This is a genomic window from Actinokineospora lacus, assembly GCF_053813445.1.
In genome coordinates this window covers 459,753-573,476 of the sequence record NZ_JBQERA010000005.1, presented here as the reverse complement: position 1 = coordinate 573,476, position 113,724 = coordinate 459,753, and the positions used below count along the sequence as shown (strand labels likewise).

Annotated in this window: 104 protein-coding genes and 1 pseudogene (2 of these 105 running past the window's edge); 68 read left to right on the top strand and 37 right to left on the bottom strand. The window is 70.2% G+C overall.

The genetic code is table 11. The annotated features are described in order from the left end of the window. The 4 genes from ACTG9Q_RS15860 to ACTG9Q_RS15845 form a co-directional block, all read right to left on the bottom strand. A protein-coding gene (locus ACTG9Q_RS15860) for a hypothetical protein (RefSeq protein ID WP_455573535.1) crosses the window boundary here: on the bottom strand, positions 1–666 show its 5' portion. The gene continues 1,335 nt to the left of window position 1, outside the view; 666 of the gene's 2,001 nt are visible here — the first part of the coding sequence; it begins with the start codon at positions 664–666; its stop codon lies beyond the left edge, outside the window. 297 nt (positions 667–963) lie between these two features. Beyond that, on the bottom strand, positions 964–1,833 hold the full coding sequence (locus ACTG9Q_RS15855; protein WP_455573534.1) for a PhzF family phenazine biosynthesis protein: 870 nt from the start codon (positions 1,831–1,833) through the stop codon (positions 964–966). Between the two features lie 329 nt (positions 1,834–2,162). Next, on the bottom strand, positions 2,163–4,322 hold the full coding sequence (locus ACTG9Q_RS15850) for a hypothetical protein (protein WP_455573533.1): 2,160 nt from the start codon (positions 4,320–4,322) through the stop codon (positions 2,163–2,165). A gap of 242 nt (positions 4,323–4,564) precedes the next feature. After that, on the bottom strand, positions 4,565–4,945 hold the full coding sequence (locus ACTG9Q_RS15845) for a hypothetical protein (protein WP_455573532.1): 381 nt from the start codon (positions 4,943–4,945) through the stop codon (positions 4,565–4,567). Positions 4,946–5,185: 240 nt separating this feature from the next. On the opposite strand from ACTG9Q_RS15845, the gene ACTG9Q_RS15840 reads away from it, so the two are divergent. The 4 genes and pseudogenes from ACTG9Q_RS15840 (at position 5,186) to ACTG9Q_RS15825 (ending at position 7,412) form a co-directional block, all read left to right on the top strand. Next, entirely contained in the window at positions 5,186–5,551 is a 366-nt protein-coding gene (locus tag ACTG9Q_RS15840; protein ID WP_455573531.1) for a hypothetical protein, read from the top strand. Between the two features lie 24 nt (positions 5,552–5,575). Further along, positions 5,576–6,091, top strand: a pseudogene (locus ACTG9Q_RS15835) (protease inhibitor I9 family protein); the annotation flags it as partial. Between the two features lie 154 nt (positions 6,092–6,245). Next, entirely contained in the window at positions 6,246–7,169 is a 924-nt protein-coding gene (locus ACTG9Q_RS15830) for a S8 family peptidase (protein WP_455573530.1), read from the top strand. A gap of 6 nt (positions 7,170–7,175) precedes the next feature. After that, positions 7,176–7,412, top strand: coding sequence for a proprotein convertase P-domain-containing protein (locus tag ACTG9Q_RS15825; protein ID WP_455573529.1), 237 nt, complete (start codon positions 7,176–7,178; stop codon positions 7,410–7,412). Between the two features lie 52 nt (positions 7,413–7,464). On the opposite strand, the gene ACTG9Q_RS15820 is transcribed toward ACTG9Q_RS15825, so the two are convergent. Together ACTG9Q_RS15820 and ACTG9Q_RS15815 are read right to left on the bottom strand one after the other, a co-directional pair. Then, positions 7,465–7,875 carry a trypsin-like serine protease gene (locus tag ACTG9Q_RS15820; RefSeq protein ID WP_455573561.1) on the bottom strand — a complete coding sequence of 137 codons (411 nt, stop codon included), beginning with the start codon at positions 7,873–7,875 and terminating at the stop codon, positions 7,465–7,467. 10 nt (positions 7,876–7,885) lie between these two features. Continuing rightward, positions 7,886–8,059: a hypothetical protein gene (locus ACTG9Q_RS15815; protein WP_455573563.1), complete on the bottom strand. Its 174-nt coding sequence runs from the start codon at positions 8,057–8,059 to the stop codon at positions 7,886–7,888. A gap of 251 nt (positions 8,060–8,310) precedes the next feature. Between ACTG9Q_RS15815 and ACTG9Q_RS15810 the strand changes: the two genes are divergently transcribed. Further along, complete coding sequence (locus tag ACTG9Q_RS15810) at positions 8,311–8,784, top strand: hypothetical protein (protein ID WP_455573528.1); 474 nt, start codon at positions 8,311–8,313, stop codon at positions 8,782–8,784. Positions 8,785–8,939: 155 nt separating this feature from the next. Here the strand turns inward: ACTG9Q_RS15810 and ACTG9Q_RS15805 are convergent, their stop codons facing one another. Next, entirely contained in the window at positions 8,940–11,924 is a 2,985-nt protein-coding gene (locus ACTG9Q_RS15805; protein ID WP_455573527.1) for an ATP-binding protein, read from the bottom strand. Positions 11,925–12,349: 425 nt separating this feature from the next. Here ACTG9Q_RS15805 and ACTG9Q_RS15800 point away from each other — a divergent pair, with 425 nt between their 5' ends. The 4 genes from ACTG9Q_RS15800 to ACTG9Q_RS15785 all read left to right on the top strand — a co-directional run bounded on the left by ACTG9Q_RS15800 (position 12,350) and on the right by ACTG9Q_RS15785 (position 15,077). Further along, positions 12,350–12,895: a hypothetical protein gene (locus tag ACTG9Q_RS15800; protein ID WP_455573526.1), complete on the top strand. Its 546-nt coding sequence runs from the start codon at positions 12,350–12,352 to the stop codon at positions 12,893–12,895. Then, entirely contained in the window at positions 12,880–13,140 is a 261-nt protein-coding gene (locus tag ACTG9Q_RS15795) for a DUF1232 domain-containing protein (RefSeq protein WP_455573525.1), read from the top strand. The genes ACTG9Q_RS15800 and ACTG9Q_RS15795 overlap by 16 nt, the downstream gene beginning before the upstream one ends. Positions 13,141–13,196: 56 nt before the next feature. Next, entirely contained in the window at positions 13,197–13,760 is a 564-nt protein-coding gene (locus ACTG9Q_RS15790; RefSeq protein ID WP_455573524.1) for a hypothetical protein, read from the top strand. Positions 13,761–13,847: 87 nt separating this feature from the next. Continuing rightward, on the top strand, positions 13,848–15,077 hold the full coding sequence (locus ACTG9Q_RS15785) for a styrene monooxygenase/indole monooxygenase family protein (protein ID WP_455573523.1): 1,230 nt from the start codon (positions 13,848–13,850) through the stop codon (positions 15,075–15,077). A 103-nt stretch (positions 15,078–15,180) separates the two neighbouring features. Here ACTG9Q_RS15785 and ACTG9Q_RS15780 read toward each other — a convergent pair whose 3' ends face one another. Further along, on the bottom strand, positions 15,181–15,843 hold the full coding sequence (locus tag ACTG9Q_RS15780; RefSeq protein ID WP_455573522.1) for an RNA polymerase sigma factor: 663 nt from the start codon (positions 15,841–15,843) through the stop codon (positions 15,181–15,183). Positions 15,844–16,071: 228 nt separating this feature from the next. Between ACTG9Q_RS15780 and ACTG9Q_RS15775 the strand changes: the two genes are divergently transcribed. The 7 genes from ACTG9Q_RS15775 (at position 16,072) to ACTG9Q_RS15745 (ending at position 21,772) form a co-directional block, all read left to right on the top strand. Beyond that, the gene (locus tag ACTG9Q_RS15775) at positions 16,072–16,911 is read left to right on the top strand and encodes a DUF4135 domain-containing protein (protein ID WP_455573521.1); all 840 of its coding nucleotides are present in this window, start codon (positions 16,072–16,074) and stop codon (positions 16,909–16,911) included. Positions 16,912–16,937: 26 nt separating this feature from the next. Next, the gene (locus ACTG9Q_RS15770; RefSeq protein ID WP_455573520.1) at positions 16,938–18,101 is read left to right on the top strand and encodes a hypothetical protein; all 1,164 of its coding nucleotides are present in this window, start codon (positions 16,938–16,940) and stop codon (positions 18,099–18,101) included. A 300-nt stretch (positions 18,102–18,401) separates the two neighbouring features. Continuing rightward, entirely contained in the window at positions 18,402–18,947 is a 546-nt protein-coding gene (locus tag ACTG9Q_RS15765; RefSeq protein WP_455573519.1) for an anti-sigma factor, read from the top strand. 28 nt (positions 18,948–18,975) lie between these two features. Continuing rightward, complete coding sequence (locus ACTG9Q_RS15760) at positions 18,976–19,206, top strand: hypothetical protein (RefSeq protein ID WP_455573518.1); 231 nt, start codon at positions 18,976–18,978, stop codon at positions 19,204–19,206. A gap of 209 nt (positions 19,207–19,415) precedes the next feature. After that, positions 19,416–19,601, top strand: a complete 186-nt coding sequence (locus ACTG9Q_RS15755) for a hypothetical protein (RefSeq protein WP_455573517.1) — start codon at positions 19,416–19,418, stop codon at positions 19,599–19,601. 9 nt (positions 19,602–19,610) lie between these two features. Further along, positions 19,611–20,810: an acyl-CoA thioesterase/bile acid-CoA:amino acid N-acyltransferase family protein gene (locus ACTG9Q_RS15750; protein WP_455573560.1), complete on the top strand. Its 1,200-nt coding sequence runs from the start codon at positions 19,611–19,613 to the stop codon at positions 20,808–20,810. A 218-nt stretch (positions 20,811–21,028) separates the two neighbouring features. Further along, the gene (locus tag ACTG9Q_RS15745) at positions 21,029–21,772 is read left to right on the top strand and encodes a hypothetical protein (protein WP_455573516.1); all 744 of its coding nucleotides are present in this window, start codon (positions 21,029–21,031) and stop codon (positions 21,770–21,772) included. A 281-nt stretch (positions 21,773–22,053) separates the two neighbouring features. Here the strand turns inward: ACTG9Q_RS15745 and ACTG9Q_RS15740 are convergent, their stop codons facing one another. Then, positions 22,054–22,821 (bottom strand): IS5 family transposase, encoded by a 768-nt coding sequence (locus ACTG9Q_RS15740; protein ID WP_455573515.1) that lies wholly within the window; start codon positions 22,819–22,821, stop codon positions 22,054–22,056. Between the two features lie 1,033 nt (positions 22,822–23,854). On the opposite strand from ACTG9Q_RS15740, the gene ACTG9Q_RS15735 reads away from it, so the two are divergent. The 4 genes from ACTG9Q_RS15735 (at position 23,855) to ACTG9Q_RS15720 (ending at position 36,059) form a co-directional block, all read left to right on the top strand. Further along, a complete protein-coding gene (locus ACTG9Q_RS15735) occupies positions 23,855–30,766 on the top strand; it encodes an RHS repeat-associated core domain-containing protein (protein ID WP_455573514.1) in 6,912 nt (2,303 codons plus the stop codon). A 985-nt stretch (positions 30,767–31,751) separates the two neighbouring features. Further along, positions 31,752–33,314, top strand: a complete 1,563-nt coding sequence (locus tag ACTG9Q_RS15730) for a hypothetical protein (RefSeq protein ID WP_455573513.1) — start codon at positions 31,752–31,754, stop codon at positions 33,312–33,314. A gap of 181 nt (positions 33,315–33,495) precedes the next feature. After that, positions 33,496–34,401 (top strand): DMT family transporter, encoded by a 906-nt coding sequence (locus tag ACTG9Q_RS15725; RefSeq protein WP_455573512.1) that lies wholly within the window; start codon positions 33,496–33,498, stop codon positions 34,399–34,401. A gap of 239 nt (positions 34,402–34,640) precedes the next feature. Continuing rightward, on the top strand, positions 34,641–36,059 hold the full coding sequence (locus tag ACTG9Q_RS15720; RefSeq protein ID WP_455573511.1) for a hypothetical protein: 1,419 nt from the start codon (positions 34,641–34,643) through the stop codon (positions 36,057–36,059). A 199-nt stretch (positions 36,060–36,258) separates the two neighbouring features. Here ACTG9Q_RS15720 and ACTG9Q_RS15715 read toward each other — a convergent pair whose 3' ends face one another. Genes ACTG9Q_RS15715 through ACTG9Q_RS15705 form a run of 3 tightly spaced genes read right to left on the bottom strand, consistent with a single transcriptional unit; the run spans position 36,259 to position 38,264 of the window. After that, positions 36,259–36,846, bottom strand: coding sequence for a cysteine hydrolase family protein (locus ACTG9Q_RS15715; RefSeq protein WP_455573510.1), 588 nt, complete (start codon positions 36,844–36,846; stop codon positions 36,259–36,261). Positions 36,847–36,848: 2 nt separating this feature from the next. After that, positions 36,849–37,949 carry an APC family permease gene (locus tag ACTG9Q_RS15710; protein ID WP_455573509.1) on the bottom strand — a complete coding sequence of 367 codons (1,101 nt, stop codon included), beginning with the start codon at positions 37,947–37,949 and terminating at the stop codon, positions 36,849–36,851. Beyond that, entirely contained in the window at positions 37,950–38,264 is a 315-nt protein-coding gene (locus ACTG9Q_RS15705) for a hypothetical protein (protein WP_455573508.1), read from the bottom strand. A gap of 272 nt (positions 38,265–38,536) precedes the next feature. On the opposite strand from ACTG9Q_RS15705, the gene ACTG9Q_RS15700 reads away from it, so the two are divergent. Together ACTG9Q_RS15700 and ACTG9Q_RS15695 are read left to right on the top strand one after the other, a co-directional pair. Beyond that, a complete protein-coding gene (locus tag ACTG9Q_RS15700) occupies positions 38,537–39,031 on the top strand; it encodes a hypothetical protein (protein ID WP_455573507.1) in 495 nt (164 codons plus the stop codon). Between the two features lie 90 nt (positions 39,032–39,121). Continuing rightward, positions 39,122–40,072, top strand: coding sequence for a hypothetical protein (locus ACTG9Q_RS15695; RefSeq protein ID WP_455573506.1), 951 nt, complete (start codon positions 39,122–39,124; stop codon positions 40,070–40,072). A gap of 175 nt (positions 40,073–40,247) precedes the next feature. Here ACTG9Q_RS15695 and ACTG9Q_RS15690 read toward each other — a convergent pair whose 3' ends face one another. Then, positions 40,248–41,591: an acyl-CoA thioesterase/bile acid-CoA:amino acid N-acyltransferase family protein gene (locus tag ACTG9Q_RS15690; RefSeq protein ID WP_455573505.1), complete on the bottom strand. Its 1,344-nt coding sequence runs from the start codon at positions 41,589–41,591 to the stop codon at positions 40,248–40,250. A 288-nt stretch (positions 41,592–41,879) separates the two neighbouring features. Between ACTG9Q_RS15690 and ACTG9Q_RS15685 the strand changes: the two genes are divergently transcribed. Next, complete coding sequence (locus tag ACTG9Q_RS15685; RefSeq protein ID WP_455573504.1) at positions 41,880–43,274, top strand: acyl-CoA thioester hydrolase/BAAT C-terminal domain-containing protein; 1,395 nt, start codon at positions 41,880–41,882, stop codon at positions 43,272–43,274. Positions 43,275–43,428: 154 nt separating this feature from the next. On the opposite strand, the gene ACTG9Q_RS15680 is transcribed toward ACTG9Q_RS15685, so the two are convergent. The 3 genes from ACTG9Q_RS15680 to ACTG9Q_RS15670 are packed head-to-tail and all read right to left on the bottom strand — an operon-like array spanning position 43,429 to position 45,912. Next, on the bottom strand, positions 43,429–45,141 hold the full coding sequence (locus ACTG9Q_RS15680; protein WP_455573559.1) for a 1-deoxy-D-xylulose-5-phosphate synthase: 1,713 nt from the start codon (positions 45,139–45,141) through the stop codon (positions 43,429–43,431). A gap of 11 nt (positions 45,142–45,152) precedes the next feature. Continuing rightward, entirely contained in the window at positions 45,153–45,635 is a 483-nt protein-coding gene (locus ACTG9Q_RS15675; RefSeq protein WP_455573558.1) for an ABC transporter substrate-binding protein, read from the bottom strand. Continuing rightward, positions 45,613–45,912: an ABC transporter substrate-binding protein gene (locus tag ACTG9Q_RS15670; protein ID WP_455573503.1), complete on the bottom strand. Its 300-nt coding sequence runs from the start codon at positions 45,910–45,912 to the stop codon at positions 45,613–45,615. Before ACTG9Q_RS15670 ends, ACTG9Q_RS15675 begins: the two co-directional genes overlap by 23 nt. 355 nt (positions 45,913–46,267) lie before the next feature. On the opposite strand from ACTG9Q_RS15670, the gene ACTG9Q_RS15665 reads away from it, so the two are divergent. Beyond that, a complete protein-coding gene (locus ACTG9Q_RS15665) occupies positions 46,268–47,320 on the top strand; it encodes a Cys-Gln thioester bond-forming surface protein (RefSeq protein WP_455573502.1) in 1,053 nt (350 codons plus the stop codon). Between the two features lie 338 nt (positions 47,321–47,658). On the opposite strand, the gene ACTG9Q_RS15660 is transcribed toward ACTG9Q_RS15665, so the two are convergent. Further along, entirely contained in the window at positions 47,659–47,940 is a 282-nt protein-coding gene (locus ACTG9Q_RS15660; RefSeq protein ID WP_455573501.1) for a hypothetical protein, read from the bottom strand. 108 nt (positions 47,941–48,048) lie between these two features. Here ACTG9Q_RS15660 and ACTG9Q_RS15655 point away from each other — a divergent pair, with 108 nt between their 5' ends. Both ACTG9Q_RS15655 and ACTG9Q_RS15650 read left to right on the top strand, forming a co-directional pair. Continuing rightward, the gene (locus ACTG9Q_RS15655) at positions 48,049–48,294 is read left to right on the top strand and encodes a hypothetical protein (protein ID WP_455573500.1); all 246 of its coding nucleotides are present in this window, start codon (positions 48,049–48,051) and stop codon (positions 48,292–48,294) included. Between the two features lie 184 nt (positions 48,295–48,478). Continuing rightward, the gene (locus ACTG9Q_RS15650) at positions 48,479–48,622 is read left to right on the top strand and encodes a hypothetical protein (protein ID WP_455573499.1); all 144 of its coding nucleotides are present in this window, start codon (positions 48,479–48,481) and stop codon (positions 48,620–48,622) included. A 39-nt stretch (positions 48,623–48,661) separates the two neighbouring features. On the opposite strand, the gene ACTG9Q_RS15645 is transcribed toward ACTG9Q_RS15650, so the two are convergent. Beyond that, a complete protein-coding gene (locus ACTG9Q_RS15645; protein ID WP_455573498.1) occupies positions 48,662–49,432 on the bottom strand; it encodes an alpha/beta fold hydrolase in 771 nt (256 codons plus the stop codon). 211 nt (positions 49,433–49,643) lie between these two features. Here ACTG9Q_RS15645 and ACTG9Q_RS15640 point away from each other — a divergent pair, with 211 nt between their 5' ends. The 3 genes from ACTG9Q_RS15640 (at position 49,644) to ACTG9Q_RS15630 (ending at position 54,050) form a co-directional block, all read left to right on the top strand. Further along, entirely contained in the window at positions 49,644–50,015 is a 372-nt protein-coding gene (locus tag ACTG9Q_RS15640) for a hypothetical protein (protein WP_455573497.1), read from the top strand. A 651-nt stretch (positions 50,016–50,666) separates the two neighbouring features. Beyond that, positions 50,667–51,620: an IS481 family transposase gene (locus ACTG9Q_RS15635; protein WP_455573496.1), complete on the top strand. Its 954-nt coding sequence runs from the start codon at positions 50,667–50,669 to the stop codon at positions 51,618–51,620. Between the two features lie 366 nt (positions 51,621–51,986). Then, complete coding sequence (locus ACTG9Q_RS15630) at positions 51,987–54,050, top strand: AfsR/SARP family transcriptional regulator (RefSeq protein ID WP_455573495.1); 2,064 nt, start codon at positions 51,987–51,989, stop codon at positions 54,048–54,050. A gap of 13 nt (positions 54,051–54,063) precedes the next feature. On the opposite strand, the gene ACTG9Q_RS15625 is transcribed toward ACTG9Q_RS15630, so the two are convergent. Both ACTG9Q_RS15625 and ACTG9Q_RS15620 read right to left on the bottom strand, forming a co-directional pair. Next, positions 54,064–54,264: a hypothetical protein gene (locus tag ACTG9Q_RS15625; RefSeq protein ID WP_455573494.1), complete on the bottom strand. Its 201-nt coding sequence runs from the start codon at positions 54,262–54,264 to the stop codon at positions 54,064–54,066. A 313-nt stretch (positions 54,265–54,577) separates the two neighbouring features. Next, positions 54,578–55,378 (bottom strand): GNAT family N-acetyltransferase, encoded by an 801-nt coding sequence (locus ACTG9Q_RS15620; protein ID WP_455573493.1) that lies wholly within the window; start codon positions 55,376–55,378, stop codon positions 54,578–54,580. 143 nt (positions 55,379–55,521) lie between these two features. On the opposite strand from ACTG9Q_RS15620, the gene ACTG9Q_RS15615 reads away from it, so the two are divergent. The 6 genes from ACTG9Q_RS15615 to ACTG9Q_RS15590 are packed head-to-tail and all read left to right on the top strand — an operon-like array spanning position 55,522 to position 59,644. Continuing rightward, positions 55,522–56,358, top strand: a complete 837-nt coding sequence (locus ACTG9Q_RS15615; protein ID WP_455573492.1) for a hypothetical protein — start codon at positions 55,522–55,524, stop codon at positions 56,356–56,358. Continuing rightward, positions 56,355–56,672, top strand: a complete 318-nt coding sequence (locus tag ACTG9Q_RS15610) for a hypothetical protein (protein WP_455573491.1) — start codon at positions 56,355–56,357, stop codon at positions 56,670–56,672. The genes ACTG9Q_RS15615 and ACTG9Q_RS15610 overlap by 4 nt, the downstream gene beginning before the upstream one ends. Then, complete coding sequence (locus ACTG9Q_RS15605; protein WP_455573490.1) at positions 56,672–57,574, top strand: FAD:protein FMN transferase; 903 nt, start codon at positions 56,672–56,674, stop codon at positions 57,572–57,574. Before ACTG9Q_RS15610 ends, ACTG9Q_RS15605 begins: the two co-directional genes overlap by 1 nt. Continuing rightward, positions 57,571–58,152, top strand: a complete 582-nt coding sequence (locus ACTG9Q_RS15600; RefSeq protein WP_455573489.1) for a ferric reductase-like transmembrane domain-containing protein — start codon at positions 57,571–57,573, stop codon at positions 58,150–58,152. Before ACTG9Q_RS15605 ends, ACTG9Q_RS15600 begins: the two co-directional genes overlap by 4 nt. After that, a complete protein-coding gene (locus ACTG9Q_RS15595) occupies positions 58,149–59,444 on the top strand; it encodes an NADH-ubiquinone oxidoreductase-F iron-sulfur binding region domain-containing protein (RefSeq protein ID WP_455573488.1) in 1,296 nt (431 codons plus the stop codon). Before ACTG9Q_RS15600 ends, ACTG9Q_RS15595 begins: the two co-directional genes overlap by 4 nt. Then, on the top strand, positions 59,441–59,644 hold the full coding sequence (locus tag ACTG9Q_RS15590; RefSeq protein WP_455573487.1) for a ferredoxin: 204 nt from the start codon (positions 59,441–59,443) through the stop codon (positions 59,642–59,644). The genes ACTG9Q_RS15595 and ACTG9Q_RS15590 overlap by 4 nt, the downstream gene beginning before the upstream one ends. A 198-nt stretch (positions 59,645–59,842) precedes the next feature. Here ACTG9Q_RS15590 and ACTG9Q_RS15585 read toward each other — a convergent pair whose 3' ends face one another. From ACTG9Q_RS15585 to ACTG9Q_RS15575, 3 genes are all read right to left on the bottom strand, one after another. Beyond that, positions 59,843–60,391 (bottom strand): sigma-70 family RNA polymerase sigma factor, encoded by a 549-nt coding sequence (locus tag ACTG9Q_RS15585; RefSeq protein ID WP_455573486.1) that lies wholly within the window; start codon positions 60,389–60,391, stop codon positions 59,843–59,845. 139 nt (positions 60,392–60,530) lie between these two features. Beyond that, positions 60,531–61,007 (bottom strand): cytochrome P450, encoded by a 477-nt coding sequence (locus ACTG9Q_RS15580; RefSeq protein ID WP_455573485.1) that lies wholly within the window; start codon positions 61,005–61,007, stop codon positions 60,531–60,533. Then, the gene (locus tag ACTG9Q_RS15575; RefSeq protein WP_455573484.1) at positions 61,004–61,702 is read right to left on the bottom strand and encodes a hypothetical protein; all 699 of its coding nucleotides are present in this window, start codon (positions 61,700–61,702) and stop codon (positions 61,004–61,006) included. Before ACTG9Q_RS15575 ends, ACTG9Q_RS15580 begins: the two co-directional genes overlap by 4 nt. Before the next feature lie 69 nt (positions 61,703–61,771). Between ACTG9Q_RS15575 and ACTG9Q_RS15570 the strand changes: the two genes are divergently transcribed. The 3 genes from ACTG9Q_RS15570 to ACTG9Q_RS15560 all read left to right on the top strand — a co-directional run bounded on the left by ACTG9Q_RS15570 (position 61,772) and on the right by ACTG9Q_RS15560 (position 66,791). Beyond that, positions 61,772–62,929, top strand: coding sequence for a DMT family transporter (locus ACTG9Q_RS15570; RefSeq protein ID WP_455573483.1), 1,158 nt, complete (start codon positions 61,772–61,774; stop codon positions 62,927–62,929). A 103-nt stretch (positions 62,930–63,032) separates the two neighbouring features. Then, a complete protein-coding gene (locus tag ACTG9Q_RS15565) occupies positions 63,033–66,071 on the top strand; it encodes a BTAD domain-containing putative transcriptional regulator (protein WP_455573482.1) in 3,039 nt (1,012 codons plus the stop codon). A gap of 384 nt (positions 66,072–66,455) precedes the next feature. Next, positions 66,456–66,791, top strand: coding sequence for a hypothetical protein (locus ACTG9Q_RS15560; protein ID WP_455573481.1), 336 nt, complete (start codon positions 66,456–66,458; stop codon positions 66,789–66,791). A 573-nt stretch (positions 66,792–67,364) separates the two neighbouring features. Here the strand turns inward: ACTG9Q_RS15560 and ACTG9Q_RS15555 are convergent. From ACTG9Q_RS15555 to ACTG9Q_RS15545, 3 genes are read right to left on the bottom strand one after another with little or no spacing between them, the layout of a single operon-like run. After that, entirely contained in the window at positions 67,365–68,171 is an 807-nt protein-coding gene (locus tag ACTG9Q_RS15555) for an alpha/beta fold hydrolase (RefSeq protein ID WP_455573480.1), read from the bottom strand. A gap of 41 nt (positions 68,172–68,212) precedes the next feature. Beyond that, on the bottom strand, positions 68,213–69,340 hold the full coding sequence (locus tag ACTG9Q_RS15550; RefSeq protein ID WP_455573479.1) for a class I SAM-dependent methyltransferase: 1,128 nt from the start codon (positions 69,338–69,340) through the stop codon (positions 68,213–68,215). A 43-nt stretch (positions 69,341–69,383) separates the two neighbouring features. Continuing rightward, on the bottom strand, positions 69,384–69,899 hold the full coding sequence (locus tag ACTG9Q_RS15545) for an RNA polymerase sigma factor (protein WP_455573478.1): 516 nt from the start codon (positions 69,897–69,899) through the stop codon (positions 69,384–69,386). A 237-nt stretch (positions 69,900–70,136) separates the two neighbouring features. Between ACTG9Q_RS15545 and ACTG9Q_RS15540 the strand changes: the two genes are divergently transcribed. Beyond that, the gene (locus ACTG9Q_RS15540; RefSeq protein WP_455573477.1) at positions 70,137–71,351 is read left to right on the top strand and encodes a cytochrome P450 family protein; all 1,215 of its coding nucleotides are present in this window, start codon (positions 70,137–70,139) and stop codon (positions 71,349–71,351) included. 43 nt (positions 71,352–71,394) lie between these two features. Here ACTG9Q_RS15540 and ACTG9Q_RS15535 read toward each other — a convergent pair whose 3' ends face one another. Then, on the bottom strand, positions 71,395–72,150 hold the full coding sequence (locus ACTG9Q_RS15535; protein WP_455573476.1) for an enoyl-CoA hydratase/isomerase family protein: 756 nt from the start codon (positions 72,148–72,150) through the stop codon (positions 71,395–71,397). A 230-nt stretch (positions 72,151–72,380) separates the two neighbouring features. On the opposite strand from ACTG9Q_RS15535, the gene ACTG9Q_RS15530 reads away from it, so the two are divergent. Both ACTG9Q_RS15530 and ACTG9Q_RS15525 read left to right on the top strand, forming a co-directional pair. After that, on the top strand, positions 72,381–73,610 hold the full coding sequence (locus tag ACTG9Q_RS15530) for an MFS transporter (protein ID WP_455573475.1): 1,230 nt from the start codon (positions 72,381–72,383) through the stop codon (positions 73,608–73,610). 249 nt (positions 73,611–73,859) lie between these two features. Beyond that, entirely contained in the window at positions 73,860–74,387 is a 528-nt protein-coding gene (locus ACTG9Q_RS15525; protein WP_455573474.1) for a COG4315 family predicted lipoprotein, read from the top strand. A 134-nt stretch (positions 74,388–74,521) separates the two neighbouring features. Here the strand turns inward: ACTG9Q_RS15525 and ACTG9Q_RS15520 are convergent, their stop codons facing one another. Beyond that, positions 74,522–75,298, bottom strand: coding sequence for a hypothetical protein (locus tag ACTG9Q_RS15520; protein WP_455573473.1), 777 nt, complete (start codon positions 75,296–75,298; stop codon positions 74,522–74,524). A gap of 256 nt (positions 75,299–75,554) precedes the next feature. Between ACTG9Q_RS15520 and ACTG9Q_RS15515 the strand changes: the two genes are divergently transcribed. Beyond that, positions 75,555–76,778, top strand: a complete 1,224-nt coding sequence (locus ACTG9Q_RS15515; protein WP_455573472.1) for a TolB family protein — start codon at positions 75,555–75,557, stop codon at positions 76,776–76,778. A gap of 147 nt (positions 76,779–76,925) precedes the next feature. Then, complete coding sequence (locus ACTG9Q_RS15510) at positions 76,926–77,384, top strand: hypothetical protein (RefSeq protein WP_455573471.1); 459 nt, start codon at positions 76,926–76,928, stop codon at positions 77,382–77,384. A gap of 182 nt (positions 77,385–77,566) precedes the next feature. Here the strand turns inward: ACTG9Q_RS15510 and ACTG9Q_RS15505 are convergent, their stop codons facing one another. Further along, positions 77,567–78,193 carry a GTP cyclohydrolase II gene (locus ACTG9Q_RS15505; protein WP_455573470.1) on the bottom strand — a complete coding sequence of 209 codons (627 nt, stop codon included), beginning with the start codon at positions 78,191–78,193 and terminating at the stop codon, positions 77,567–77,569. 89 nt (positions 78,194–78,282) lie between these two features. On the opposite strand from ACTG9Q_RS15505, the gene ACTG9Q_RS15500 reads away from it, so the two are divergent. From ACTG9Q_RS15500 to ACTG9Q_RS15455, 10 genes are all read left to right on the top strand, one after another. Then, entirely contained in the window at positions 78,283–78,681 is a 399-nt protein-coding gene (locus ACTG9Q_RS15500; RefSeq protein WP_455573469.1) for a 6-pyruvoyl trahydropterin synthase family protein, read from the top strand. A 2-nt stretch (positions 78,682–78,683) separates the two neighbouring features. After that, a complete protein-coding gene (locus ACTG9Q_RS15495; protein WP_455573557.1) occupies positions 78,684–79,745 on the top strand; it encodes a glycosyltransferase family 4 protein in 1,062 nt (353 codons plus the stop codon). Beyond that, the gene (locus ACTG9Q_RS15490) at positions 79,742–80,530 is read left to right on the top strand and encodes a class I SAM-dependent methyltransferase (protein WP_455573468.1); all 789 of its coding nucleotides are present in this window, start codon (positions 79,742–79,744) and stop codon (positions 80,528–80,530) included. The genes ACTG9Q_RS15495 and ACTG9Q_RS15490 overlap by 4 nt, the downstream gene beginning before the upstream one ends. Then, positions 80,527–81,657: a lysylphosphatidylglycerol synthase transmembrane domain-containing protein gene (locus tag ACTG9Q_RS15485; RefSeq protein ID WP_455573467.1), complete on the top strand. Its 1,131-nt coding sequence runs from the start codon at positions 80,527–80,529 to the stop codon at positions 81,655–81,657. The genes ACTG9Q_RS15490 and ACTG9Q_RS15485 overlap by 4 nt, the downstream gene beginning before the upstream one ends. Positions 81,658–81,802: 145 nt before the next feature. After that, the gene (locus ACTG9Q_RS15480) at positions 81,803–83,437 is read left to right on the top strand and encodes a sulfatase-like hydrolase/transferase (RefSeq protein WP_455573466.1); all 1,635 of its coding nucleotides are present in this window, start codon (positions 81,803–81,805) and stop codon (positions 83,435–83,437) included. A 133-nt stretch (positions 83,438–83,570) separates the two neighbouring features. After that, positions 83,571–84,236: an anti-sigma factor gene (locus ACTG9Q_RS15475; protein ID WP_455573465.1), complete on the top strand. Its 666-nt coding sequence runs from the start codon at positions 83,571–83,573 to the stop codon at positions 84,234–84,236. Between the two features lie 47 nt (positions 84,237–84,283). Then, positions 84,284–84,934, top strand: coding sequence for a methyltransferase domain-containing protein (locus ACTG9Q_RS15470; protein WP_455573464.1), 651 nt, complete (start codon positions 84,284–84,286; stop codon positions 84,932–84,934). Between the two features lie 236 nt (positions 84,935–85,170). After that, positions 85,171–86,046 (top strand): alpha/beta hydrolase family protein, encoded by an 876-nt coding sequence (locus ACTG9Q_RS15465; protein ID WP_455573463.1) that lies wholly within the window; start codon positions 85,171–85,173, stop codon positions 86,044–86,046. A 74-nt stretch (positions 86,047–86,120) separates the two neighbouring features. Next, entirely contained in the window at positions 86,121–87,098 is a 978-nt protein-coding gene (locus ACTG9Q_RS15460) for a hypothetical protein (RefSeq protein WP_455573462.1), read from the top strand. A gap of 13 nt (positions 87,099–87,111) precedes the next feature. Then, positions 87,112–87,945 carry a GNAT family N-acetyltransferase gene (locus ACTG9Q_RS15455; RefSeq protein WP_455573461.1) on the top strand — a complete coding sequence of 278 codons (834 nt, stop codon included), beginning with the start codon at positions 87,112–87,114 and terminating at the stop codon, positions 87,943–87,945. A gap of 10 nt (positions 87,946–87,955) precedes the next feature. Here the strand turns inward: ACTG9Q_RS15455 and ACTG9Q_RS15450 are convergent, their stop codons facing one another. Both ACTG9Q_RS15450 and ACTG9Q_RS15445 read right to left on the bottom strand, forming a co-directional pair. Next, the gene (locus tag ACTG9Q_RS15450; RefSeq protein ID WP_455573460.1) at positions 87,956–88,507 is read right to left on the bottom strand and encodes a hypothetical protein; all 552 of its coding nucleotides are present in this window, start codon (positions 88,505–88,507) and stop codon (positions 87,956–87,958) included. Between the two features lie 130 nt (positions 88,508–88,637). Then, a complete protein-coding gene (locus ACTG9Q_RS15445) occupies positions 88,638–89,435 on the bottom strand; it encodes a hypothetical protein (protein ID WP_455573459.1) in 798 nt (265 codons plus the stop codon). A gap of 160 nt (positions 89,436–89,595) precedes the next feature. On the opposite strand from ACTG9Q_RS15445, the gene ACTG9Q_RS15440 reads away from it, so the two are divergent. The 4 genes from ACTG9Q_RS15440 (at position 89,596) to ACTG9Q_RS15425 (ending at position 96,036) form a co-directional block, all read left to right on the top strand. Next, positions 89,596–89,931 (top strand): hypothetical protein, encoded by a 336-nt coding sequence (locus ACTG9Q_RS15440; RefSeq protein WP_455573458.1) that lies wholly within the window; start codon positions 89,596–89,598, stop codon positions 89,929–89,931. Next, the gene (locus tag ACTG9Q_RS15435; RefSeq protein WP_455573457.1) at positions 89,928–91,340 is read left to right on the top strand and encodes a hypothetical protein; all 1,413 of its coding nucleotides are present in this window, start codon (positions 89,928–89,930) and stop codon (positions 91,338–91,340) included. Before ACTG9Q_RS15440 ends, ACTG9Q_RS15435 begins: the two co-directional genes overlap by 4 nt. 320 nt (positions 91,341–91,660) lie before the next feature. After that, positions 91,661–93,250 (top strand): M4 family metallopeptidase, encoded by a 1,590-nt coding sequence (locus ACTG9Q_RS15430; RefSeq protein ID WP_455573456.1) that lies wholly within the window; start codon positions 91,661–91,663, stop codon positions 93,248–93,250. A gap of 272 nt (positions 93,251–93,522) precedes the next feature. Continuing rightward, on the top strand, positions 93,523–96,036 hold the full coding sequence (locus ACTG9Q_RS15425) for a M14 family zinc carboxypeptidase (protein ID WP_455573455.1): 2,514 nt from the start codon (positions 93,523–93,525) through the stop codon (positions 96,034–96,036). Between the two features lie 42 nt (positions 96,037–96,078). Here the strand turns inward: ACTG9Q_RS15425 and ACTG9Q_RS15420 are convergent, their stop codons facing one another. Next, on the bottom strand, positions 96,079–96,708 hold the full coding sequence (locus ACTG9Q_RS15420) for a hypothetical protein (protein ID WP_455573454.1): 630 nt from the start codon (positions 96,706–96,708) through the stop codon (positions 96,079–96,081). A gap of 504 nt (positions 96,709–97,212) precedes the next feature. On the opposite strand from ACTG9Q_RS15420, the gene ACTG9Q_RS15415 reads away from it, so the two are divergent. Next, entirely contained in the window at positions 97,213–97,974 is a 762-nt protein-coding gene (locus ACTG9Q_RS15415) for a hypothetical protein (protein ID WP_455573453.1), read from the top strand. Positions 97,975–98,337: 363 nt separating this feature from the next. Here ACTG9Q_RS15415 and ACTG9Q_RS15410 read toward each other — a convergent pair whose 3' ends face one another. Further along, entirely contained in the window at positions 98,338–100,164 is a 1,827-nt protein-coding gene (locus ACTG9Q_RS15410; RefSeq protein WP_455573452.1) for an acyl-CoA dehydrogenase, read from the bottom strand. A gap of 309 nt (positions 100,165–100,473) precedes the next feature. On the opposite strand from ACTG9Q_RS15410, the gene ACTG9Q_RS15405 reads away from it, so the two are divergent. Both ACTG9Q_RS15405 and ACTG9Q_RS15400 read left to right on the top strand, forming a co-directional pair. Beyond that, entirely contained in the window at positions 100,474–101,247 is a 774-nt protein-coding gene (locus tag ACTG9Q_RS15405; RefSeq protein WP_455573451.1) for a S8 family serine peptidase, read from the top strand. Then, on the top strand, positions 101,244–101,867 hold the full coding sequence (locus ACTG9Q_RS15400; protein WP_455573450.1) for a S8 family serine peptidase: 624 nt from the start codon (positions 101,244–101,246) through the stop codon (positions 101,865–101,867). The genes ACTG9Q_RS15405 and ACTG9Q_RS15400 overlap by 4 nt, the downstream gene beginning before the upstream one ends. A gap of 153 nt (positions 101,868–102,020) precedes the next feature. Here the strand turns inward: ACTG9Q_RS15400 and ACTG9Q_RS15395 are convergent, their stop codons facing one another. Beyond that, positions 102,021–103,106, bottom strand: a complete 1,086-nt coding sequence (locus ACTG9Q_RS15395) for a class I SAM-dependent methyltransferase (protein ID WP_455573449.1) — start codon at positions 103,104–103,106, stop codon at positions 102,021–102,023. 309 nt (positions 103,107–103,415) lie between these two features. On the opposite strand from ACTG9Q_RS15395, the gene ACTG9Q_RS15390 reads away from it, so the two are divergent. From ACTG9Q_RS15390 to ACTG9Q_RS15380, 3 genes are all read left to right on the top strand, one after another. Next, positions 103,416–103,910, top strand: coding sequence for an N-acetyltransferase family protein (locus ACTG9Q_RS15390; RefSeq protein ID WP_455573448.1), 495 nt, complete (start codon positions 103,416–103,418; stop codon positions 103,908–103,910). Between the two features lie 253 nt (positions 103,911–104,163). Then, on the top strand, positions 104,164–104,802 hold the full coding sequence (locus ACTG9Q_RS15385; RefSeq protein WP_455573447.1) for an RNA polymerase sigma factor: 639 nt from the start codon (positions 104,164–104,166) through the stop codon (positions 104,800–104,802). 25 nt (positions 104,803–104,827) lie between these two features. Next, positions 104,828–105,493: a class I SAM-dependent methyltransferase gene (locus ACTG9Q_RS15380; protein ID WP_455573446.1), complete on the top strand. Its 666-nt coding sequence runs from the start codon at positions 104,828–104,830 to the stop codon at positions 105,491–105,493. 165 nt (positions 105,494–105,658) lie between these two features. Here ACTG9Q_RS15380 and ACTG9Q_RS15375 read toward each other — a convergent pair whose 3' ends face one another. Next, on the bottom strand, positions 105,659–106,486 hold the full coding sequence (locus ACTG9Q_RS15375) for a hypothetical protein (RefSeq protein ID WP_455573445.1): 828 nt from the start codon (positions 106,484–106,486) through the stop codon (positions 105,659–105,661). Positions 106,487–106,771: 285 nt separating this feature from the next. Between ACTG9Q_RS15375 and ACTG9Q_RS15370 the strand changes: the two genes are divergently transcribed. The 5 genes from ACTG9Q_RS15370 (at position 106,772) to ACTG9Q_RS15350 (ending at position 111,587) form a co-directional block, all read left to right on the top strand. Continuing rightward, complete coding sequence (locus ACTG9Q_RS15370; protein ID WP_455573444.1) at positions 106,772–107,692, top strand: hypothetical protein; 921 nt, start codon at positions 106,772–106,774, stop codon at positions 107,690–107,692. Positions 107,693–107,956: 264 nt separating this feature from the next. After that, positions 107,957–108,334, top strand: coding sequence for a cold-shock protein (locus ACTG9Q_RS15365; RefSeq protein ID WP_455573443.1), 378 nt, complete (start codon positions 107,957–107,959; stop codon positions 108,332–108,334). A 154-nt stretch (positions 108,335–108,488) separates the two neighbouring features. Then, entirely contained in the window at positions 108,489–110,069 is a 1,581-nt protein-coding gene (locus ACTG9Q_RS15360) for a S8 family serine peptidase (RefSeq protein WP_455573442.1), read from the top strand. Positions 110,070–110,535: 466 nt separating this feature from the next. Next, positions 110,536–110,676, top strand: coding sequence for a hypothetical protein (locus ACTG9Q_RS15355; protein WP_455573441.1), 141 nt, complete (start codon positions 110,536–110,538; stop codon positions 110,674–110,676). A gap of 65 nt (positions 110,677–110,741) precedes the next feature. Continuing rightward, entirely contained in the window at positions 110,742–111,587 is an 846-nt protein-coding gene (locus tag ACTG9Q_RS15350; RefSeq protein ID WP_455573440.1) for a tetratricopeptide repeat protein, read from the top strand. A 12-nt stretch (positions 111,588–111,599) separates the two neighbouring features. On the opposite strand, the gene ACTG9Q_RS15345 is transcribed toward ACTG9Q_RS15350, so the two are convergent. Together ACTG9Q_RS15345 and ACTG9Q_RS15340 are read right to left on the bottom strand one after the other, a co-directional pair. After that, on the bottom strand, positions 111,600–112,838 hold the full coding sequence (locus ACTG9Q_RS15345) for an MFS transporter (protein ID WP_455573439.1): 1,239 nt from the start codon (positions 112,836–112,838) through the stop codon (positions 111,600–111,602). A 169-nt stretch (positions 112,839–113,007) separates the two neighbouring features. Next, on the bottom strand, positions 113,008–113,724 hold the 3' portion of the coding sequence (locus ACTG9Q_RS15340) for an LLM class flavin-dependent oxidoreductase (protein ID WP_455573438.1). The gene runs 186 nt beyond the window's last position; 717 of the gene's 903 nt are visible here — the last part of the coding sequence; its start codon lies off the right edge, out of view — the gene reads right to left on this strand; its stop codon occupies positions 113,008–113,010.

The following is a 113,724-nucleotide window of genomic DNA, read 5'->3' as shown; positions in this document are numbered from 1 at the left end:
GTCGCCCAGAACGGTGTAGGACTCGACCGGCAGGCCCGCTTGGTCCTGGCTGTAGTCGTACACGGTGACCGCGGTGCGGTCGTCGGTCCCCGTGTTGGGGTCACCCAGGTTCAGGGCGCGGTGCTCGCGAAAACCGCGGAAGCCGCGCTGGCCGAACGGACCGGGAAGGAACGTGGAGAACTTGTAGATGTACTTGGTCGTGATGACGGGCTCGCCGTGGCCGGGGTCCGCCGCGAGTTCGGCGACGACCCACTTGCCTGCGGTGGTGCTGCGACCGTACGTGACGGTGGTCTTGCCACCGTGTCCATTGTCGACGGTGCGCATGAGTCGCGCCGGAGCGGCGCGCTGAGACGACTGGTCGAGGATGGGGCGGGCGTACCGCACCGTCGCCACGCCGTCGTCATTGACGTCGTCGACCAAGTCTGTCAGTCCGTCGCCGTTCACGTCGGCGGCGCGGTGGGTGTAGCGGTGTCGGTAGTCGGCCCGGTCGGCGTACTCGGCCAGGGTGCCCTCGGCCTTCACCGCGCCGAGCAGGGCGGGGATGACCTCGGAGCTCGCCGTGTTGGACCGGACCCAGGCCGCGCCGCTTCCCAGGTATGCCTTGTGCGCGGTGCCGGCGCCGTCGCGGTAGACCAGGTCGGGGACGCCGTCGTAGTCGACATCCATCAACGAGGTGCGTTCCCGTCCGCACCCCGGTCGCCGCACTGGCCCTCCAGCTGCGGCTCGACGAAGAGCTGTCCGATCGAAAGCTGGTCGCCCTTCGCGCCCAGGCGACCCAGACGGCGGAATTGGTGGGCCTGCTCGGTGAGGGAACGATGCGCGGCTGGTGCTCGACGGAATCATTCGTCGACGCGGACTCTGCGGTCCAGCGCGCCCTGCCCGGGTGGCGGCCACCGGCCGCGTCACGACCGCCGGCGGTCGAGGGGCGGCGCTGAGCGGGTCGGCGGGTTCGGATCGAGCGTGTCAGTCGTCGTCGCCCATGCGCAGCGCTGTTCCGGTCACCGTGACCGTTCGGCTTCCCGCCTCGGCACGGACCGTCAGGACGCTGGGCCTGCCCATGTCCTCGCCTTGGCGCACCACCACGGTGGCGGGCAGTTCGACCAGGTCCAGGTCACGCAGGTAGCCGCCGAACGCCGCGGCGGCCGCGCCGGTGGCGGCGTCTTCCACCTGTCCGCCGGGCGGGAACGGGTCCCGCGCGTGGAACGTGGTCGAGTCCTCCGCCCAGACCAGGTGCACCGTCGTCCAGCGCCGCGCGGCCATGAGCGCCGCGAGGCGGTCGTAGTCGTAGTCGAGGCGGGTCAGCCGGTCGCGGGTGCTCACAGCCAGGACGAGGTGGTCGTTGCCCGCGTTGGCGATGTGCGCTGGGTAGCCCGGGTCCAGGTCCTCGGCTGCCCAGCCGAGCGCGGCCAGCGCCTCGGCGACATCCTCATCGGGCGCCTTCTGTGTCCTGGTGGGGACGCTGGTGAACGTCGCCTCGACGCGACCGTCAAGCCGCCTTCGGGTACCGATGGTCACGATCCCGACCTGGGTGGAGAACGCGAAGGTACCGGTCCCCTCCCGTTCGGCGAGCGCCACGGACGCCGCGATCGTCGCGTGTCCGCAGAAGGCGACCTCTGCGAGCGGGCTGAAGTACCGGATGGTCACCTCGGGTCCGGGAACGACGAAAGCGGTTTCCGAGAAGCCGACTTCAGCGGCGATGGCGAGCATCTCCTCCGGACCCATCCCCCGCGCGTCGAGAACCACCCCGGCCGGGTTCCCCCCACCGGGGACCTCACCGAACGCCGCGTACCGCAGGACACCGGTGGTGGGTGTGGTTTCGCTGGAGCCGTTCACGGCGCTGCCGTCCGTTCTCGATCGGCCGCTGGAGCGGCCGTTGCCATGGTCGTGTCAGCCGCGGTCCCGGCACTGTTCCACCCGAGACCTTCATCGCAGGATGTACGCGCCGGCACGGTCACAGGTTCCATTGGTTCGCAAGGGATGGGCGGAAGCGGCCCGGTTGGCAGCGGCGGGACGCGCGCCCACGTCCGCGAGCGCCGGTCTTATTCGGACCCATGACGAGGCGCGGCAGAGGCTGAATGCGTGGGGTTCGCAGTAGTCGGATCCCAGCCCTTCCCACAGGCCGAGATCCGCCCACCTCACTGCTCTTGCTGTCCGTATCGGCCTTATGGTGCCGGGACGATGATGACTCCGTCTGCCGCGATGGACTTCGCGGGGGAACTTCCCGACCGGAGCACCAGTGAGTCTCCGGACAAGATCTTCACCGGAGTGCTTCCGTTCAACAGCGTCCACCCTGGCTGGGTGTTCTGGTTCAGGGTGAAGGTGTGGTTGCCCGCTGAGGAGTTGAGCGTGAAGCGGGACGAAGGGTCACGATCCGCTTGCGTGGTGGACGGGTTGTTGACCCAGATGTGGTACTGCTTCTTCGGGTCGACGTTGTGGGTGAAGGTCCACGTCGCTGACGGGTCGCCCGCTGCTCCGGGCTTCAGGATGCGCCCGCTGCGGTCGACGCAGCTGCAGTCGAAGGAGGTCCACCCCGAGCCGCTGGTGTACGAAACGTCCTTCTTGGAGGAATAGACCTGGTGGTTCAGGAACACCACCTGCGCGTCGTTGACCTTGCTCCCGAACTTTCGCTGCCACGCGACCCAGAACTCGTCGAAGGTCGTTGGCTTCGCTTCGGCGAGAACCGGCAGGAAGTGGTGCTTGAACGAGTACCGGACCAGGTCGGGCAGACCGTCGAGAGATTCGGTCGGTGTGTTGTCCAGAAGGTCCACGAACGTGCCCGCGACCCAGCCCTCGGCATTCCTCGCAGCGGGATCGGCCGTGGAGCACCGAACCACGAGACCGCTCGTGTGCTTGATCTCGCACTTCTCGAGGTCGTAGTCGAAGCCGTCGCCAATCGTGATCACGGTCCGCGAAAACTCGCCCGGCCGGTTCTCGCTGGCCGCCGCCACGGTATGGGCGAGTGCTTCCTGAAACGCGCACCGAGGGCTGCTGGGTGATTGGAACTCGTGCGGGTTGCAGTTCGGCGCGGGAGGGATGGCTCCGAAAATGTTGTGGTGCACCTGATGGCCGAGTTCGTGTTCTGTGGTCGATCGACCGCTGTCGTCGGCGTACAGCGTCACCGTGCGGGTCGACTGGCTGTAGTGCGAGGTGCCGTCACCGTCGTGCAGTCGAATCCTGGTCTGGCCGAGGGTTTCCGCGCCCACCAGGTCGAGCACGTTGACTGTTCCACCGTATGCCAGGGCAGCGGGCGAGCTCGCTATGTGTTGCTGCGGCCCGGCGGCTTCCGCGAAGAAGCGACCGATGTGCGCGTCCCACGCGTACTCGGTGGCGTCCGAGTCCGGAGGGAGGACGAGAATGGACCTGTCCTCGTTCTCTGGGTACACCCGGATGGCGATGTCGCTGGCGCGGCACGCGTGAGCGCCCGCGAATTCGACGCCATCGCCGGGGACGGGGCAACCCTGCCACCAGTCACCGCTCGGCAGTCGGTAGCGGTTCGGATAAGGAAAGGTGATCGAGTAGCCGCCGTCTTGGCCCAAGTGGTTGACGATCCTGTTTCCAGTCCCGCCTGGTCCGTCGGTGAGCGGCTGCCACTGGTCGCCGTCGTGGTAGACAGCCTCGAATTTCGCTCCCGACAACCCTCTGGTGTCTGAGCCGCCGTCATTCCTCCACACCTCCACCTTCCCCGCCGCTGTCACCGTCACCGGGTCGGCATCGCACACGTTCGTCGGAGAGACCGTGTCGGGGCAAAGTGGAAGGCACCACGGCGCGTCGGGGGCCTGTGTGGGGCATGGCGCGGGGGGTGCCGGAGCCCAAGGACCACCCGTCCCATCCCATGGTTCCGTGTTGGGCAGGTCCCATGGCAGGTTTTCACAGCCACCCAGGGCGGCGGGCAGGGCGAACTTGTACGCGTTGGGGTTCGGGGTCGTGATCGAACCACCGGTGAACCCGAGATGGACCACCTGCCCAGGGGCGATGCACTCCACTCGATCAGGAATGATCGGGTGGCCCCAGTGCCGGATACGGATGTTGAGTTCTGCGTTCGTGCCCGGCAGGTTGCAGTTCCTGCCGAGAGAAAAGCGGAAAAGAGGTACACCCGGAGGCACCGGGTACTCCGGGGACTGCGCGTAATTTCGGTGCCGGAATCCCCGGTCGTCGGGTCCCGAACACGGCCACGACGTGGTCGCGTTCTGCGTTCCGGCCGCGCTCACCTCCCTCACCGGTTGTTCAGCGGAGACCGGCGACACGCCCACCGTCGTGATCACCGCCGTGGCTATCAGCACGGCACACAGCCAGACCGGCTTGGTCCTTCTTTTGAGTCGCATCCTACTTCTCCTAGGACAACCTTGTTCGCATACTTCGATACGGCGCCAACCAACACCCCGGTTCTCCGGGCCTGGACCGGCGACATGATGTCCACCTGCCCCCGGCGAATTGTCCTCTGTGGCGTGTGCTGCACCACCGACCATGCACCAGGTTGTCAGAACGCGAACGGGCTGTTGGACTGCTATGCCTGATCTGACCAGTGCCCCGGCGCTCGCCTGAGGGCGCCGGGGCACGGCACCCCTCAGGCGCAGCGGTCGAAGCGGACGTAGGTGGAGTTGGCCTTCTTGCCCCCCGCCTCGACCTGCACATAGACGTTGCCTAGGTCACCGCCGCGGCAGAGGTGAGCGATGGACTGGGTGAGCTCGGACAGGTCGACCGGAGCGCTCGCGATGACGTGGTCGGCCCAGAAGCGGCGCTCCTCCATCAGACGGATGGTGCCTGAGCACAGGGACGTCCCGAAGCCGGTGAGAAACGTCTGCCCGCCAGTACGCACCAGCGAAGGCGCGGAAGCCGTCACACCACACCCGGCGTTCGGCGCGGCGGTCGTGGCCGATGCCGCCGAGGGAAACAGGGCCGCGGCGGTCGCGAGGCCGAGGAGGATGGCATGGGTCTTGCGAATCATCTTTTCTCCAAGGGATGAACTGAGGCCACGGTGATCTGATGGCCGACTAATCTCGCTCGACATACTCGGATGGAGCACAGGATCGCTTGCCCCTGCGCAGATGGTCCACGGGGGGCATTCCGCTTTTGCTTCAAGGAGCTGAAACCCGCTTGCAAGCCCTTTGGCAGGGCACCCTACTTATCCTTCCACCTCGAACACGACCTAAGGATGAAGATGAGTGCTGTCAAGGGATTTGTGGGTGTGGCCATCGCAGCGTTCGCGCTCGCCAGTACTGTGGGTGCGCCCGCGGCCGCGGCCGACGAGGTGTCGGGTGGGACGTGTCCGATCTCGGTCCAAGCACCGGCACTGGTCTCGGAGGGCGGGCGTACCACGATCCGCGCCCAGGGCCTTACCCCGTGCAGCGGCGAGGTTCGCCTCTTCGAGGTGTTCTACCCGCAGGGCAGGGTACTGGCCCGCGAGGAGTTCGGGCCGGAGCCGATCGGCAGGCGTACCGTGTCGGCCGCCTGCGAAGGCCTCTACTCGGGTGCGGTCTACGCCGAGGTCCGCATCTGGACCGGGCAGGTCGCCCGTTCATCCACCGTCCAGTTCCCGGACTGCCGCGGCTGAACACGCTCACCTTGGGCCATTGCAATGCCCGTGAATCCGCCCCCCTGCGCGCAGGGGGGCGGATTCGGTCGACCCAGGCGCCACGAGTCAGATGATGTCGGTGACCAAGAGTCCCGGAGTGGTGAAACCGCCCCGACAGGTCGAGGAATTTCGATGAGAGCCTTTCCTGCACGCTGTGGTCGATGCAACCACCCGAGTGAGGACCGAGCGCCAACGAGATCCATCAGTCGAGTCGTGGGCGACTTTGCCGTCGCCCTGACTCCATTCACGCTGATACCCGTCGTGGGGGCCGATGCCGCTCCCCTCGGTGTCGTCCACAATGCCGACTCGCCCACTGCCGTGCCCCACAGTTACCTCGTGGCGCTCCGCGACTCCGCTGGACCGGCCGCGGCCTCGGCCACGGGATTGGCGGCCGCGTACCGCGGTGAGGTCACCCACCTCTACGACGCCGTGTTCCACGGTTTCGCCGCCAAGATGTCCGCTGAGGACGCCCGACGGTTGGCCGCGGACCCGGCAGTGGATTACGTGGAGCGCGATTCCCGTGCCACCCTGAGCGAAGAGCCGGGCACGACGACCACGCGCGACAACGCGATCTGGGGTCTGGATCGCATCGATCAGCGCAGGCTCACACTCAACGGCAAGTACCACTTCGTAGACAAGGGCGCGGGCGTTCGGGTCTACGTGCTCGACACCGGTGTGCGCACGTCCCACAACGAGTTCGACGGGCCTTGGGGCGCCAACCGCGCCTCGGGACTACGTCGGCGGCAACGGTCAGGACTGCCACGGGCACGACACCCACGTCGCGGGCACCGCGGCGGGCCAGACGTTCGGGGTCACCCCGGCCGCCCAGGTCGTCAGCCTGCGCCTGTTCGACTGCGAGGGCGAGGGCGGCGAGGTCGCCGACATCGTCGCCGCGCTGGACTACATCGTCCAGCAGGGTGTCCGACCCCCTGTCGTCAACATGAGCTTCGGGGTCACCGCCTCCTCCGCGGTCGACAGCGCCACGAATCGGGTACTGGCGGCGGGTTACACGGTGGTGGCCGCGGCAGGAAACAACGGCACGTTCTCCGATTACATCTCACCTGCACGGGTCCCAGGCGTGCTCACCGTCGCCGCATCCGACCGCAACGACCAGCGGCCGTACTGGTCCAACCACGGACCGGTCGTCGACCTCTACGCACCCGGTGCGGACATCCGCTCCGCCGACCACACCAGCAACACCGCCACCAAGACCCGGAACGGGACGTCCATGTCCGCTCCTCTCGTGGCCGGGGTCGCGGCCCGGTTGCTCGGTGGCCAACCGAGCATCCAGCCCGCTGGGGTGAACTGGGCGTTGACCCGCAACGCGGTGCAGGGCGTGATCTCCGCGGGCTCACCCCCACCACCGGGCTGGTCACCGGGAAACCCGCCTGGCGACCCGGAGAACCCGGAGCCCACCGAGAACGGCGGCCCCATTGGGATCGAGTCCACGGCACCGCTGCTGCACGCATCGGTCATGGGCCAGCGGGACGGCAGCTGCGTGCTTATGAACATCGCGACGAACAAGGACATCCCTGACGCGGGACAGGGCACGATGACGCCGCTGCCCATCGCCGGTTGCGACACGACCGGGATGTGAGGGCCGATGCGGGTGAACTACCGCATCACCCACCCTCGCCCCGCCGACCTGCGCGTGGACCTCGTCGGCCCCGACGGGCAGCGCTACCGGCTCCGCAACGCCGGGCAGACCGGGAGCGTCGCCGACGTGACCTCCTGGCCCGCGGTCAACCAACCCCGCCGAAACGGCACCTGGCTGATCGACGTGATCGACCTCGCCCCCGGCGCCGCAGGCAGGCTGAACCACGCCGAGATCGCGTTCTGACCTCATCGGATGCCTTCCCTGTCCGGACCCCGTTTCCAGCTGTGGGTGCTGGTCAGTAGTCGCTGAGGTTCTCCGCAGCGGCGAGGATCTCCTGCGAGAAGAAACTCACCTGCACGTAGCCGTCGGGGTCCCCGTCAGCGCAGGCGCCCTTGCCGAAGGACACGATGCCCACCTGGATCTTCGCGCCGGACGGCTTGCGCTTGATCAGCGGTCCGCCGGAGTCTCCCGAGCAGACTCCCACCCCCACACCGCCGCCCGCGCAGAGAATCGCCCTGAAGTCGCGACTGGGGTTGAAAGTCTGCTTGCACTCCTCATCGGAGACGAAGGGGACGAAGGCCTTGTGCAGGGTGCCCTGGCCGGGAGATGCCGCCCCCCAGCCCATGACCTGGAGCATTCCGCCGTCATTGCCATCGGTTGTCGCGATGGGCAGGACGGGCAGGCTGACCGGCCTGCTGAGCTTCAGCAGGCCCCAGTCATGCCCTGCACTCCCCCTCCGCGGCGGGCGAACCGCCGATGAGCTCGGTCTCGAAGGTCGAGTCGCCGCGCTCGAGCTGCCACTCGGTGGTGCCCGAGCCGGTCGACGTACTCGGCACCTCGCCCGTCGCGACCGCCCCTTCGGCCAGAAGCCCGAGAACACCAACGGCCACAACTCACATCCGAGTCGCTTTCACCCGGAAGGGCCGCCGTCTCCTTGTGATGTCATGCTGGTGACGCATAATGTCCTCCATGCTCCGCTTGAGCCGAGCCCAAAGAATGCGTTCAACCACTTTCTGGGCGCTTCCACCCGGCTGCCAGGCGGTCGAGTGCAAGGCGGCAAACGCGGACGCGCCGGGACGCGCGGCGGACGTCGATCGCCGGCGACGTGCAGCAAACCGGCCTGCTTGGACGGTAGGGCATCGTGACAACCGATCGACGTGACGACCTGCTGAGGGCGCTGCGCGACCCCAGCACTCCCGGTGACGCCCGCAGGCGGGCACTGGGGGAACTGATCGCCTGCGGGCTGGTCGGCGGCGTGACCGACGCCGCACCCGTGCTGGCGGCGCTCGTCGCTGCCCGGCGAGCACCAGCCGCCGACCGGCTGTGGGCCGCGACCGAGCTGGTCGAACCCGCGAGCCCCGAGTTCCGGGCCATCGGGTTGGCGGCTCTGCTGGAGCTGGCCGCCGAGCCCTCTCCCCCGGTCGCCCTCGGCGCTTGTGAGGCACTGGCGGAATGGGGCGACGCGCGTCACCGCGCCCGGGCCAGGCGGGGTTTCACCGACTTGATCCGTGAGCCGGGCCTCACTGAGATCGACCGGGCGCACGCGCGGCGCTGGCTCGATTCCACCGGCGGCCCTGGCTTCGTCCTGCTCGCCGAAGAGGCCCCTGGCCCCTGAACCATCCCCGTACCACTCGACTTCACCGACGGAGCACCGCGCAAGCCGTCTCTGCACAGCAAGCGGGCCGTGGCGTGCACACCCGGGCGGGTGACGTCGGCAGAACGTGAAGGACCTCCGAAGCAGAGCGCGATCCCAGCTCGTGGTAGCGCCGATCACAGCGCCGCGACGGGCTCCGGGTAGACCGCGCTCAGCGCCTCATCCGCGAGGGTAACCGCTCGGGCGCGGCTGAGAGCGCGGCCCTCGGCCTCGGCGGCGGCGTACCCGTCGGCGCCGAGCGCGGCTTCGGCCTGCTCCAGGGCGGCATCGATGATCTCGTCGAACTCGGGCATCGTGTAGGACATCTCGCGGCTGCGGCCGATGGCGCCGCTGAGCCGCGCGGCGTCCCGGTGGGCGCCCGCGGTCACCAGCAACTTGGCCACGCCGCGCAGGACCCGCACCACGTGGATGTCGTTGAGCCTGCCCTTCCAGCGGTGCAGGAGCTGGCGGTAGGTCGCGGCCGACCGCACCGCGTCGCCATACGCGGCCTCGCACAGCGCTGTCGACATCGACGCCGAGTACGCGAGGTACAGGCTGCCCGACCTCTCGGCGGCCTCCACGGCCAGCCAATAGCGGCGCAGCGCCTGCGCCGGGTCATTCGCGATGACCAGCTCGGCGTCGAGCATGTGGGCCAGCGCGCGCAGGTGGGGGGACGGCGAGCTCAGGGCACGGTGCAGCAGTTGGGGCACCCGGTCGTCCATCTCGCCCACCTGTCCGGTGTGGACCAGCAGTGAGCCCATGAGCAGGCCGAAGAGCAGGGCGTGGGCGTCGGCGCCCTCGGTGAGGGCCGCGTCGACGGCTCGCCGGTACAGGCGGATGCCCCCGGCGAGGTCGTGCTCCAGGGTTGACACCGCGGCCATCGCGCCCAGCGCGAACCTGCGCGGAGCGCCTGGGGTGGACTCGACAAGGGCGACCGCCCGCTCGGCACGGCAGCGGGCGGCGCGCAGGTCGCCGCCGAGCCACGCGCCCGTGGCGAGAGTGGCGTGGGCCGTGCCCGCCAGGGGGTGGGCCTCGGCGCCGGGCAGCGCCAGGGCCGCCTGCGCCCACTCGTAGACCTCCGGCCGCAATGAGGAGATGGCGTAGCAGTCGAGGGCAGCGGTGAGCCGCAGCGCACCATCGGCGTCCTGGTGCTCGATGTGGAAGCGTTGCGCTGCACGGAAGTTGCGCAGTTCCGGGTCGGCCAGTTCCAGCCAGCGGTCCTCGAACCCGGAGGTGGTCGGGTCCAGGGCCTCGGCCCGCTCGACCGACCACCGGGCGTGCATCGCCCGGGCCGCCGCGAGGCCGCCTCGGTCGCGGAGGCGGTCGCGACCGAAGCGGCGCAAGGAGTCCAGCATCTCGTAGCGGCTGCGGCCGCCGACGTCGAAGTGGCGGATGAGGGAGCGCTCGGCCAACGAGACCACTGCCCGGACGGCGTTCTCCGGGGACACAGCCGCGTCAACCACCGCCAGTGCCGCGTCGAGGCCGAAGTCCCCGGGCAGAACCGAAAGCCGGTCGAACACCTCCTGGTCGACGGGGTCGAGCAGGTCGTAGGACCACTCGATGACCGCGATGAGCGACTGGTGGCGCGGGGGCCTGGTGTCCCTGGGCGACCGCAGCAGCTCGGGCTGGTCGTCGAGGCGGTCCAGGATCTCCTGGATGGCGATCCCGTTGGTCCGGGCGGCGGCGAGCTCGATGGCCAGCGGCAGCCCCTCCAGCTTGCGGCAGATCTCGGCGACGACTTCCGGGGCGCCGTGAAAGCGCGGGTTGGTGGCCCTGGCGCGGTCGAGGAACATCGTCACCGAGGGTGAGGCGAGCTCGCCGGGCTCGGGGACCGGCAGGCAGTCCAGCGGCCAGACGTGCTCCCCACCGACACCCAGGCGCTCCCGGCTGGTCGCCAGGACCTGGACGTCCCCGCGCAGGGTGAGCAACCGGTCGACCACCCGCGCGGCGGTATCGATCACGTGCTCGCAGTTGTCCAGGACGAGCAGGCCGGAGCGGCGGGCCATGGCTTCGAGGACGAGCCGCTCGCGCTGCCCGCCCGCGTCGGGGACGACCTGCACCGCGGCAGCGAGGACGTCGAGCAGTTGGTCCTCTTCGGTGATCGCGGCCAGCTCGCAGACCAGGACGCCGTCGGGGAACCGGGTCTCCACGCGGCGGGCGATCTCTATGGCCAAGCGGGTCTTGCCGACACCGCCAGGACCCACCAGGGTCACCACGGGGGCGGCTCCCAGCATGGCCTCCACCGCCGCGAGGTCGTGCTCGCGCCCGACGAAGCTGGTGTTGGGAAGATTCGCCACCGGGCGGACGCCGTTGAGGGCCAAGGAGTCCTCGGGCGGCGCGAGCCCGTCGGCGGCGTCGCCGCGCAGGATCGCCAGTTCGAGCTGCTTGAGGTGGTCGGAGGGCTCCAGGCCGAGTTCGGACGTGCTCAGGCTGCGGAATCGCCGGTAGGTCTGCAGCGCCTCGGCTGCCCGACCCAGGCGCTGCAACGCGATCATCATGGCCCGCCAGGGCCGCTCGTCGAGCGGGTCCTCCACCAGGATCGGCTCCAAGCGGGCAATGGCGTCGTCGTAGCGGCCCAGGTCCAGTGCGGTCTCGGCCCGCTGCTCGACCGCCGACCGGTGCAGCGCGGCCAGCCGGGCGGCCTCGGCGCGCGCGAACTCCTCCTCGGCGAACTCGGCGTAGGCGGGCCCACGCCACAGGGCCAGGGCTTCATCCAGCAGGCCCGCCGCGCGCTCGGGCACCGTGTCGCGGCGGGCGGAGACCACCAGGTCCTCGAAGCGCAGCGCGTCGACGAGGTGGCGGGGGACCGAGAGGGTGTAGCCGGGCGGCGTGGTGCGCAGGCTGACCTCGGGAACGGCGTCGACGACCCGGCGCAGCCGGTAGGCCAGGGAGTAGAGCGCCGCGCGGCTGTCGTGCGGCTGGGCGTCCGGCCAGACGGCGTCGACCAGCCGATCCGCGCTGACGGTCTGCCCGAGGCGCACCAGCAGGGCGCCGAGCAGCCTGCGCAACCGCTCGGACTTCACCAGGGAGGCGGCCGCGGCGGGGCCGTCGAGCTCCAGGGAGCCCAGTACCCGGAAACGCGGGTCGACGCCGTCCGGGGCAGGCAGCTGCTCCGGCCGCATGGGCTCACCTCCATCGGTTGGTCTGGTGATTCTCGCCTGGTACGCGGTCCCGGGTCGCTCCGGTTTCCCACGGTGCACCTCGTAGGAGATGGCGATCCCGGAACGGGCCCAGGACGTGCGGTCCATCACAGTGCCGCGGTCTGGCGGCACTGTGCTTCCGTGTCGACGGCAAGCCGGTGGAGGGGCCGGGCGCGGCCTGCCGCTTCGCGATCTTCCAGCTCGACGAGGAGGTGCACGCCGCGGAATTCGACCGCACCCCCGCCCAGGCCAGCGGCCGGGGCGAGCGAGGGGGTGGGGAGGTGCCGAGGGACGCGCACTCTCCCGCTTCGACTGCCCTCGGACGCGTTGCCCGTAGTCCTGCGAGAACCACAAGGTCGCCCGGCTGCGTACCCCTCGTGCAATCAGCGAGGTGAAGGAGCACGGCGATGGCACGGCATCCCCTTTTGGGAGCTTTCGCACCCCGGCGTGCGGCCAGGCTGCTGGAGGTGATCGCCGAGGTGGCCGCGGACGGGCGTACCGCCGGGCAGGCGCGGACTCCAGGACTGGCGGACGTGCTGGCGGGCAGGAGCGCTCTGTGGGGCTATCTCGACCGGGCCGCCGTCGGGTGGGTGGACGCGGCGGTCGCCGCCCAGCGCATGCGAGGTGCGCGGGCGGCGGTGTTCCAGGACGCGGCGCTCATCGCGATCGCGATCGACGCGTGGCGGATCGATGCCGACCCCGGCGACCCGGTCTCCCCGGTCGACCGGCCCGCACCGCAGGCTCCGCGCGACACGGCCCGCCACTACCGGCGGGTCGCGCGGGCGCTGCGTCTAGACCCGGTGGTGGCGGACCTCCGCTACCGGGCGCGACTGCGGCACATGGACGCGAGCGCACTGGAACAGGTCAGAGCGCCTTCTGATCGACGTCCATCGGCGCGGGAGGGAAGACCGTGGGGTACTGGTCCACCATGGCCGTCATGCTCGTCGTCCTGATCGCGGCATCAGCGGCGGTCACCGTCCGGCTCCTCCTCAACCTCGTCCGCTGGCATGAGTGGGTGACCCACGCGGCCCCGTGGGTCCGAACGGCCTATTGGACAGCCCTCTGCTACGCGGCCGTTCCGGTCGACCTGATGACAGAGCCCGTCCTGGTGGACGACATCGCCGTCCTCGTGGCGGCCTCAGCGCTCGTGGCGCGTTCGCGCCGGAAGCCCGGCACCGATCGGGTCGGCGGCAGGTGAAGCAGAGCCGCGCGACCCGGCGGAAGTGGCGCGCGGTCTCGCAAGCTCGGATCGAGGTGGCATGTCCAGGTCCGCGACCAGCCCCGCCGGGGGACTGGTGGTTCGACGGGCACCGCGTCCACTCGGCCTCGGGTTCGTTCACGCCCTACGCGGTCGAGTTCCACCAGCGGTGGACCTTCGCCCGGTTCCTTCCCGGCGGGGCGTTGGCGCTGGCCTTCGAATCGGGGCAGCCGTGGAGCGAGCACGGCTCCCACGGGTCCCGGCTCGGCGGCGTGGAGGTCCTGTCGTGGACCGGGGTGGATTGGGACCTGGTCGCCTTGGAGTACGACGAACGCGAGCACGATGAGGAGTTCGTCCCGGACGACGTCGTCTGGCACCCGCGCGGGGTGCTGGCCTGGCTGCGCGACGGCCTGCTCTACGCCCACCAGGTGGCGGGGCCGAGGCTCGCGGTGGGCGATCCCTGCCCGACCCGGGACTCGGCGGGCCCGCTGGTGTTCAGCATGGAGGTCGCCGGTCCCTGGCAGAGGCTCGAACTCGGCCGCGACGGGCGCGAGCTCATCGCCGGGCGCGGGCGGCGCACCACCATCATCAACCTTGAACTGGGCGTGCCAGGCGACTGACAGATGGGCGGAAGACGCTGCGACGACCCTGGGGCGTCCGGGCCGCGATCCAGCGGCGTGGGAGGACCACTTCACGGGGAGAGCACGATGCGGTCGGTGACCGTGGTGGGGGCGGGGCAAGCGGGTATGCCCTTGGCGCTGGCGCTGCAAGCGCACGGCTACCAGGTGAGAGTGGTGACCGACCGGTCGGCCGCCGCGGTCGAGTCGGGACCGGTTCTTTCGAGCCAGGGCATGCAGTCGGCTGCCGTGGAGATGGAGCACGGCCTGGGGGTGGACTTCTGGACCAGGCAGGCTCCCTCGTGGGAGGGCCTGACGGTGACGCTGGCCGCTCCCGGTGGTGGGATCGGTTGCGCGTGGACCGCTCCCAAGAAGGCCTACGGCGAGTCCATCGACCACCGCCTCAAGCTCTCCGGCTGGCTCCGCGTCTTCGCCTACCGGGGTGGTGAGGTGGTCGTCCGCCGCGTGACCGTGGACGTCCTGGAGGACTACGCGCGCGCGAGCGACCTCGTGGTGGTCTCGGCGGGGCGCGGCGAGCTGGCCGAGCTGTTCGCGAGGAACGAGCGGCACTCGCCCTTCGACAGGCCCCAGCGGGCGCTCGCCTTGGCCTATCTCGACGGAGTCGTCCCCCGGATCGACTTCACCGGACCGGGCGTCACCGTGGTACCCGGCGTCGGCGAGATCGTCGTCTTCCCGGCGCTGACCCTGGAAGGCAACTGCGAGATCGTCACCATGGAGGGCGTTCCCGGTGGTCCGCTGGACTGCTGGGCCGGGGTCGGCTCGCCTTCGGCGCACCTCGCGCGCACCAAGGAGGTGCTGAAGCGCTTCGCCCCGTGGGAGGGCGCCCGGTGCGCCGACGCGATCCTGACCGACGATCGCGGGTGGGCCACGGGCTCCGTCACCCCCGTGGTCCGCGAGCCGGTCGGCGTGCTGCCGTCGGGCAGGCCCGTGCTCGGCATGGGGGACTCGGTGGTCCTCAACGACCCGGTCACCGGGCAGGGCGCCAACAACGCGGTCAAGGCGGCGATGACCTACCTGCGGGCGATCCTGGACCGGGAGGACCAGCCCTTCGACGTCCCGTGGATGCGCGCGACCTTCGCCGAGCACTGGGAGGTGGCGAAGCACTCCACCCGGTTCACCAACACCATGCTGGCCCCGCCGCCGCACGTCGTGGAGATCATGGCGGCAGGCGCGCGCCACCCCGAGGTCGCCGACCGGGTGGCCACCGGCTTCGACCGGCCGCAGACACTGGCCCCCTGGTTCTTCGACGCGGCCGCGGCGGGCGCCTACCTCGATTCCGTGGCGCAGGACCGCCGGTGACGGGATTCCCGACCACCTCCACCCCGCTGCGCGGCGCCGTCGTGCCTGCTCTGCGGTCCGCCCGCGTCCTGCTCACCCCGCTCGCCGCACTGGTCGGCGCTGCTCAGGTGGCGGTGGGGGCCAAGTGCTGGAGGACGGACTGCAGCTTGCGCTGAGCGCGGTGCAGCCGCGACTTCACGGTCCCCACCGGGATGCCCAGGTGCGCGGCGATCTCGTTGTGGGTGAAGTGGTGGTAGTAGGCGAGCTGGATGAGCTGCTGGTCGGTGATCGGCAGCGCGTCCAGCGCGGTGCGGATCTGCCAGGTCAGCCATGGGGCCTCGTCGTCGTGGGGCACCGCGCTGTCGAGGTGCTGCGCCTCGTACGGGTGAACGCGGTTGCGGTCGGTGTGCTTGCGGTACATGTCGATGGCCGCGCGCCGCGTGATGGTGTACAGCCAGGGCACGAGCGGGCGCCGGGGGTCGAAGCTGGACGCTGCCCGCCACGCCTGCAGGAGGGCCTGCTGGACGGCGTCGGCGGCGAGGTGGTGGTCGCCCAGCACGTGGTGGGCTACGGCGTACATCCGGTGGGCATAGGTGTCGTGGATGGCCTTGATGGTCGAGGCGTCGCCCCCTGCGAAGCGCCTGCGGAACTCCGGGTCGTCGCCGATGTCCACCGGGAGGTCGTGGTGAATGGGGACGTTGAGGGGTTCGCTCCCGGAGACCACGGCGTCGACAACCGGGTCAGGTCGGTTTCGACGGCCTTGGATGGTGGTGTGCTCGCTGTTCATGGCCCCTCTTGCTGGTCATCCCCGTGTTGTGCTCACACACTGCGATCCCCGTCTGTCCTGCGGCTTCCAAGTCACTTTCACGCTGGTCCCTTCAGGTGATAGGTGGTCACCGCCGGTCACAGTCCGGGTGAAAGCGCGACGCGAGAGCGACAGCCGATGCTGAGCCGGTCACGCCGCGTGGACCCAGGCGCGCTTGGCACGACAGGTCCGAGAAACCGGAAAGATCCGATGACCAACCGAATTCCCCACCGGCTGGGCGAGGGTGCCGCACTCGTCGAGCAGTGCCTGGACGTCCTGGCGGGTCGTCTCAAACCCGCGATGCCCTACGCCGCTCCTGAGGAACTGGCCGCGGTCCTCCACGGGGCGCGGCGTTGGCTGAGCGAGGCGCCGATCGACCACGACACCCTGCTCGGGCGGCTGACAGCCGTGGTCGCGTTCGCCGAGGACTTCGCCCTGGACCAAGACCGCTTGGTGGTGCTGGCCGCCGGAACCCGGCTCGTGGGCACGACCTTCGATCACCGCTCCGCGCGTGACACTGGTCGACCGGTCGTGCACCTGTCACTCGATGGCGGGCGACTGCGCTACAAGCCCTGGGCCTGCCCTTCTGACATGCCCTTGCGCGGCATGGTCGAAGCCGTGTTCGGCGCGGACACCGCCGTGCGGGTGCCCCGATGCGTGGACCGGGGCTCGTACGGCTGGGCTGAGGTCCTGCCGGACCCACCGGACCCGGTCGGCGCGGTCGCGCACCGCGGCCTGGGGCACTTGCTCGCGATCGACCGGGCGCTGGTCTCCGTCGGCGCGGGGGTGTACGACGTGACCACCTCTGGAGAGCACGTCCGCGTCATGGACTGCGGCCGGCGAAGAGCGGCCCCGTGGAAAGTGGACGGGATCCCGTGGCGACCGGATCGGCGGCACCCGAGCTGGTCGCAGGTGGAGCTGGGGTTCGGCGAAGGTGTGGAGAGGGTTCGCGCCGCGATCGCCGACGGCGGGCTTGACGTGGTCCTGCACAGGTTCCTGGGGGCGTCGGAGACCTGGAAAGCCCCATCGGACAGCGAGTGGTCGCTGTGATCTCGATGGCACCAGAAGGGCGGCGAGTGCTGCGCATGGTGGCCGGTGACCCCTCCGCTCCCGAGAACCTGCGGACGCGCGCGGCGGTGGCACTGGTCGACCTGGGCCGCGACGCCGGTTGGATGGCGTTCCTGGAGCACCAGGCCACCTCCGCGGACCGCGACGCCGCCGTCGACGCGGTGGGGGCGCTGGTCGTGCGCGGCAGCCCGGACCAAGCCGTGAACGGACTCCGGCGCGCGGGCCACATCGCCACAACGGTGGAGTTCGACCGGGCCTCGGTCCTGTGCTTGCGCCTGCTCGCCGGGTACGGGACCAGCGCGCAAGTCGAAGCGGCGGTCCACTCCCTGCTGTCCCGGCCCGAACCAGCAACCCGGCTGTGGGAGGTGGTCTACCGGCTTCAGCACCCGGGGACGGTCCTTGACGCGAGGACCGCGCTGGAACAGGTGTGCGACGACAACACGCGTCCGGTGGACGACCGGATGCGAGCGGCCGAGCTGCTGCTGCCCTCCCAGCGCGCGGCAGCACTGCTCGAATCGGTGGCCCGCGGCGGCTGTCACGACCCCTTCGACCGCTATTGCGCGCTGGACGACCTGGTGGGCGCCGGTGTCCCCGGGCCGTGGCTGGGGCTGTTGGCCGACGTGGCCCGCGCCTGCGTCCACGACGACTCCGCCGCGTGCATCGGCGCCGCCGAGGCGCTGGTCGAGCACGGCTGCCCGGCAACGGCCACCAGTGTCCTCACCAGCCTCGTGCTGGACGGCGAACACCACATCACCGCCCGGGTCCGCGCCGCGAAGGTGGTGCTCGACCACGGTGCCCCCGGGGAGCGGGCAGCGGCCGCCGACGTGCTGGCGACCGCGTGCTCCGACAGCTCACCCGGAACCGACCCCTTCGATCGGTTCCTGGCGGCCGAGGCCCTCCTGGACGGGTCGGACGGCGACCTCCGCCGTCGAGCGACTTCAGTGCTCGTGGGCATCGCCGCGGACCATGCGGGCCACCCGGAGGACCGCTTCTTCGCGGCGAAAGCCCTCCACCACGATGCCCGCGCGTCCGCTCTCGGCGCCGAGCACCTCCTCCTGCTCGCGGAGGAAGCGTCGCCGCTGGTCCGGTTGTGGGTGGCGGAGCAGCTCGCAGGTCTCCCCGTGCTCTCACCTCGGTTCTGGTCCACTGTCCCAAGCTGGGCGAACCGTTGAGTCCGCTGCAACCGCTTCGCAGGCGCATCCCGGCTCGGCACGGTCGAGCCTGCCCGCGCGGGCACACCACAGCTCATCGAGGTGGCGAGCCGCCTCGGAGAGGGCGCCGTGGTGGCTTCGGGCCGCGCGGTGACGGCTTCCAGCACGGTGGAACCGGGGCCGCGGGCGCTCGCGTACCCCTGACGACACAACGACCACGTCGAGGCAAGGATTGACACCGTGCACGAAGGCGAACTTGACCGCGTCGGACCACTCCCGGCGCTCGATGCCCGGACTGAAGTCCTGCTCGCCTCCGAATCCATGTGGGTTCAGGCCCCCGCGGGGCTGTGGGACTCGGTGGCGGCGGCGATCCAGGCGGAGACCCCGGCGGCTGCTGCCGTCCCCTCCCTGCGGGACCGCCGCGCCCGCCGCGGGTCCGGCGGGCGCATCACGGCGTGGGCCGCGGGCCTGGCCGTGGCGGCCGCGGCCGTGGGCGTGGGCGGCTACGCGGCGGGCGGGGGCTTCGCACCCGGCCCGGACAGCGCGTTCGCGCTCAGCGGGACCGACAACGCCCCCGGAGCGACGGCGGCGGGGGCCCTGCGGCACACCCCCTCCGGCCTCGAGATCGAACTGGACGTCGAGAACCTGGCCCCCGCGCCAGAGGGCGCCTACTACCAGGCGTGGCTCAAGGGCGCGGAAGGCACGGTGACGATCGGGACCTTCCACGCCCGACGGGGCGGGGAGGACATCGTCCTGTGGTCCGGCGTCGAGGACGTGACCCGGTACGAGACGGTCACCGTGACCCTCCAGCAGGAGGGTGGCGGCCCGTCCTCCTCCGGGCTCGTCGTGCTCGTCGGCAGCGTCTGACCCCCACCACACCACCGGGAGACCACCCATGACCGCGATCCGGAGCACACGGGGTCGTTTCCAGGACCTCTACACCGAGGCGCCGGTGGTGACCCCGCCCACCCGGCGGGAGGTGGAACTGGCCCGCCGGGCAGTCACCCGCGCGGCCCTCAATGACGACGACCGCGCCATGCTCTTGGCGGCCTTGGGCCTGTCCGACGCGGGCGAGGCCGCGGACGGGGGTCAGCGGGAGGCACCCGAGGACCGGTCCTGTGCCTGAACCAGGGGGCTCAGGACCGGTCCATGTGAGCTCATCCGCTGTTGGCGCCGCCTGCGTCATGCGGGTCCCCTGCTCATACGTCCGCCACCGGATCAGGGTTCCCAGTGGGACCGCCACGTCTCACGATGGACGGTGAAAGCGGTGACAGGGATATGAAAGGGCCTGTTGCAACGGTGACCCCGTCGCACCCCACTCCCCCAGGAGCCACCGTGAGGAAACCCGCAAGAATCAGGTCCACGACCGCGCTGGCCGTGACGGCGCTGGCCGGTTCGCTGATCATGACCACACCCGCGCACGCGACGGGTGTGGTCATCGACATCCCATCGGCCGCGCTCGCCGACGACGTTCTGAACATCGAGATCACCGGTCTCGCCCCGAACTCCGCGGTCACCTAGGTGACCGAGATGCAGGACGACCTCAACCCGATCTTCTCGCCGCGCCTGTGGCGCTCCCAGGTCACCTTCACCGCTGACTCCTCGGGCACCGTCGACCTCGGCAGCGACGCGCCGCAAACCGGCGGGAGCTACACGGGTGCGGAGAAGATGGGCCCGTTCTACTCGATGAGGCTGGTCGGTCAGGAAACCCAGTCGCCCTTCGGGTTCAACAAGTTCTCGGCCGCTCCCACGGAGTACACCTTCAGTGCCGTGGTCGGCGGTGTCGCCGTCGCGACCGCGACCTTCGAGCAGCAGTACATGGCGACCGGCGTGAAGGGCGTGCTCTACCTGCCACCGGCGCAGGTCCCCGCCGTCGATTCCCCCTCGGTGATCACGGTGACCGGCTCGGACGGGGGCTTGGGCCTGCAGAACGAGAACCGAGCGGCGCTGTTCGCATCGCACGGCTACGCCTCCCTGGTCCTGCCGTACTTCAACTACCCCGGTCTGCCGTCGACGCTCGCCAACATCCCGTTGGAGTACTTCGAGAACGCCATCGACTGGATGGAGGCGCGCAGCGACACGACCGACTTCACCGCGTTCGCGGGTGCCTCCCGCGGCGGTGAGCTGGCGCTGCTGGCGGGCGCAACCTTCCCACAGATCGACGCCGTCATCGCCAGCGCCCCGAGCGGGGTGGAGTGGCCCTCGGTGCCCAGTGACATCAGTGTCGTCGAGCCCGCCTGGACCCTCGGCGGCGATCCGGTGCCCTACGTGGACGAAAGCCTGAGCCGCGATGACCTCCAATCCCTGATGGACGCGAACAACGGCACCGGCAACATCGTACCCCTCACGCCCTACTTCGAGGACGCGCTCGCCGCTGACCCGAACGCGAGCTCCGCGGAGATCGCGGTGGAGAACACCAATGGCCCGATCTTGATGCTGTCCGGCAAGGACGACCAGCTGTGGCCGTCGGAGGACCTGGGCAACATCGCCAAGGAGCGCCTCGCGAACAGCTCCACCTACAACCACTTCTTCCGTCACCACCGCTACGACGGCGCGGGCCACATCCTCCTAGTGCCGAACCTGCCCACCACCTACGACCACTACTTGGCTCCGCCGCCTTACGACAACTACCTCGGCATCGGCGTCGAGCCGAAGGCGAACCACGACGCCAACCGCCAGGCGTGGGGCAAGACCCTGGAATTCCTTTCCGACGCTGTCGCGGCGTCCTGACCGCCGTCCCCGCGGTTCGGGGCACCCGCCCCAACCCGTCATTCACCCGGGTTCGGGACACAGAGGATCGATCACCGCACGTCCGAGGGGCCCGACGGACACCGCCGAGCAACTTCCCGATACGTGGCGGCCAACCGACAGAATGACACCAACCTAGCCGACCGCGTGGTCGGCGCCCTCTCCGGCGTGCGGCCTGGATCGGGGGAAGGGAGCAGGTCGTGGATCCCACTGTCCGCGTGACACCGGACTGGCGCCTGCGCGGTCCGACGGGCAACCTCCACGCGGGCTACGTGGCGGGGCTCGCCGCACGCGGCCGGGCGGCGACAGTGGTGCTGCGCCGCCCTGTGCCCGTCACGAGCGATCCCCAGATCGTGCTGCACAACGGTGAGCTGATCACCCGGTCGGGTCAGCACCCCTGGCTGCAGGTCGCCTCGGTGGCACCTGCTGACCCGGCGCACCTCGACGTCGTGCCGCACGCCCTGCCCTCCCTGGCCGATGCCTTGGTGGCGGCGTCAGCATCCGGCACGGTCCCGCCGCACCCCGGTTGCGCCGTCTGCGATCCCGCCGGAGTACAGCACTCGCGGGTTGGCCCGCTGAACGAGTCGCGAACCGTCGCCGGGGTGTGGGTGCCCACTCCGAGATCAAGCCCCGGGAACGGCTCCGTGTCGCCTGCGGTCGTGTGGGCGCTGCTGAGCTGCGCCGCGCTGTCGGCAACACGCCACCTGTTGCCGGTCGGCGCGCATCCCGCTCCGCAGAGGTGCACCGGGATCGTCACGGGGCCGGTGCGGGCAGGCAGGCCGCACATCGTCGTCGGCTGGCCGGATCCCGGGTTCAGCGGAATCCGTTCCGCGGCGGTGCTTCTGGACCCCCGCGGCGAGGTGTGCGCGGTGCTGCGGCAAGCAACGCCGCGGGCTCAGCGGCCCCTTCGGTCGAGCGCGCGCCCCGCCGCGTCCGCGGCGTGAGGAAGGGGCGCGATCCGCTCGTGCGGGTCGCGCCCCTTCGTCGTGCCGCTGTCAGCGGACGATCTCGCTGTGGTTGAGCTGCAGGCCCAGTGCGATGATCATTCTGACTCCTCTCAACGATGTTGCCGACGGGACAGTGGTAGTACGCGTCTGATGCTCCATTCAGTTGCCGTGTCCACCACGGCCACAGGTGTCGGAGCCGTTTCCCCACCCCGCCCGCTTCTCGGGTTCTCAGTGCCTGTTTCCGAGCTATTGGGTGAGTCGGCGGGTGGTGATGCGGATCATGGACCAGCGGACCATGGCCTCGTGATGCCGGGGGAGTCGTTCGTGGTCGCGGGCGCAGCGGCGGTGGCCGGTGATCCAGGCCAGCGTGCGTTCCACCACCCACGTCGGGGCAGCACGGTGAACGTCGGCAGGTCGGGGCGTCTCACGATCTCCACCACCAGGCCAAGGGTTTTGCGGGCCCAGTCGAGCAGGGTGCCGGTGTAGCCGCCATCGGCCCATAACAGGGCGATCCGCCCGCCGGCGGTGTCGCGCATCCGGCGCAGCAGGCTGCGGGCAGCGACCCGGTCCTGTGTCGAGGCCGGGGTCACCAGCACCGCCAACAACAAACCCAGGGTGTCCACGACGACGTGGCGTTTGCGGCCGGGGACTTTCTTGCCCGCGTCGTAACCGCGCGTCGTCTTCCCGACGGTCTCGGCCGCGCGCACCGACTGCGAGTCGACGATCGCCGCCGACGGGGCCGCCGCCCGGCCGGCCGCGAGTCGGGCCCGGTCGCGCAGGGCGTCGAGCAGCCGCTGGGTGGCGCCGACCTTCTCCCAGGCGGCGAAACGCTTGTAGATCGTCTGCCATGGCGGGAAGTCGGCGGGCAGGGCACGCCACTTGATGCCGTTGTCGACCACGTAGAGGATCGCGTCCACGATCACCCGCCGGCAGTGCTTCTCCCACCGCCCGCCCCGACCGGCAAGACACGCCGGATCGGGCAACAACGGGTCGAGCACCGCCCACTGGGCGTCGGTGACATCGGTGGGATACCGCCTCGCCCGCACGGTGGGCTGGTGGGACGCGGCAAGACGGCAGCAGGGGTCACCCGCGGTGACACCGCCCGCGGGGATCGGGCACGATAACAACGGAACTCCTGGCAGAACGGCGCTTCGACAACGTCCGATCCACCAGGAGTTCCTTCGTCTCCGCATCAAAGCCTCCACCTGCCCAGCTCGGAAACAAGCACTCAGACCTCCCTGCGCGCAGTACTCGAAAAGTCCTCCGTTCGGCGGCCCGTTTCGCGGACACGGGCCAGCACCACCTGCGCGCCACACGTGCCCGACCGGTCGCCGAGATCGACCAACGGTGCGTGAAAGGGATTTGAGAGGAGGGGGAAACGCGGGTGAACAACGATGCGGACTGCGATGAGGCGACATGTCCGAGCGGCTTGTCGTGTTGCGCCTCGCCCAACCGGGTGGGGCCTGACCCTGCATGGTGGAGGTTTACATGAAGCGTGGAGATCCGCGGTGGGTGGTGCCGCGTCGTGTGGTGTGCGCGGTGATGGGGGTGGTTCTGGGCGCGGGCACCTTGGGGTTGGTGTCGCCTGGTGTGGCTCTGGCTGACGCGGGAAACTCGGAGGCGCTGGCCGCGCAGGGAAATGCCGCGGGAGGCGGGAGGTCGCCGATTCGTGGAGGGTCGGGCGGCGGCTATACGCACTCGGTGCCAGTGGAGGTTCCGCCGGGCCGGGGTGGCCATCAGCCGAGTTTGGGGCTGTCGTATGCCTCCAGTGGACCGGTTCGTGGTGGGGTGGCGGCCGGTTGGTCGTTGTCGTCTCCGGCGATCACGGTTGATCCTGACGCGGGGTCGGTTCGGCCGCAGTGGCCCGGTGGCGGTTCGGCTGCGGCACCGCGGAACTTTGTTGGTCCAGGTGGTCAGCCATTGGTGCCTGATCCTTCGGTGACGGGGCCTTCGGGTTCGGTGGGGTACCGGGCGTTGGGGGATTCGAGTTATGCGCGGTACCTGTATCTGGGTGGGGTGGCTTCGGATCCGCACTGGTGGGAGGTTCTGTCGTCGAACGGGGGGCGTACGAGGTTTGGTTTGAAGACGCTGACTCCGTGGTCGTACGCGCCATTGGTGTCGGATCTGGATGCTCATGGCCATGAGTTGAAGTATGTGTACGAGGTGTACGGGCGGACGAGTCAGGCACCGGCGGCGGGCCAGCCTCGGGAGTTCGCCCTGTCTCGGGTGGACTATGTGTCGCCCGGACAGACGAATGCGTACGCGCAGGTGGTGTTCGCGCGTTCGGAGCCGTCGGTGTGTGTACCGAATGATCTTCCGGTGGGCGCTCGCCTGGACTACCAGTTCGGGTTCGGCCGGTTGTCGGGGACGCGGAAGGTCACGACGATCACGACGCGGACGCGGGACGCCAGTGACAACTGGGTGGATTCGCGTCGGTACGCGTTGCGGTACTCGAGTTCGGATTCGTGTGCGTCGGGTTCGGTGACGCCGTTCCGCGAGTTGCTGGGTGTGACGCAGACGGTGTACTCGCCGAGTTTCGCGGTGGGTGACCCGGCGCGGTCGAAGATCTTGCCGGAGACGACGTTCACCTACGGCAAGGCCGGCTCGTATGTGCGTGACAGTGACTATGGGCCAACGGTGGCGGCGCCGCAGATGGACATGCAGCGCTCGATCTACACGCGGACCGGGTCGCCGAACAACCACAATGGCGAGTACAACTTTTCCGACAGTGCCGAGTTCCGGATGTGTGACGACAAGTTCTGCGCGGTTCCGGGCAGCGGCGGCATGGGTTCGTTGCCCGGCCGTCCTGGGATGCACGTGTCGTGGTTGTTGTCGCAGGCGCAGGCTTCCGGGGAGAGCGTGTCGCGGATGTGGTTGGACGTCAACCGTGATGGTCTGGTGGACATGCTCAAGACGCCGGAGGTGGATCTGGCGACACGGACCAACGTGCCGACCACCGGTGGTTGCAAGGTGGAGGTGTATGTCAACAAGGGGCCCGACGGGTTCGTGAAGGACCCGACTGTCTTCGGCGACTTCAGCCTGACCAAGGCCATGGCCGATGTCCCGGTGCCGCAGGCGGTCGACGCCACCGGTCGGGGCGAGTTGGTGTGTTCGCTGAGCCGGTCGTTGAGCGCGACGTCGTCAGGCTGGTTCGGTGACACGTCACGGCCGTGTCATGCGGAGAACGATCCCGCCTTCAACTGGGGGGCGCCGGAGTCGTGGGGGTCGATGCAGCAGGTCCGCCACGGCTTCTTCGACGCGACCGGCGACGGCAAGCCGGACCTGGTGTCGCAGGCAATCGCGTCGGTGCACTGCCCCTATGCCAGCGAGAGCGGCTATCCCGCTCCGCGTGCTGAGGGCGATCCGGCGGCCGACGAGTACTGGGAGAACGAGTATCGCAGCACGGCTCCTAGTGGACCCGCGATGCTGGTGACCAAGCGCCAGAACCGGTGGCATGTGTATGAGAACACCGGGACCGGTTTCTCCGAGACCGCCCGGACGATGGTGGTGCCGAAGGTGACCCACACCGACGGGAAGATCCGCCGCCCGCATCTGCCGCAGACCACGGTGCAGGGCCCGTTCACCTCGAGTACCGGTGAGGAGAACGTCGGCAGTGTCGTCGACTTCAACGGCGACGGGTTCAGGGACTGGGCCGCGAACGACTTCACCAACGTCGTGAGCGGCAAGGTCTTCTCCGGAGACGGGAACGGTTTCTCCCCTCCGGTAGTGATTCCCGACGGGGCGAGTGGACTGTTCAATTCGTGGACACCGTGGTTCCATACCGATCCATGGCCGGCCGCGGAGAACTACGAGGCATTCACGGAAAAGCAGGTCGGCCCGGACATCAACGGCGACGGCCTGCCCGACCGTGTCGTCAAAGCCGGTGCGGGTGCGACCGGGTCGTGGGTCAAGTTCAACAATGGTGTCGGCTTCGGCGACCTTGAGGACGACGGGCAGACGAAGTTCAGCGACGGCACCATGGAGACCAGCGCGCTGCGTTGGTTCCGTGAGGAGACCACCCGGCGCAGTTTCCAGAACTACCGTGAACTCAGCGACATGTTCTTCAAGACGTCGATGGTCGACGTGGACTACGACGGGTTGCCCGACGCGGTCCACTATGACGACGATTCGACCGAGACCGCCACGGGTACGTTCCTCAGCAGCGGCAGGCAGTGGACGCGGCGGGTCGACACCGATGTGTCGGTGGCACGGTCGTTGAACGGGTGGGTGCGCCTGGACGGGATGGCCGATTCCTACGCCGATCGCGGTGACTACAAATACGGGTCCAAGTACGACTCCGTCGATGTCGACGGTGACGGTCTGCGGGATCTGTTGGAGCGCAACGATGCCACTGGTGGCGTCAAGGTGCGTTACGCCAAGCGGCACTTGGACGAATCGCCCGACCACGCCGCACCGGCGCGTCTGCTGCGCACGGTAAGCAACGGCTACGGTGCGAAGACCACCGTCTCCTACCAGCGCGACACCGCGGCGGGCGCGTGGACGGTCTCGCAACTCTCGGTCGACCCCGGGCAGGGCGAGCCGGTGATCACCTCGAAGTTCAAGAACAAGTTCCCCGTGTTCACCGCGAACCCGTACGGGCGGCACAAGTTCCGTGGCTACGAGGAGACCGTGACGCTGCAGGTCGGCGACCCCGGCCGAGCTGAGGACGATCTGTCCACTGTGCAGCTGCACTCATTCGCCCAGGACTACCAGGGTGTCATGGTGAAGTCGGTGACCGCCTTGGGAAGCGGGGCGTTCGACAGCGACCTCCGCTTCACCGACTCGACACCGAACGTGATGGCGGTCTCGGTCCAGGACTACCAACGCCAGGACCTGGGTCGCCTGGCTCCGGGAATGTCCACAGGGTTCGCCCCGCGGGTCGTGCTGCCTACGACCACTACCAGTTACGCCTGCACGGGCAAGACCGGGCAGACCGCCCAGCAGTGCCAGACCTCGGCGCCCTCGACCACATCGCAGGCAGCGTGGACAACCGTAGCGGGGCATTCCCCGCTGATGCTGGTCTCCAGCACTGAATCCCGCTTCGTCAACGGTGAGGGCAAGCAGGAGACCCACCGCACCGAGCACACCCACAAGATCTCGGTGTCGGCCACCAGGTTCGTCATCGCCCCGGACACCTCGACCGACAAGTCCGGAATGGATGGTTCCTTGTCGCAGAAGGGCCAAACCCGGTACGCCTATTACGACGGCAGTGACTACCTGCAGGTCAAGAACATCACTGTCGACGCCGCCGACCCGACCGTCGCCGACCGCGTCACCCGGTACCAGTATTACGGCGGTACGGGTACCAACCGGTCGCTGCTGTACCGTACTTGGGCGCCCGAGCAGATCGCGAAATACGGAAACACCAACGACGCCAAGGGATTCTCCGAGGTGGCGTACGACCGTTTCGGTGTCCACGTCACCAAGACCACCATCGAACACAAGCCCGCACCCAAAGCGATCACCTTCACCACCGAGACCAAGACCGACCTCGGCACCGGCGCCGTGCTGCGGACCACGGGCCCGGACTACGTCTGCGCCGACGGCACCGACGCCGACACAGCGCCGGACCCGCCCACCGCCTGCACCTTCGCCCAGGCGATTCACCACGAACGCGTCGACACCAAAGTCGACGGCCTGGGCCGTCCGTTGAGCGTGACCCGATTCCCCGCCTCCAACAGCCCCGGGGTGGAGATCGTCCGCGCCACCCACAACGACGCCAACCCGGCCTCGACGATCACCGAGTCCCTCGTCGGTGACGGCGAGTTCAGCTGGGAGAAGGCCGAGACCGACGGCCTCGGCCGAACGGTCAAGTCCACGATCAAGCAGAGCCCCAACCCCGATGTGGTGACGATGGTCGACTACGACCACGTCGGGCGGGTCGCGGTCAGTTGGGCGCCCCGCGCCGACGGACTCACCGGGCACGTCGGCACCCGCACCACCTACGACCCGCTCGGCAGGCCTATCTCCGTCGCCGAGACCGGCACCCTCGAGACCCGCGATGACGACCGGGTCTTCGCCCGCAATGAATACGACGGGCTCACCCACACCGCCATCCAGGAAACCCTCGACGGATCGCAGGCCAAGCGGACCCGCGCCACCACTGACGTCGCCGGGCGGATCCTCACCGTCGACGAGCAATCCGGCGGCACCACCGAGAACCCCGTCTGGGCCAGCACCCGCTACGCCTACGACATCACGGCCAACAAGACCACAGTCACCGACCCCGACGGCGCGAAGACGGAGATGCGCGACGACTACTTCGGGCAGCGCCGCTCCTCCACCACCTCAGGCCGCACCTGGGCCTTCGGCTACGACGCCAACGGCAACCTCACCACCGTCATCGAACCCGTCAAGACAGGCCACACCGCCGAGGACTACACCCACACCCGCGTCTACGACGACCTCGACCGGCTCGTCCAAGAAATCCCCGCCAAGCGCGACCTCAGCGCAGAGGACAAGACCGAATTCTTCGTCGGTAACACCACCTACTTCTACGACGGCGCCCACCCCGGCCTGGGCGGCGGCGACAAGGCCAACCACCAACTCGGCCGCTTGGCCGCCACCACCTCCGGACAGATCGACACCGGAACCGCTTCCACCACCTACCACCGCTATGACCCCTTCGGCAATATGACCGAATCCCACCAGCTCCTCGGCGCGCTCGACCACGTCCTGCCCAACCTCGGCAAGGTCGACCGCCTGCAGATCGATATCACCGCCGACGCCGCGGGCAACATCGAGAAGACCGAACACCGCGCGTTCCTGCCCGGCCAGGGCAGCACACTCGTCACCTACGACGGACCCCAACTCGACCACGCCTATGACACCGCTGGCACCCCTGACCGCGTGTCACTGCGCGTCGGCGGCAAAGACATGACCATCGCCACCGCCCGCAACGCCGCCGGAGCACTCATCCGCCGCGGCACCAACGCCGACGGCACCACCGGATTCGCCCGCCCCTCGATCACCTACACCAACGACCGCTTCGGCCGAGTCACCGACGTCACCGCACGACACGGCTCCACCGACCAATCCATCCAGCGCTACAGGCAGACCTACACCTACGCCGACAACGGCCTCATCAACAACTCCACCGAACAACTCGGCGACATCCTCCAACCCACCACCACGACCACCTACCAATACGACACCCGCCACCAGCTCCTCGACGCCACCCGCAGACTCCCCCACCCCACCGACGCCAACCAACCCGGTGAGCTCACCTACCACGGTGCCTTCACCTATACCCCCGGCGGCCGCGTCAAGACCGCCGATGTCGTCGCTTCCACCCCCTCAGGCGAGAACCCCGCGGCAGGCGCCCGCGTCCCCACCCGCAACGTCACCCACACCTACCAACCCCCCGCCACCCTCGCCAACCCCACCAGCGACCCCCAACGACTCGACAAACTCACCAAACCCGACGGCACCGACTACACCTCCTACAAGTACGACGACGCGGGCAACACCACGAAGCGCACACTGTCCGACGGCACGGTCATCGACCAGGTTTGGGACGGCGACCGACTCCGCAAAATCACCACCCCCTCCGGCACCGAAACCTACTTCTACGACGGTGCCACCCGCGTCGCCGCCATCCACCGCAACACCGACGGCACCGTCAACCAGACCCGCCGCTGGTTCGGCGGCCTCGAAATCACCCAACAGTCCGGACAAACAGCCAAGCACCACACCACCATCACTCTCGCGGGCGACACCATCGCCCGCCTCGACGGCGACGAACTCACCGGCACCATCGAACACACCCTCACCACCCCCCAAGGCCACCACGCCCTGTCCCTCGACGCCACCACGGGCGCCACCACCAAACGCGTCGTCGCCTACGGGCCTTACGGGGAAATCCTCAGCGAACACACCGCCCAAAACCCCGACACCCTCGAAAAATACACCCAAGAATTCAACGGCAAAATCCACGACGCCGTCTCCGGACTCCACTACTACGGCCACCGCTACTACGACCCCACCGCCCTCCAGTGGGCCAGCACCGACCCCCTTTATCACAACACTCCCGACCGCGACCCCACGAGCCCTCGCAACGCCAACCTTTATACCTACACCAACAATAATCCCATCAACTACATCGACCGCGACGGGCTCGACAACCAAATGCTGGTTGACAACGTTGTCACGCCGGTAAATGTGGGCAGCCTCTACTTCGGTAGCGAAAAATGGTGGAAGGACACCCTCTCGCATCTCGCGCTGGCGTATCTCGAACCGGACTGGAAAGACGTTCACGCATTTATCAAAACTGACAGCACAGAAGAACGAGCATGGATCGCGGCCGGATTCCTTGGTGGCGGTATGGTTGACGCACTGGCCGGCCTCCGGCGAGCTTCCGGAGTCGGCGGAACAGGGGGAGGGTCTACTTCCGCGCCGCCCTCTGGAAACCGTGGCAATCCCACTACGAGCACCTATGCGTCCGGCCACGGTGGCGGGAGCGTAAGCAGCGGAGGGTCGGGGGGATCACACGGTATGGGCCGCACTGTTGGCAAACCGTGGAAGTCCACCATCTCCGATCGTCCTGATCCGAATACTGGGCGTAGCCGGGCCGATGAACTCGAGGACCAAGGGGAGGACATTGGCAATGCGGTGCGCAATCTCAAGCACCATGTGCGCGTGAACGAGCTTGCCAACCTCGTCAACAACACCTACAAAAGGGTCGAGGTGCCCGGCGCCCCGGGACCCAGGCTAGTGCCGCTCAGCGGCGCTGAGCGTGCCCATATCGCCGCAACGGCAATGGGCAGGGCATTTGGCAGCGGAGGAAAGTCCAACGGCACGAGCGGAGTTTTCGAAGTTGCTTCCGACACCCTGGTCGTCGTCCGGGAAGGCTTCACCGCGAGGAGCGGCGGAAAGAGTGACATTATTGTGTTCGGCCCGGATGGTCGAGGTCTCCCCATGACGGCAAATGTTACATTTGAAGGCGGCGGTCGGTCGCTTGTTCTCAGCGATGTTGAATGGAGTCCGTGGTAATAAGAGACTGCCAGTAGCGATCATGAGCAAGTAAACCCAGATGGGGGCGTCCTGCAGCAAGGATGCCCCCATCTGGATTCCACATCTTCTCGGAGCCGTATCTCTGATATCCAGGGTCGCGCTGACGAAGTGGAGCATGAGATGTCCACGTCGTTTGCCACACTTCGTATCCGAGCAGCCAAATGACCGCGGCGTTCGGCTGTCGCGTGCTCGTCTTGCGATCAAGCCCAGAGCAGGCATCTGAAAGAGAAGCGAATGCATGAAGTGCTTCCCTTTGCCTGCGGTAAAAGATAATGCGCGGCGGCGCGACCGGGACAGGTCGGCTTCACGATCGTCGCGGTGACCAATGTCACGAACGATCCGCCGGCAACGGAACGGAAGTCCGACAGTTACATGAATGGAGGCGCTTTTGTACAGGACAAGTACGGCACGCGCAAATCGCTCGATAAAGACCTCTGTATCATGCGCATTGGGTGCGCTCTTCGCCGTCATCATCGTGGCCATGTCAGGCGTGCCTGCGACGGCGGCAACGGAAGATGCCGCAACCGTCGATTCCATGTCCAATCTAAAGCCGTTATCGGAACCAGTCGACTCCACGATTTCGTCATGCGGGGGCACGTGGAGCGGGTGGTACAATATTGGATCGGGACCTTGGGTCGGCGTTGGGTATCGAAATTGTGAGACCAATGGCAAATGGCTCCGTCCCGACTTTCACCGCGCCGGACAAGGCACGTGGGGTTTCTGCGTCGCGCCGGGAACGGACAGCGGGTATATCGGATTCGTACGAACCACCCACAGGCCTCCGGTTGGAGTGCCATGGGTGGCCGGTGAGCTGACATACAATTACGGCGTCAGCGTGCTCAACTCCTGCGAGCAGCACGGTGGCGGTCCGATTGCTCCGCCTCCAGGCTTGTGCCCCACGTGTGTCCCCCCGTGCCCGGATCCGGTTTCTCCCACGAGTTTCTGCGACGTCACTCTTCCAGCAGTGACGGTCACCGGGCGGGTTGAGACGCGGAATGCGACCGTTCCCGGGGAGCAGCCCCGTCCGATTGTGGACGCGCGGGTGGAGGTGTGGTGGAAGAAGCAGCGTGACGGTGTGACGGAGTGGCTTCCCCTGAGGGAAGGTCCTGGGGACACGGGTGAGCCGGTCACCGGGAGGTTGAACGGCAACGGTGAGTTCACCGTGGACTTCATCTATCCGCAGGACTACGAGCTGGAAGACGGCAGTACCTGGTACGGGTGCGCGCCGACGGTTCCGTTCGTCCCGTACCTGCGGTCGCATGCTTGTGCCGATGAGGATGTTCAGCTCCGGGTGTACGGGGAGGACGCTGAGGGCCGGGCGGTGCGGGTCATGGACGCCAGTGGCGGGGTCGCGTTGGTCGGTGAAGTTCCGTTGGGTCGCTTCTTCGAGCGCACCGACACGCACTCCTACCCGGTGGACACCCCGGCAGGCCACGTGTACCGCGGCGCCTACAACGTGATCGACTTGGTCGGTTCACAGCCGGACGCCACCGACATCAATGGCATCATCAGGGTCCAGTTCGGTGCTGCCTCCGAGTACAGGGACGGCATCGCCTACGTCGAGGAGGACGACGCGTCGTCCGATGTGCCGGAGCATGAGATCGGGCACAAGTACTACGCGGACCTCCTCGATGACGCGGTCAACTTCGTCGACTGCCCCAACCCCAAGTACTTCGGCGACGTCACCACGAAGCGCTGCGCGTGGAGCGAGGGATTCGCCGACTGGATCGCCGCGGCCGCGCGCAACGGGCCCGGGCGGTTCGACAACCCCCGGGTGTACCTCCCCGGTGCCTATGTCGACCTGGAGACCTGCGCTGAGGTCACGGTCAATGATGGCGGAACGACGCGGACTCCCTGTTCGTCAGGCGAGGAGGTCGAGGGCCGGGTGGCCGGTGCGTTGAACGACCTCTACGACCCTGAGCTCTCCGAGACGTTCGAGACGCACACTGATCTGGTGTCGGAGTCGTTCGACCAAATCGTGGCGGTGGTCGCGTCGACCAAGGCGTTCACCTTCGAGGAGTTCTGGACCGGGTGGCGCGACGAACGGCCCGCTGTCAAGGACGACGACGAGCGAACCATGTTCCTGAACACGCTGCTTCACACCGGATTCGTCGACTCGGTGAAGACCGGGGGTGCCGGATCTTGGTCGGAGGAGGTGTGCGGCTCGAGCCGGGTTTGCGTGAACGGTCGCTACTTCCGCTCGAATTCCGGGGCGGAGGACTCCCCTGAGTTCCGTTGGGACATCAAGAACGCGCTGAGTCGTGGACCGGGTGCGAAGTACGACATCTGGGTTCACATCCCCCTCGACGACCGCGCCGAGGAGCGCGACCAACTCGCCCGCTACCGCGTCAGAACCGCATCGTCGGGTGACTTGACTGTCGTCCTCAACCAAGGCGCGCGCGCCGGTTGGGTCCGGCTCCACGAGGGAGGTTTGGACCTGGTCGGTGACCACCTGCACCTGACCAACGGGTTCGAGGGCGGGGAACTGGCCGCGGACGGCGTCATGATCGTTCCCCATCGGAACTGACCGGATACACACCATCGGCACCATGAGAGGCGCTGACCGCCTCACACATGCGGAGCCCTGGGAGCCAGCACGGCACCCGGGGCTCCGCAGCAACCGTTTCTCGACGCTCGCGCGTATTGCTGGAAACCCGGCCACTGGATAGTTGCCCGCTGAACGTGACGGCATTGACAGGAAGGCGCTCATGCGAATCTCAGGACCACTGTGGATCGTGATGGCGGCAGTGCTCTGGGGGACCACGGGGGCGGTTGTGTCCTTCGCCCCGGCGGGCACACCGAGCGCCGGACTGGCCACCGGGAGCCTGGTGCTGGGCGGGCTCCTGCTCCTGGCCACCTCGGGCCGGAGACCACCGCGGGGGAGCTGGGGTGCGCACAGCGGTCTGCTGCTGGCCGTCGGCGCCCTCGGGGTCGTGGGGTTCCGGATCGCCTTCTACGCGGCGATCACCCGCACGGGTGTCGCGGTCGCAACCGTGGTGGCGTTGGGGAGCGTGCCGGTGTTCCTGGGGCTGGTCTCGGCGGTGCTCATGGGTCTCCGGCCGTCCAAGCGATGGGTGCTCGCCTCGGCTGCGGCGGTCGGCGGGTGCGCCATGCTGGTCTTATCGCACAAGGGGACGGTCGGCCACGCGGCGGGCATCGGCTTGGCCTGCGTGGCGGGGTTGTGCTGCGCGGTGTACTCGTTGATCTCTTGGCGGCTGGTCGGGGCGGGCGTGCCCTCGCCGGTCGTCATGGGGGCGTTGTTCGGTGGAGCGGCCGTCCTGGCCCTTCCGCTGCTGGTCCGCGACGGCGTCGCCTGGCTCGGTGATCCGGCCGCCTTGGCCGTGCTGCTGTACCTCGCCCTGGTCCCCACATTCCTGGCCTACCGCTGCTTCGGGCGCGGTTTGCACGGCACTCCCCCGCTGCTGGTCGGCACCCTCATGCTGACCGAGCCCGCCGTCAGCGCTCTGCTGGGCATCTCGGTGCTGGGGGAACGGCTCTCCGCTGTGTCGTGGCTGGGGCTGGTCGTGCTGCTGGTCGCGATGGCCAACCTCCGCGGGCCGTCCCAGAGCCCATCCGACGAACTGGTTGGAACCAAGTCGAACATCCCTCCGTAAGGGCAGGGAACCACGGGGCATTCGAACATGAAGGGCAGCTGTGCACCACGACCAGGACGAACTCGTCAGCGAGTTTCACGACGACGCCAGGAACCCGCCCTATGCCCGGTTCCCAGAGCGCCACTCGCTGCTCGCCGCCTTCGGGGACGTCCTGGGGAGGTCGGTACTCGACCTGGTCTGCGACACCGGCCCCTACACCCGGCAGTTGCGTGAGTCCGGGGGCGCGCGGGGTCGTCGGCGTGGATGTCTCGGACGCGATGCCCGTGCGCGGCGCTGACGACAGGTCGGCGGCAGCGAGCGGTCCGCCGTGGTACCGCGTGGTGGAGGTGGGCGTCCCCCTCTACGAGGACTCCGCGGGCAGCAACAGGCTGTCCATCACGGCGATCCGTCTGGAAGTGGTCGGTACCGGGCACGAGGATGAGCACCTGGTTCCCACCCGTGGTGACCACCAGGTGGGGCATTACGCCAGTTGGCTGTGGTCCACCGAGGTGATCATCGGTCCCGCTTGGGCCCGCCGCGAACCGAGCGGTCCCCTGGTGCGGGTGTGGGAGCACTCCGCCGTCTTCACGGGGCGACCCGCTCCCCCCGTCCACACCGCCCGGGTCACCTCAGTCACCGTCGAACCGCCCCGTTTGCTCCTGAGGGTCGGTGACAGCGTCCCGGTCCGCGTAGTGGAGCAGGTGACCGACGGGACCGCGACCTGGACTCGGGCGCACGACGGGTGCGCCGCCGTCTCCGACGACGAGGGGGTCGCTCGTCCCGCACACGGCGCCGTCGTGGCCGCCGACTCGGGAACCACGACGGTGAGGTGCTCGCTCGACGGGCACCGCCCCACGACAGAGGTCGTGGTGGCCCCGCACCCACCGGGAACGCTCACGGACTTCCTCACCCGGTTGCCCCCGGTGACCGGGGTCGCCAGCACCCCCGGGGGCTTGGTGGTGAGCACCCTCGGACCGCACCTGCTGCGGGTGGGCGCCAACGGCGCGCTGCAGCGGCTGGCCGAGTTCGGCACAGGAATCGCCGCCCTCGCCGCACGCCGGGACGGTGAACTCGTCATCCGGCTGCCAAGCGAGCCGCGGTTGCTCGTCCTGCACCACGACGACTACCTCGACCGCGGCTGGGTGGATGCCGGAACCGGGCGGGCACCAGCGGCTTTCACCTGGGCCGACGAGGACCTGATCACCGTGTCGCACGCCGGGGTGGTGCACCGCGTGGGCATCGGCGGACGCAGCACCCCGATAGCGACGATCGGGCACTCACCACCGGCTGACATCGGTTGGACAGGAAGTGACGTGCTGCTGCTGTGCGCCCCTGCCGAAGTAGCCTATGCGGAGAGGGGTGGCCGAGCCCTGCGCGGTGGAGTGGAAGGAGATCCCACCCGCGCGCACCTCTGGCGCATTCCCGTGGACGCGCCCGAGCAGGCACAGGACCTGCTCGCCGGGCTGGACCAGACCCCGCGGCTCTCCAGCGTCCACTGCGCAGGCTCGGCGGTGCTGCTCGGCGACTTCCACGGCGGTCGCCTGTTCGAGCTGCGGGACGGCGCCCTGTCCGTCATCACCACCGGTCTCGCGGCACCCGCCCAGGCCGCCGTGGGTCACGGGGGCGACATCTACGTCGCGGATTTCGGGGCCGGTTCCGTCCGCCGCGTCCTCTCGTGACCGGCGGGAGGAACCGATAGGCGGTCCCCCCTGCCCTTCGCACCGGTCCACACGCATGTGGACCGGCGCGAGGGGAGCCGTGGTGTCGATCACGTCAGCGGCAGGCGGCGGAGCGCGTGCACCGACGGCCTCAGGCGTCGACCTGCCCAACCCTGACCTGTTGTGCTGGGCGGTTCCGCGAGAACGGGTGACGAGAGATCTACCCCCTACGGAGTCCGGCGTCATGGAGGGCGGTGCACAAGGACTCGGTCATCACGGGCGCGCGCCGCTGCAGATAGGTCATCGCGGCGATGGCGGCGTCGTGGGCGGCCACCGAGGAGCCGACCAGCGCGTCGGTGACGGCGCGGAAGTGGAAGTCGCGCTGGTGGGCGTCGGCCGCTGTCAGGTGGACGCACACATCGGTGAGCCCGCCGACGAGCAGCACCGTCTCGGCCCTCAGGCCCTTGAGCGCGATCTCCAGATCGGTGCCGAAGAACGCCGAGTACCGCCGCTTGCGGATGACGTACTCGGACGGGCGCGGCTCCAATCCCGGTGACAGCTCCGTCTCGGGGTCGCCCTCCAGACAGTGCACCCCTTCTGCCCCATCGAGTTCCCGGCCCATGTCCACCAGGGACGGTTTGTGGACCTCCTGGGTGAACACCACCGGCACGCCCGCGCTGCGCGCCGAGTGGACCAGGCGCAGGATGTTCCGCATCTGCGGGGAGTCTTGGGCGATGAAGGCGCCCTGCACATCCACGCAGAGCAGCACCGCTCGGCCGGGGAACAGGGCTTCGGCTGATGGGGCCACGGTCACCGCCTGACCCGGAGGATGCGGAGCATGACCGCTCCGGTCACGGCCACGAGGCCGATCATTAGCAGGGAACCCCACCTCACCTGCCACGGCGCGTCACCCAGCCGCGGCCAACAGATGTTCACCAGCTCGAACGCCAGCCAGCAAACAGCCGCGACGTTCAAGACCATTCCCCAAGCCCGCCCGAGGGAGAAGCCCATGGGTTCCCACCGGCCTTTCAGCCGTGCCACCAGCGCCATCGCCACGGTCATGAGGAAAGCGAGGTAGAACCCGGCGGTGGACATCCCGATGAGGATGTCGTAGACACCGGTGAGCACGGCGACAACCAGGATCACGGCCGACGCCGTCGAGGTCACCAGCAGCGCGTTTCGGGGCACCCCGCCAGGCGTGATCCGCACCAGGGTTCGGGCCTTGGGCAGGGCCCGGTCCCGGGCCATGGCGAAGACCACCCGCGAGGCAGCCGTGCTCACCGCTGCCATCCCCGCGCTGAAGCCGACGCACACGACCAGCATCAACGGTCCGACGACCTGCTGGCCGAACGCCGTCGTCAGCGTCCCGAGGATCGTGTCCGCCCCCGCACCGTCCGCGCCCCCCGGCACCGCCAAGACCAGGCCGAGCGCGGCGAACATCACCGTGGCCGCGACCATGACCAGGGCCGCGATCTGCGCCCTGGGAACGGCCCGCCGGGGATCGCGCACCTCCTCGGCGATGTCGCCGGCGCTCTCGAAGCCGACGAACGCCCATCCGACCACCGCCACCGCGGCGATGAACGGACCCGCGGCGAAAGGCGCCCCACTGCCGCCGGGACCGGTGAACAAGGTCGACCAGTCACCGTGGCGGTGGAAGAGCAGCAGCAAGGTGCCGACGAGCAGGCTGCCCACGACCTCGCACGCGATCGCGATGACGACGAACACGCGCAACAACCGCTTGCTCCACGTGCTGACCACCCCCTGGACAACCAGGAACCCCAGCGCCAGGAGCAGCCGCTCGCCGGTACCGGGATTCGCCCACCCGAGCAGCGTGGCGGCGAAGGCGGTGGCGGCGTACGCCGCGGCGACGTTCAGGGTGATCAGGGTGCACAGGTACACCCAGCCGGTCATTCAGCCGTACCGCGTCCCGCCCAGCCGGGACGCCCACGGCACCAAGCCGCCCTGCTCCGGCCACCGCGCGGCGAGTTCCCCCAGCACGACCGCCACCAGCGCCTGCCCGCCGAGCACCACGGCGAACGCCCACCAGAAGGACGGGCCCGCCGCGCCCAGACCGAGGTCGAAGATCGAGTACAGCGCGATGATGGGTGAGATGAACGCGAACGCGAGGGCGAACGCGGAGCGGAGGGTGAAGTCACGCTTCAGCCTCCTCCCGGGGATCCGCCACGGCGGGCTCGTGCCCACGGCGGTCGATCGCCGCTCAGGCATCGCCACCGCTTCCCGTGCCACGCCCGTCGCACGGGCGGGTTCCACTTCTGGCGTTCCACATGCGCGCCTCCAGGTGTGGGCTCGGACGCCAGTGCTACGTACGGGAACGCGGGCGCGGTTCCTGGAGCGGAAATTCCGTGCGTCCTCACCATGTCCGCGCGGTCAGGCACGCTCGCGACAGGTTGTCTCAGTTAGGTCAAGACCGGATCCACATGTCCCCAGCGGGGCGTACTGCGGTCGGATCCAGTCCAGCACGATGATCGGAGAGTCGGATGGTGCACAACCAGGCGCACGCCTACGGAACCGTCGCAGGAGGCCAGACGGCCAAGCCCGCGGGCGCCAAGCGGGGTGTTCTGGCATTGGGTGGCATCGGCGCGGTCGCGGCGGCGGTGCTCGGGATCGCCATGACGCTCTTCGCCGAGGCGATCACGAGGTCGATCGCGGGCGAGTACTTCGGCGACCTGGACCCGGAGCTCCTCGACCTCGCCGCCGCCGAGGCGTCCGGAACCCTTGCGGGGCGCGGGATGGTCTGGCTGATCGTGGCGGTCCCGGCCCTGCTGGTCCTGCTGCCCGCCGCGCGCGGCCGGACGTGGGCCCGTGTCCTGTTCCTCATCCTCGCCCTCGCGGCGGCGGGATGGTCCATGACCGGGTTCCAGGAGGGCATCCCCGTGTGGATCGTCGGTTTGGGCATCGTGGCCGCGGTGGGCTGCCTCACGGCCTCCGTGATGTCGTGGCTGCCGCGGAAGAACGTCACCGCGGGGCGTTGAGCCGCCAGAGGTGGTCGGGGTGGAACGGACCCCGACCACCCTGCCCCGCCCATCGCCGGATGGGCACGACCGGCACGAGGAGTTCACCGCATGGCGCGCTCGTCCCCGATGTCCCTGATGCTCCCCCGCTGGCGGGGTGAACCCGGACGACTGGAGGTCTGGTACGCGACCATCACCGATCCCGTGACGGGAACCGGTTTGTGGGTGCACCACGAACTCGTGGCCCCCGTCGACGGCGGTCCGCCGCGACGCCACGGATGGATAGCGCTGTTCCCACCGGGAATGCCACCGGAGATCGAGCGCTTCCAGGTCACTTCGCCTGTCGCTTCCATCGGGCTCAACGCCCTCGACAGCGTGGACGGCACCTCCACCCTGCGGCTGTCCGGGTCCACCTCCGGCTCCGGCTACTCCTGGCACCTGGAACAGACATCGCGGTCCGCGCCGCTGTACACCTTCCCGGAGTGGGCGTGGCGGCACCGGCTGCTGCCCGCCGCGCAGATCGTGCCCATGCCCACGGCCACGTACAACGGGTACGTCCTGCACCCCCGCGGGGAACTCGTCCTGGAGAACGCCTCGGGGGCGATGGGCCGGATCTACGGACGCGGCAACGCGCTGCGGTGGGCCTGGCTGCACGCCGACCTCGGCGATGGGGACGTCCTGGAGGTGGTGTCCGCGGTCTCCGCCCACGGTCCCCTGCGGCGGCTCCCCGCGCTGACACTGCTGCGCCTGCGCCACCGAGGCCGGACCTGGCCCTCAGCGGACAGCCTCCTGTGCGCCCCGGCCTTCCGGTCGGTGGTCGACTTCCCCGAGTGGTCCGTGCGAGGCCGCATTGGGCGGACCCGCATCCGCGTCGACACCACCTTCGTCCCTGAGCACACCCTCGTCATGGACTACACGGGCCCCGACGGCCGCCGGTCCACGTGCCGCAACAGCGAGCGGGCCAGTGCCACCGTCGTGGTGGAGCGGCGCCGGAGCGGGAGGTGGGAGCCCGCAGCGCGGTGGCACCTCGCCGAGAGGGCGCACGCCGAGATCGGTGATTGACGGCCATCGCGCCGAGCGCCCTGTCCCCTTGAGCGGTACCGCGGCGCGCCGGTCTCCGCCCTGCGGAATGGGCCAAAGCGGCCAAGCCCCCGTGGGACATCCTCGAAGAGGGTTTGTCCCACGGGGGTCTGGCATAAGCCCGGCCACAGGAGGGAGATCCCGTGGCCGGGTGGGATCACGGTGTGGCGAGGTGATCGGCCAGGTGATCCAGACCGATCTGCCAGGCGTGCTGGTTGGCCTGGTGGTTGCGAAGCGGCGTGCCCGCCAGTCCCGCGTAGATGTTGAACGGCGGGGGCACGAAGAGGTGGTCGTAGCTGGTCGGCTGGTTCGGCAGCAGCAGGATGTGCCCGGCGTCTGAGTAGCTGCGGTGGCGGATGTTGTCGGACAGCCCCGCCACCTCCATCCGGTCCTCGGCGATCTCCCCGAACGCCCTCGACGGCCAGTTCTGGTCGTCCCTGCCGGACACCAGGAGGTAGTGGCAGTTGGGGTTGTCCTCGATGGGGATCTGCACGGCGGCCGCGTTCGGGGCGTTCTCCAGCACGACGCTGGACCACTCCCCCGCGATGTCGACGATCGTGTCCGTGCCGCCATAGGTCGTCAGGAGGTCAGCCAGGTCGTCGCGGAAGGGACGGTCGTCGATCGGGGTGATCGGCACACCGCCGAGGGTCCACGAGGTGTAGACGGTGTTCGGCTCGGTGGTCAGCCGCTGCAGCCACTCCACCGTGGCCGCCGCGCTGCCCAGGACGACGTCCACGTCGTCGTTGAGGGAGGCGATGCGCAGGGCCGCCTGGCCGCCGGTGCCGCCACCCGCCAAGGCGATCGGGATCGAGTCGTAGGGGTCGGCGGCTTGCGGGTCGCCGTACTCCTCGTAGACCCAGTCGATGGCGTCCCTGAAGAACTCCAGCGGGAGGTCCTCCGACGTGGCGGGCAGGCCCGGGTAGTTGAAGTACGGTAGGAGCAGGGTGCGGTACCCGCGCGAGGCGAAGAGCGCCGACCGTGCCTCGTTCTCGATGCCCACGCCGCCGTCGGAGCCGCTGAGGGTGATCAGCACCCCGTCGCTGGTCTGGTGCCCGGGGGCGGGCGTGAACAGGATGCCCTTCATCTCCGGGGTGTCGATGACCTCGCGGGTCACGCCATCGCCGAGGTAGCGCTGCTGGAAGGTCGAGGTGGCGACGACGGAGCCGCCGACCTCCGCGGTGAACGTGTAGGCGGTCGGATTTGAGGTGATCTTGGCGATGGGGAACTCGGTCCGGTCGTCCTCGCCCGCCAGCGTCATCGAGTAGAACATGCCCATCTTCTCCGCGCCGGTGTAGGAGCTGCCCGGCAGGGGCGCGTCCTCGGCGAGGCTCACCTCACCGGAGCCGTCGGCCTGGAAGGTCGCCCGCGACTGCCAGACACGGGGGAACGACGGGGAGGAGAAGTCGTCGGCCATCTGGGCATTCAGCGTCACCGTGCCGTAGGGGGCCAGCCCGGTGAGGCGGGTGTTGAAGTTCTCGTCGGCCAGTTTGGACAGGGGCATGTGGATGGTGACCCCCGTCGCGGAGGCGGGCGCCGTCATGAGTGGCGTGACGAGGCAGCAGAGTACGGCCACCGCTGCGACGCGTCGACCTGATGATCCCATGTGTTCTCCTACGGTGAGGTGGCCTGTCACCCTCACACCGGCGACTTCCATTCGCCTTTCACGCCGAACCGCGCCATCGCCCCAGGTACCGAGGACTGCCGGGGTCTTGGTCCGCGCCGGTGAAACCGAGATGAAAGGGCCCCGGAGGAAAGTCCGCCGTCATCGACATCACCGCAGGAGGTAACCATGAGGAAGAGACGGGCAGTCCTGGCGGTTGTGATCGTCATGGCCGGGCTGGCGATCGCGCCACCGGCCGCGGCGACTGGACCCGCCATCCACATGCCCTCCTCCAAGCTGGCCGACGAGAACTTCGCGATCCGGGTCACCGGACTTCCCGCGGGGGAAACTGTCACGATCACCGCCGCGATGGCCGATGACCTGGGCAGGCCCTGGTCGTCGCAGGCGTCGTTCACGGCCGACAGCCACGGCAGGGTCAATCTGCGGCACGACGAGCCGCTGCCGGGAGGCTCGTACGCGGATGACGACGAGATGGGCCTGTTCTACTCGATGCGCCTGGACAACGAGGTCACCCTGTCCCCGTTCGGCTTCAACAAGTTCACCGCCGCCCCCACCCTCTACACCTTCACCTTCGCCGTGGACGGCGCGGTGATCGGCACCCGCCAGTTCGAGCAGGTCTTCGCTGCGGAGGGCGTGACCAGGACCGTGATCGACACCGCGGGCGTGAAGGGGGTGCTGCACCTGCCCGCCACCGCCCCAGGGCCGGAGGGGCACCCGGCGATCATCGCCATCACCGGGTCCGACGGCGGGCTCGGCCTCATGCTGGAGGCGCGGTCGGCCCTGCTGGCCTCGCACGGCTACGTGGTGCTGAACCTGCCCTACTTCAACTACGAGGGCCTCCCCGCGGTGCAGGAGAACATCCCGCTGGAGTACTTCGGCAACGCGATCACGTGGCTCAAGGGCCACCCCTGGGTCGACGGCGAGCGCGTCGGCATCACCGGGGCCTCGCGCGGCGGTGAGGGGGCACTGCTGATCGCCTCGACCTACCACGACATCAAGGCGGTCGTCGCCAGCACACCGATCGGCGTCGTGTGGCCCAGCGGGCTGTCGACCGCGCCGGGGCAGAACCCGCCGCCCGCGTGGTCTCTTGGCGGCCAGCCGCTGACCACAGTCGACGTCACCGCGTCCAACCCCGACTTCGTGGACCTCCTGGTGGCCAACCGCGGCACGCAGAACTTCGTCGACGCGGCCGCGTGGGCCAGCGACGCCGTCGCCGCGGCGCCGAACGTCGACCAGGCGGCGATCAAGGTCGAGCAGAACACCGATTGCGAGTACCTGCTGATCATGGGCGAGGACGACCGGCTCTGGCCGTCGCGGGAGCTGTCGCAGATCTCGGTGGAGCGCATGGAGGACGCGGGGCTGGAGTCCAACATCGACGTCCACAGCTTCGACGACGCCGGGCACATCATCCTGCTGCCCAACCAGCCCACCACCTACGACCACTACTTCCTGCCCATGCCGTACGGGGTGTACTTCGCCCTCGGCGGCACACCGGAGGGCAGCCACCGGGCCAACCGCGTGGCATGGGAGCACACACTGGACTTCCTCGGCAGCAGCCTCTGAAGCGCATCAAGTGGGAGCGCAGAGCGCGATCCGCCGGCTCTGCGGACGGGAAGCTGTTCCCGTCCGCAGTGCCGTCCCATCGGACGCGCTCCACTCCCGGTAGCAGGCAAGAACAGCCCGTCCCCAGCGAGCAGGGAACCGGGCACCGGTTCGCCTACCCCCGCCCCAACCCCTTCAGCACGGCACCGGCGATGCCCGCTCCGTCCAGCCCGTGAGCGCTGAGGATCTCGGCGCGCGACCCGTGCGGGAGGAAACGCGGGGGAAGGGCGAGGGATACCGTCCGGGTCGGCGCCCCGGTCCCGATGAGAGCGTCGGCCAGCCGGGCACCGAAGCCACCGGTCCTGACCCCGTCCTCCACGGTGACGACGAGCTGGTGGGTGGCGGCGAACTCGACCAAGCTCGGGTCGAGCGGGGCGATCCACCGCGGGTCGACCACCGTCACCGGTATGCCCTGCCCGGTCAGGCGCTGCGCGGCCTCCAGGCACGCGCCCGCCATCGGACCAACGGACACCAGCAGGCACCGCGTGGCGGTGGACCGCCACAACACGTCCCACGCGCAGGCACGCTCACCGGCCGGGATATCGGCGCCCTGGCTCGCCTTGGGGTACCGGATGGCGGTCGGGCCGTCCGACACGCCGACCGCTTCGCGGAGCGCCTCCCGGAGGCGTGCGCAATCCCGTGGCGCGGCCAGCCGCAACCCCGGGACCAGCGGCAGCAGCGCGGAGTCCCACATGCCGTTGTGGCTGGCACCGTCGTCCCCGGTGACCCCGGCGTGGTCCAGCACGAGGGTCACGGGCAGCCGGTGCAGCGCGACGTCGAGCAGGACCTGGTCGAAGGCGCGCCCGAGGAAGGTGGAGAACACCGCGACCACGGGGTGCAGCCCGACCATGGCCATCCCGGCGGCGGCGGTCACCGCGTGCTGCTCGGCGATGCCCACGTCGAACACCCGGGCGGGGAAGCGGGTGGCGAAGCGGGCCAAGCCCGCGGGTTCCAGCATCGCGGCGGTGAGGCACACGACGTCGGGTCGGTCGGCACCGATGGCGGCGACCTCATCGGCGAACACATCGGTCCAGGTCGGTGTGAGCGCCTGAGCGGAAGCGGTGACCGCGTGCAGGTGGTCGGTCTGGTCCCGCTCCGCGGGCTGGTAGCCCTTGCCCTTGTGTGTGAGGCAGTGCACGACCACCGGCACCCCGGCGGACGCGGACTCGGTGAGAGCCCGTTCGAGCGCGGCGATGTCGTGGCCGTCGACCGGGCCGGTGTAGCGCAGGCCCAACTCCTCGAACACGCTGCTCTTCCGACCTGCCCGCAGCTCGGCCAGGTGCGCCCCGATGCCGCCCGCCGTGGGGGCGTACGACCGGCCGTTGTCGTTGAGGACGACGATGACGGGGTGGTCGGACTCGGCGAGGTTGTTCAGCGCCTCCCATGCCATGCCACCCGTCAACGCCCCGTCCCCCACGACTGTGACCACCCGCCGCCGGGAACCTCGCAGGTGCAGCGCCTTGGCGATCCCGTCGGCGTAGGACAGCGCGGTCGAGGCGTGCGAGTTCTCGACCAGGTCATGGATTGATTCGGCCGCGCTCGGGTAGCCGGACAGCCCACCCGTGCGGCGCAGCGTCGTGAAGCCCTTCGCCCTGCCGGTCAGCAGCTTGTGCACGTAGGTCTGGTGCCCGGTGTCGAACAGCATGATGTCGCGCGGCGACGCGAACACCCGGTGCAGCGCGATGGTCAGTTCCACGACCCCCAGGTTCGGCCCAAGGTGGCCACCCGAGCGCGACACGTGGTCCACGAGGAAGCGCCGGATCTCCTCGGCCAAGGCGGGCAGTTCGAACGCGGGCAGCTCCCGCAGGGTCTCCGGGGAGTCCAGCATCTCCAAGATCGTCACCGGCGCACCGGTCCCGTCATGGTTTCGGTCGGCACGGGTCCGAGCCCCTCGCGCACCGATTCCGCGTTCCTGCGTGAGCGGTCAAGGAACTCCGTGGTGCAAGAGCTCTTCCACACCTCACTGTTCTCAAGCAACCCCCACCGCGCCAACCAACGCGCGTACGGTTCCAACAACGCGGCGCGCGGCTCACCCCATCGCCCCGCGTGAATCCAGGTCGGGGACACCGAGCGCAGGGAACGGGTGAGCAGGTCGGGCCCGAAGTACGGGGTGATCTGCTCGAACTCGCGCACGACGAGCTGGGGATCCTCGGCCGCGGTCCGGTACCCGCGCTCGGCCACGGCCACGAGGTCGGCCATGGCCACCGGGTCACGCTCCACCGCGGTGCGGTGGGCCACGAGCACATAGGCGTGGAACTGCGGAATACCCCACTCCGTGACGGGCCACACTATGTGCTCCTCAGCGGGCACGATGGTGTTCAGCGCGTCCCACGCCCAGTACCCCCCGACGGTGGCGTCGATGGAACAGGCGGCCAGTTGCTCGGGCCGCAGCTCGCGGTACCCTGCTGCTGGGCAGCAGCGCCACGTCGACATCCCCGCGCAGCAGGTAGTCCGACGGCCTGCCGTGGTGCAGGTCGGGCAGCACGAACCGCACGTCCAGCCCCACCTCGGCGAACCAGCCCAGCTGTCGGGCGAGGACCAGCCCCGCGTCGTTGGGCCACGGGTGCATGTACTGCAGACCCACGACGATTCGGTTCATGGCGACGACACCAGTGATCTCACAGTCACATTGCCGTCTACGGCCGCGGGGCGCGATCGGTTCCACACCGTCGCGAGAGGCGCGTCACGGAAGACACGGACGGGTCACGATGATCTCCAGTGAGAACCTCGGCCCCCCGACTGCGCGTACCGGAGAAAGTTGATGTCTCGCGAACCCACCAGGGAGCATGATGAAGTTCCGTGCGGCCACAGCCCGCGCCGCTGTCGTTTCGGTCGGCCTGGCCCCTCTGCTCGTCATGGCCGCACCGGGGGCGTCAGCGGACACGCGAGGGCAGTTCAGCTCGGTCGCCGACGGCTATGAGGTGAATTTCCGGGACGGCTCCGACGATGTCGGTGTGGCAGAGCCGACGCACCTGCGCGGGTTCGACATCGAGGTGCACAACACCCGCTTCCTGGCCTACAGCGTCAATATCGACCGCGGTTTCACCCCCGCGCACCCGGTGGTGGACGCCCGCTGGGACGAGCAGCGGGGTGCCGGGCCGCTGTTCCCGACCAACGCCGAGCGGGTCAACGGGGTCGTGCGGGCGAGCTATCCGCACGTCGGCTTGGACGCGCTGTCGTCGCGCGTGCCCGGGAACCACGCGTTCGACCAGCGGGAAGCGATCGCCGGGACGCAGTCGGCGATCTGGCACCTCACCAACGGCGGCAACCTCAACGCGAGCAACCCGCTCCACAACAACGAGGACGGCCAGGCCGAAGCCGATGTCCTCGCGCTGTACCGGTTCCTGATCGAGGACGTGGCCGCGGTGCCCGAGAACCCCGAGCCGGGGATCGTCATCACGCCGAGTGCGAGCACCGGTGAGCCGGGCGACTCGCTGCCGTTCACCGTCGCCTTCACCGGTGTCTCGTCGACCACCCTCTCGGTGTCGCCCGAGGGCCAGGTGCGCCTGACGGAATCGAACGGCGACCCGCTCCCCGGCGACCCCTCGGGCAAGCACCCGGTCACGCCCGTCGACAGCGGCAACAAGTTCTCGGCGGTCGTCTCCGGCAGCGCGGTCCCCGGTTCGGTCAGGGTGGCCGCCGAAGGAGATCACGACCTGCTCGGGGAGCTGCTCATCCGCGAGGGCAGCGCCCCCACGCCCGAGGCGCTGGTCATCGCGCGCTCGCCCCGCTTCGGCTTGCGGGCCAACGCCTTCATCACGGTGAAGCCGCAGGCGACGAGCACCACGACACCGTCCAGCACGCTCACTCCCAGCCCCACTCCGGAGCCGACGGTCACCAGCGTCTCCCCGCCCGGTTCGGACCCGGTGGCCTCGGCCCCGCCCCCGGCGGACGACCTCGCGGAGACGGGCGCGTCGGTCTTGGCGCCCGTCCTCGTCGGCCTCTCCCTGCTCGGGACGGGCGCCGCGGCGCTGCTGGTGGTACGACGCAGGCGCGCGACCAGCTGAACATCCGGTGCCACCCCGGCCACGCCGAGGCGGCACCGGCTCGTCCTCCACAGTGGTGCCTCGCTTGGCCCAGCGATGGCACAGCAGTCCTTCCTGTCCGGTTGGGCACCTGATCGCGCTTTCCCGCAGCCGCGGCGGGCCTGATCGACGGAAGAATCCAGTTGGTCTGGACGAACCGTACTGGGTGCGACATCCACAGGAGGACGTACGAAGATCAGGAGTTCTGCGATCCGCAGGCTGAGCGCGGTGCTGTTGACGGGCGCCGCGGCAGTCGGCACAGCACAACCCGCCCAGGCGGCGGTCAACCCCTTGGACGTCCTCGCGGCCGTGAAAGGCGCCTACACGGCGTACACCACGATCAGCGAGGGCAGCCAGCCGACCCTCGAGCAGGCCACGACCAAGATCATCAACTCTCTCGGTGCCGCCCAGAGCGCGCTGGTGAGCCACATTGATCGCATCGCGGTCACCCAGGTCAGGTCGTGCGCGCGCTCCGCGGTGCTCGCGCTCCCGAACATCGCGCGCATGAACGAGGACACCCTCCAGGCGTTCGCCAGGGAGACGACCACGTGCGTGACCCACGCCGAGGCGATGGTGGACAGCGTGACGGACAAGGCGGCCATCGACCAGCTCGGCTTCGCGCTCAACGCTGTCGGCCCGATCACCCTGCTCGCCCACGCGAGGGCAGGCTGGGACGCCGGGGCTGTGGAACGGCGATCCGAGACGTCAACGTGCGGGTCATCGCCCGGCTCAAGCCTCCGTGCTGGTTCACCCCGCTGTGGGAGGACAGGCCGAACCCCACCCGCGTCGAGGTCGAGCTGACCTGCGCGGCGTTCAACGGCAAACGCGGTTACCAGTACGTCTTCGTCCCCACCAACCAGCCCTTCCCCGCCTTCCACTACGGAGTGCCCCGCACTGCCGCGATGGCGGGCACCAGCCACCCTGTCGCCCACGTCGCCATCGCCAACATCGGGTGACCACCTCGTGCGGAAAACTTCCCTCCGCTCTTGCTGCTCAACAGAAAACCTTCTACACAGCCGCGTAAACTGTTGCTCCGATCGGGTGTCCTGCCCTACGGCGAGGGAAACTGACGTACTCTCATTCCCGTCAGGGCACCCGATCAGGGTTACAACCGTCCCACGCGGAGGAAGGCGCACTCGGATGGCCGAAACCGAGGGCTACATCGGACGACACCGCAAGTCCGAACCTTATGAGGACAACAGTCCAGCCACGGGCAAACCCGTGACGATGGACCCGTCCGACGACCGCGCGCACCCCGCACCCGACCCGGAGTCCCCGCGCTGATGGCCTCACGCAGTCACGGGCTGGGCCGAGACGTGCTGCTCACGGCACGGCATCGCGGCTGTCGGCAGGTTGGCTACGGGGAAGATGGGACACCAAGAACCGCCGCACGTCGGACAGTGCTGTTCCTGGTTCCTCGAGCACGATGTGGTGACCACAGTTGTCATAACGACGCAGCTCGGCGTGCGGCATCACATCAGCCAACAACGAGGCGGACTCGCGGTGGTCGCTGATGTCGTGTTGTCCGATCCCGACCAGCGCGGGTGCGGCGACGTGATGGAGACGGCCCTCCACGGGCGCCCAGTCGTACCTCGTCGTGTGCCGCTCCCGGGCCAACTGGTTCTCCAATGCCCGCCGGTTGCCCCACTCGAGTCCAGCGGCCACGTGGCGGAGCGCGGGCGTCCACGACCTGGTTGTCCCCTTGACCCAGGTGCCGAGAGCTTCAGCCGCGGCAGCGCCGATGTCTCCCTTCTCAAGGTGCTCGCGGAGGGCCGTCGAGTGCTCCTGCAAAGCTGCCGAGATATCCAGGTCGTCGTAGTAGCAGGAGAACAGGACCAGGGCAGAGACCCGATCTGGTTGCCGGTTGGCGAAGTCCAGCGCCACCTTCGCCCCGAGGCCCGCGCCCACCAGTGCGGCTCGGCGGATGGACCGGCTGTCCAGGACGTGGTGGAGGTCATCGACGTGTCGGAAGCCCATGGCGGGGGCGGGCGAGTCGCCGAAGCCCCTCATGTCGTACGCGGTGATCCTGTGCTCGCGCGCCAGGATCGGTGCCATGCGGCTCCACATGTGGCGACTGCCGACATGGGTGTGCAACAGTACGACGTCATGCCCCTCTCCGCGGGAGTACCCAACCAGCGGACCTGGCGATGTATCGAGATTCCACTCGCGGGCACCCGAACCGTCCCCGGCTTGCGGTCGACTTTCTGGCACGCGGCCCCCCTGTCCGTGGTCGTGCGGTGCGGACGACTTCTGCGGATGAGTACGCAGGCGCTCGAAAACCGGTTCCTTGAGGGAGGTGCTGTCGATGCCGGACGCGGGAAAGCGGGATGAGACCGATCCGCCCTTGTCCGTGCACGGAGAAGTGCGCGGGCCGACGCAGGTGGAGCTCGTCGCGGTGCTTAGCGGCGGGCCGTGGAAGGTCCACATCGGACATGGTGATGACATCGTGGTTCGCGGTTCCCGGTTCGACATGACGGTCTACGCGAGCTCGACGGCACCGGCGACGAACTCCTACCTGCTGAGCGCCGCCTTCTCCGACAACAGCTCCGCGGCTCACGCGACCGCGCGGGTGCTCGCCGACTTGCTGGTCCGGGCGGGCTTGCGCTGCGACCTCGAACTGGATCCGCCGGTCCCGGTCGAGGGCCGCGCCCACCAGGAAAAAACACGGCCTCGGTGAGGAAGTCCAGTGCTTTGCGCACCCGTGCGGGTGTCTTGACCACGCCCTCCCTGCTCGAGTCCTCCCCGAGCAGGGCGAGCAGCTCCCGCACCCGGTCCTCGCGACCCGCCCCTTGTGACGGGCCACCGCGGACAACGAGACCTGCGCCCCTGTTCGCAAGCGGCAACAGCGCCGTCGGGAACTCCGACGCCCATTCCTTCTTGACTGGATCGGCCATTCGTCATCCCATTCGCTCGACTGGAGCCGCGGCCGGTTCGGGAGCGTGTCGAATTCGACGCCCCCGACATCGGGAGCGACTGTTGCCACCCATACGTGTCGAGGCGTGAGAAGGTTCCACTGTTGCGCGAACTCGTTCGGTCGAGGAATTGGGAGGAGTTCACGCGGCCAAGCGAGGCCGAGTGGAGCAGGAATACAACTTCGCGACAGGCGATGGTTGACACCGCGGATGCCTTGGGCGTAGGCGCTGAACGAACCGCATGGGGGTGAGGTGCCTGGTGTAGACCTTGTTGACATTGACCCAGCCGTGCACTAGCTGTACTGACCCGAGAGGTTGTGTACGGGCCGACACGTAGTCGGATGATGTTGGAATGAGGGAGGGCCTCCGGGTTCGGTGTGGATTGCGACATCGTCACCGGCACCCTGGAGGCCCTCGTGTCCCACCGTAATGCCCCGTTGACTCCGACTGGCAGGCTGCGTCTGGCCCGGTGTGTCGTGGACGAGGGCTGGCCGCTGCGGCGGGCTGCCGAGCGGTTCCAGGTGTCGGTGTCCACCGCGCAGCGCTGGTCCGTGCGCTACCGCGAGGACGGCGAGCCCGGGATGATCGACCGATCCTCACGCCCGCGCCGCAGCCCTGCCCGCACGCCGACCCGCACCGAGCGGCGCATCGTCAAGGTGCGGGTGTTGCGCCGGTGGGGACCTGCGCGCATCGCCTACCTGCTCGGGCTGAACCCGTCGACAGTGCATCGGGTGCTGACCCGCTACCGCCTGCCTTTGTTGGCGCACCTGGACCGAGCCACCGGGCGGGTGGTGCGCCGCTACGAACGAGCCGCCCCGGGCGAGCTGGTGCACGTCGACATCAAGAAACTGGGCAACATCCCCGACGGCGGCGGCCACCGAAGCCTGGGCCGCGCCCAAGGCCGCCGCAACCGCGCCGACACCGGCTACTCCTACCTGCACAACGCCGTCGACGACCACTCCCGCCTGGCCTACAGCGAGATCCTGCCCGACGAACGCAAACACACCGCCGCAGGCTTCTGGACCCGCGCCCACACCTGGTTCACCAGCATGGGCCTCACCGTCGAACGAGTGCTCACCGACAACGGCGCCTGCTACCGCTCACACCCCTTCCGCGACGCGCTCGCCGCCACCAGCGTCACCCACAAACGCACCCGCCCCTACCGGCCACAAACCAACGGCAAAGTCGAACGCTTCAACCGCACCCTCCTCGACGAATGGGCCTACCACCAGCCCTACCACACCGAAACCGAACGCCAAGCCGCCTACCCACAATGGCTCCACCACTACAATCATCACCGCGGCCACACCGCACTCAACGGCCAACCACCCACCAGCCGCGTTCCCAACCTCCCAGGTCAGTACAACTAGCGCCCGATGGGATCTCGCGAGTGACCGCCCGCCAGGGTCTCCCTCGCTGCGCGGGGTGTCGTCGCGCCGCAGAGGGCGCCGCGAGTCCATCCCGACTTTTGCGACGATCTGGGCATTCCGCCCGCAGGAGAGAGAGGCTGAAGGAATCACGGGAAAAGCCCGTTGACCGTGAGCGGATAACCAATCTCACCGATTCACCCTCACCGGGTTTCGCCGCACCGCGTTCGGCTGCCACGCCTATCTCGCCAATTTCATGATCACCGATTACCACGAAGCGGAGGAGTGCTCGACTTCGAGGATTTCCCGGGTTAGCATCGTCGATCGTCCTGGTCGCCGCCGTGGTGATCGCGACGGGGAGGACGTCCTATGCTCGTCCGCGCAGCACAATCCAGGCGCAGCACACCCGCGGCGCCGGAGGGCGGTCCGGTCCTGCGGGTGCTCGGGCCGCTGGCGGTGACTTCCAAGGCGGATCAGCAGGTGGTCGTGCCCGGACGACTGCGGCGGCTGCTGGCCGGTCTGCTGGTGAAAGCGAACACCGTGGCCACTGCCGACTACCTGGCCGAAGTGGTGTGGGGCCATGAGCAACCCGTGCATGTCGAGGCGGCTCTGCAAACCCTCGTCTCCCGGCTGAGGGGCAAGTTGCGCGAGACGGGGTGGCAGTCCCAGTTGGCCACCAGCCCGCCCGGCTACCTCCTCGACCTGCGAGGCGGCGACTTGGACGCCGCCCTGTTCCGGGCCCGGGTCGCCGAGGGCCGGGCCACGGCCCGCCATGACCCGAGCGCGGGCGCGCGGCTCATCGACGAGGGCTTGGCCCTCTGGACGGGACGGGCCTACGGCGAGTTCGCCGATGACGAGTTCGCCGCCACCGAGGTGTCCGCGCTGCACGAGTTGCGCGGCGTGGCCTTGGAGGAGCGGGCAGAGGTCGCCTTGCTGATCGGGCAGCCGGAGGACGCGCTGCGCTTCGCCGAGCAGCTGATCGGGGAGCAGCCGCTGCGAGAACAGGCGTTCGGCCAGGTGATGACCGCGCTCTGCCGCACGGGCAGGCAGGCCGACGCGGCCCGGAGGTTCAGCGAGTACCAGCGGGCCATCGACGAGGAGTTGGGGCTGGAGCCCTCGGCCGCGCTGCGCGACTTGGCACAGCGGCTGCTGCCGCACCATCGGCGGCCCGCGCCGGGGGGAACGGCGGTCGTGGTGGGCCCCCGCGTCCCGGCACCTCCCGCGGGCGGTTCCAGGAGGTTCGGCGATCCCCTGGTCGGCCGTGAGCACGACACCGCCGCGGCCCTTCAGGAGATGCGCACGGGAGCGGGGGTGCTCACGCTGCTGGGCGCGGGTGGCGTCGGCAAGTCACGCGTGGCGTCAGCGGTGGCCGCGGACTTGGCCGCCGAGTTCCCCGGGGGCGTCTGCACGGTCGACGTGGCGCCGCTCATGGGACGTGCGGCGGTGGGGAAACCAGACCCCTTGGTCCGTGCGGTGGTCGACGCGCTCCAGGACCACCCCCAAGCCAACGGCCGCGCCGACCTGCTCGACCACCTGCGCCAGAAGCGGATGCTGCTCGTGCTCGACAACGCCGAGCACGCTGTGGACGACGCCGCGGGACTGGTGGAGGCCATCACGCGGACGTGTCCGGGGGTCGCGGTCCTGCTCACCTCCCGGAGCCCCCTGGCCATCCCGGTGGAGCAAGTCCACCCGGTGCTGCCGTTGGCACTGCCCGCGCCGCGGGACGACCACGACGCGGTTCTCGGCAACCCCGCGGTGCGCCTGTTCCTCCACCACGCCGCGGCCGCCGCGCCGCGCTTCCGGAACGCGGAGGCGAGGATCAGCGACGTGGCGGAGCTGTGCAGGCGGCTGGACGGGGTCCCCCTGGCCATCGAACTCGCCGCGGGCCTCATGTCCGCCCTCACTCCCGCCGAGATCATGACCATGCTCCCCTACCGGTTCGGGCTGATGCCGAACGCCCAGCGGTTCGCCCCGCAGCGACACCAGACGCTGCACGCCTCGGTCGAATGGTCCTATCGGCACTTGGACGAGCGTGACCGCGCGATCTACGACCGGGTGTCGGTTCTCACCCCCGTGTTCACCGCCCGGCACGCCGCGGCGGTGACAGGGCTGGACCTGTTCACCGTGGTCGAACGACTCGACGGGCTCGTGGAGCGCTCGCTGCTGACCGTGGGCGGCACCGCTTCCGGGGAGACCACGACCTACGCGATGCTGTACCCGCAGCGCGCCTACGGGTTGGCGCGCCTGGCCGTGACGGGGGCCGCGGACACGGCTCGTCACCGCGCCAGGGATCTCGCCCGCCTTCGGCGACTGGGCCGGGAGCTGACCCCGTTCCACCCCGTCGCTCCCGGCCTGCTCGGCAGCCCGGGAGGGGTGCGGCCGCCCTGCGCCGCCCATGCCCGCGAGGTCCGCTGCGTCCCGGCGCTGCCGTAGTCCGCGCGCGGACTCACGACGACCGGCGTTGCCCGGGCTGCGCGCGCCTGCGCGACCACTCGTCGAGGAGCGTGTCCATCCAGCGGGAGTGCAGCACCACCAGCCCGATGTCGAGGTTGGCGCGGCACCCTTTGATGCGCTTGCTGGTCTCGGCCATGGCGCTGGCCAGTTCGGCTGAGGAGAGATCGGCGACGAGGCCGTCACGGGGGCTCATGGCTGCTCCGGTTCCGCAGAGGTCTGTGTCGCGATTACGCCGCCACTCGGAGGGTCGGTTCCCGCGGGAGGCGGTCCGCATACGCGCGCGGGTGCCCGCTTGGATCAGGAACATGCCGGGGATCACGGAGTGGATCTCGCGGTGCCGGGAGGAGAGATCCCGGTTGCCCTTCCGCCTCGCCGTCACAGCGGAGCGGACGCGGAAGGGGCATCGCACGCGGACAAGGGATGTCGAACGTTGCGCGGCGGGTTGGGGATGGGCCGGGTTCCCGTCTGCTAGCCCCGTCGCGGTTCCGCTCGGCCGTGGCGGCCGCTCAGGCGGGCTCGCGGGTGTACTCGTGCTCCACGTCCACGTCACGGAATCCCAGCCGCCGGTACCAGGCCGACGGCCAGTCGTCGGCGTCTGCCCGGATGAACGCGATGTCCGCGCCCGCCGCGCGGGCGCGGCGCAGCGCGGCCACCACGACGGCGATCGCCAGTCCCCGCGCTCGGTGCTCCGGCCTGGTGTACACGTCCTCGATCTGGGCGACGCCGTCCGCGATCCGGAGCTGGGCGCGGCAGAGGACCTCCGTTCCGGCGCGCACGGCGAGCAGGGTGAGCTCGGCGTGGCGTGAGACGAGCGTCGTCCTGTCCGCCAGCTGCGCGGCTTCTTCGTCGGTGATGTACGGGAACAGCGCCTTCTGGTCGTCGATGAGGGAGGGCCGCAGCGCGGTGAAGTCCAGCTCCTCCACCGCGGCGGTGTCGACCGCGGGCAGGTCTCCGGTGTGGACCATCGTGATGATGCGGCAGGGCGCGGCGTACCCCGCCGCGCTGAACGCCCGCGCGCACTCGGGCACCACCTCGCCCTGGAACCAGACCAAGCGGTGCCGGTGCCCGGCCAGCGCGCCGAGCGCCGCGTCCGCTTCCGCCAGCACGTCGTCGGGATCAGCCGCCTCGGTCACCAGGATCCGGTTGTGCTCCCACGAGACCGGGAAGTGGTGCTGGTTGAGGGCGTACCCCCATCCGAGGTGGGTCACATCGGTGGCCTGGGCGAGGGCCAGCGCCAAGGAGAAGCCGCGGATGCGCCGCAGTGATCCGGGATCGACCGCGTAACCCGCGCCGTCATGTGTGTTCATCGCTGCTCCGCCACCGAAGGATGCCCTGCCGCCCCACGTACGCGGACCGGGGTTGGTGCGGTTCCTGGCGGTCCGCCCGCACCCGGAACCGCTGTGCCCCGACCGCCGTACCACTGGCGAGCAGACGGAGGTGCGGTGTGCGGGTGTTCAGGACTGTCCTGGCGATCGCGGCAGCGGGGGTGGTGCTCGGCGTGCAGTTCGCGGCACTGGCCCCGCCCGCGGTGGCCGAGCCCGTGGACGACGCGGCCGGGGCGCTGGCGGCGGCATCAGTGTGGGTGCACCCTGACGCGGGTAGGCGGGTGGACGTCACCGCCGTGGCCGCGGTGATCGGGGACGCCCCGGTGAAGATCGCCATCCTGCCCGCGGGCCCGAGCGTGGGCCAGGTCCGGGTGCTGCCGAGGCAGCTGGCGGGCAGGTTGCCGGGCAACACCGTGGCGGTGATCGCGGGCCGGTACTTCTACGCGGGCTCGGACGTGCTGTGCGCCGATCAAGCCGGGCGCGCGGCATCCAAGTCGATCGATGCGAACGAGGAGTTCCTCGACGCGGACGGCAACAGCGACCTCACCGAGGCGCTGATCGACTTCGCCACGGCCGTCAAGGCAGCGCCCAGCTGCTCTTCGGGGCCGCAGGCTCGGGCAGCCGAGGATGGCAGCGGGGGCGGGGTCCTGGCCTCGGTGGCGACCGGGTTGGGCGCGGGGGCGACCGCGGTCCTGGCCTGGATCGGGGTCGTGCGCTCCCGAACGCGCGCGGAGGTCTCAGCGCACGACGCGCAGGCCCGCGCGGCGGTCGAGCGGCTGGGCCGCGCCCTCACCGACCTTCCCCCGGATGACGCCACGACCGCGCGTGACCGCCACGACGAGGCGCAGGTGCTGCTGGCCGCGGCCAGCACCAGAGAACAGTTCAGCACGGCGCACCGCTTGGCCCGCGAAGGGCTCGCCGCCCTCGGCCGGACGGGCGCGGACAACGGGGAGGACAGATGACGCGACCACTGCCGCCCGCCGGGCGCGACGCCGGGGTGGCCAAGGTGACCAGGGTGACGATCGGCGTCGTCGCGGCGGGGATCGCCGGGACGCTCGGCCTGGGCGCCGCCATCGCGGCCGCGGCGCCGCCGCCGAAGCAGGCAGGCGACTACAGCACCGAGATCGCGAAGGCCCCCACCCGCGCGCCCGGCACCGGCGAGGCGGAGCCACCCCCAGACGGGGGCGGTCAGGGGCCCGAACCCACGCTCGTGCCGCCCGATGACCGGCCGGAGAGCTCCAGCGGGGACGAGGACACCACCTCGGGGGGTTCGTGATGGACGGGGTCGGGTTCGCCGCGCTCGGCACGACGGCGCACCTGCTGGTGGATGACCCGGCAGCGTTGGCCGAGGCCGAGGCGGTGCTGCGCGCGTTCCTCGCCGACCTGGACCGCGCGTGCAGCCGGTTCCGGTCGGACTCGGCACTGTCGGAGCTGAACGCCCGCCGGTCGGGGAGCGGGCTGGACCCGCTGCTCTACGGGGCGCTGGAGGCCGCGATGGCGGTGGCCGAGGAGACCGGGGGGCTGACCGTGCCCTCGATGGGAGCCTGCCTGGTCGCTGTCGGCTACGACCGCACCTTCGCCGACATGCCCGCCGACGTCGGCGCGGTGCGGCCGCTCCCCGGTCCCGGCTGGCGGGGCATCCGGCTCGATCCCGCGACCCGCGCGGTGCGCCTGCCCGACGGCGTCCGGCTCGACCTGGGCGCCACGGCGAAGGCATGGGGCGCCGACCGGGCGGCCGCCCTGCTGGCCGAGCGGTTCGGCTGCGCGGTCCTGGTCAACCTGGGCGGCGACGTGGCCGTCGCGGGCACGGCTCTGCCGTGGCGGGTGCGGGTCGCTGACGACCACCGCGCCAGTGGTGGTGGGCAGGTCGTGACCATCAGGTCCGGCGGTGTGGCCACGTCCAGCACCGCCGTGCGCGCCTGGCGCGGCGGCGGGGAGGTCCTGCACCACATCCTCGACCCGCTCACGGGCATGCCCGCCCGCCGGGTGTGGCGCACGGTCTCGGTCACCGCGCGCACCTGCGCGGCCGCCAACGCCGCCGCCACCGCCGCCGTGGTGCTGGGCGAACGCGCACCGGCATGGCTTGCCGCCCTCGACCTGCCCGCCCGGCTGGTCGCCCCCGACCGCACGGTCACCCGCGTGGCGGGATGGCCTGCCGAAGCCCTGGAGGCAGCGTGAACCCCGGCCCCGCCGCGCACACGGCCGCGCCCCTGATCTCGGAGAGCACGTACTGGTACCTGTCCAGGGCCAGCGGGTTCGTCTCACTGGCCGCGTTCACCGCGGTGATGGCGCTGGGCCTGCTGACCGCGGGCCGGGTGGCGTCGCCCCGCTGGCCCCGGTTCGTCACCGAGGCCCTGCACCGCAACGTGTCGCTCTTCGCCATCGCCCTGGTCGCGCTGCACGCGGTCGTCATCACCGCCGACGAGTACGTCAAGATCGGCCTGGTCGACGTCGTGGTGCCGTTCACGGCGGACTACCGGCCGCTGTGGCTGGGGCTGGGCACGATCGCCTTCGACACCATGGTGGCCGTCTTGGTCACCAGCCTGCTGCGCGCGCGGCTGGGATTCCGCGTGTGGCGGGCGGTGCACTGGCTGGCGTACGCGGGCTGGCCGATCGCGCTGGCCCACACCGTCGGGCTGGGCACCGACCGCCTCTGGGTGCTGGTCGTGGTGGGTGCGAGCGTGCTCACCGTCCTGGTGTGTGGCGGGTACCGGTTGGCGGGCTGGCGCCGGATCGCCGTGCGGAGGCCGGTGTGAGCGCCCCGGCACCCGTCCGCCACGACAGCGGCCCCCGCCTGCTGCGGCACTGGGCGGCCACCGGCCGCGAGTGCGGCTTGGCCGAGCACGCCCAGCTGCACGGGCCGCAACCCCTGCCCGCCGTGCCGGACCTGATCCGCGCCGTCGGCGAGTCCGGACTGCGCGGGCGCGGTGGGGCGTGGTTCCCCGCCGGGCGCAAGCTGGGCGCGGTGGCCGAGAACGCCCAGGCCGCGGGTGCGGCGCACGTGATCGTCAATGGCGCCGAGAGCGAACCCGCGGCGGGCAAGGACAAGCTGCTGCTCGCCGTGGTCCCGCACCTGGTGCTCGACGGAGCGGAGCTGGCCGCGCTCGCGGTCGGCGCCGGGCGGATCACCGTGTGCGTGCACCGGGGAACGGGCCTGGCGGACCGGGTCCGGCACGCCGTGGCCGAACGGGTCGCCGCCCGCTGGGGCGGCGGTGTCCCGGTGGATGTCGTCGAACCGCCGCGCTGGTACGTCTCCAGCGAGTCCACCGCCCTGGCGAACTTCGTCGGCGGCGGTCCTGGCAAGCCGCGGTCGGTGTCGAGTTACAAGTCCGGCGTCGACGGGAAGCCCACTCTTGTCTCCAATGTGGAGACGTTGGCGCACTTGGCGCAGATCGCGCGGTACGGCCCGGCCTGGTTCCGCGCCATCGGCACGGCCGAGTCACCCGGGACGGCGCTGTACTCGGTGACCGGCGCGGTGCGCCGCGCAGGCGTCCACGAGCTGCCCGTCGGCGCCACCGGCCGGGAGATCCTGGCCGCGGCGGGCGGGCCCAGCACACCCGTGCAGGCCGTCCTGGTCGGTGGGTACGGGGGCAACTGGGTCACCGCGGAGGAACTCCGGCTGCCCTTCTCCCCGGACGGCCTCGCGGCCATCGGCGCCTCACCGGGCGCGGGCGTGCTCGCCGTCCTGCCACCGGATGTGTGCGGCCTGGCCGAGACGGTGCGGATCGCTTCGTGGATGGGAGCGCAGAACGCGCGGCAGTGCGGTCCGTGCTTCAACGGGCTGCCCGCCATCGCCGACGACCTGGCCAGGGTCACGTGGGGCGGCGACCGGACCTCGCTCGACCGGCTGCGCTTCCGAATGGCGCGGGTGGACCGGCGGGGGGCGTGCGCGCACCCTGACGGCGTGGTCCGCCTGGTGGGCAGCGCGCTGCGGGTCTTCGGCGACCACATCGGCCTGCACCTGCGCCATCATGGCTGCCCGCACTCGCACCGGCGGTCCTACTTCCCCCTGCCCACGTTGCCGGACCGCGCGGAAGGATGGCGATGAGCGCCCGCATCGAGGTCGACATGATCGCCTGCGACGGCCACGGCGTCTGCGCCGAGCTGCTGCCCGAGCGGATCGGGCTGGACGAGTGGGGTTATCCGGTGATCGACTCCACTGCCGTGCCGCCGGAGCTGGGCAGGCACGCGCGCCGCGCCGTCGCCCTCTGCCCGAGGCTTGCCCTGCGCCTGCGGGAGAGCCGGTGAGGGATTCGCGCCGCGACCCAACCGCCGGACCGTGAGCCGAGCGCTCCTGGTGGACGGCCGCACAGCCGCGAAACAACAGGAGAGCGGCCGCACCGAGGGTGCGGCCGCTCTCCTGTTCCGCTGGCCTAGAACGGGTCCGGCTACGGGTCGTCCTGCGGGGCGACCTTGTCAACAGCGCTCTTGGACTCGAACGGATCGTCAGCAAGCTCTCAGCGCGGGGCTCACCAGCGCGCGGAGGTCGTGCAGGGCCCTGTGGGCGCGGGACTTGACAGTCCCCTTCGGCAGACCCAGGCGGGCCGCCGCCTCCGCGATGGTCGAACCGCGGTAGAAGATCTCGACCACGACGTCCCGCTTGTCCGGTGTCAGTTGGTGGAGCAGGTCGGCCATGGTGAGCGCGGTGGTGATCTCGTCCCAGCGGTCGGTCCCGGTGCGACCTTGCGGGAGCGCGGTGTCAGCGACCTCGGTCGGCCGCGCGGCCCTCGCCCGCACCCGGTCGATGACCAGGTGGCGGGCGACGGTCAGCAGCCACCCGCGGACCGCGCTGGATTCGGCGCGCAGAGTTCCCCGGTGGCGCCACGCGCGGAGCAGCGTCTCCTGGGCGATGTCCTCCGCCCCCGACCAGTCACCGGTGAGGCCCCGGACGAACCTGAGGAGGGCGATCCAGTGGTCGCGGTAGAGGGCTCGCAGGAGAGCGTCCCCCGATGCCCAACCAACCGCGTGTTCCGGATCCTCAACGCTCACGGTCATGGCGATCACCTGCTTGCAGAGCGTGCGGGCCGCCCGGCGGCACAGCCGGTCGAGCGGGTCGATGACCTCCGGAGCCTGCCTCCGCCGCCTGTCGCGCGGCTTTCACGGACTTTCAGAGGACCGAGACGGTTCTGACGCCTCAGTGGAGGACGACAGGCAGCTCCGCGGGCCCGCGGAGCATGTAGCCGCCGGGCGGGTAGACGGGGGTGAAGCCCGAGGCCAACCGCATTCCGGGGAAGCGGACGGCCAGCGTCCGCAAGGCGGTCTCCAGTTCGAGGCGGGCGAGGGGGGCACCCGCGCAGAAGTGGGTGCCGTAGCCGAACGCGAGGTGCTTCCGGGCGTCCGGGCGGTCGAGGTCGAAGGTGTCCGGGTCCACCACCGTCCCCGGGTCGCGACCGGGGGCGCCGGTCATCAAGTGCACCCGGGCTCCCGCGGGGATGAGCGCACCGCCCAGCGCGACGTCCACCAGCGCGTGGCGAGTGGTGCCCTGCGCACCGGAGTCGTGCCGCAACCCCTCCTCCGCGGCGGCCGCGGCGAGGTCGGGGTTCTCCACCAGCCTGGCCCACTGGCCCGGGTTGGACAGCAGCTGGAACAGGACGTTGGTGAGGGTGTTCATGACGGTCTCGTATCCCGCCGCGAGCAGGAACCGCAGCGCGGCGACGGCCTGCGAGCGGGCGCAGGTCCCGGCCCCACCGCTGCCGCCAGGTCCGAGGCGAGGTCGGACCGCGGCTCACCGGTGCGCGCGGCGAGCAACTCCCGCAGGTAGGTGTCGTAGGCGACCACGGTGCGCGCGCAGGCGAGCTGGGCTTCGGGGTCCAAGGGAACGACCAGCAACGCCATCCACTGGTTGTGCCAGTCCTTGATGGTGGTGTGGTCATCCAGCGGCAGACCGATGATGTCGCAGACGATCCGCATCGGAAGCGCGTAGGCGAACTCCGCGACCAGGTCGGCGGTGTCCCCGGTGAGGCTGTCCGCCAATTCCTCGGAGACCCGCCGCACGAAAGGGGTCAGCTCCGCCAGCCGCCGTGGCGAGAACCGGCTCATCACCACGTCGCGGACGCCGGTGTGCTCGGGTGGGTCCATCGCCAGCAGGGCCCGGGTGAAGTAGTCACTGCCTCGCAGCACTTCCTGGCACTCCGGCGTCAGGTCGAAGTCGCTGTCGAAGTTGCGGCGCGTGGAGAACCGCCGGTCGTCGCGGAGGATGGCCATGATCTCGGCCTGCCCGGTGATTACCCACAGGTCCATGGACGCCACGTGCGCCACCGGCGCGTCGGCACGAGCCCACGCGTAGGTCTCGAAGATGTCGCCCATGAAATCGGCTCGCGCTGAGCTCAAGCGTTCGGCGGCCGTCACCGGACAGGCCTTCGGGTTGATCCAGCCATGATCGCGCCCCTCTCGTCCGACCCGTTCGAACGCACCTTGCCGGTGGGTGCTTTCTCTGGGCTTTCACGAGCACGAGCAGCGTGTGATCATCTTGGAAGGCCGGGATCAGATGACGAATGCGGCCATGCAGGGCAGCCGCCTGTGAATCACGTGGTTCCGGCATCCCCCGCGGAACCGATCAGGTCGAGGCACCCGTACTCCGGGGGACATCGCTCGGGAGTGGCGAGGCGCGGAGGGCGTGGGATGGACGCGGTCATGACCCGTGGAACGCTCCGAGCGGGGTGGCTGGCCCCGTTCCTGCTGGTCTCGGCGATCTGGGGCTGCAGCTTCATGTTCATCAAGGTCGCGGTGGAGGCCCTCCACCCCGCCTATGTGGCCGCGGGCCGCGTGTGGCTCGGCGCGGCCACCCTATTGGTAATCATGGGATGTCTACGCCTGCGCCTCCCCCGCGAACCGGTCCTGTGGGGACATCTCGCGGTGGCGGCCGTGTTCGGCAATGTCATCCCGTTCCTGCTGTTCGCCTATGCCGAGCGGCAGGTGCCCTCCATCGTGGCCGGACTGTGGAACGCCGCCGTGCCCGTGACCACGATGCTGGCGGCCTGGGCCGTGGTGCGCGTGGAGAAGCCCACTCGCCGTTCCCTGGCGGGCTTGGCCGTGGGGGTGACCGGAGTGGCCATATTGCTCGGCCCCTGGCAGACCCTTCCGGCCGCTCAGGCGGGCGGCCACCTGGCCTGCCTCGGCGCGGTGGTGAGCTACGCGTTCGCCATCGCGTACACGGCCCGCCACCTGACGACGCGGCCTGAACCGATTCCGGCGCTGATCGCCTGCCAGTTCGTGATCGGGTCGGCGGTTCTCGTCATCGCCGCGCCGTTGCTGGCGGGCGGCGCGCCTGGCACCTCAGCGCTCACCCCTCCGGTCGTGGGCAGCATGGTGGCACTCGGGGTGTTCGGTTCCGCGGTGGCCTACCTGGTCAACCACCACCTGCTGCGCACCGTCGGACCGGTCGTGGCGACACTGTCGACCTATTTGGTCCCCGTGTTCTCCACCGTCGCGGGACTCGTCGTGCTCGGTGAACGTCTCGACTGGAACCAACCCGTAGGAGGGGCTGTCATCGTGACCGCGGTTGCCATCGCCGCTCGCCCTCCAACCAGTTAGACACCAAGGATCCGCTTCGTCGCGAACGGACCCTCCGCCCGTACGGGGTGTAACAATGACGGCCACGTGGTCAACATCCGCAGCAACAGAGGCAGGCGTGCCCATGCACACAGACGACCTGCGAGCCGAATCGCACGAAGTGCGCGTCCGAGCGCTGGGAGCGCTCGAACTCGTCGTTCCGGGGAACTCGCCGGAGGTCCTGCCGTTCCGGTCCGGCAAGCCCCGCAGGCTGCTCGCCGCCCTCCTCATCGGGTTCGACACCGTCGTCAGCTCGGATGCCCTGGCAGAGGTCATCTGGGGTGATTCGCCCCCCGTGCACGTCGACGCGTCTCTGCAGACGGTGATGTCGCGACTGCGCAACAACCTCCGCGCGGTGGGACTCGGGGCCGCCCTGCTCACCCGCCAACCCGGCTACCTCCTGCACGTCGACCCGGAGGCCTTCGACGTGACCCGGTTCCGGGCCAGGGCCCGGGAGGGGCGCGAACTCCTCGGGGTCGACCCGGCCCGGGCCGCGGCGCGCCTGGACGAGGGACTGCGGCTCTGGCGCGGACCGGCGTTCGCGGAGTTCACCGATGACGCCTTCGCCGCCGCCGAGGTGGCCAACCTCGACGAACTGCGCATCGGGGCCTTGGAGGACCGGGCCGAGGTGGCGCTCGCGCTCGACCGTCCGACCGAGGCGATCGCCCTGCTCGAGCGCATCGTCGCGGAGTCCCCGCTGCGTGAGCGGCCCCGGTCGCTGCTCATGCTGGCCCTCTACCGTGACGGCAGGCAGGCGGACGCCCTCTCGGCCTTCCGCCGCTACCGCACGCTGCTGGCCGAGCAGTTGGCACTCGAGCCGTCCACCGCGGTGCGAGAACTCGAAGGCCGCATCCTGCGACAGGACCCCGCGCTGCTGTCCCGCCCCGGGGACGCGGTCACGGTGGTCGCCGAGTCGGTCATGGCCCAAGAGTGGCGCCCGCCGGGCAACATCCCCAGCACACCCGCCACGCTCGTCGGCCGCGACGACGTCTTGGCGCAGATGGCGGCGAGGCTGCGCGCCCAGTGGGCCCTGACGCTGACCGGGCCCGGGGGCGTCGGCAAGACCCGCTTGGCCGTGGCCGCCGCGCAGCACCAGGTACGGGAGGGGAAGTACCCGGACGGCGTGTGGCTGGTCGAGTTGGCGCCACTGACGCCCACCGCGTCGGTGGCCGACGCGGTCCTCACCGTGCTGGCCGTGCAGCGGGGGGGCACCACCAGCGCCACGGCTCGGCTGGTCGACTACCTGCGACCTCGGCGGATGCTGCTCGTGCTCGACAACTGCGAGCACGTCGTGGAAGCCGTGGCCGACCTCGTGCACGAGTTGGTGAGCCAGTGCCCCGACTTGGCCGTGCTGACCACCTCCAGGGTGCCGTTGGGCATCGAGGCCGAGCAGATCAACCCGGTGCAGCCCCTCTCGCTGAGCCAACCCGACGGGGACGGCCACTCCGACGCCGTCCGGCTCTTCCTCGACCGGGCCCGCTCGGTGGCGCCCGCGTTCAAGGCAGAGGGGCGGGCGCTGGAGGCCGTCAGCGAAGTGTGCCGCAGGCTCGACGGAATGCCGCTGGCCATCGAGCTCGCAGCGGGCCGGATGCGCTTCATGACCCCGGCCGAGATCGTGGAGTGTCTGCCGGACCGCTTCCGATTCCTGCGCAACCCGTACCGGCTCGCCGCCGAGCGCCACCAGACCCTGCAGACGGTGGTCGACTGGTCCTACCAGCTGCTCTCGCCCGAGGACCAGGTCCTGTTCGAACGGCTCTCGGTGTTCGCCGCGGGCTTCACCGCCCTCGACGCCGCCGCCGTCTCCGGCATCGACCGGATGTCGATCGTGGAGCGGATCGGCGGGCTGGTGGACCGGTCGATGGTGGTCGCGTCCACCGACGACACGGGGTCCTCGACGACCTACTTCCTGCTCGAGACGCTGCGGGCCTTCGGGCGTGACCGGTTGGCCAAGCGCGGCGACGCGGTGGCCGCTCACCGGGCCCACGCCGAGCGGATGCACGAGATCGTCCGAGCCGGAGAGATCCGCATTCTGGCGGAGGACTGCGGGCAGTGGATCGCGAACATCTCCAAGCGGATCGATGACGTCCGCACGGCGCACTCCTGGGCGCTCGAGCACGACCTCGGCCTGGCCCTGCGACTGGTGGTGGGTCTGGTCAACTGGGCCGAGCTGCAGATGCCGGGAGAGATCGCGGGCTGGGCGGAGGAGACGGTCCAGCGGTGGGAGAGCTCGGGCTCCCCGCAGGACCGCCCCCTCGCGGGCGTCGCCTTGGCCGTCGCGGTCGGCTGCGCCCGGTACCGCAGCGACTTCGTGGCGGCCCGGGCCCTGGCCGACCGCGCGGAGGCCCTGCTCGATGAGGACGACCCGCGCCGCCGCTACGTCGGGCAGCCGATGGCCGAACTCGCCCTGCTCTCCGGCGACCTGGGAGGCGCCGTGGCGATGTCCGAGCAGGTGGTGCGCTGGTCGGAGGAAGCCGACGACGACATGCGCAAGGGCTACGCCGTCGTCCTGCTGTGCCTCGCGGAAGCCTACGGCGGGAACCCCGCGAGAGGACTCGCGATGACCCGCGAGCTTCGCGCCGAGACCCGCTCGGCACCGGTCGCGGCCTGGACCACCTACCTGCTGGGCGAGGTGATCCTGGAAGACGACCCCGCCCGCGCCGAGCCCCTGCTCAGCGAGGCGCTCGCGCTGGGCTTCCGCAACAATGACCGCTGCCTGGTCGGGGCCGCCATGACGTCGCTGGCATCGGTGTACATGCGCCGAGGAGATCCCCGGCGGGCGGTGCCGCTCTACCGCGAGGTCGTCGAGCACTGGAACCGCACAGGCAACTGGCTGCAGCAGTGGGCGGGCATCCGCGGGGTCGTCTTCCTGCTGGCCCGCTTGGGAGACCACGCGGGGGCGGTCACCCTGCTCAGCGCGGTGCGCAGCCACACCATGGCCGTCCCGGAGTTCGGGGCGGACGCCGAACGGCTCCGCGCGCTGGAGGCGGAGTTCGCCACGCACCTGGGCGGCGACGAGATCGCCGCCCTCTCGGCCGAAGGGGCGGATATGGGCGTCGCCGCCGTCCTGAGACTGGCCCTCGACCGCTTGGCGGCCTTCACCGAGCCGCTCTCGGAGGCGGTGTGAGGCGCGTGAAAGCGCCGTGGAAGTTCGCTTTGACACCCTTCTTCAGCCACTGAACGCGATCGGAGAAGCCATGGCTGAGGAGCTGATCCCCACCACCGACAGGCGGAGAGTGTCGAAGGACCTCTTCTGGAACCTGCGCACGGCCCAATGGGAAACCAGGAACGCCCCGGAGCGGGTGGTCCACTCCGCGTGGTTGCCCGCTTCCCCACCCCGCCCCCAGCCGCGGTAACGGAAGCCAAATCTCCACGCACGCGCTGTTCGCTGCTGTAATCAGTGCACAGCTCCCGATCCCTGCCACAGCATCGAGGGCGCGGTGATCAGCCATGACACGACCGCTACGGAAACACGTCATCGGCGAGCAGGCACCCCTTGAGGGCGCGACACATGAACGACATGCGCCGCGCCCTCAAGGTGAATCACAGGACCAGCCTGGAGCAACATCAAGAAAAAGATGATTTTCCATTATCCAAACCGGCCCTCATGAGCTATTCAACACCCTACTCCGCGGGTCCGGTAACGCTACCGCAGGATTCGGCGGACGCCGGCGAAGGCTCTCCCTCTTGGACTGACCTGTACCTGAAAGTCGCCGCATCGAGACGCTGGCGGTCCGAGCCGATCCAGAACGATCGCGTGCCGATAGCCTTTCGTGTTTCCCCCGTAAAGGGATGGTCTTCCCACAGGGCGCAGGCGTACACCGATTCTCCTGGCGCCGGACAGTAGCGGAAGTAGTAGTGCGTTTGGGGCACTGGCCCACTCGGGGTGTACCAGACGCCGCTCACACTCGACATTCCACAGGGCTTTTCGACCGGATTCTCGGGGTCGGGAACAAATGGGAAGGGCGGAGCGAACCATCCGTTGGAACTATCGCACGGAACGCTACCCATGCAGGGAGATGATCCCGCTGTCGCAGGGCCCGCCAAGAGCAGGCTCGCAGTGGCCGAAACTAACATGAGCGCGGCGAGGCGTGCGGAATTTTGAATCTTCATCAACACTCCGAGTAGTCAACTGTTGCAACATGGCGAGCCCATCGATATGAGCATCTTCTGGTCAGTCAGACTTGAGGCAAGCCGGTTCAGCAGCTGCCGAGTAACACGTTAACCAACCCTTCTCATAGATGACTTACAACTTACTTCCAGTTCCGAGTGGGTGGTCGCCGAGAGCTCCGCGCCGTTTCCCCGACATCAACAAGAATAGCTATTAAAGTCGAGAGTGATCACTTGCCCGTAGATTGGTCACTCGTGATCGGGATGGTGCGCATCGGGTGGGGCTGGGCGGGCGGGGACGGTCCGCGCCTCACGCTCGGCGGGCGTCGAGGAAGGCGCGCAGCTCCGCGTTGACCAGACCAGGGGCTTCCAAGCCGGGCAGATGAGCCGCGCCGGGGATCTCGACCACCCGCGTCCCCGGGATGAGTGCCGCCATGTCCGCGGCAGCGCGGCAGGCCCACGGGAGGTCGTGTTCACCGTGGACGACCAGCAGCGGCACCCGCAGGGCAGCCAGGGCGGAAAGGCCCTCTGGGTGGTTGAAGGGCTTGGGGTCACCGAGGCCGCGGCGCTCGTTGGCCAGCGCGATGGCGTTGGCGTCCAAGATCAGGGCCACGATGGCGGGGTCGACGTCCGCGCGGCTCCGGTCGTGCCCCACCACCCACAAGTCGACTTCCAGCTCGTTGACCGCGTCCAGGTCGCCCGCCTGTTCCGCGGCGGCGATGGCGGCCACGCGCGGGTCGTCCGCGTCACCGGTGTCGTAGCCCGCGGGCCGCGAAGCGATCATGGTCAGCGAGCGGACCCGGTCCGGGGCCGTCAGGGCGAGGTCCATGGCCACCATTCCGCCGAACGAGCAACCGACCAGGTGAGCGGAGCCCACGTCGAGGGCGTCCAGCAGACCGAGGAGGTCATCGGTGGAGGAGAAGGGCCCGGGAACAGGTGCGGACCGGCCGAAGCCGCGCATGTCGTACACCACCGTCCGGTGATCGCGGGCGAGGTCCGCGACCTGGCGGTGCCACATCCGGCTGTCGGCGATGCCCGCGTGCACGAACACCACGGGGTCTCCCTCACCTGCCGCCTCGTAGTAGAGGGCGGCCGTCCCCGTCGTCGCGAAGGGCATGACACTCCGATCTGCGGGCCTGACACCCAGCGCTGTGGTGCTCAATCGATGCGGTAGAACTGCCAGTGGGGGTGCTCGACCCCCAACTCGGTCACTGATGTGAAGCCCGCGCGATGAGCCCAGTCGCGCACGATCGGGGCGCGCACGACTGATCCGTGCGCTGTCCTCGGCGACTGCGCCAACGACACCGGCAGCCCGTGCAGCACGCTCATCGCGCGCAGCAGCCGTCGCCGGACGTCAGCGGATGACCCGGACGTGTCCTGAGGACGTTCCTCGGCCACCAGGACCGCGCCGCCCTCGATCAGCGCGGAGCGGAACGCCGACAGCGCGCGGACGGGATCACCCATGCGGTGCAGGGCGTGGAAGACGCACACGAGGTCGTAGCACGGCACGTCTCCCACGGCAGTGGCCGCGTCCGCCGTGGTGAAGCGCACCCGCTCGACCACACCAGCGGCACGGGCGTCCTCCAGCGCCTCCCCCACCGATCCCTCATCGGTGTCGATGCCGTGCACCATCGCCTCGGGGAACGCCCGGGCCAGCGCGACCGACGCCCAGCCGGTGCCGCAGCCCGCGTCCAGCACCACTCCCCCCGCGGCGAGGCGCGCCGCGATGTCCGGCAGCGCCGCGAGCCACTCCCCCACCGAGTTCTGCGGACCTGCCCCGGTGATCGAGGCCAAGCCGACGCGCATCTCGGCGCCATAGGTGTGGAACGGCACCCCTTCACCGGTCCGGAATGCTTCGACCACGGCGGGCAGTGCGGTGCTGAGGGCCGCCAGCGCGCAGGCGAACCCGACCGGGCTGCCGGGGTTGTCCGTGTCGAGCAGGACATCGGCTCCTGGGGCCGTCAGGGCGAAGCGGCGGGTCTCGGCGTCACCGGTCTCCTCGATGACCACGAGGAACCCGCCCACGACCTGCTGCTCCAACCACTCACGGGCGTAGCGCTGAGCGATGCCCGCCCGTCTGCTGAGCGTGCAGGCGGTCACCGCCCCGGCTTGGTGCACGGCGTCGTAGAGGCCGAGCCTGCGCCCGAGTTCGACGGCCAGCAGCTCAGCTCCCGCCGCGAACGCGTCCTGCAGCCTGCCTGCCAAGGCCGCGCCCGAGGTGTGGTCATCCCTTTCGGCCGGTCCCGCAGCCTCCGACACCGACATCACCGAACTCCTCGTGCTCACCGTGCTCCTCGTCGAACGCCTGGCACCGCGGGGCAGTGGGCGGTCACGCCCGCCGCGGGAGCGCGGCGGGCGATGACCGCGGCAGACCCGCATCGGACCGAGCCATGGCAGCGGCCAGCGCGCGGCGAACGCGCCCCAGACGCGAGGTCACCGCGTCGACCGGAAGGCCCGTCCGCTCCGCGATCTGGGCAGCGGTGCACTGGTGGCGGGTGGCGAGTTCGAGCAACTGCCGGTCCGCGGGCGGCAGGATCCCGAGCGCGGCGCGCAGCCCCCAGGTCGCCCAGGCCGTCGCCCTGTCCGGCGCCCCACCTGTCCGCGGCACGCCCGCGGCGTCGCAGGTGACCTCGCACAGCCAGGGAGCGAGCCCGTGCCGAGGCGTCACCGCCCGGGAACGCCAGACATGCGCGAACGCTTGGCGGACCGCTTCCGCGGCGGTGCTCGGGCACCCGAGGATCTGGTACGCCACCGCGTACATCGCGGCGCCGTGGCGCTCCTGGAGGAGCTTCAGCGCCCCGAGGTCTCCCCTGGCCAAGCGCTGCTGGATTTCGGCGTCACCCACCGACCTCTCAAGCCCCTGTTGGTCACTCAGCGCGCAGGGTGCGCCGCTCATCGTCACTATCGCGCTGGTGGTGTTCATGGACCCCTCTTGTGTGCTCGCCCCGTTCGCCACATGATGCGCCGGGCCACTTTCCACTTGCTTCCACCCTGCTCTCAGGTGTGCGCGTGCAGGAACCGCGCGGGGCTCGGGCCCGTATGGCTGTCGAGCCGCGCGAGCACGCCGACGAGAGGGAGCACCATGTCCGAACCCGCCCCGGAACCCTTCGACCTCGGGCCGGAGTTCCTGCAGGACCCGCACGCGGTGTACGCGCACCTGCGCGAGGAGGGTCCGCCGCGCGAGGTGCTGACCCCACGGGGGCAGCGGATGTGGCTGGTCACCCGCTACGCCGACGTGCGGACCGCGCTGGCGAACCCCGACCTCGGCAAGGACATCCACACCGCGCGCCGGGTGTTCGACCCGGTGGACCTCGCGGTCGCGGGCCTGGACTTCGGCAGCGAGCTGTCGGCGCACATGCTCAACACCGACCCGCCGGACCACACCCGCTTGCGCAAGCTGGTCAACAAGGCGTTCACGGTGCGCGGGGTGGAGGGGTTGCGGCCGCGGATCGAGGCCATCGCCGAGGACCTGCTCGACCGGCTGGACGGCCTGGAGGAGGTGGACCTGCTCGCGGCGTTCGCGTTCCCGCTGCCCATCACCGTCATCTGCGAACTGCTCGGGGTCCCCGAGATGGACCGGGACGCCTTCCGGGAGTGGTCGACCGGGATCGTCACCGCCACCTCCCCCGACGACCTGGCCGCGTCGGCGGGCGCGATGGTCGGCTACCTCACCGGGCTGATCGCGGTCAAGCGGGAGGCGCCCGCCGACGACCTGCTCAGCGCGCTGGTCCAGGCCCAGGACGAAGACGACCGGCTGGACGGGTCGGAACTGGTCTCGATGGCGTTCCTCCTGCTGGTCGCCGGGCACGAGACCACGGTCAACCTGCTCGGCAACGGCCTGCTCGCCCTGCACGGCGCGCCGGAGCAGCTGGCGGCGCTGCGGGTGAACCCGCACCTGGTCCGCGCCGCCGTGGAGGAGCTGCTGCGCTTCGACGGCCCGGTGAACCTGGCCACCGTTCGGTTCACCCACCGGGCCACGGAGGTCGGCCCGGTGCGGATCCCCGCGGGCGAGTTCGTGCTGCTGGCCCTGGGCTCGGCCAACCGCGACCCGCGTCGCTTCCCCGACGCCGACGAGCTGCGGCTCACCCGGGACGCGACCGGGCACCTGGCATTCGGCCACGGCGCCCACTACTGCGTGGGCGCGCCGCTGGCCCGCATGGAGATCGAGGTGGCGCTCGCCGCACTGCTGCGCCGCTTCCCCGAGCTGCGGGTCATCGAGGGCGAGGCGCCGCCGCGCTGGCGCGACAGCATGCTCATCCGCGGCGTGGAGACCCTCCGAGTCAGACTGACCGGGTGAACGGCCTTTCCGCGCTCCACCGGAGCTGACACGCCAGCCGCCGCTACCTCCGGAGGGTGGCCCTGGCGTAGTCCAGCAAGGACGCCCGCACCGTCGGGCACGACCAGACCTCGACCACCCGCCGGTCGTCGTCGGCTGCCAGGTCGCGGATGGACCGGACCGCACCACCCCGCAACCGGTCCTTGAGGTAGGAGAAGGTTTCCTCGGGGATCTGCGCGAGCCGACCGGCGCGGGCGAAGGCGGTGCCGAGCACCTCCTCCAGTGGCGCTACCTCATCGACCAGACCGAGCGCGAGCGCTTCGGCGGCGCCCATCCGCTCGGCGTCGAAGGTCATCCGGGACAGCCCGGTCCCCACTCGGAAGCGAAGGATCTCCAGGGCGGTCGCGGGCAGCGGGACACCGAGAGTCACCTCGACGACGCCGATGGTCGCGCCGCTCGTCATGACCACGTGGTCGCACGCCGCGGCGAGCACGGCCCCACCGGCGATGGCGTGGCCGTCGACCGCGGCGACCAGCGGCTTGGGGAAGGCGAAGGCGTCCAGGAGCAGGCGTGACAACACCGAGAGCTGGCGCCGCAGGTGCTCGCGCCCGCCGTCGACCACCCGGGTCAGGTCGGCTCCCGCGGAGAAGACCCGGCCGTTGCCCACGAGCACCACCGCGCGGTGGTCGGACTCCGCGGCAGCGGCCAGCAGGGCCGACAGCCGCGGGCACAAGTCCTCGTCCAGGAGGTTGGCCATCCCGTTGGCCAGGCGCAGGACCAAGACGTCGTCGTGGGTCTCCACGTGCACAAGGTCGTTCATCGCCCCGCCTCTCCGAGTCCCGCCCACTGTGCGCGCCGGTCCGGTCAGATCACTTGCGGCGGGCATTCACGGCCTTTCACGACAGCGGCCCCCACCGGTCAGGGCAGCGGGTCGACGGGAGGGGGACACCGTCATCCAGCCGTCTCACCGGTCCCATCGCTCACGTGAAACGCGGGAACCGCATACCCTTGCGCCGCCGTATCCGGCGAGGAGGAACCGGGAGGTGGCGTTTGCGGCTTGTTCCCGCGGTGATCGTCAATGAGCGGTCCTTCGCGCTGTACTTCGCCGGGCAGTCGCTGTCGACCCTCGGCGACCGGATGGCGTTCGTCGCCCTGCCGTTCGCCGTGCTGGCGATCGGGGGGACAGCGGCCGACGTCGGTTTGGTGGCGGCCGCGGCCCTGCTGCCGATGCTCCTGGTGGCCCCGGTGAGCGGGGTATGGGCTGACGTGCTGCCCCGGCACGTGGTCATGGCCCTCTCGGACTGGGTGCGCGGCTCCTGCCAGGCCGCCGCGGCGGTCCTGCTGCTCACCGGAGCGGCCCGGGTGTGGCACCTGGTGGCGCTCATGGTCCTCTACGGCGTCGCGGACGCCTTCTTCTCCCCAGCGTGCACCGGTCTGCTCCCCCTCGTCGTGCCGCCGGAGCGGGTGCAGGAGGCGAACGCGCTGGTGGGGACGGCCAAGGCAGTGGCGCTGGTGGCAGGTCCGGCGTTGGCGGGGCTGGTGGTGGCGGTATCGAGCCCCGGGGTGGTGCTCGCCTTCGACGCGGCCACCTTCGCCGCCCGGGCGGTGCTGCTGGCCCTGCTGCGGCTGCCACCGTCGCCCCCCGAACCGCGCGGGCCGTTCCTGCGGATGCTCCGGGACGGGTTCGCCCACGTCGTCACCCGTCCCTGGGTCGGGTTGGTGCTGGTCGCGGCGGCGATGTACCACGTGGTGGCCCTGCCGGGCGTCTACGTGCTCGGTCCGATCATGGCCCAGGACCGGTTCGCCGGGGTGGGCACCTGGGCGCTGGTCATCACGGCATTCGGCGTGGGGGCGCTGATCGGCAACGTGCTGTCGTTGCGGATGCGTCCTCGCCGCCCGCTGGTGGTGGCGGTCCTGGCGCTCCTGCTGGCGTCGGGCCAGCCCCTGGTCATCGCCCTCGTGCCGAGCGTGGTGGTGATAGCGCTGCTGGAAGCGGTCGCGGGCGCGGCGTTCGCCGTGTTCTCCGTGCTCTGGACGACCGCGCTGCAGAACCGCGTGCCGGTCGCGGTCCTGTCGCGGGTCGGCTCCTACAACCACCTGGTGTCCACCGGTCTGATGCCCGTGGGGCTGGCGCTGGCAGGCCCCTTGGCGGAGTCGGCGGGCACGACCGCCACCCTGGTGTGGATGACCTGCCTGGCGGCGCCTGTGATCGCAGCCGTGGCGCTGGCGCCATCGGTGCGCGCCCCGGGCGGGCAAGCGCCGTCGAAGCCCTCTTCCTGACGTTCCACGCCGTACCGCCCAAGTGGGCCTCAACTCCACCTCGGCGACGGGAACCCAGGCCCCGTGAGCGGCGTACGGGTTCCAGGCGCAGGGATTCACGCCGCGGCACAACCGAGCGGGGACGGCGCGGTCCACCCTCGACCGCGCTCGCGCTGTTCACCCAGTCCCGCGCGTGATGGCGCAGTGAACGCGATCCGAAAGCGTCGTGGTGCTCCATGTGGGAAAACCGAACACCCGGAGGAAACAACCATGCGACCGACCACCACCCACTCGAAGCGGGGACTCGGGACGAGGTGCGCGGCGGCCGCGCTCGCGGCCGTGGCCCTCCTGGCGGCGGGCTGCTCCGAGCCCGAAGTGGTCTCCGACGAGACCCTGGTCCCCATCCCGGTCCCGGCGCCAACGTCCCCCACCCCGCAGCCGGAGCGGGTCGGGGCGGCCGACCTCCCGCAGGGCGGTCGGGCGGTCGACGGCAGGGGGCACACCCTGTACGTGTACGCCAAGGACACCGTCGCCGACGGCAAGGAGAAGGCCGCGAAGTCCGCTTGCGTGGACTCCTGCGCGAAGACGTGGACGCCCCTGCTGACGGTGACCGGTATGCCGGTCGCCCTGCCGGGGATCGATCCCCGGGCACTGGGCGTGCTCGTCCGACCCGACAAGACCAAGCAGATCACCCTCGCGGGCCGCCCCCTCTACCTCCACGTCGGCGACACCGGGCCACAGCAGGAGACGGGGAAGGGCAAGGACGCGGACTGGACGGTGGCCACGCCCTCCGCGTGATCCGGTAGGCGGTCCGTCCAGCGGAGTCCGTCGCAGCGGCCCGGGCAGGGTCCCGGGCCGCTGCGCGGTTCACGCCGCGGAGGGCCGAGTCACGCGACGAGCGCCCGCCCGTCTTGGACGGCGGGGTGGAGCGGTCAGAGGCAGTTCAGCAGGTCGTCGAGCAGGTCGGCATCGACCTTGACGTAGAGGCCGCCCCCGCAGTCGATGTCGTCGGGCGCGCCATCCGCGGCGTGCACCCAGTCGTGGCCACCGGCAGTGAGAACTGTGTCGAGGCCCATGCCGGGGGTGATCGTCTCATCCCGGCCCGTCCCCGCGATGTGGTCGGCGAAAGGCGTTCCGACCACTCTCTCCACATCGGACTGGACGTCGTCGTGGTCGCCACCGCGGCCGTCGTCGGCACCGGCGCCGATCGAGACCGTCACGCCGCGTGCCGCCCCGCTGTAGTCGACCTCGTCCGCGCCGAGGCGGCCGTTGAGGCGCACGCCGGAACCGGAGGTGAAGCCCGCCGCGTCAGGGGCGGGCCGGAACCGGTCATCGCCGTCCCCGCCGTTGACCGAGCCGACCGCGGGCACGAACCAGGTCACCCGGTCGTCACCGGCGCCCGCCCGGATGTCGAGCCCGGTGACGTCGGTGTGCACCCCGCAACCAAAGGAGCCGGGGACGGACAGCGCGGCGCAACCCGGCCCCGCCTGGACCGGCACGTCCGTGTCCACGGTGACGACCAGGAAGGCGAACGGCCCGCTGCGGATGCCATCGACGGTGATGTCGTCGGCGCCCGCGCTGCCGACGACGGTGACCACCCCGCCCTGCCTGCTGACCACCGGACCGGGGTCTTCCCCCGCTGCGGCCGGGGAGGCCGCGATCACGCTGAACCCGGCCGCGCACAGGGCCGCGAGTGCTGGCAATCTCACGTTCGATCCTTTCGTTCCACCCCAGCGGGGCGTCTCCCATCATCTACGGCCAACCCGCTTTCACCCTGCGGTCAGTTCCCCGGCAACCCGCTGCCGCGCGGGCGAACCGCGATCTGTCGTGGGCTCGCCCGCTCGATGAGGACTGCGAACGCAGCTGGTTCCACGTCACGTCGGGTCGAGGGCTGTCGGCTGGATCACGGACCCGCGGACACCGCTGAGGCGTACCCCAAACATCAACGGCATCAGGAGAACAGAGATGAACTCAGCCCAGACGACGAGCGGTGTGGCGGCCGCCGCTCTAGCGATCGCCGCGGTGGTTGCCACCGCCGTGCCCGCCCAGGCCGCAGCGGTGGACATCCGGATCGTCGACGTGCTGCCCCACTCACCCTTCGAGGTCATCCAGCCGAGTGCGACGCCTTCGGTCAGCCATGACGGCCGTCTGGTGGCGTTCTCAGCCGGACGCGTGCACGTGCGGGACACCGCCACGGGGCAGGAGGTCTTCCGCAGCGACCGCTCCGGTTTCACCCCGGTCCTGTCGGGCAACGGCGCGGTCCTCGCCTATCGGGACGTCGACGGTCTGATCCAGGTCGTGGACCTCGCGACGGGGACGCGGGAGTTCGCGAGCCGCGGCATGGCGGGCGCCACTCCCAATGGGCCCAGCGCCAACCCCGACCTGAGCTTTGACGGTCGTCTGGTGGTGTTCGACTCCGACGCCACGAACCTCACCGGGGGTGATGCTCTCGGCAACCGGGACATCTTCCGTTTCGACCGCCTGACAGACACGACCACGGCGTTGAGCAAGACCCACAATTCATGGGGCAACGGCGACAGCACGCGTCCCAGCATCAGCCAGAACGGCACGGTGGTGGCCTTCGAGTCCGCCGCGACCTCCTTCGGCGGGTTCGACACCAACGGCAAGACCGATGTCTACGTGCGCGCGGCCAACGGCACCTTCCGGCGGGCCAGTGTTCCCACCGGGGGTTTCCAGGCCAACGGGAATTCCACGGCACCGGACCTCAATGGCGCGGGCCAGGTGGTCGTCTTCGAGTCCGACGCGACGAACCTCACGGACGGCGACTACGCCGCCAGCCGCGACGTCTTCACCCACGACCTCACCACAGGTGTGACGAACTGGATCAGTGCGGACAAGAATGGCAACGGGAGGGCTTTCAGCGCCCTGAACCCGTCGGTGAGCACGGACGGCAGGCGTGTCGTGTTCCGCGGCAAGGGCGGCTACGTCGCTGGTGACGTGAACGAGCTGGAAGACGTCTACCTGGTCGACCTCGATCACCCGGTGGGCAGCGATGACCGCGTGCGGATCGTCAGCGAGACCGAAGACGGCCAACTCGCCAATGGCGCCAGCATCCAGCCTCGGGTGAGCGGGGATGGCACCCGGGTGGTGTTCGTCTCCGGCGCGTCGAACCTCGTCGCCGCGGACCCGGACGGCACCCGGCTCGACACCTTCCTCCGCGTGCTGTGAGATCTTCGGTGGACCGGTGACACTCGCTCGCCGTGGTCGGTCTCGCCGTCCGTCGGAAGAGGACGGAACCCGCGGCGCGGAACGTGGGAACAAACCGCGGCATTGAGGAATAGGCTCCGTGCGATCCGACAACTTGTGGGAGGAGCCATGATCCAGCGGTATCTGCGTCCGGCAGGTCTCAACGATGTTGATGGCTGGACGGTGAAGGTCTACCACCTCAACGTCGATGACGCCGACATCCCGGTCCCCTTCCTCGAAGCAGGCAGTGCCGCGATGCCAAGTCTGCTGCCCCGGACCGAACTGCTCCCCCCGGTCGGCGAGCGCTTCGGGTTCAGCCTCCTCCACAGGACAGCGGACACGTTCTGGAACATCCTCTACACCTGGGTCGACGGCACGAACCTGCACCTCCGCGCGAGTTCCGTCCCGCTGGACGCCCCGGACCAGCCCTTCGCACCCATGACCGACCCCTTCGTCGGCTGCGTCTGGGAACTGCCGGTGGTCACCCACGAGCGCGCCTCCTGGGTTCGCCACGTGGTGGAGCCAGACGGGCCTGATCACGAGGCGTACCTCGCGGACCGGCTCAGCGGACTGGTGGGAGCGGCCTGACCGACTCGCACCGGAGCCCGGGGATTCCGCGCCCGAACCGGTGACGGGCCGAATCCCCGGGACTGCCTCTTCTTGCCGCCCTGCCCGCGCCACCGCATGAACGCCGCGTCAACCGCCCGAGCGGCCCGTGGTCATTCGACTTCGGCGCGGGGTGGACGCCCGCGCCGAAGGCAAAGCCCCGGTCAGTCGGCGGCGGGGTGCGCGCCCTGCAAGAAGTCGTCGACTTGGGGCAGGTCATGGCCCAAGCGGGCGCGCTTGGCCGCCAGGTAGGCGATGTTGTGCGGGTTGGGCTCCGCGAGCAGCGGGACCCTGGCGGTGACCGCGATGTCCGATGCCGTCAGGGCGGCGATCTTCTTCGGGTTGTTGGACAGCAAGCGGACCGAAGGGATGCCGAGGTGCTCCAGCAGGCGGGCGGCGGGGCCGTAGTCGCGCACGTCCACCGGCAGGCCGAGGGCGGTCGCCGAGTCGAGGGTGTCGAGCCCGTCGACGTCCTGCAGCACGTGGCTGCGGATCTTGGCGACGAGGCCGATGCCCCGGCCCTCGTGGCCGCGCAGGTACACCAGGACCCCAGCGCCCTCGGTCACGATCGCGTCGAGGGCGGCGGCGAGCTGCTCGCCGCATTCGCAGCGCAGGGCGCCGAAGATGTCACCGGTGGCGCACTCGGAGTGGACCCGGACGAGCGCGTCGGCGCCAGGAGTGCCGAGCACCAAGGCGATGTGCTCGTGCCCGGAGTCGCGGAAGGCCACGGCCCGGAAGGTGGCCCGCCGGGTGACCAAGACCGACTCCGCGATGTCCTCGTCCATGAACATGTGCCCGCTCCCCTCACCGAATGACGCCCGTGCCCATACGCTCCCCGGCACCGCAGGCGTTCCATTCCACCACAACCTGGAGGTCTTCCGTGTTCAAGATCACCGTCCGCGACCACGTGATGGTCGCCCACAGCTTCCGGGGCGCGGTGTTCGGTCCCGCGCAGCGCCTGCACGGTGCGACGTTCATCGTCGACGCGACGTTCAGGCGTGCCGAACTGGACGCGGACAACATCGTGGTGGACATCGGACTCGCCACCCGAGGACTTGGTGAAGTGCCGGCCGAACTGAACTACCGCAACCTGGACGAGGAACCGGCTTTCTCGGGGGTGAACACCACCACCGAGTACCTGGCCAAGGTGATCGCCGACCGGTTGGCGGAGCGCATCCACGCAGGCGCCTTCGGCGAGGGCGCCTCCGGGTTGGACGGCCTGGAGGTGGCGCTGCGCGAATCCCACGTGGCGTGGGGAAGCTACGAGCGTCCACTGTGACGATCCACTTCATCCTGCCCGGCGATGTCGACGACCCGGCCTCGGTCAGCGGCGGCAACGTCTACGACCGCCGGGTCGTGGCGGGCTTGGCCGCACTCGGCGTCCGGGTGCGCGAGATCCCTGTCGCGGGGACGTGGCCCCGGCCCGATCCGCCCGCGAAGGCCGCGCTGGCACGGGCGCTGGCCCGCGCCGCCGACGGCACGACCGTGGTGCTCGACGGGCTGGTCGCGTGCGGCGTGCCCGAAGTCCTGGTGCCCGAGGCGACACGCCTGCGGCTGGTCGTGCTGCTCCACCTGCCCCTCGCCGACGAGATCGGCCTTGCCCCGCTGGCGGCCGCCGCGCTCTCCGCGGCCGAGCGCCTCGTCCTCACCGCGGCGGCCGCCGTGGTGGCGACGAGCCCGTGGGCCGCGGACAGGCTGGTTCGCGAGCACGGCCTCGACCCGGGGAAGGTGCGGTCAGTGGCTCCCGGAGTGGACCCCGCGCCCACGGCACCAGGAACGGCGGGCGGGAAGCGCCTGCTGTGCGTCGCGTCCCTCACCCCGCGCAAAGGGCACGACGTCCTGGTCACGGCGCTGGCCGGGCTCACCGACCTGGAGTGGACCTGCGCCTGCGTCGGTCCTGACGGCCGCGACCGCGCGCATGCCAGATCCGTCAGGCGACTCGCCCGTGATCCCGGCCTCGCGAACCGCGTCCGGTTCACCGGACCGCGTACCGGCGCGGCTCTGGAGGCCGAGTACGCGGCCGCCGACCTGCTGGTGCTGCCCTCGCGCGCGGAGACCTACGGGATGGTCGTGACCGAGGCGCTCGCCCGGGGGACGCCGGTCCTGGCCTCGGCCGCCGGCGGCGTCCCCGAGGCGCTGGGCAGCACACCGGACGGCGTTCCCGGCGTGCTCGTGCCGCCCGGTGACGCGGACGCGCTCGGGAAGGCCCTGCGGCTCTGGCTGGAGAGGGCCGACCTGCGGCGGCACCTGCGCCACGCCGCCGTGCGGAGGCGTGGTGAGCTGACCGACTGGCGACGGACCGCGCGGGAGATCGCCACCGCGCTGGCGGAGGTGCGCAGGTGACGTTCTCCCCCGAGTGGCTGGCGCTGCGCGAACCCGCCGACGCCGACGCTCGCGCGACCGCCTTGCTCGACCCGCTGCGCGCGGCGCTGCGGAACCGAATCCCCCTCGTCGCGCGTGATATGGGGTGTGGAACAGGTTCAATGGCGCGGTGGCTGTCCGAGCGGTTGCCCAGGCCGCAGCACTGGGTGCTGCACGACGTCGATCCCCTGCTGCTGGAACAGGCCGGTAGGTCGGTGAGAGGGCCGGGGATCACCACCGACCTGCGCGAGGGCGATCTCGCCCGGGTGACGGCAGCCGACCTCGCGGGGACCGCGCTGCTGACGGCGTCGGCGCTGCTGGACGTGCTCACCGCCGAGGAGGTGGACACCGTCGCCGACGCGTGCTCGGAGGCGGGCTGCGCCGCGCTGCTGAGCCTGTCGGTGACCGGTGAGGTCGAGCTGTCTCCCACCGACGCGCTGGACTCCGAGTTTCGCCAGGCGTTTAACGACCACCAACGTCGGCCGGTGGACGGCAGGCGCCTGCTGGGCCCGGATGCCGTCCGCCACGCGGTCACCGCCTTCGAGGCCCGGGGCGCGCGGGTGCTGACCGCGCCGAGCCCGTGGCGCCTCGGGGCCGACCAGGCGGCACTGATCCGGCAGTGGCTGCACGGCTGGGTGGGAGCGGCCTGCGAGCAGCGGCCTGACCTGGCGAACCGGGCTTCCGACTATCTGCGCGGGCGGCTGTCCGGCGATCTTCACGTGGTCGTGCGCCACGTGGACATCCTCGCGCTGCCTGCCTGCCGATGACGCGGCCTCGGGTGCCTGCCCTGCGGATCACCGCAGCGGTGGCGTCCTCGCACTGCCGGGCAGCCGATGGCACGGTGGCGGAGAGCCACCCCGCAGATCACGGCAGTGATGGCCCTCCCCGCATCACCGGGCGCCCGGTGATGCGGCGGCTGTGGCCCGCCGTGCGGGTCACAGCGGCGGTGGCCATCCTGGTCGGCCTCGCGGCGCGCTTCGGCGCGGGCAGCGTCCTCGACGGGCTCCGGGCCGTCTCCCCCACCGCCGCGCTGCTCGCCCTGGGCATCGGGGTGGTGACCACCGCGGCCTGCGCGGGGCGGTGGCGCGTCGTCGCCCGCCTCCTCGGCCTCCCGCTGCCGCTGGGCACGGCGGTGGGCGACTACTACGGCGCTCTCCTGCTCAACGCCGTGCTGCCCGCCGGGGTGCTGGGCGATGTCCACCGCGCGATCGACCACGGCCGCAGGTCGGGCGCGGTCGGGCGCGGCGTGCGGGCCGTGGTGGTGGAGCGGTGCGCGGGCCAGGTGGTCCTCTGCGTGCTCGCCGTCGCCCTGCTGGCCTGGCAGCCCGCCCTGGTGTCCGCGCTGGCAGGCCAGATCTCCGGCGTGGGAGCCGCGGTGGCGCTGGTGGTCGCCTGCGGACTGGGCGTCGTGTGGACGGTGCTCCGCAAGCGGGTGCACGGATCTCTGCGGGCGATGCGGGACGACCTGGAAGCGGTCCTGCTGTCCCCTCGGGTGCTGGGACCGGTCGTGCTGCTGTCGGCAGTGGCCGTGGCCGGTCACATCGCGATGTTCCTCGTCGCCGCCGGGGCGGCCGGGGTGTCAGCGCCGTCCGCCGAGCTCGTGCCCCTGGCGGCGGCGGCCCTGCTGGTCATGGCGGTGCCGCTGAACGTGGGCGGCTGGGGACCTCGGGAGGCGTTCCTCGCCGCCGCCTTCGGAGCCGTCGGCCTGGGCGCGGCGCACGGCCTCACCGTCGCCGTCGTCTACGGGGCGCTGTCCCTTGTCGCCTGCCTGCCAGGTGTCATCGTGCTGCTCGTGCGGAACCTCCCCCAGCGCGGCGCGGTGGTCGCCGAACCGCGCAGCTGGTCGACGCGGTCGAAGTCCTCGGCGTTGGACAAGGGGAAGCGGCCTCGCTGAGGTCGTCGATGTAACCGTCCACACTGACGGCGACATTGAGGAGGACGTGCGGTCGGGTCATGTGTGCTCTGATCAACGGAAACCGGGTTCGGCTCAGGCGCGTACAACCGGTGCGCGCCTGCCACGGCGCAAGGGAGGAGTGGTCGTGGAGGGCCGCCCGCGCCGGATCGGCGCCCGATTGCTCACGCTGCTCGCCGGGGTGCTCGTGGTGGCCGCGCTTGTGGCGCCGAATGACTTCGACAGCCTATCGGCGGTGGCTTTCCTCCGGCTTCCCGTGGAAGCCCTCGCCGGGGCCGTCCTGTTCCTGGTGCTTCCCGGGCGGGCGCGCGGTCTCGCCGCGGTCCTGATCGGACTGTTCCTCGGGCTGCTGGCGGTCGTCAAGGTGCTGGACATCGGGTTCGACGCGGTGCTGCACCGGCCGTTCGACCTGGTCCTCGACTGGCCGCTCCTGGGACCCGCCGTCGAGTACACGGCGTTGACCTCAGGGCGGGTGACCGCGGTGCTGCTGTCCGCCGGGGCGGTCGCGCTGGCCGCGGCGCTGGCGGTCCTCATCACCCTGGCGGTGTCCAGGCTGTCCCGAGCCGTCGTCGCGAATCGGCCCGCCGCCGTCCGCGCCGTGGTTGTGCTGGCCGTGGTCTGCTTGGCGGCAGGCGCGCCGGGTGGGGGTCCCCTGCCGCCGGTCGCGTCGACCACGACTGTCGCTGTCACCTATCAACATGCCCGCCAAGTGGGAGCCAGCCTCCAGGACCGCGGGAAGTTCGCCGAGGAGTCCGCTGTGGACCGATTCGGCGGCGTTCCGGGTGCGGACCTGCTGACGGCCCTGCGCGGCAAGGACGTGGTCGTCGTGTTCGTGGAGAGCTTCGGCCGCGTCGCTCTCGAGCACCCCGGCATCGCCCCGACCGTGGGCGCGGCGCTGGAGGACGGGACCCGGCGCCTGACCGCCGCCGGGTTCGCCTCCCGCAGCGCCTACCTCACCTCCCCCACGTCAGGTGGGGGGAGCTGGCTCGCCCACGCCACGCTGCTGTCGGGCTTGTGGATCGACAACCAGCAGCGCTACAACACCCTGGTCGCCAGCGACCGCAGGTCGGTCACCAGCGCGTTCCGGGACGCGGGCTGGCGCACGGTCGGGGTCATGCCCGGCGTCACCCGGGCCTGGCCCGACGCGGCGTACTTCGGCTACGACGAGGTCCACGCCGCGGACGACATGGGCTACCGCGGACCAGGGTTCGGGTTCGCCACCATGCCCGACCAGTACGCGCTGGCGTTCTTCGAGCGCTCCATCCGATCGCGGGACCGAGAGCCGGTGATGGCCGTGATCCCGGTGCTCGCCAGCCATGCCCCGTGGTCCCCTGTCCCCCGCCCGGTCGAGTGGTCGGAGGTCGGCGACGGCTCGGTCTTCGCCTCGATGCCCAACGGCGGCGTCGCCCCGGACACGATCTGGAAGCGCCCCCCTGACGAGGTCCGCGCCGACTACGCCCGGTCGCTGGAGTACTCGCTCGGGACGGTGGTGTCCTATTCGCAGACCTATGGCGACGACGACCTCGTCGTCATCATGCTGGGCGACCACCAGCCCGCCACCGCCGTCACCGGTGGCACGAGCAGCCGCGACGCGCCCATCGCGATCGCCACTCGCGACACCCAGGTCCTCTCCCGGCTCGCGCACTGGCAGTGGACCCCCGGCCTTCGACCGGACCCCGGCTCCCCGGTCTGGCCGATGAACGCCTTCCGGGACGAGTTCCTGGCGGCGTTCAGCCCCTTGGCCGGGTCTGGACGCAGCTGAGACGGTCGCAGGTCGCTGAGGGCGCGGATCCGCGTCATGCGCCACCTCTCCGGAGCCGGTTCCTGAGCCGGGAACCGGATGGGGCCCGCCGACGTACCTCCATGACTGACCCGTCGACGCGAGGACCACGATTGTGCATGAAGGCGATCTCGATCAGGCGGGGCCGTCCCGGGAGCCGCTGCTCGACCCCGCCGTGGAACGCCTGCTGGCGGCGGAACCGACGTGGGCACAAGCACCTCCCGGCCTGTGGGCGTCCGTCGAGGCGGTCATCCGGGCGGAATCCGCCGTTCCCTCGCTGACCGAACGCAGGTCAGGCGAAAGAGGGTCAGGCGAACGCAGGACAGGCAGGCGCGGGACAGTCGGGCGGCGGGCGGCGTGGGCGGTGGGCCTGGCCGCGGCGGCGGCGGCGGTGGGCATCGGCGGCTACGCGGCGGGCGGCGGTTTCACCGCGGGCCCCGAGCCGGACGGGGTGTTCGCGCTGAGCGCCACCGACAACGCCCCGGGCGCGGGCGCCGAGGGAACCCTGCGGCGCACCCCATCCGGTCTGGAGATCGTCCTCGACGTGCGCGGTCTGCCGCCCGCGCCCGAGGGGGCCTACTACCAGGCGTGGCTCAAGGGCGACGACGGCTCGGTGACCATCGGCACGTTCCACGCCCGCAGGGGTGGCGACGATGTCGTGCTGTGGTCGGGCGTCGAGGACGTCGACCGGTACGGGAGCGTGACGGTCACGCTCCAGAAAGAGGGGGAGGGCCACTCGTCCTCCGGCGTCGTGGTGCTCGTCGGTGTCGTCGCACCGTGAGCCCCGCGCGGGCAGATCGGCCGGTAGGACCTCACGAGGAAGAGACGATGTCGGGTTTCCACGACCACAGCCGAAACACGCTCTGGGGCCGGATGGGCGCGGCCGCGTACGAGCCGGTGCTCGCCCGGGGTGAGCGCCGGGGGATGCGGGCGCGCAGGGCGGCACTGCTCGCCGGGGCGACCGGCCGAGTGCTGGAGATCGGCGCGGGCACGGGGCTCAACGTCGAGCACTACGGCCCCGGAGCCACCGCGGTGGTCCTCACCGAACCCGCACCCGCGATGCACGCTCGACTCGAACGCGCGGCGCTGGCCCACCCGGGCCGCTTCTCGGCGGTGCGCGCCGCGGCTGACGACCTTCCCGTCGATTCGGCCTCGGTGGACACGGTGGTGTCCACAATGGTCCTGTGCACCGTCCCGGACGTGCCCGCGGCGCTGAGCGAGGTGGTCCGCGTCCTCAAGCCAGGCGGGCGGCTGCTCTTCATCGAGCACGTGCGGGCAGCGCTGGGGACCCCGCTCGCGCGGTGGCAGGGCCGGCTGGCAGGCCCCTGGGCGACCCTCGCCCTCGGATGCCGGTGCGACCGCGACCTGTTCGGCCTGATCGGGGCCTACTTGACCGTGGAGGCTGTGCGAACCCACGAGTGGACCGGCATGCCCTTCGTCGTGCGCCCGCTCGTGGTGGGCAGCGCGACCGCCCCGTAAACCCTCGCCGGGCCGGAGCACGGCAGGCGGGAAGCCAACGTGCGACGGGAAGCGCGGTCACCCTCGCCTGCGCATCCGGGCTGAAACAGCCCAGGGAATTCGCTTCCCCCCTTCCAATCGGGGGAGCCCGTCGGTATCTCCCGCGGTCCGGGTTCACCGGAACCGAGACGACGGCCGGCGTCGTACTGGTTCCAGCCGCGGGGAGCGCCGCCGCGGAAGTGCGGAACGAGGAGTGAATGGTCGGGACGAAGCAGACAGAACTTGCGATCGCGGTGCCCGAGGCCCGGCTGACCCTGGCGGTCACGGAATTCCGGCCTGCCGCCCCGATCGCGTCCATCGTCATCTGGCCCGCGATGGGCGTGGCCGCTCGGCACTACGCCCGCTTCGCCGAGGCACTGACGACGGCCGGGTTCGCCGTGCTCGTCGTCGACCTGCCCGGCCAGGGCGCCAGCCTGCCCCGGGCGTCGCGGGCACCGGGGATCGGCTACCACGGGCTGGCGGCCTGGTGTTTCCCCGCGATCACGGCCGTCGCGCGCGACCGGTCCCCCGGAGCCGCCTTGGCCCACCTCGGGCACAGCCTCGGCGGTCAGGTCATGCTCCTGGCCGAGGCCCGCGAGGCCGACGCCGACGCGCTGGTCCTCGTGGCCAGCGGGACTCCGCACGCCCGGGCCTTCGGCGGCGTGCGCGGTCTCGGTGTCCGGCTCTGGGCAGGGGTCATGCGGGCGGTCACCGCGATGGCCGGGTACTGGCCCGGGCACCGCATGGGCTTCGGCGGCAGGCAATCCAAGGCCCTCGTCCGGGACTGGTCCCACACGGTGCTCACCGGTGCGTTCGCGCCCGCCCACGCCGACGTCGACTACGAGCAGGCCCTCCGGGGGGTCACCGTCCCGGTCTTGGCGGTCACAGTGGAGGGTGACGACCTCGCACCGCCGCGCGCCGTGGCCGCGCTGTGCGCCAAAGCCCCGCACGCCAGGGTCGACTGGCGCCACTTCGATCCGCCCGAGGCCGTGGACCACATCCGCTGGACCCGGCAGGGCCAAGCCCTGGCGCCAGTGGTCGCCGAATGGCTGACCGCCATTCTGGCCGGGACCGGTCCCGGCCCGTCCGGGTGAGCTGCCCATCCTCTGGCAACCGAGCCGCCCGCCATCGGCGTACCTGGGTCGAACAAGACGAAGTGGAGCGCATGATGAGTTTCGTACGTCGATTGGCCGCCTTCATGGCGGCGGCGGCCCTGTCGGTGCCGATGATGGTGGTGGGCGGGTCCTCCGCCAGCGCGGCGACGTGCCTCAACGGGACGAGGACGTCGTTCCACGCCCTGGGCAGCCCGTTCACCGGGGGCACGACCCTGACGTGGTCGGTCACCACGGCCTGCGCCTCGCTGAACCTGACCTTGAATGGCCAGGCCGTCGGCCTCAAGGGTGCCATGACGGTGCACCCGGCGGCGACGACGAACTACGAACTGCGCGCCAAGGCGGGTAGCACGACGGCGAAGCTGGGAACCCGCACGGCGATCGCGGGCCGCATCGTGGGGTACGTGCGCGGGGCGAAGGGCGTCTGGCTGGAACGGGAGAACACCGGCCCAGGGATCGCGCAGGCCCGCCGGATCAGCGGGCAACTGCTGTCGGCACTGGGCTACGGGTACCGCGGCAGGTTCGTCGGCAAGGTCATCGAGATCCACATCATCCCCGGCGAGACCAACCTGACCAACCTGTTCCCGTTCACCGGGTTGAAGCGCACCGGCGGCCAGAACGACCGGCCCTGGAGCGAGGTCCGGGGAGCGGGCGGGCTGGTGATCGAGAACACCAACCGGGTCGCGGTCGCGGTCGGTGCCGAGGAACTCGGCGACACCAGCGCGCGCGAGCAGGACTACGGGAACGGCTACGTGATGGCCCACGAACTGGCCCACGCCATCATGGACCACATGGCCCCGACCAGCCTGGAAGCCGATGTCGGCCTCGCCCTGAGCACCTACGGGAACAGCGACCACCTCGGCGACGACGGGTACTCCAAATCGAACGCCGACGAGTACTGGGCCGAGAACAGCGCGGCCATCTTCGAATACGAGTACGGCCAGCAATTCGACGGTGAGTACAACGAGAAGTGGATCGTGGACAACCATCCGCGCATGCACACCCTCGTCTCCCGCGTGTTCTCGAACCGCTGACCGAGGAGGTGCCATGAAGCCGCTGTTGGAGACCGGGCACGACGCGTCGACCCCGGTCACGGATTCGGTCGTGCGGCGCTTCCTCGCCAACCACGCCGACCACATGGACGCCGTCGCGCTGGGCGCGGGCGGGCGGACGCTGCGGACAGCAGCGTTCGCCAGTGCGGACATCGGCAGGCCGAGCGCGATCCACAACTCCACGACACTGCTCGAGCCCCTGGGCGCGGCCCCCGACCGGGTCGTTTCCGAGATCGAGCGGTTCCACCGGGGCGGCGACGGCACGGTGTACCTGTGGAGCTGCTGGCCCACCCCCGACCTGTCCGGACGGGGGTGGGTCCTGCAGGGGCACCCGACCTTCATGGTCCGCTCCGGCGGTCTGCCGCTGCCCGAGACGGCGCCGGTCGACATCGTCAAGGTCACCGACAGCGCCACCCTGCGCGACTGGGAGCGGGTCGTCGCGGAGGGCTTCCCGTTTCCCGACACCGTGGCGCACCTGCCCGGCGCGTTCGCCAGCGAGGGGTACCTGGCCGACCCGCGGTCCTCGATGTTCCTGGTCTACGCGGACGGCCGTCCGGTCACCGCGGCGTCGCTGTTCGTCGCCCACGGGTTCGCGCAGCTCACCTTGGGGGTCACCAGGCCGGAAGCGCGCAGGCGGGGCCACTGGGCGGGCCTGGTCCGGGAGCGGCTGGCGATCGCGGCGGACCTGCCGTCCGGGTCGCTGTTCGGCGACGACAGCCGCCCCGGCGCCGAGCGCTTCGGGTTCCTGCCCCTGTTTCGCTTCACCCTGTGGGCGCTGGAGCGCGGGGAGGCGGCAGGAGATCGGGCTGGGCCCGGAACAGCGGGGTGATTGGCGGAATTCAGGGGTTGGCCCGCAGGTGGGTCAAGCGCACAATCTGGTCTGCCATCGGATCTGCCAAGACCTCGAGGAGCTCGGCGAAGTTCGCGGAAAATCGCCTGCCGTTCAGGAAGATCCCGGGGATTTCCTCGGTGGCGTCGATCCCGAGCCCGAGGCCGATGACGCTGCCAAAAGGTTTCCCCGGGTCTTCGGGGAGCGCGATGTCTCCGCACCACAGGAAGCCTCCGTCGACGGGATCTCCAGGACCATGTGCGAGATGAAGACTCGCATCGCTGTCTGTTCCGTAGAGTCCGACACTGAAGGCATCGCGATCACGACTCAGGGTGGCGCCACCGTACGTGGCGAGAAAGTGGACATGACTCGGATCGCGGGCGATGAACGGATAGATCTTCACAAGCTCCGCCAGGTCCTGCGCGTGCCCGTGACCGTCGCCAAGCAAGACGTCATAAAAGAAGCCGAGCCGATTGAGCGCGTGGTCGACCCGCGTACCCCATTCGTCCATGATCCGCTGTACGTCGCCGCCTGGCCGGTCGGTTCGCTCAAGTGGCTTCACGCGGTGGCGTCCATTTCCTCGCAGTCCATGGCATCCGCATCTTCCGTTCCCAGCTCTATATGAATCAGAGGTCGGACGCTGTATCCGCACGAGCACCTGGGCGGGCCTTCGCAGGCCCGCCCAGGTCCTGTCAGCCTGCCTGGCGGCAGTTGTCGAGCACGTCGAATCCGTCGGTCGAGGCCAGGATGGAACCGCCGCCGCACCTGATCGTGTCGATGGCGCCGTCCACGGTGTGCACGCTGTCCATCATGCCGTTGGTGATCACTTCATCCGCCCCGCCCGCGGGGGTGAACACATCGTGCCCATATGTCCCTTCCAGCCGGTCGTTGAAGGGCGAGCCGTGGATGTGGCGGATGTCCCCGCGGACCGAGTCCCTATCGATCAGGCGTCCGTCGTTGGCGTTGCCGTCGAGGGACACCCGGACGGGCGCGTTCGACAGGCGGTAGTCCACGATGTTGTCGGCGCCGTCGCCGTGCATGACCACCGATGACTCGATGTCGCCGCGGTGGAACCCGGGGTTGGGGAGGAAGGTGTCGGTCTCATCCCCGCCGCGCACGGCACCGGTGACCGGCACCCGCCACTCGACGCGGTCGCGCCCACCGGCCATCGCCAGGTCCACCCGGGTCACCGGCGTCTGCCCGCCGCAGTGGAACCTCTTCACCGTCTTGACCGCCATGACCAGGACACAGCCGGGCCCCGCCTGCACGCTCGAGGCCGACGAGATCTGCACCACCAGCTTCCCGGCCGCGTCCCGGTCGAGGACGAGGTGCTCGGCGGTGTCGGCGCCCGCGTAGACGAGCTTGTTCGTCGCGTCCCGGTGCAGGCTCGGCGACTCGACCGCAGCCGCGGTTCCGGTGGTGAGCACCACCGAGGCGGCGATGCCGCCCACCGCGGCGATCGCGGCCTTGGACGCGCGTGTCAATGACATGAAAACGATCTCCTACCACTCCGCAGGCGATGTGCTCGCCAGGTCACCTCCACTACGCCGAGGGCCTGCACCCCGGTTGCCGATCGCCCGAACTCGCACTGCCCGGAACCCGCGAGGGGCGGGGCGCGTATACCCGCAGCGGCCACGAATGGGAGTGGACATGGACATGCTGGTCGACAACGCGTTCAGCGGAGACCTCCGAGAGGGAAACCCGGCGGGGACGTTCTTTGACGCCACCGGGATGGGCGAGCGGGCGGCCACGGCGGAAACGGGGTTCTCCGAGCCGGCATCCCTGTTCCCGGTCAGCAGCTGGAAGTTCACCACGCGTTATTTCGGCCCATCGACAGAAGGCGCCTCCCGCGGGCGGGCGGCTATCGCCCGCACCAAGCGCAACGGCATCGGCGGGTTGCGGCGCACCGGCATCGGCCCCGTCGGCGTCTCCGCGGATCCGGGGTCTGGCATCTCGGTGTCCGGCCCGGCCGTCCGGATCTCGTGACCCGGGCCGCCGGGCGCGTCCGCGGCGTGGGCGTGGCGGGGATCGGGTTCTGCACATTGGCCGCCGTGGAGAACCTCGGATTCCAGGACTCCCCGCCGTTCTCAGGCAGCCTCTCGGACCTCTACAGCGGCACCGCCGGGAACTGGATCGCTCTGGCCGCGGGCTTGATCTCGCTGGGGTTCTTCGCGCTGTTCGCGCTGCGGCTGGCCAGGCTCACCGGGCGGTACGGCGGCTGGTCGGGCGCCGCCGTGGTGATCGCCGCGTGCGGGTTCGCAGGCGCGTTCCTGGCCGCCGCGGCTGCCGGTGTCCGAGCGTGGGCCATGGCCGCGCAGCCGGGCGCCGCGGACGTGCTGGAGCTGCACGGGTTGCAGGGCGCCCTGCGCGCGGTGGGCGGGGCGGCCGTCGGTGCCGTGGTCGTGGCCGCCGCGCCCGCCCTGCGGCGCCAGGGGCTCATCCCGGCCTGGCTCGCCCGCGCCGGGCCGGTGGTCGCGGTCCTGCTCTGCCTCGTCGCGGTGACGGCGGCGCACACCTCAGCGGTCGGCGCGGTGTTCGTGTTCGCGTCGTTCGCGCTGTCCGTGCTGTGGATCGCCCTGGTGAGCACGTCCGTCCTGCTCATCCCGCTGAGACCGCGCGGCGCGTGGGTGTGTGTCGCGGGCATCCTCTTCACGCTCGTCGTGCTCGCGGCTGGCATCAGCGGCGCGGCCTTGACGGCGTTCCCCGGAGCCACGGGCGCCTACTTCTCCTGGCCGCTGAGCCCACCGCCGATGGCGGCGCTGATCGGCGCGGCCTACCTGACCGCAGCGGCCGCGTTCGCCGCCGCGCTGTCCGGCGAGGAATCCGCTCGGCGCGACGAGCAGGCCCGCGGGCTGCTGGTCGGGATCATCGCCCTGAGCGTGCCGATCTGCGCGGCCACGGCGGCCCACCTCGGCGCCTTCGACTTCACCCGGTGGCAATCGCTGGCGTGGGTGGTGCTCTTCACCGCGTTCCCCGCCGCCGCCGCGACGGCGCTGGCCCAGTCGCGCCTGCCGGACCCCGGGTCCGGCAAGACCGGGCCGCGGTGGCCGCTGACCGCCTACGCCCTCATCGCCGGTGTCGTGGCGGTGCGGCTGTGGCTCGGCGCGGTGCACCCCGTCCCCGCGAGCGTGCCGCCGCTGGGCGGGAAGGTGCTGGCGAGCTGGTTCGTCTTCGCCGCGGCCCTGGCGCTGTGGCAGGCGTGGTTCGCCCGCTTCCCCGCGCCCGCGGTCGCCATCGTGGTGGGCGGCCTGCCGCTGGTGTGGATCCTCGCCGCGTTCCGCCTGCCCGCGCAGGACACCTCGGCTTTGTGGGCGTGGGTGGCGCTCCTGGCGACGATGGTCCTGCTGTCGGCACGGCCATGCCTGCTCGCGTGGCGGCAGGTCCGCCAGGGGTGAACCTCGCTTGGATCCTCACCCAAGCGGGTCCGGCGACGGGGCGGGCGTGACGGCCCATTGCGATGGTTGGTTTCATCTGATGATCTCGCTATACACCAGCCAGAATTCCAGAGGGCTTACTGATGACACTGATCAAGTGAAAGCTCGATGGAATGTGACCTGTCCCATCGTTTTCGTTCAGTCCGATCTGGACACACAGGCCCAGGCGTAAACCTGTTAGGGGTTGACCGATATTCGCTTGAGAACAAAGGACGTGTGTTGTGCGCAATGAGATACGAAAGAAAGTCTGCCTGGCCGTCGGACTCGCATTGCTGTGTGGGTTGGCTCAGCCTGGCCCCGCCGCTCTGGCCGAAGACCTCCCGCTGCTTTCCGAAGCCGAAGCGGCGAGCCTGACCCTCTCCGCCATCAAGCAGGACTCCGCGCGGTTCGGGTACACGCCGGAGCAGGAGCTGGTGGTCAGGAAGGTCAGCCGTGACGGGATCGGGAACACCCATGTCCGGGTCCACCGCCGCTACCAGGGGCTGGACGTCATCGGCGGTGACCTCGTCCTGCATTGGACCGCCGCGCGCGACTTGCAGAGCGTCAGCCGGTCCTCGGCGCAGTCCATCCGGCTGGATTCGGTGAAGCCGCGGGTCACCCGGCAGGACGCGGCGTCGACCGCCGCCGAACGCGCGGGCTTCGTCGCGGGCACCAGCACCGCCGAGCTCGCGGTCGACGCCTCCGGTAACAAGCCGCGCCTGGTCTGGCGCGCCACCGTCGAGGGCACGTCATCGGAGCGCGCCATCCTGGGGCGCACCACGATCCTCGACGCCGTCACCGGCGATGTGGTGCGCGACTATCAGGCGTCGTCTTCAGTGCAGCCCCCCGGTGAGGGCACCGGCGGCCGGCCGAAGACCGCCTCCCCGCTGCCGGACGCGCCCGCGGCTGCGGCAACGGGCGTCGGCACGGGCAACTGGGTCAGCGAAGTCCCGCTGGCCACGCACCGGCCTGCGGGAAACCAGGACTACCAGCTGAAGGACACCACTCGCGGCAACATGATCACGAAGTGGGGGCGGGACAACACGAACAGCCTGGACGACGCGGTCTACATCGACGAGGCGAACGTGTGGGGCACGAACGACGACCTCTACCAGCGATCGGGCGTCGATGTGCACTGGGGGGCCGCGCGGACCTGGGACTTCTACGCCGGCAGGTACGGCCACACCGGCCCGAGCGACAACGGCGCCGCACCGCTCGGCATCGCCCACTACGGCAACCAGCTGGCCAACGCGATCTGGAACGACCGCTGCTTCTGCATGCGCTTCGGCGAGGGCGATGCGACTCACAACCCGTACACGGCGCTGGACGTCGTCGGCCATGAGTACACCCACGGGGTCGTGCGGTCCACCGCGGGCTTGCACCTGTACGGCGAGGCGGGCGCGCTCAACGAGGCCAGCAGCGACATCTTGGGCAACGCGGTGGAATGGGCGAACCCCACCGCGGTGATCGCCGACTTCGAGATCGGCCACAACGTCGACGTCTTCCGGGGCGCGATCCGCCGGATGGACAACCCCGCGCTGTTCAACAACCACTTCAGCTGCTACTCGCCGGAGATCGCCAACAGCCCGACGCACTACGGCGCGGGAGTGGCCGATCACTGGTACTACCTCATGGTGAACGGCAGCGGGGCGAAGACGGTGAACGGGCGGTCCTACAACAGCCCCGTGTGCCAGGGCCCGGCCCTGCAGCCCTCCGGCAAGTCGGCTCTGGACATCGCCGACCTGTGGTACTACGCGCTGCTCTGGTACGGAGTGGGTGACATGACCTACTCGGACATGCGGGACGCCACCGAACTCGCCGCGCGCGGCCTGTTCGGCAGCGCCGTGGAGAGCAAGGTCTCCGCCGCCTGGAACGCCGTGGGCGTCGCCTGAGTGCCGCGTCCGGATGAGCCCGGTCGACCCGGTCCTCCCGCCTGAACCGGCTCGGGGACCGCTCGATCGGGCTCATCGTCCACGTTGGACGCTCGTGGGCAGCGCGGCTCCCAGCCAGGTCGGGTCAGTGCCGCCATCCGTTCAAAGCCTTGTCGCGACTGCGGCTGGGCCTGGGAACCGATTTGATCTTCCGCACGTAGTCGCGGTGTGGCCTTTGGCAATCAGCGGGCATCCGACGACGCGGGAGACGACACGTGAGCACCAGGAGACCCTTGAGGAAGACGATCGCGACGGCGGCTGCCGTGGCGTCGGCGCTGGCGGTGCTCGCGGGACCGGAACAGGCGGGCATGGCGGCCGCGTCGGCAGGCAGGGCGGCTCCCCATCGCGTCGGCGACGATCGAGAAGCCGCCACCTGGTCGGCTGCCACCGCCCTGCCCAGGGTCGCCGGGGTCAACCGGCCGGATGGGCACCAGGGCTACCCGCGCCGGACCGACCTGCGGGTATACCCGGAGAACCCGGCCGACGAATCAATCAGGCTGGGCCTGGTCCCCTATCACGCGATCGCGCCTCGGCTGAACCACCTGCAGGATCTGGGCGAGCGGGTGTCGGTGGAGGTCGTCGGTGAGTCGGTGGCGGGCCGCGATCTCTACCTGGTCACCGTGACCGCGCCGGAGTCGGCGGCCGAGGCGGCCCAGCAGGCGTGCTGGCGGCACCGACTGGAGGACGACCCGGTCGCAGCCCTGCGCGACCCCGGCCTCCGAGCGGGCTACAAGGCGCCGATCTGGGTCAACGGCAACATCCACGGCAACGAGTTCGAAGGGACCGACGGCGCGCTGAGGGTCATCGAGCGCCTCGCCACCTCGTCCGATCCGGCGGTCACGGCGATGCTGGGGCGTTCCCGGGTCTACTTCAACGTCACGGCCAACCCGGACGGCCGGGTCGTCCGGCGGCGGGGCAACGCCCACGGATTCGACCTCAACCGCGACTTCGTCACCGCGTCGCAGCCGGAGAACCGGGCCATGCGGAAGATCCTGATCGACACCCAGCCGCTCATGGTCCTCGACGAGCACGGGTATGTCGAGGGAACCCTCCTGGAGCCCACCACCCCGCCGCACGGGCAGAACTACGACTTCGACCTGTTCATCAAGCACGCCTACGACAACGCGCTGGGCATGGAGCGCGACCTGGCCGGGTCCGAGCACCCCGAGACGCGCGATCCGGCGATTCCGTTCCGGGACTTCGCGCCCGGCGACTGGGACGACTGGGCACCCATCTACACGTCGCAGTACTCGATGTACCAGGGCGCGATCTCCTACACCATCGAGATCCCGCTCGAGGTCAACACGGGCTTGCCGGTCGACGAGCTGCGCAGGCGCGGCCGGGTCAACACCGACGTTGTGGTGACCACCATCGACAGCACCCTCGCCTACCTCGACCGGCACCGCGACGACCTGATCGCCAACCAGGCCGAGATCTTCCGGCGCGGTCTGGCGGGCGAGCCGCTGCGGGAGGTCCCGGACGGCTTCGTCCCCGGGTTCGGCCCTGAAGACCGCTACACCACGACGTTTCCGCGCGGCTACGTCATCCCGGCGGGGCGGGGCCAGCGCTCCGACACCGCGGCGGCGCACCTGGTCGACCACCTGGTCGCCAACGACGTGCGGGTGCGCCGGGCCGAGCGGCCGTTCGCGCTGGCCGGGCGGCACTACCCGACGGGCAGCTACCTGGTGGACATGCACCAGCCCAAGCGCGCGCTGGCGAACGCGATGCTGGAGGCGGGCCGGGACATCTCCGACCGCGTGCCCGTCATGTTCGATATCTCCGGGTGGAGCCACGCCCTGCTGTGGGGCGCGACAGTGGACATCGCCGAGGGCGGGTGGACGGGTGTGCCGAGCCTGCCCGTCACCGCGGCCACGCCGACCGGCGGTGTCGACGCGCCCGCGGGCCGCGACTTGGCGTTGTCGGTACGCGACGGCCAGGACGTGCGGGCGGTCAACGACCTGCTCGATCACGGCGTGGGCGTCCGTCGAGGCACGGGTGGGGCGGTCCTGGTACCCGCCGCCGCCAGGCGCGCCGCGGCGACGGCCGCCCGGACCCACGGCGTGCGGTTCACCGCCGCGCCCGTAGGCGCGGGCGGGACGGCCATGACCAGGACGGTGCTGGCGGCGGCGGTGGCCTCCGACGAGCTCTACGGCCTGCGCGAGCTGGGTTTCGACGTGCGGCCGGTGACCCCCGCCGCGCTCAACGACGGCTTCGACTGGTCCGCTGTGGACGTCTTGGTGGTCACGACGTCCTTCGACGTCGCGGCGCTGTCACCGCGGTCCCGCCACGCTCTCGACGGCTTCCTCACCAGCGGCGGTGTCATCACCAGGGGCGTCGCGGGCGCGGCGTTCAACGACGCGCTCAGCCTGCTCCCGGTGCGCGCGGTCGCCGGGCCCGCCCAGGCCAACGGTGTGGTGGCCGTCCACTCCGAAGGAGGGCTCTTCGGCGCGGCCGCGACCTCGCACGCGTTCGTGTCCCGTCCGGTGTGGTTCACCGACGTGGGCCCGGGTGTGGCCGTGGAGCAGCGGTTCGCGGCGGGCGACCCGCTGATCGCCGGGCATTGGCGGCCGAGCGGCACCGGCTCCGACGGCCCATCCGCGGCGGCGGGCCAAGCCGCTGTCGTGTCCGGGACAGCCAGGACAGGCGCCACAGTGGTCATGTTCGGCACCGAGCCGCTGTTCCGCCACCACCCGCGCGGGCTCTTCGCGCAGGTGGCCCAAGCCGCCTTCTGGACCGGCAACCGATGACCACGAGTGGGGCCGGGTGATCACCCGGTCCCACTCCGGTGGTCAGGGCTTGGGCAGGGTCGCCGACTCGACGGAGCGGGTGATGTTGTCGGTGTCGCCCGTCGTGCCGTCGTTCGCGATGTTGTCGATGGTCGCGGCAAGCGGGATGTCGCGCAAGGCCGTGTAGTCGGCGATGTCGAATCCCTCACCGCCGGTGAAGACGATGGAGGATGACGGGCCTGCCGGAATGGGAGCGTCGAGCCGCCTCCAGCGGTCATTGCCCGAGCCGGTGTCAATGACGCCGTGGAAGGCCATGCTGGTGGCGACCACGTCCGCGCCGTCACCGGTGATCGCTCGGAACTCCAAGCCCGCCGTGTACGCCCCGCAGGTCGCCGCCGTCAGGACGACGACACAGCCGGGGCCCGCGGCGATCGGGGCGGCGGGCTGACCCTGGACCGCGCTGAAGTGCCGCACCTCGATGACCGAGCCGGACACGTCGATGTCCAGCAGGTCGTTGCCCGCGGTACCCAGGTAGCGAAGCACCGGGTGGCCGGGGGTGTCCGAGTCGATGTAGACCGTCCCGACCGACGGCAGCTCGACCGTGGCGGCGGCGGGTGCCGTCCCCCCGATCGTGGCCAGCGCCGACGCCGCGGTGAAGCTGACGAGGGCAGCGCGCAGAACGTTGTGTCCCATGTGGTCGCCTTTCCTTGATGTGCCACGACCAGAGGTCGCCTGGTTGGCCCAGGTTGCCCACCATGGGTTTCCGGCCGCTTTCGGCAACTTCGCAGGAGGGATTGCGGGGCCTGTCACCGCGCAGGAGCGAGAAGACTCGGATGAAAGACCGAGTCATGCGATGACGAGGCACGTCATCCGGACGGCCCTCCTCGCCCCACCACACCGCGTCCCAACCATTGGCACATGACCACGGCCTGATAGGTGACCCACTGCCACCGTCGTGCGATTGTTTCATCTCTCGCCCCTGAGTCAGAGCCGGGCCGTCCCAGTTCAGACCGTCCAGAGAGGGCTTACCGAGAACATGAACCAAACCACCCCCGCTTTTCAGGAACTGGAAGGCGCACCAGCGACGTACTGCTGACGGACCGAGACGACCTCGATCCGCTACAGGAGGTCCATCAGATGAGGCGACTACCACACCTGGTTGCGTACGGGCTTGCGATTCCCCTTGCTCTCACGAGCATGCTGAACGGCGTGGCCGGTGCCACGACCTCAGCGATCAGCACTGTTGGCTACAACGCCACCGGAGAGCTCGTGTACAACGGCACATCTGTTGTCGATCGGGTCACTATCAACTACAACGCAAACGGCACCAAGTTCATCATTCGCGATGATCATCAGATCTCGCCGCTGGCCGGTGGCAAATGCGCTTCGCACGGCACATCAGGCCAGGAGGTCGCCTGCGACCTGCCATCCTCTGCGCGTCCGGTTGTCCATCTGAACCTCGGCGATGGCGACGACTTCGCGGCGGTCGCGGTTATCGCTGGCGGCTCGGTCTTCGGCGGGAGCGGAAACGACCACTTCAAGAACAGCGCCCGTGACGGTTTCGCATTCCAATACTTCGGCGGCATCGGCAGGGACACCATCGATTACAGCTTCATGGGGCGACCGGTCATGGTCCACTTGGACAACACCGCCAATGACGGACCGATTGGTCGTCAGGATGACATTCGGTCGGACGTCGAGAACATCTGGGGAAGCACCGGTCCAGACGTGCTGGTAGGAAATCCAACGGCAAACACGATCGAAGGCGGCCCGGGGGCAGACACGATCGACGGCGGCGATGGAAGCGACGTTCTCAAGGGTTCGGGCGCAGGCTTCCTGGAGTCGGTCAACGAAGCCGATGACATCGTCTGCGGCAACGGGGTTGACACTCTTCACTACGGTTCCTCCGATTTCTGGTCGACCCATGACTGCGAAATCCGCATTTTCGCGCCTCAGTAACGGCTGCGGACAGCCAATCCGCTTGGCGGTCAAACTACCAGCGGGCAATCTCTAACCTAGTCGCGCCTTTCAGCTAACGCTCGAAGTCATCGTCGACTTTCGCGCGACCAAGCGCTTGTCGCTGAACTGGCCTTCGGTGGGTGCGTCGTGGGGTGGAACGCATGGAACTCCTGGTGGATCGGTCGTTGCCCAGACGTCCGTTCAACCAGGAGTTCCATGAAGAGTCTGAAGATGCGGGGAAGGTTGGCCCTCCAACAGCGGATCAGGAAAGGGCCGGGTTCCACTGGCGCAGATGCCACCAACACCGCGCCGAACAACCTCAATACCAGCGAAGACAAAGTACAAGACGAAGCCGACGGGCGGCTAGCCGAACACGTCGTCCGGCAGCGTCGCGAGGTTGACGGTGGCGGATTCGACGATCGCGCGGTCCGATGCCAGGCGCGGCAGGACCTCGTCGGCGAAGAAGCGGGCGGTGACGGCCTTGCCCCGGTAGTAGGGCGCGTCGGGGCCGTCGCCGAGTTCGGCGACCCGCTCCCCCGCGATCTCCGCCTGGCGGGCCAGCAGCCAGCCGACCAGCACGTCGCCGAAGGCGAGCAGCAGCCTGCGGGCGTGGGCGCCCGCGAAGTGGACCCGTTCGGGCTCGGACCCGGCGGCGAGCAGGTGACCGATGATCGCGGCCACCATCGCTTCCAGGTGCTCGAGCGCGGTCCGCAGGGCTGACCGCGACGGGTCGCCCTCGCAGAAGGCCCGGATCTCGCCGACCACGGCCGCGAACGCCGCGCCCCGGTCGCGGACGATCTTGCGGAAGATGAGGTCCTGGGCCTGGATGGCGGTCGTCCCCTCGTAGAGGGTGTCGATTTTGGAGTCCCGGACGTACTGCTCGACCGGGTGGTCGCGCAGGAAGCCGGAGCCACCGAAGGTTTGCAGCGTCTCGTGGCCGAGCAGCTCGTAGGCCCGCTCGGAGCAGAAGCCCTTGACCACCGGCAGGAGCAGCTCGTTGATCCCGGCGGCGAGTGCCGCGGCGGGCTCGTCGCCTGCGCGGGCGGCCTGGTGCGCGCGATCCAAGTATGCTGCGGTGTGCACGACCAGAGCGCGCAAGCCCTCGGCGTAGGCCTTCTGCAGCAGCAGCGAGCGGCGGACGTCGGCGTGCCGGATGATCGGCACGCGGGGCGCGGTGCTGCCCGGGGCGCTCAGCTCGGCGCCTTGGACCCGGGTGCGGGCGTAGTCCAGGGCGGTGAGGTACCCAGTGGACAGCGTGGCCATCGCCTTGGTCCCGACCACCATCCGCGCCCGCTCGATGACCCGGAACATCTGGCGGATGCCGTCGTGGGTGTCCCCCATCAGCCAGCCCACGGCGGGCTCCTCGGCGCCGAAGGTCAGCTCGCAGGTCACCGAGCCGTTGAGGCCCATCTTGTCCTCGACGGCGGTCGCCCGCACGCCGTTGCGCTCGCCCACCTCACCGGTCGCCGGGTCGAAGTGGTGCCTGGGCACGACGAACAGCGACAGGCCCTTGGTCCCCGGCCCGCCGTGGCCGGGAATCCCGACGGGGCGGGCGAGCACGTAGTGGATGATGTTGCCCGCGAGGTCGTGCTCGCCGGAGGTGATGAACCGCTTGACGCCTTCCAGGTGCCACGTGCCGTCCGGCTGGAGTCGGGCGCGGGTGCGGGCCGAGCCGACGTCGGAGCCCGCGTCCGGCTCGGTCAGCACCATGGTGGCGGCCCAGCGCTCCCGCACGAACAACGTCGCCAACTCGCGCTGCTCGGCTGTGCCCTCTTCGTGCAGGACCCCGGCGAAGCCCATGCCCATGGAGTACATCCACAGCGCCGGGTGCGCCCCGAGCAGCAGTTCGGCCACGGCCCACCAGAGCATCCTGGGCACTGGGACGCCGCCGAGTTCCGCGGGGACGTCCATGCGCCAGAACTCGCTGTCGAGGTAGGCCTGGTAGGACCGCCGCATTCCCGGCGGGACGGTGACCGTGCGGGCCGAGCGGTCGTACACCGGAGGCGTCCGATCGCCTTCGACGAAGCTCGCCGCCAGCTGCTCGCGGGCGAGCCGGTCGACCTCGGCCAGCAGGGACACCGCGGTCTCCCAGTCCATGTCGAGCTCGGGGCGGGAGATGAGGACGTCCCGCAGGCCGCTGCTCTCCAGGGCGAAGCGCAGATCACGCAGGTCGCTGCGGTAGTGGCCCATGCCTCAGACCTGTGCCGCGGTGTGGGTGCTGTTCACGGTTGTCTCTCCTCGGGGTCAACTCGTCCAACCGGTGGCCGGGCTGCGGCGGACATCTGAGGAGTACGGCGCCGCGGTGCCTGGCGGTTCTCGGGCGGGACCTCCTGCGGCGGCGCGGGGTGAGGCCGTTGAAAGGAGCCGGAAAGGCGCGGACCGCAGGGTGTTGATCGGCAGTGCGCGGAAATCGCCTGTCGTGGTCACTGCGCATGCCGCATCTGGTGAGAGGTTCTTGGTGATGAAAAAGATCCACGCCGCACGACATTCGCGGCCGCGGTGCTGGCGGTGGCCTGCCTGGCCCCGGCAGGACTCGCGGGCACCGCGACCGCACAGGACGAGTCGGAGCAGATCCGTCACGCGGACAGCCCGACCGCCGTCGAGGGCCGCTACATCGCGGTGCTCAAGGACACCGTCTCCGATGAGACCGCCGACACGGCGGCGTCAGCGCTCGCCGGTCGTTACGGTGCGGCGATCCAGGCCGTCTACACCTCCATCAACGCCTTCTCCGTGCTGATGGACGAGTCCGAGGCCAAGCGGCTGGCCGCTGACCCGGCGGTGGGCTACGTCGAGCAGGACCAGTTTGCGCGGGCGAGCGCCACCACCCAGCCGTCTCCGCTGTCGTGGGGGCTCGACCGCATCGACGAGCGCTCCAACCCGACCGACGACCAGTACATCTACGACGCCGACGGCACCGGGGTCAACGCATACGTCATCGACACCGGTGTCCGCCTCGACCACGCCGACTTCGGCGGCCGCGCCTTCCACCGCCTGGACACGGTGAACGAGGGCGACGCGCCCTTCTGCAACGGCCACGGGACGCACGTCGCGGGCACGATCGGCGGGACCGAGTACGGCGTGGCCAAGAAGGTCACCCTGCACTCTCTCCGCGTTCTCGACTGCGACGGCCACGGCTACGTCACCGACACGATCCAGGCGGTCGCCTGGGTCACCCGCAACCACGTCAAGCCCGCGGTGACGAACATGAGCCTCGGTGGCGCCCCCTCAAGCGCCCGCGAGAGCGCCATCGCGCGTCCATCAGGGCCGGGGTGACCTATGTGGTGGCGGCGGGGAACGACAACGGGGACGCCTGTGACCTCTCCCCCGCCCGCATGCCCGAGGTGATCACCGTGGGCGCCTCCACCCGGAACGACGGGAAGCTGTACAGCTCGAACCACGGGTCGTGCGTCGACCTGTTCGCGCCCGGTGAGCTCATCCGCTCAGCGTGGTCGGGGAGCCCGATCAACTACCGGCTCGAGAGCGGCACCTCCATGGCGGCCGCGCTGTACCTGTCCAAGAACCCCACCGCGGCGCCGCACCAGGTCGCCACGGCGATCATGGGCGACGCTTCGAAGAACAAGCTGACCGGCGTCCCGGCAGGCACGGCGAACCGGCTGCTCTACCGGGTGTTCGGCCCGGTCGTGAAGTCCCTGCACTGCGAATCCGCGCTGAACATGCTCGTCTGCGACGCCGCGGTGGGCGGGGGCTCCAACCTCGCGCTCGCCTGGAAGCGCAACGGCGTCCACAACCCGGCGTGGGACAACGACCTGACGATCACCGATCCGTGCTCGACCGGCTCCGCGGTGAGCATCCATCTCACCGTGACCGACCCCAACGGCCACTTCGACCTCGCCGCGACCAGCGTGGTCTGCCGAAGCGGCGCCCTGCCGTAGCTGCCACGCCGCCCGTGACAGAAGCCCGTCCACTGAGAGTGGGCGGGCTTCTGTCACGGGCGGCGTGGGGGTGGCGGCGCGGATGTGGGCAAGGGCATCACTGGTCGGCGATGGTCCTGGCCCTACCCGGCTGGGCGGCCACCGCGGGCCTGCTCAGGCCCGCAGGCAGTAGAAGCGCCACAGGTCGTGGTCGACCGGCAGCACGTCGACATCGGTGTAGCCCGCCTCGGCGGCGTACGTCCGCAGCGTGCCTTCCCGCAGGACCGTGCCCGCCTCGACCTTCGCGCCCTCCGCGCGGGTGGCGGGCAGGCAGTGCAGCACGCTGAAGGCGTAGTTGAGGCGCTCGACCTCGTCGCCCGCGACCCCGCTGAACTCGGCGGCGACCTTCTCGTCGGCGATGAGCACCACACCGCCGGGCTTGAGCGCGCGGCGCAGCTCCGCCAGGACCGCCACCGGGTCGGCCATGTCGTGCAGCGCCTCGAACACGCATGCCGCGTCGAAGGCGCCCGCTGACTCGGCCAGGCTCCTGGCGAAGGAGACCCGGTCGGCCAAGCCTCGGTCCGCCGCGTGCTCGGCCGCCTTGGCCACCGAGTCGGCGTCCAGGTCCACACCGGTCACCACCGCGTCCGGGAACGCCTCGGCGATGGCGACCGACGAGTGGCCGAGGCCGCAGCCCAGGTCGGCGACCCTCGCCCCGGGCGTGGACAGCGTCTCGACCAGGCCGGGGACGGCGGTGAGCCACTGGCGGGCGAGGTCGTGGGTGTACATCGGCCGGTTCAGGCCCGCGATGCCCAGGCGAGTGTCGTCGCCGTACTTGTCATAGGCGACGCCGCTGCCGTCGGCGAAGGCCGACACCAGCTCGGGCAGGACCGACGCGATCCCGGCCATGAACCGGCTCGCGGGCGCCATGTGCAGCCGGTCCTCGGAGTCCACGAGGACGCCGATGTGCTCCTCGGGCAGCCGGTAGGTGGTGCGGTAGGGATCGTCGGCCACGTCCACCGTCCGCAGGACGCCCGCGGTGACCTGCTGCTCCAGCCATTCGCGGGCGTAGCGCGGGTGGATCCGGGCCGCGTGGGCAAGGGCGGTCACGTCCGCGTCGCCCAGGTCGAGCAGGGTGCCGTAGAGGTCGAGGCGGACCCCGACGTAGACGCTGAAGATCTCCAGCGTGGACAGCATGTCGGCGAACAGCTTCCCGGCCAGCGCCTCGGCGCCCGAGTCGGCAGAGTCTTCAGTGGACATCAGGATCGGTTCTCCCACGTGTCGGATTCGGCGACCGGCCGCCCAGGGCAGGCGGGCACGGTCGTGGCGGATACGCGCACGGCCACGCCCTTGGTTCCGACTGCCGCCCCGCGGACCCCACAGCGGCGATGGGATTGGGCAAGCCCCACTTCTGCCCGCACCCTGGCGGTGTCCGAGGAGGACGGGGCACATCCCACTCGCGGTCTGAGGATGGCGCCCGCGTTCGAGGACCCGGCTGCGCCTGCCGGGAGAACCGATGGCGGTGCCGGGGCGTACTCATCCAGTCGCACCCACGCGGAGGAGAGCCCCATGCTGATTCGTGCCGTCGCCGAGAAGGACCATGAGGAGCTGCACGCCATCCTGACCAGCCCGCACGTGGCGCGCGGTTCGACCAGGGTGCCGCTCTCGCCGCTGTGGCAGTCCCGCGAGCGGTTCACTCCCAAGGAGGGGCTCTACCAGGTGGTGGCCGAGGCTGATGGCCAGGTCATCGGTTTCGGCGAGCTGGTGACCTACCCCGGTGTGCCCCGCTACCGGCACAGGGGCGAGGTCAACCTGCTCGCCACGCGCGAGGACCGCGCTCGCCAAGGCGTCGGCCGGGCGCTGCTGGGGTCAATGATCGACGTGGCCGACAACTGGCTCAACCTCACCAGGCTCGGCCTGGTCGTGTTCACCGAGAACACCGGCGCGATCCAGCTCTACGAGAGCGCCGGATTCCACATCGAGGGCACGATGTCGCGGTCGTGCTACGGCGACGGTGGCTGGCAGGACGCGCACATCATGGCCAGGCTCCGGCCAAGCGCGTGAGGTGCCTGCCTCCGGTCGACACCGAACCCGATCAGCTGCCCGTGATCCGAGCACCAGGGTGGCCGCGTACTGCTGGAAGGGTGATCCGGCACGCAGCGCGGGTCGTCCGTGAACCTGCCGTGACCTCGATATATGTCACTTTTGGTGATCGCTGTCTTTCCGGACGGGTGAATCTGAAAGCGAACTGCAAGTCAGGGGACAGACGTGCACCGCACTGTGTCACCACACCACGGGCGACACACGTGAGGAACCCATGAACACCACGCACACGATCCGCGGCACACTGGCGTCCGTCCCGTCCACGGCGCCGGACCACACCGCCCGCGTCACGCCCGAGCCGGTCCGCGAGATCGGTGACGACATCGAGTTCCGGAGGAGATTCGCCCGGGGCGAGGTGTCGGCGATGAAAACCATCCACGACACCTACGCCCACCGCATGTTCGCCGTGGCCCACCACGTGCTGGGCGACCACCACCTGGCCGCCGACGCCGTGCAGCAGGCCCTGCTGCAGTCCTGGCGCGCGGCCGCGGCCTTCGACCCGGAGCGACCGCTGGCGCCCTGGCTGTACACGATCACCCGGCGCACGGCGATCGACATGCACCGCAAGCACACCGACCGCAACCGGGTGCAACCCCACGAGTCCGCGCACCTGGACTCGGCGACCCGCCACGATGACGAGGCGCCCTGGCTGGCCTGGCAGATCCGCACCGCGCTGGCCGCGCTGCCGATCACCGATCAACAGCTCATCCAGCTGGCCTACTACAACCACTTCACCCACGCCGAGATCTCCGCGCACCTGGGCCTGCCGATGGGCACGGTGAAGTCACGCCTGCACCGGGCCCAGCGCAAGCTCCAGGTGACCCTGGACCACCTGCGGCCGGTGGCCGGATGACCGGGCGCCCGGAAGCGGACGGGCCATGAGCTGGCTCACCGGCCTGGGCCCCACGGCCCGCACCGACCCGGACGCGCCCCGCGACCAGGTGTCGGCGTGGATGACGGCCCTGCCCGACGTGACGGCCCGCCTGTCAGAAGGCGGGACAGTGGCGATCGCGGGCTGCGGCACGGGCTGGGCGGCCTTGGCACTGGCGCGGGCGTTCCCGGCCGCGCGTGTGCACGGCCTCGACCAGGACGCCACCGCGGTGGCCGGTGCCCGGGAGCGCGCCCGCGCGGCCGGACTCGACGACCGGGTTCGGTTCACCGTCTGGGAAGCGGTGGCTCCGCTGCCGGACGGTCTGCCCGGCTACGCCCTGGTGTGCTTGCTGGGCACGATGCCCCGGCTGGGCGACCCCGTGTCCGCCCTGACGAGGGTGCGCTCGGCGCTGGAGCCCGGCGGCGCGGTCCTGCTCGCCGGAGTTCGCCCCAAGCCCCCCGGGTACCCCTCGGGGCGGGACGAGGGCGGCCGCGGCGCGCGGCGTCCGGCCCCGCACCAGGCCTCAGGGCAGGCCCCCTGCCTCACCTGGACCACGGCGCGCGAGTGGGCGCTGCGCGCGGGCTTCGCCCGTGCGGTGGAGCTGCCGATCGGCCACCCGATCTGGGGGTTCTTCCGCATCGACCGCGGTCCGGTGGCCAGTCCGGTCAGTTGAGGGTGCGCCCGAACTCGAAGCCGGGCGGGAAACATGAACCCGTCGGCGAGGTGATGAAGCCCCGCGTCGCCTGCTTATCCGCAGCGCGGGAACCTCCAGAACCAGCTGATGCGCCGCCGTCACCGCGCGCGCTCGCGGCCCGCCCGGTCGGGAGGGCCGCGGTCATCAGGAGCCGGAGATCCGCTTTGTCTCGCAGCGGTGGGTGGTGTCAGCGGCGTCGATGATGGCGATGTCCTTGTCGCCATAGGGGGTGTCGGTGCGGCCGCCGCAGTCGATGTAGAGGTCGTTGGCCCCGTCCTGGGCGTTGATGACGTCGACGCCGTCGTTGCCGAAGATGCGGTCGCGGCCTGCGCCGCCGTGGAGGCCGTTGGCCAGTTCGTTGCCGAACAGCGAGTCCCTGTGGACGCTGCCGATGATGGCCTCGATGTCGCCCGCGAGGGTGTCCAGGTCGCCTTCGCGGCCGTCGGCCCCGGTGGTGTCCTTCCCATACGCCGGGGCCAGGCTCGCGGCCACACCCGAGGCGGCGCGGTGGTAGACGACCACGTCGTTGGCACCCCTTCCGCCGATGTACTGGATGCGGCTGACGCCGTCGGCGACGCCCGCGTAGAAGGAGTCGGCGCCGTCCTCGCCGTTGACGTAGCCCAGGGTGGCCCACTCGCTGGTGAACACGTCGTCACCGGAGCCCAGTTGCGCGATCAGGCCGCTGGTGGCGGTGCACTCGGCGAGGTTGGCGGCCGCGCTGACGATGCGGCACCCGGCACCCGCGGTGATTCCGGCGGCGTCCCGGACGCGGATCTTGCTGCCGAAGGGAAGCACCTCGACCTCGTTGTCGGCCGAGCTGCCCAGGTAGACGAGCACGCCTTGGACGACCTTCACGTCGCCCCCCGCGGTCGCGGTCGCGGCGTGGGCGTTCCCGCCGAACGCCAAGGCGAGCGCGGTCGGGACCATGGCGGCGGCCGCGGCGCGGCGGATGTGCTTCCTGCTGGTGGACATTGTGGACTCCCCGTGGCTCATCGTTCGTTGTCAGCGCTGGTACGCGCCCAAAGCCCCCGGACATCGCTGTTTGAGAGATCACACACAGCCGTTGTCGCGCGGGAACCACGAGGCGGACCGCCGTCGGCTCGGCCGAGGAGGGGCGTGCGCGCCACGCGCGCCGTCGCGCTGCGCTGTCGTGACCGGAAATCGTTGAGCGGCAACGGGTGGAGTGCAACCCGATGCGCGCTTGGCGGCGTACCGGGTACGACAGCGAATTGCCGATGATCCGAAGTGGGAGTGGACATGCACCGGAGCAAGACGGCCCTGACCGCCATCGCGGTGGCCACCGGGCTGCTCGTGGGCGCGTGCGGGAAGGGTGACGGGATCGACGGCTTGCCGGTCCCGACGGGGCAGGCGGAAAGCACGGCGGAGGCCGGGGCCACCGGGGCCGAGAGCACCGAGGGGAGCGCCGAGAGCGGTCCCGTGTCACTGCGAACGGGTTCCGGTGAGCTCGGCACCATCATCACCGACGGTGGGGGCATGACGCTCTACCGGTTCGACACCGACACGGCCAAGCCGCCGAACTCCACCTGCGAGGGTGAGTGCGCGAGCGCCTGGCCGCCGGTGCTCGTCGACAACGCCGCGGCGCTCGATGTCGAGGGGATCGACGAGGGCCTGCTGGGTTCGGTCGGCCGCGAGGACGGCCAAGCACAGCTGACCGTCGCGGGCTGGCCCGCGTACTACTACAGCAAGGACACCGAGCCCGGTGATGTGAAGGGCCAGGGTGCGGGCGGCAAGTGGTTCGCCTTCACCGCCGAGGGCAAGAAGGCCGCCACCCCCGCTCCCTCGGGTGCCGTCGCCGACGTCCGGCTCGCGGTGATGCCGATCACCGGGCTCGGCAACGTGGTCACCGACCGCGAGGGCATGACGCTCTACCGCTTCGACAAGGACGAGTCCGAGCCGTCACGGTCCACCTGCGACGGCGGCTGCGCGGAGAAGTGGCCGCCGGTGCTGGTGCCCGAGGGCGCCGAGGTCGTGGTCGACGGCCTGGACAAGGCCGATGTCGGCGTGGTCGAACGTTCCGACGGCACCCGCCAGGCCACGGTCGGCGGCTGGCCGCTGTACCGGTTCGCGGGGGACAAGGTTCCCTGCGACACCAACGGCCAGGGCGTGGGCGACACGTGGTTCGCCGCGGCCCCCGACGGCAAGAAGGCGGGCGCCTGAGCACCGCCCACCGCGGGCAGGGCCGCCGCGCCTCGGCCACGCGGCGGCCCTGACGCACCGAACCGACGCACCGAACGACGCACCGAACGACGCACCGAAACGGTGTGCCCGAACAGTTGCGGCACACGAATGGCGGACCACGCGAAAGCGGGAATCGCGAGCCAGGCGAGGAACCCGAAGCGGCGTCACTGGCGTAAGGCAGGAGGAGCCGTCGAACACGCCGACGGCCCGTCCACAAGAAAACGAAAGCACGCGGAGTCCAACATGCTCACCGGAACCGTCAAGTGGTACGACCGCGCCAAGCGCTTCGGCTTCATCACCAGCGACGAAGGCACCGACGTCTACGTCCACGCCACCGCGGTGGCCTCGGGCAGGCTGAACGCGGGGGACGTCGTCGAGTTCACCACCGAGGACGGCGAGCGCGGTCAGCAGGCCACGGCCGTCACCGTCGTGCAGGAGGCCGAGCCTGCCGCGACCTCGTCGGCGAAGGAACTGCTCGACTCCGTCGAAGCCGTGGTCCGACGGCTGGACGGCGTGGCGCAGGTGCTGCGGGAGGGCCGTTCGGTCGGCGCGCAGGCCGCCTTCTACGCGGCCCGGGACATGCGGCGACTCGCCTCGCGCCTGAACCCGCCCGCGGTGTGAACCACCGCCGACCACCGTCGACACGAACGACGACGCCTTGGTCCGCGCGCACCGCCAGCACGCGGTGAAAGCAGGACAGCCGATCAACACAGATGAAGGGACAGCCGTGCCACGCCCCAATGCAGGACAGATGAGGGATCGGCGGAGACAGTCCGTGGCAACGGTCCTGGCCGTGGTCGCTGTGGCCAGTGCCGCGTGCGACAGCCAGGAAGCGCGGCCCCCTGACCAGAGCGGGCCGACGAGCACCGCGGCCGCGGACAGCCGGTTCACCGCCGTCGCCGAGAACGGCGTGCCGAACCGGTTCCTGGTGACGCTGTCCGACGACCTGCCCGCCGAGCGCGTCGAGCAGCTGGGCAAGGAGCTCACCGCGAAGCACAACGGCAAGCTGGGCTGGATCTACAAGGCGACCGTCAAGGGGTTCGCCACCAACATGGCCGCCGATGACGCCCGCGCCCTCTCCCGCGAACCCGGTGTCGTGCGGGTCGACCAGGACGTCTACGCCGAGGCCGCGTCGGTGCAGTCCAACGCCCCCGCCCACCTCGACCGCGTCGACCAGCGCGGCGCGGCGCTGAACCAGAGGTACAACGCCGCGGGCACACCCCCCGGCACGGGGCCCAGGCCGCGCGTCTACATCATCGACTCCGGCATCAACGTCCAGCACAAGGAGTTCGGCGGCCGGGCGCGGATGGAGCACATCTTCGCTCCGCCGGAGCCCGACGCGCCCCCGAACCTGCCCTTCGGGGGCGACTGCCACGGTCACGGCACCCATGTCGCGGCACTGGCGGCAGGCGCGACGCACGGGATCGCCCAGACCGCGGAGATCATCGGTCTGAAGATCACCAACACGTGCACGGCGACGTCGACCAGGATCGGCGACCTGGCGATGGCCGTGGACCACATCGCCGCCACCGCCCCGAAGCACTCGGTGGTCAACCTGTCCTACGGCTACGGCGCGAGCTCGTCCGCGGTGGTGTTGGAGGAGGCCATCAAGCGGGCCACCCTGGCGGGCATCCCGTTCATCGTCTCGGCGGGCAACGAAGGCACGGACGCCTGCACGAGGTCGCCCGCGCGCGTGCCCGAGGCCTACACCGTGGCGGCCCTGGCCCCCAGCGACAAGCGTGCCCTGTTCTCCAACTGGGGCAGCTGCGTGGACATCTTCGCCCCGGGTTACGCGGTCCGCTCGGCGAGCCACAAGTCCAATGACGGCATGATCGCGCAGAATGGCACGTCGATGGCCGCCCCGCAGGTCGCGGGAGCCGCGGCGCTGATCCAGGCACGCAACGCGGGCGCGCCGCTGCGCCCGGCGGCGCTGTTCGCCCTGCTCAACAAAGAGGCCACCGCGGGCGTGGTGCTGGAGGCGAACGGCTCTCCCAGCCGGCTGCTGCACGTTGGCGGCTATTACAGGGGCACGGGCGGCTCGATCCCGGACCGCTCGACCGCCGCCTCCGGTATCACCGTCGCCGACCAGGCCGACACCACAGCGGCGGCCACTGTCGCCGTCGACGTCTCGATCACCCACGCGGACCGGACCCAGTTGACGGCCTTCATCGTCCGCCCGGACGGTTCGCGGGTCCAGCTGACGATGCCCAGGCACGGGCACGGCCCGAACAGCATCCGGATCACCCAGTCCATCTCGGGCGCACCCGCGCGCAACAACGGGACCTGGCGCCTTGAGGTCGTCGACGCCGTCGCGGGCACCACCGGCAGGATCGACTTCTGGACGCTGCGCCTGTAGCGGAGGCGTCTTGACCGCGGCCCGCCGCTGTGGCGGGCCGCGGTCAAGACTTGTCCTGGGGCAGATGCCCGCGACCCTTGGCTGGGACCTCTTCCCACCGGTCGACGTGGACCGGCAGGCCGGACGATGAATCCAACAGAGTTCACCATTTGCGAGAACCGATTCCCGACCTCCGCGCGTACCCATGGAGGGAGTGGAGCGGACGCCGTCTGGTGACCGTCCGTTCGCCCCGGCCCGCGGTCACCCCCTCTCCGCGCCGCCGGGGTTCCCACGCCTTCCGCGGCGGTCATCCCCCAAAGCCGCCGCGGAAGGCCCCTCCCGGATAGACGGGTCTGCCGAGGGCAACCCGACTGGCACAGAACGGGCCACCCTTCCCTGATCCTCCACGCGGGTTGGAAGACCGGTGACCGCTACCTGAAACCGGTATTCGCTTTGCTCGACACACCAACAGAAACGGAGTTGTCACATGACGAACGAGACGCTGCAGGACCTGGACCTGGAGCTGGCCGAGCTGGTCGAGTCGCTGGCCGAGCTCGGTGACACCGAGACCCAGCCGCTGCTCGAGTCGGGTCTGCGCCTGAAGAACAGCAACGACGTCATCCTCTGACGTTTTCCCCCGAGGGCGTGCGCTGTGCCACAGCGCACGCCCTCGGCGCTTTCCTGGAGACCGGTTTGCAGACAAGCGACATGTCCGGCGGAGCTGATGACGAGTCTCGGCGACGCGCGTTTCGCGCCTGGTACCTGCGCGGGCGTGCCGCCAGGATCTCCGGTGACTTCCCCTCGGCGTTCGCGGCCCTGCGGGAGGCGGCCGTCGTGGGCGCCTCGATCGGCGTGGACGCGGCGTCGAGGTCCCTACTGTGGATCGAGATCGGGCTCGCGTTCAAGTACTCCGGGCAGCCCGGCCGAGCAGTGGCCTGGTACCGAAGGGCGGAGTCGGCGGTCGGCTCGGCGCTCGGGCAGGCGCACCCGATGATGGCCGACATCCAGCACAACATCGGCGGCGCCCTGCACGCGGCGGGCCGGTTCGACGACGCCGAGGCGCCCGCACAGCGCGCGGTGGACCTGAGGCGGCGGTTCCACGGCGACGACCGGGACGGCGTCGCCGCCGACGAGGTCGCGCTCGCGGCGGTCCTGGTCTCCCTCGGGCGGGCAGCCGAAGCCGAGCCCTTGCTGGTCGGCGCGCTCAGCCACCTGACGGGTTCCGGGCAGGGGCCCCGGGAGGAGACGGCCTCCGCGCTGCACAACCTCGCCGCGATCGAGGCGGGCCGGGGACGGCTGCGGCAGGCGGGCGAGCTGCAGGCGCTGTGCCTGGCCATCCGCGTGGCGGTCCACGGCGAGGGCAGCCCCTACACCCTGACCGCGCTGGCGAACACCGCGCGGATCCACCTCCTGGCGGGCTTCCGGGCGGCGGCGCGGCAGGCGTTCAAGCAGGCGGCGGCCGTCGTCCAAGCCCGCGCCTGCGCCGACCACCCGGTCAGGCAGCGAGTGGCGGAGGGACTGGCGGCTGTGGGCAGGTGAGCCCGCCGGTCATCACGTGCTGCGGTCGACCGCCGCGGGAATCACGAGCCGCCGGGCGGCGCAGCCGGAAACGAGGCAGACCACCAGGCAGCCGGTGAACAACACCCCGGCGAGACCGCCGTGGAGCAGCAGTCCCGCCAAGACCATCGACAGGGCGTTGCCCACGGTCATGACGAACGCGAAGGCCCCGTTGTAGCGCCCGACCGCGGAGGGCGGGGCGATGGCGTTGACGAGGACCGGCAGGGTCGGGGCGAACAGGGTCTCCCCCACTCCGAAGACAGCGGCGCTGGCCAGCACCAAGACGGTGGCCGCGACCACCCCGACGGTTCCCGCGTACAGGACCAACCCCCAACCCGCGGCCCAGAGCGCCGCCATCACGGCGAGGGCGCTTGTCCGGCGCCTGCCGCGCATCATCCGGAGAGCCAGCAGCTGGACCCCGATGACGACGACCGTGTTCACGGTGAACCACACCCCGAGCAGGCGGGGGTCCAAGCCGAGACCGACGGCCATGTGCGCGGGGAGGGCGACGCTGAACGCGCCGAATCCACCGACGAACAAGCCCAGGGCGACGCCCAGGATCCGGCGGAGCAGCGGATCGCGCGCGACCGCGGCGTACCCCACCCGTTCGGCGGGCTCGTCCTCCCCTGAGTCCTCGGGACGGCTGCTGGTGAGGAAAAGCCCCAGGGCAGCGGCCACCACAGCGGCGCCGATGTCCACTGTGAACGGAATGGCATAGGACGAGCTGTCACTCGGGTCGATCACCAGTGCCCCGGCGACCGACCCCGCACCCATGCCGATGTTGTGCACGATGTGCTTGAGCGAGAACGCGGTTGAGCGCTGCTCAGGGGCCACCGCCGTGGCGAGCGCGGTGTCGGTCGCCGGACCCGTCATCGAGGCGCCGAAGCCGCAGACCACGGCAGCCGCCCCGGCCAGGAGGGAGTCCGTCGCCAGCAGCAGGCCCGCGGTGCCTGCCGCGTCGCAGGCGAACCCCAGCGCAACGCACATCCTCGGCCCGACCCGGTCCGCGAGCGCGCCGCCCACCGGTGCGCCGACCAGCGCGGACACCACCAGCAGAGCGGCCACCGCCCCCGCCGTCACGAGGTCGAAACCCTTGGTGGCGGTCAGGTAGACGGTGAGGAACGGGAACGACGCCCCGAACCCGAACGCGCTCACCGCGTCGACGGTGAGCACCAGGGCACTTCCCCTGGGCAGGACCGACACGTACCGCCGCGCCAACGACGGGCGGGTCATGTCGGATCAGCTGCCGAGACCGCGCCTGTCATCTCGTCCTCCGGGGAGACCGCGTCGCCGCGCTGGATGTTTCCCCGAGTACGCCACCACGCTCGGCTCGGTTCCGATCCCGGACGGCACGGCACGATTCCGGCCGCGCCGTCCGACGACCCCACGCCCAGAGGGCTGCTCAGCGCGCTTTCAACATGGGCAGGACGTCCGACGCGACCGCTTCCAGCACCGCTTCATCGGCCTGGTAGATCCCTTCCGGCCGGGGCCAGTGGGTGATCGCGTCGGTGAAACCCAGTTCCCGCGCTTTGCCGACGTGGTGGACGAAAGCGTCCACACTGGACATCGACAGCAGCGGGGAGCCGTCCAGGGTGATGTGGCGCTCGACCGAGGCCGCGGGGCGGCCCTCGGCGGCCAGCGCCTCGTCGAACTGCTCGACCAGCCGGGCGACGTCGCGCCACCAGCCGTCCACCTCGGTGGACAGCCGTCCCCGCACTTCCGCGGCGATCGGGCCGGTGAGCCACGCCTGCCCGTGCCGGGCGGCCACGCGCATGGCCCGGGGGCCGTTGGCGGCGACCAGGAAGGGAACGCGGGGCCGCTGCGCGCAACCGGGGGTGTTGCGGGCGTCCACGGCGCGGTAGAACTCGCCGTCGAAGTCCACCTTCTCCTCGGTCAGCAGCCGGTCAAGCAGGTCGGCGAACTCGCCGAAGCGGCCGAGCCGGTCGGCCAGGCTCAGGTCGGGCACGCCGAACACGGTGCGGTCGTGGCCACCTCCGCCGGACCCGAGCCCGAGGGTGAGGCGTCCGTCGGAGACGTCGTCGAGGGAGATGACCTGGCGGGCGTAGGACACCGGGTGCCGGAAGTTGGGCGAGCTGACGAAGGTGCCGAGGCGGATCGT

Bases quoted from the DNA above. Each gene is read 5' to 3' on its own strand.
- ACTG9Q_RS15800 (WP_455573526.1), top strand. From the start codon at position 12,350: ATGGCACGGCATCCCCTTTTGGGAGCTTTCGCACCCCGGCGTGCGGCC.
- ACTG9Q_RS15410 (WP_455573452.1), bottom strand. From the start codon at position 100,164: ATGGGCCACTACCGCAGCGACCTGCGTGATCTGCGCTTCGCCCTGGAG.
- ACTG9Q_RS15575 (WP_455573484.1), bottom strand. From the start codon at position 61,702: ATGGGCGACATCTTCGAGACCTACGCGTGGGCTCGTGCCGACGCGCCG.
- ACTG9Q_RS15725 (WP_455573512.1), top strand. From the start codon at position 33,496: ATGCGAATCTCAGGACCACTGTGGATCGTGATGGCGGCAGTGCTCTGG.
- ACTG9Q_RS15365 (WP_455573443.1), top strand. From the start codon at position 107,957: ATGCTCACCGGAACCGTCAAGTGGTACGACCGCGCCAAGCGCTTCGGC.
- ACTG9Q_RS15345 (WP_455573439.1), bottom strand. From the start codon at position 112,838: ATGACCCGCCCGTCGTTGGCGCGGCGGTACGTGTCGGTCCTGCCCAGG.
- ACTG9Q_RS15460 (WP_455573462.1), top strand. From the start codon at position 86,121: ATGAGTTTCGTACGTCGATTGGCCGCCTTCATGGCGGCGGCGGCCCTG.
- ACTG9Q_RS15560 (WP_455573481.1), top strand. From the start codon at position 66,456: ATGAACGACATGCGCCGCGCCCTCAAGGTGAATCACAGGACCAGCCTG.
- ACTG9Q_RS15485 (WP_455573467.1), top strand. From the start codon at position 80,527: ATGACGCGGCCTCGGGTGCCTGCCCTGCGGATCACCGCAGCGGTGGCG.
- ACTG9Q_RS15570 (WP_455573483.1), top strand. From the start codon at position 61,772: ATGATCGCGCCCCTCTCGTCCGACCCGTTCGAACGCACCTTGCCGGTG.
- ACTG9Q_RS15555 (WP_455573480.1), bottom strand. From the start codon at position 68,171: ATGCCCTTCGCGACGACGGGGACGGCCGCCCTCTACTACGAGGCGGCA.
- ACTG9Q_RS15385 (WP_455573447.1), top strand. From the start codon at position 104,164: ATGAACACCACGCACACGATCCGCGGCACACTGGCGTCCGTCCCGTCC.
- ACTG9Q_RS15700 (WP_455573507.1), top strand. From the start codon at position 38,537: ATGGTGCACAACCAGGCGCACGCCTACGGAACCGTCGCAGGAGGCCAG.
- ACTG9Q_RS15370 (WP_455573444.1), top strand. From the start codon at position 106,772: ATGCACCGGAGCAAGACGGCCCTGACCGCCATCGCGGTGGCCACCGGG.
- ACTG9Q_RS15825 (WP_455573529.1), top strand. From the start codon at position 7,176: ATGCGGGTGAACTACCGCATCACCCACCCTCGCCCCGCCGACCTGCGC.
- ACTG9Q_RS15765 (WP_455573519.1), top strand. From the start codon at position 18,402: ATGTGGGTTCAGGCCCCCGCGGGGCTGTGGGACTCGGTGGCGGCGGCG.
- ACTG9Q_RS15380 (WP_455573446.1), top strand. From the start codon at position 104,828: ATGAGCTGGCTCACCGGCCTGGGCCCCACGGCCCGCACCGACCCGGAC.
- ACTG9Q_RS15845 (WP_455573532.1), bottom strand. From the start codon at position 4,945: ATGATTCGCAAGACCCATGCCATCCTCCTCGGCCTCGCGACCGCCGCG.
- ACTG9Q_RS15695 (WP_455573506.1), top strand. From the start codon at position 39,122: ATGGCGCGCTCGTCCCCGATGTCCCTGATGCTCCCCCGCTGGCGGGGT.
- ACTG9Q_RS15375 (WP_455573445.1), bottom strand. From the start codon at position 106,486: ATGTCCACCAGCAGGAAGCACATCCGCCGCGCCGCGGCCGCCGCCATG.
- ACTG9Q_RS15390 (WP_455573448.1), top strand. From the start codon at position 103,416: ATGCTGATTCGTGCCGTCGCCGAGAAGGACCATGAGGAGCTGCACGCC.
- ACTG9Q_RS15440 (WP_455573458.1), top strand. From the start codon at position 89,596: ATGGACATGCTGGTCGACAACGCGTTCAGCGGAGACCTCCGAGAGGGA.
- ACTG9Q_RS15750 (WP_455573560.1), top strand. From the start codon at position 19,611: ATGCAGGACGACCTCAACCCGATCTTCTCGCCGCGCCTGTGGCGCTCC.
- ACTG9Q_RS15415 (WP_455573453.1), top strand. From the start codon at position 97,213: ATGCTGAACGGCGTGGCCGGTGCCACGACCTCAGCGATCAGCACTGTT.
- ACTG9Q_RS15510 (WP_455573471.1), top strand. From the start codon at position 76,926: ATGATCCAGCGGTATCTGCGTCCGGCAGGTCTCAACGATGTTGATGGC.
- ACTG9Q_RS15535 (WP_455573476.1), bottom strand. From the start codon at position 72,150: ATGAACGACCTTGTGCACGTGGAGACCCACGACGACGTCTTGGTCCTG.
- ACTG9Q_RS15710 (WP_455573509.1), bottom strand. From the start codon at position 37,949: ATGACCGGCTGGGTGTACCTGTGCACCCTGATCACCCTGAACGTCGCC.
- ACTG9Q_RS15605 (WP_455573490.1), top strand. From the start codon at position 56,672: ATGGACGGGGTCGGGTTCGCCGCGCTCGGCACGACGGCGCACCTGCTG.
- ACTG9Q_RS15705 (WP_455573508.1), bottom strand. From the start codon at position 38,264: ATGCCTGAGCGGCGATCGACCGCCGTGGGCACGAGCCCGCCGTGGCGG.
- ACTG9Q_RS15760 (WP_455573518.1), top strand. From the start codon at position 18,976: ATGACCGCGATCCGGAGCACACGGGGTCGTTTCCAGGACCTCTACACC.
- ACTG9Q_RS15470 (WP_455573464.1), top strand. From the start codon at position 84,284: ATGTCGGGTTTCCACGACCACAGCCGAAACACGCTCTGGGGCCGGATG.
- ACTG9Q_RS15685 (WP_455573504.1), top strand. From the start codon at position 41,880: ATGAGGAAGAGACGGGCAGTCCTGGCGGTTGTGATCGTCATGGCCGGG.
- ACTG9Q_RS15690 (WP_455573505.1), bottom strand. From the start codon at position 41,591: ATGCCCCTGTCCAAACTGGCCGACGAGAACTTCAACACCCGCCTCACC.
- ACTG9Q_RS15650 (WP_455573499.1), top strand. From the start codon at position 48,479: ATGGCCGAAACCGAGGGCTACATCGGACGACACCGCAAGTCCGAACCT.
- ACTG9Q_RS15540 (WP_455573477.1), top strand. From the start codon at position 70,137: ATGTCCGAACCCGCCCCGGAACCCTTCGACCTCGGGCCGGAGTTCCTG.
- ACTG9Q_RS15610 (WP_455573491.1), top strand. From the start codon at position 56,355: ATGACGCGACCACTGCCGCCCGCCGGGCGCGACGCCGGGGTGGCCAAG.
- ACTG9Q_RS15505 (WP_455573470.1), bottom strand. From the start codon at position 78,193: ATGTTCATGGACGAGGACATCGCGGAGTCGGTCTTGGTCACCCGGCGG.
- ACTG9Q_RS15785 (WP_455573523.1), top strand. From the start codon at position 13,848: ATGCGGTCGGTGACCGTGGTGGGGGCGGGGCAAGCGGGTATGCCCTTG.
- ACTG9Q_RS15660 (WP_455573501.1), bottom strand. From the start codon at position 47,940: ATGGCCGCCTTGTCCGTCACGCTGTCCACCATCGCCTCGGCGTGGGTC.
- ACTG9Q_RS15585 (WP_455573486.1), bottom strand. From the start codon at position 60,391: ATGACCGTGAGCGTTGAGGATCCGGAACACGCGGTTGGTTGGGCATCG.
- ACTG9Q_RS15680 (WP_455573559.1), bottom strand. From the start codon at position 45,141: ATGCTGGACTCCCCGGAGACCCTGCGGGAGCTGCCCGCGTTCGAACTG.
- ACTG9Q_RS15625 (WP_455573494.1), bottom strand. From the start codon at position 54,264: ATGAGCCCCCGTGACGGCCTCGTCGCCGATCTCTCCTCAGCCGAACTG.
- ACTG9Q_RS15580 (WP_455573485.1), bottom strand. From the start codon at position 61,007: ATGAACACCCTCACCAACGTCCTGTTCCAGCTGCTGTCCAACCCGGGC.
- ACTG9Q_RS15455 (WP_455573461.1), top strand. From the start codon at position 87,112: ATGAAGCCGCTGTTGGAGACCGGGCACGACGCGTCGACCCCGGTCACG.
- ACTG9Q_RS15355 (WP_455573441.1), top strand. From the start codon at position 110,536: ATGACGAACGAGACGCTGCAGGACCTGGACCTGGAGCTGGCCGAGCTG.
- ACTG9Q_RS15640 (WP_455573497.1), top strand. From the start codon at position 49,644: ATGCCGGACGCGGGAAAGCGGGATGAGACCGATCCGCCCTTGTCCGTG.
- ACTG9Q_RS15780 (WP_455573522.1), bottom strand. From the start codon at position 15,843: ATGAACAGCGAGCACACCACCATCCAAGGCCGTCGAAACCGACCTGAC.
- ACTG9Q_RS15465 (WP_455573463.1), top strand. From the start codon at position 85,171: ATGGTCGGGACGAAGCAGACAGAACTTGCGATCGCGGTGCCCGAGGCC.
- ACTG9Q_RS15775 (WP_455573521.1), top strand. From the start codon at position 16,072: ATGACCAACCGAATTCCCCACCGGCTGGGCGAGGGTGCCGCACTCGTC.
- ACTG9Q_RS15395 (WP_455573449.1), bottom strand. From the start codon at position 103,106: ATGTCCACTGAAGACTCTGCCGACTCGGGCGCCGAGGCGCTGGCCGGG.
- ACTG9Q_RS15630 (WP_455573495.1), top strand. From the start codon at position 51,987: ATGCTCGTCCGCGCAGCACAATCCAGGCGCAGCACACCCGCGGCGCCG.
- ACTG9Q_RS15590 (WP_455573487.1), top strand. From the start codon at position 59,441: ATGAGCGCCCGCATCGAGGTCGACATGATCGCCTGCGACGGCCACGGC.
- ACTG9Q_RS15805 (WP_455573527.1), bottom strand. From the start codon at position 11,924: ATGCGGCCGGAGCAGCTGCCTGCCCCGGACGGCGTCGACCCGCGTTTC.
- ACTG9Q_RS15420 (WP_455573454.1), bottom strand. From the start codon at position 96,708: ATGGGACACAACGTTCTGCGCGCTGCCCTCGTCAGCTTCACCGCGGCG.
- ACTG9Q_RS15515 (WP_455573472.1), top strand. From the start codon at position 75,555: ATGAACTCAGCCCAGACGACGAGCGGTGTGGCGGCCGCCGCTCTAGCG.
- ACTG9Q_RS15620 (WP_455573493.1), bottom strand. From the start codon at position 55,378: ATGAACACACATGACGGCGCGGGTTACGCGGTCGATCCCGGATCACTG.
- ACTG9Q_RS15670 (WP_455573503.1), bottom strand. From the start codon at position 45,912: ATGAACCGAATCGTCGTGGGTCTGCAGTACATGCACCCGTGGCCCAAC.
- ACTG9Q_RS15525 (WP_455573474.1), top strand. From the start codon at position 73,860: ATGCGACCGACCACCACCCACTCGAAGCGGGGACTCGGGACGAGGTGC.
- ACTG9Q_RS15795 (WP_455573525.1), top strand. From the start codon at position 12,880: ATGCTCGTCGTCCTGATCGCGGCATCAGCGGCGGTCACCGTCCGGCTC.
- ACTG9Q_RS15565 (WP_455573482.1), top strand. From the start codon at position 63,033: ATGCACACAGACGACCTGCGAGCCGAATCGCACGAAGTGCGCGTCCGA.
- ACTG9Q_RS15850 (WP_455573533.1), bottom strand. From the start codon at position 4,322: ATGCGACTCAAAAGAAGGACCAAGCCGGTCTGGCTGTGTGCCGTGCTG.
- ACTG9Q_RS15445 (WP_455573459.1), bottom strand. From the start codon at position 89,435: ATGTCATTGACACGCGCGTCCAAGGCCGCGATCGCCGCGGTGGGCGGC.